General features: G+C 40.4%; 121 protein-coding genes, 1 other RNA gene and 2 pseudogenes (2 of these 124 only partly in view). 43 read left to right on the forward strand and 81 right to left on the reverse strand.

Annotated features, from left to right (window positions below):
* The 6 genes from tkt to C1A12_RS11270 form a co-directional block, all read left to right on the forward strand.
* Positions 1 to 104: the end of a transketolase gene (tkt, locus tag C1A12_RS11245; RefSeq protein WP_101843972.1), read on the forward strand. The gene continues 1,903 nt to the left of window position 1, outside the view; only the last 104 of its 2,007 coding nucleotides appear in the window; the start codon falls outside the window, past its left edge; its stop codon occupies positions 102 to 104.
* Positions 105 to 252: 148 nt separating this feature from the next.
* On the forward strand, positions 253 to 672 hold the full coding sequence (gene sirA, locus C1A12_RS11250) for a sporulation inhibitor of replication protein SirA (protein ID WP_101843973.1): 420 nt from the start codon (positions 253 to 255) through the stop codon (positions 670 to 672).
* A gap of 74 nt (positions 673 to 746) precedes the next feature.
* Positions 747 to 974, forward strand: coding sequence for a YneF family protein (locus C1A12_RS11255; protein WP_101843974.1), 228 nt, complete (start codon positions 747 to 749; stop codon positions 972 to 974).
* A gap of 150 nt (positions 975 to 1,124) precedes the next feature.
* On the forward strand, positions 1,125 to 1,829 hold the full coding sequence (locus C1A12_RS11260; RefSeq protein ID WP_101843975.1) for a cytochrome c biogenesis CcdA family protein: 705 nt from the start codon (positions 1,125 to 1,127) through the stop codon (positions 1,827 to 1,829).
* A 71-nt stretch (positions 1,830 to 1,900) separates the two neighbouring features.
* Positions 1,901 to 2,335, forward strand: coding sequence for a Na(+)/H(+) antiporter subunit B (locus tag C1A12_RS11265; protein WP_101843976.1), 435 nt, complete (start codon positions 1,901 to 1,903; stop codon positions 2,333 to 2,335).
* Positions 2,336 to 2,361: 26 nt separating this feature from the next.
* Positions 2,362 to 2,829, forward strand: a complete 468-nt coding sequence (locus C1A12_RS11270; protein WP_101843977.1) for a CcdC family protein — start codon at positions 2,362 to 2,364, stop codon at positions 2,827 to 2,829.
* Positions 2,830 to 2,858: 29 nt separating this feature from the next.
* Here the strand turns inward: C1A12_RS11270 and C1A12_RS11275 are convergent, their stop codons facing one another.
* Positions 2,859 to 3,287, reverse strand: a complete 429-nt coding sequence (locus tag C1A12_RS11275; RefSeq protein ID WP_101843978.1) for a DUF2621 domain-containing protein — start codon at positions 3,285 to 3,287, stop codon at positions 2,859 to 2,861.
* 257 nt (positions 3,288 to 3,544) lie between these two features.
* Between C1A12_RS11275 and acnA the strand changes: the two genes are divergently transcribed.
* From acnA to C1A12_RS11310, 7 genes are all read left to right on the forward strand, one after another.
* A complete protein-coding gene (gene acnA / locus C1A12_RS11280; RefSeq protein ID WP_200816585.1) occupies positions 3,545 to 6,250 on the forward strand; it encodes an aconitate hydratase AcnA in 2,706 nt (901 codons plus the stop codon).
* Between the two features lie 209 nt (positions 6,251 to 6,459).
* On the forward strand, positions 6,460 to 7,059 hold the full coding sequence (locus tag C1A12_RS11285) for a TlpA disulfide reductase family protein (protein WP_101843980.1): 600 nt from the start codon (positions 6,460 to 6,462) through the stop codon (positions 7,057 to 7,059).
* 50 nt (positions 7,060 to 7,109) lie between these two features.
* Entirely contained in the window at positions 7,110 to 7,253 is a 144-nt protein-coding gene (locus C1A12_RS11290; RefSeq protein WP_159462185.1) for an FbpB family small basic protein, read from the forward strand.
* A gap of 84 nt (positions 7,254 to 7,337) precedes the next feature.
* The gene (gene tlp, locus C1A12_RS11295; protein ID WP_101843982.1) at positions 7,338 to 7,559 is read left to right on the forward strand and encodes a small acid-soluble spore protein Tlp; all 222 of its coding nucleotides are present in this window, start codon (positions 7,338 to 7,340) and stop codon (positions 7,557 to 7,559) included.
* A gap of 106 nt (positions 7,560 to 7,665) precedes the next feature.
* Positions 7,666 to 9,936 (forward strand): AAA family ATPase, encoded by a 2,271-nt coding sequence (locus C1A12_RS11300; protein WP_306417002.1) that lies wholly within the window; start codon positions 7,666 to 7,668, stop codon positions 9,934 to 9,936.
* Between the two features lies 1 nt (position 9,937).
* A complete protein-coding gene (locus tag C1A12_RS11305) occupies positions 9,938 to 10,363 on the forward strand; it encodes a thioesterase family protein (RefSeq protein WP_101843984.1) in 426 nt (141 codons plus the stop codon).
* A 1-nt stretch (position 10,364) separates the two neighbouring features.
* Positions 10,365 to 10,670, forward strand: a complete 306-nt coding sequence (locus C1A12_RS11310) for a hypothetical protein (protein ID WP_101843985.1) — start codon at positions 10,365 to 10,367, stop codon at positions 10,668 to 10,670.
* A 32-nt stretch (positions 10,671 to 10,702) separates the two neighbouring features.
* On the opposite strand, the gene C1A12_RS11315 is transcribed toward C1A12_RS11310, so the two are convergent.
* The 4 genes from C1A12_RS11315 to plsY all read right to left on the reverse strand — a co-directional run bounded on the left by C1A12_RS11315 (position 10,703) and on the right by plsY (position 12,987).
* Positions 10,703 to 10,990 (reverse strand): HesB/YadR/YfhF family protein, encoded by a 288-nt coding sequence (locus C1A12_RS11315; protein ID WP_101843986.1) that lies wholly within the window; start codon positions 10,988 to 10,990, stop codon positions 10,703 to 10,705.
* Between the two features lie 73 nt (positions 10,991 to 11,063).
* Complete coding sequence (yidD, locus tag C1A12_RS11320; protein WP_101843987.1) at positions 11,064 to 11,297, reverse strand: membrane protein insertion efficiency factor YidD; 234 nt, start codon at positions 11,295 to 11,297, stop codon at positions 11,064 to 11,066.
* 10 nt (positions 11,298 to 11,307) lie between these two features.
* Entirely contained in the window at positions 11,308 to 12,240 is a 933-nt protein-coding gene (folE2, locus tag C1A12_RS11325) for a GTP cyclohydrolase FolE2 (protein ID WP_101843988.1), read from the reverse strand.
* 165 nt (positions 12,241 to 12,405) lie between these two features.
* Positions 12,406 to 12,987 (reverse strand): glycerol-3-phosphate 1-O-acyltransferase PlsY, encoded by a 582-nt coding sequence (gene plsY / locus C1A12_RS11330; protein WP_101843989.1) that lies wholly within the window; start codon positions 12,985 to 12,987, stop codon positions 12,406 to 12,408.
* Between the two features lie 643 nt (positions 12,988 to 13,630).
* Between plsY and C1A12_RS21390 the strand changes: the two genes are divergently transcribed.
* From C1A12_RS21390 to gndA, 3 genes are all read left to right on the forward strand, one after another.
* Positions 13,631 to 13,726: an FAD-dependent oxidoreductase gene (locus tag C1A12_RS21390; protein ID WP_235001587.1), complete on the forward strand. Its 96-nt coding sequence runs from the start codon at positions 13,631 to 13,633 to the stop codon at positions 13,724 to 13,726.
* Positions 13,727 to 14,032: 306 nt separating this feature from the next.
* Positions 14,033 to 15,481, forward strand: coding sequence for a glucose-6-phosphate dehydrogenase (gene zwf, locus C1A12_RS11340; protein ID WP_101844875.1), 1,449 nt, complete (start codon positions 14,033 to 14,035; stop codon positions 15,479 to 15,481).
* A 55-nt stretch (positions 15,482 to 15,536) separates the two neighbouring features.
* Complete coding sequence (gene gndA / locus C1A12_RS11345; protein ID WP_373420442.1) at positions 15,537 to 16,949, forward strand: NADP-dependent phosphogluconate dehydrogenase; 1,413 nt, start codon at positions 15,537 to 15,539, stop codon at positions 16,947 to 16,949.
* Positions 16,950 to 17,156: 207 nt separating this feature from the next.
* On the opposite strand, the pseudogene C1A12_RS21670 reads toward gndA, so the two are convergent.
* From C1A12_RS21670 to C1A12_RS11360, 3 genes and pseudogenes are all read right to left on the reverse strand, one after another.
* Positions 17,157 to 17,321 (reverse strand): annotated as a pseudogene (locus C1A12_RS21670) (transposase); the annotation flags it as partial.
* A 155-nt stretch (positions 17,322 to 17,476) separates the two neighbouring features.
* Positions 17,477 to 17,791, reverse strand: coding sequence for a hypothetical protein (locus tag C1A12_RS21675; protein WP_145997046.1), 315 nt, complete (start codon positions 17,789 to 17,791; stop codon positions 17,477 to 17,479).
* A 139-nt stretch (positions 17,792 to 17,930) separates the two neighbouring features.
* On the reverse strand, positions 17,931 to 18,548 hold the full coding sequence (locus C1A12_RS11360) for a cyclase family protein (protein ID WP_101843993.1): 618 nt from the start codon (positions 18,546 to 18,548) through the stop codon (positions 17,931 to 17,933).
* A gap of 160 nt (positions 18,549 to 18,708) precedes the next feature.
* Here C1A12_RS11360 and C1A12_RS11365 point away from each other — a divergent pair, with 160 nt between their 5' ends.
* From C1A12_RS11365 to C1A12_RS21105, 16 genes are all read left to right on the forward strand, one after another.
* Complete coding sequence (locus tag C1A12_RS11365; RefSeq protein ID WP_101843994.1) at positions 18,709 to 18,933, forward strand: hypothetical protein; 225 nt, start codon at positions 18,709 to 18,711, stop codon at positions 18,931 to 18,933.
* A gap of 55 nt (positions 18,934 to 18,988) precedes the next feature.
* On the forward strand, positions 18,989 to 20,059 hold the full coding sequence (locus C1A12_RS11370) for an AI-2E family transporter (protein ID WP_101843995.1): 1,071 nt from the start codon (positions 18,989 to 18,991) through the stop codon (positions 20,057 to 20,059).
* Positions 20,060 to 20,140: 81 nt separating this feature from the next.
* Positions 20,141 to 21,211 carry an ABC transporter ATP-binding protein gene (locus tag C1A12_RS11375; protein WP_101843996.1) on the forward strand — a complete coding sequence of 357 codons (1,071 nt, stop codon included), beginning with the start codon at positions 20,141 to 20,143 and terminating at the stop codon, positions 21,209 to 21,211.
* Positions 21,208 to 22,734: an ABC transporter permease/substrate-binding protein gene (locus C1A12_RS11380; RefSeq protein ID WP_101843997.1), complete on the forward strand. Its 1,527-nt coding sequence runs from the start codon at positions 21,208 to 21,210 to the stop codon at positions 22,732 to 22,734. The genes C1A12_RS11375 and C1A12_RS11380 overlap by 4 nt, the downstream gene beginning before the upstream one ends.
* A 12-nt stretch (positions 22,735 to 22,746) precedes the next feature.
* Positions 22,747 to 23,157, forward strand: coding sequence for a CoA-binding protein (locus tag C1A12_RS11385; RefSeq protein WP_101843998.1), 411 nt, complete (start codon positions 22,747 to 22,749; stop codon positions 23,155 to 23,157).
* 183 nt (positions 23,158 to 23,340) lie between these two features.
* On the forward strand, positions 23,341 to 25,302 hold the full coding sequence (parE, locus tag C1A12_RS11390) for a DNA topoisomerase IV subunit B (RefSeq protein WP_101843999.1): 1,962 nt from the start codon (positions 23,341 to 23,343) through the stop codon (positions 25,300 to 25,302).
* Positions 25,303 to 25,317: 15 nt separating this feature from the next.
* Positions 25,318 to 27,768: a DNA topoisomerase IV subunit A gene (gene parC / locus C1A12_RS11395; RefSeq protein ID WP_101844000.1), complete on the forward strand. Its 2,451-nt coding sequence runs from the start codon at positions 25,318 to 25,320 to the stop codon at positions 27,766 to 27,768.
* 127 nt (positions 27,769 to 27,895) lie between these two features.
* A complete protein-coding gene (locus C1A12_RS11400; RefSeq protein ID WP_101844001.1) occupies positions 27,896 to 28,528 on the forward strand; it encodes a TetR/AcrR family transcriptional regulator in 633 nt (210 codons plus the stop codon).
* 66 nt (positions 28,529 to 28,594) lie between these two features.
* Entirely contained in the window at positions 28,595 to 29,737 is a 1,143-nt protein-coding gene (locus C1A12_RS11405; RefSeq protein ID WP_101844002.1) for an acyl-CoA dehydrogenase family protein, read from the forward strand.
* A gap of 19 nt (positions 29,738 to 29,756) precedes the next feature.
* Complete coding sequence (locus tag C1A12_RS11410; protein WP_101844003.1) at positions 29,757 to 31,409, forward strand: AMP-binding protein; 1,653 nt, start codon at positions 29,757 to 29,759, stop codon at positions 31,407 to 31,409.
* Positions 31,409 to 32,764 carry an acetyl-CoA carboxylase biotin carboxylase subunit gene (locus C1A12_RS11415; RefSeq protein ID WP_101844004.1) on the forward strand — a complete coding sequence of 452 codons (1,356 nt, stop codon included), beginning with the start codon at positions 31,409 to 31,411 and terminating at the stop codon, positions 32,762 to 32,764. Before C1A12_RS11410 ends, C1A12_RS11415 begins: the two co-directional genes overlap by 1 nt.
* 12 nt (positions 32,765 to 32,776) lie before the next feature.
* Positions 32,777 to 32,989, forward strand: a complete 213-nt coding sequence (locus C1A12_RS11420; RefSeq protein ID WP_101844005.1) for an acetyl-CoA carboxylase biotin carboxyl carrier protein subunit — start codon at positions 32,777 to 32,779, stop codon at positions 32,987 to 32,989.
* Between the two features lie 14 nt (positions 32,990 to 33,003).
* A complete protein-coding gene (locus tag C1A12_RS11425) occupies positions 33,004 to 33,921 on the forward strand; it encodes a hydroxymethylglutaryl-CoA lyase (protein ID WP_101844006.1) in 918 nt (305 codons plus the stop codon).
* On the forward strand, positions 33,921 to 34,700 hold the full coding sequence (locus C1A12_RS11430; RefSeq protein ID WP_373420467.1) for an enoyl-CoA hydratase-related protein: 780 nt from the start codon (positions 33,921 to 33,923) through the stop codon (positions 34,698 to 34,700). The genes C1A12_RS11425 and C1A12_RS11430 overlap by 1 nt, the downstream gene beginning before the upstream one ends.
* Positions 34,701 to 34,717: 17 nt before the next feature.
* Entirely contained in the window at positions 34,718 to 36,241 is a 1,524-nt protein-coding gene (locus tag C1A12_RS11435) for an acyl-CoA carboxylase subunit beta (RefSeq protein ID WP_101844008.1), read from the forward strand.
* A gap of 170 nt (positions 36,242 to 36,411) precedes the next feature.
* Positions 36,412 to 36,573, forward strand: coding sequence for a hypothetical protein (locus C1A12_RS21105; RefSeq protein ID WP_159462186.1), 162 nt, complete (start codon positions 36,412 to 36,414; stop codon positions 36,571 to 36,573).
* 1 nt (position 36,574) lies between these two features.
* On the opposite strand, the gene C1A12_RS11440 is transcribed toward C1A12_RS21105, so the two are convergent.
* Positions 36,575 to 38,536, reverse strand: a complete 1,962-nt coding sequence (locus C1A12_RS11440; protein ID WP_101844009.1) for an AMP-binding protein — start codon at positions 38,534 to 38,536, stop codon at positions 36,575 to 36,577.
* A gap of 325 nt (positions 38,537 to 38,861) precedes the next feature.
* Between C1A12_RS11440 and C1A12_RS11445 the strand changes: the two genes are divergently transcribed.
* The 3 genes from C1A12_RS11445 (at position 38,862) to C1A12_RS11455 (ending at position 42,196) form a co-directional block, all read left to right on the forward strand.
* Positions 38,862 to 40,010: an NAD-dependent epimerase/dehydratase family protein gene (locus C1A12_RS11445; RefSeq protein ID WP_101844010.1), complete on the forward strand. Its 1,149-nt coding sequence runs from the start codon at positions 38,862 to 38,864 to the stop codon at positions 40,008 to 40,010.
* 13 nt (positions 40,011 to 40,023) lie between these two features.
* Complete coding sequence (locus tag C1A12_RS11450; RefSeq protein ID WP_101844011.1) at positions 40,024 to 41,193, forward strand: glycosyltransferase family 1 protein; 1,170 nt, start codon at positions 40,024 to 40,026, stop codon at positions 41,191 to 41,193.
* A gap of 445 nt (positions 41,194 to 41,638) precedes the next feature.
* Positions 41,639 to 42,196 (forward strand): hypothetical protein, encoded by a 558-nt coding sequence (locus C1A12_RS11455; protein WP_101844012.1) that lies wholly within the window; start codon positions 41,639 to 41,641, stop codon positions 42,194 to 42,196.
* Positions 42,197 to 42,216: 20 nt separating this feature from the next.
* Here the strand turns inward: C1A12_RS11455 and C1A12_RS11460 are convergent, their stop codons facing one another.
* The 10 genes from C1A12_RS11460 to C1A12_RS11505 form a co-directional block, all read right to left on the reverse strand.
* Positions 42,217 to 43,458: an MFS transporter gene (locus C1A12_RS11460; protein WP_235001588.1), complete on the reverse strand. Its 1,242-nt coding sequence runs from the start codon at positions 43,456 to 43,458 to the stop codon at positions 42,217 to 42,219.
* 111 nt (positions 43,459 to 43,569) lie between these two features.
* Positions 43,570 to 44,442 carry a S1 RNA-binding domain-containing protein gene (locus tag C1A12_RS11465; RefSeq protein ID WP_101844013.1) on the reverse strand — a complete coding sequence of 291 codons (873 nt, stop codon included), beginning with the start codon at positions 44,440 to 44,442 and terminating at the stop codon, positions 43,570 to 43,572.
* Positions 44,435 to 45,454 carry an LLM class flavin-dependent oxidoreductase gene (locus C1A12_RS11470; RefSeq protein ID WP_101844014.1) on the reverse strand — a complete coding sequence of 340 codons (1,020 nt, stop codon included), beginning with the start codon at positions 45,452 to 45,454 and terminating at the stop codon, positions 44,435 to 44,437. The genes C1A12_RS11465 and C1A12_RS11470 overlap by 8 nt, the downstream gene beginning before the upstream one ends.
* A gap of 33 nt (positions 45,455 to 45,487) precedes the next feature.
* Positions 45,488 to 45,868 (reverse strand): PadR family transcriptional regulator, encoded by a 381-nt coding sequence (locus tag C1A12_RS11475; RefSeq protein WP_101844015.1) that lies wholly within the window; start codon positions 45,866 to 45,868, stop codon positions 45,488 to 45,490.
* Positions 45,869 to 45,988: 120 nt separating this feature from the next.
* Positions 45,989 to 46,438 carry a topology modulation protein gene (locus C1A12_RS11480; protein WP_200816586.1) on the reverse strand — a complete coding sequence of 150 codons (450 nt, stop codon included), beginning with the start codon at positions 46,436 to 46,438 and terminating at the stop codon, positions 45,989 to 45,991.
* A 242-nt stretch (positions 46,439 to 46,680) separates the two neighbouring features.
* Positions 46,681 to 47,532: a LysM peptidoglycan-binding and 3D domain-containing protein gene (locus C1A12_RS11485; RefSeq protein WP_101844016.1), complete on the reverse strand. Its 852-nt coding sequence runs from the start codon at positions 47,530 to 47,532 to the stop codon at positions 46,681 to 46,683.
* 302 nt (positions 47,533 to 47,834) lie between these two features.
* Positions 47,835 to 49,454: an ABC-F family ATP-binding cassette domain-containing protein gene (locus C1A12_RS11490; protein ID WP_101844017.1), complete on the reverse strand. Its 1,620-nt coding sequence runs from the start codon at positions 49,452 to 49,454 to the stop codon at positions 47,835 to 47,837.
* 124 nt (positions 49,455 to 49,578) lie between these two features.
* Positions 49,579 to 49,788: a cold-shock protein gene (locus tag C1A12_RS11495; RefSeq protein WP_101844018.1), complete on the reverse strand. Its 210-nt coding sequence runs from the start codon at positions 49,786 to 49,788 to the stop codon at positions 49,579 to 49,581.
* A 75-nt stretch (positions 49,789 to 49,863) separates the two neighbouring features.
* Complete coding sequence (locus C1A12_RS11500) at positions 49,864 to 50,064, reverse strand: cold-shock protein (protein WP_101844019.1); 201 nt, start codon at positions 50,062 to 50,064, stop codon at positions 49,864 to 49,866.
* A gap of 240 nt (positions 50,065 to 50,304) precedes the next feature.
* Entirely contained in the window at positions 50,305 to 50,796 is a 492-nt protein-coding gene (locus tag C1A12_RS11505; RefSeq protein ID WP_373420443.1) for a superoxide dismutase family protein, read from the reverse strand.
* 130 nt (positions 50,797 to 50,926) lie between these two features.
* On the opposite strand from C1A12_RS11505, the gene C1A12_RS11510 reads away from it, so the two are divergent.
* Complete coding sequence (locus C1A12_RS11510; protein WP_159462187.1) at positions 50,927 to 51,628, forward strand: SurA N-terminal domain-containing protein; 702 nt, start codon at positions 50,927 to 50,929, stop codon at positions 51,626 to 51,628.
* A 213-nt stretch (positions 51,629 to 51,841) separates the two neighbouring features.
* Here C1A12_RS11510 and C1A12_RS11515 read toward each other — a convergent pair whose 3' ends face one another.
* Both C1A12_RS11515 and C1A12_RS11520 read right to left on the reverse strand, forming a co-directional pair.
* The gene (locus C1A12_RS11515) at positions 51,842 to 55,468 is read right to left on the reverse strand and encodes a dynamin family protein (RefSeq protein ID WP_101844022.1); all 3,627 of its coding nucleotides are present in this window, start codon (positions 55,466 to 55,468) and stop codon (positions 51,842 to 51,844) included.
* A 170-nt stretch (positions 55,469 to 55,638) separates the two neighbouring features.
* The gene (locus C1A12_RS11520; protein ID WP_101844023.1) at positions 55,639 to 56,619 is read right to left on the reverse strand and encodes a P1 family peptidase; all 981 of its coding nucleotides are present in this window, start codon (positions 56,617 to 56,619) and stop codon (positions 55,639 to 55,641) included.
* A gap of 64 nt (positions 56,620 to 56,683) precedes the next feature.
* Here C1A12_RS11520 and C1A12_RS11525 point away from each other — a divergent pair, with 64 nt between their 5' ends.
* Complete coding sequence (locus C1A12_RS11525) at positions 56,684 to 56,959, forward strand: acylphosphatase (RefSeq protein WP_101844024.1); 276 nt, start codon at positions 56,684 to 56,686, stop codon at positions 56,957 to 56,959.
* A gap of 37 nt (positions 56,960 to 56,996) precedes the next feature.
* Here C1A12_RS11525 and C1A12_RS11530 read toward each other — a convergent pair whose 3' ends face one another.
* The 22 genes from C1A12_RS11530 to C1A12_RS11635 all read right to left on the reverse strand — a co-directional run bounded on the left by C1A12_RS11530 (position 56,997) and on the right by C1A12_RS11635 (position 74,626).
* On the reverse strand, positions 56,997 to 57,737 hold the full coding sequence (locus C1A12_RS11530) for an SDR family oxidoreductase (protein WP_101844025.1): 741 nt from the start codon (positions 57,735 to 57,737) through the stop codon (positions 56,997 to 56,999).
* Between the two features lie 174 nt (positions 57,738 to 57,911).
* Positions 57,912 to 58,151, reverse strand: a complete 240-nt coding sequence (locus C1A12_RS11535) for a ferredoxin family protein (protein ID WP_079530064.1) — start codon at positions 58,149 to 58,151, stop codon at positions 57,912 to 57,914.
* A gap of 131 nt (positions 58,152 to 58,282) precedes the next feature.
* Positions 58,283 to 58,828 carry a histidine phosphatase family protein gene (locus C1A12_RS11540; RefSeq protein ID WP_101844026.1) on the reverse strand — a complete coding sequence of 182 codons (546 nt, stop codon included), beginning with the start codon at positions 58,826 to 58,828 and terminating at the stop codon, positions 58,283 to 58,285.
* Positions 58,829 to 59,038: 210 nt separating this feature from the next.
* Positions 59,039 to 59,242, reverse strand: coding sequence for a DUF6501 family protein (locus C1A12_RS11545; protein ID WP_101844027.1), 204 nt, complete (start codon positions 59,240 to 59,242; stop codon positions 59,039 to 59,041).
* A gap of 53 nt (positions 59,243 to 59,295) precedes the next feature.
* Complete coding sequence (locus C1A12_RS11550; protein ID WP_101844028.1) at positions 59,296 to 59,910, reverse strand: alpha/beta hydrolase; 615 nt, start codon at positions 59,908 to 59,910, stop codon at positions 59,296 to 59,298.
* Positions 59,911 to 60,083: 173 nt separating this feature from the next.
* On the reverse strand, positions 60,084 to 60,656 hold the full coding sequence (locus tag C1A12_RS11555; protein WP_101844029.1) for a TetR/AcrR family transcriptional regulator: 573 nt from the start codon (positions 60,654 to 60,656) through the stop codon (positions 60,084 to 60,086).
* An 84-nt stretch (positions 60,657 to 60,740) separates the two neighbouring features.
* Entirely contained in the window at positions 60,741 to 61,700 is a 960-nt protein-coding gene (gene msrB, locus C1A12_RS11560) for a peptide-methionine (R)-S-oxide reductase MsrB (protein WP_101844030.1), read from the reverse strand.
* Between the two features lie 86 nt (positions 61,701 to 61,786).
* Positions 61,787 to 62,296, reverse strand: coding sequence for a YqfQ family protein (locus C1A12_RS11565; protein ID WP_235001589.1), 510 nt, complete (start codon positions 62,294 to 62,296; stop codon positions 61,787 to 61,789).
* A 68-nt stretch (positions 62,297 to 62,364) separates the two neighbouring features.
* The gene (locus C1A12_RS11570) at positions 62,365 to 63,042 is read right to left on the reverse strand and encodes a uracil-DNA glycosylase (RefSeq protein ID WP_101844031.1); all 678 of its coding nucleotides are present in this window, start codon (positions 63,040 to 63,042) and stop codon (positions 62,365 to 62,367) included.
* A gap of 97 nt (positions 63,043 to 63,139) precedes the next feature.
* Complete coding sequence (locus C1A12_RS11575; RefSeq protein WP_101844032.1) at positions 63,140 to 63,388, reverse strand: DUF2584 family protein; 249 nt, start codon at positions 63,386 to 63,388, stop codon at positions 63,140 to 63,142.
* Between the two features lie 17 nt (positions 63,389 to 63,405).
* Positions 63,406 to 66,522 (reverse strand): AAA family ATPase, encoded by a 3,117-nt coding sequence (locus C1A12_RS11580; protein ID WP_101844033.1) that lies wholly within the window; start codon positions 66,520 to 66,522, stop codon positions 63,406 to 63,408.
* A gap of 1 nt (position 66,523) precedes the next feature.
* A complete protein-coding gene (locus C1A12_RS11585; RefSeq protein WP_101844034.1) occupies positions 66,524 to 67,675 on the reverse strand; it encodes an exonuclease SbcCD subunit D in 1,152 nt (383 codons plus the stop codon).
* Positions 67,676 to 67,770: 95 nt separating this feature from the next.
* A complete protein-coding gene (locus tag C1A12_RS11590; RefSeq protein WP_101844035.1) occupies positions 67,771 to 67,989 on the reverse strand; it encodes a YozE family protein in 219 nt (72 codons plus the stop codon).
* Between the two features lie 76 nt (positions 67,990 to 68,065).
* Positions 68,066 to 68,827 (reverse strand): twin-arginine translocase subunit TatC, encoded by a 762-nt coding sequence (gene tatC / locus C1A12_RS11595; RefSeq protein ID WP_101844036.1) that lies wholly within the window; start codon positions 68,825 to 68,827, stop codon positions 68,066 to 68,068.
* Positions 68,828 to 68,896: 69 nt separating this feature from the next.
* Complete coding sequence (tatA, locus tag C1A12_RS11600) at positions 68,897 to 69,085, reverse strand: twin-arginine translocase TatA/TatE family subunit (RefSeq protein ID WP_101844037.1); 189 nt, start codon at positions 69,083 to 69,085, stop codon at positions 68,897 to 68,899.
* Between the two features lie 24 nt (positions 69,086 to 69,109).
* Positions 69,110 to 69,310, reverse strand: a complete 201-nt coding sequence (locus C1A12_RS11605; RefSeq protein ID WP_101844038.1) for a twin-arginine translocase TatA/TatE family subunit — start codon at positions 69,308 to 69,310, stop codon at positions 69,110 to 69,112.
* A 93-nt stretch (positions 69,311 to 69,403) separates the two neighbouring features.
* Complete coding sequence (locus C1A12_RS11610) at positions 69,404 to 69,991, reverse strand: molybdenum cofactor guanylyltransferase (RefSeq protein WP_306417003.1); 588 nt, start codon at positions 69,989 to 69,991, stop codon at positions 69,404 to 69,406.
* Entirely contained in the window at positions 69,988 to 70,482 is a 495-nt protein-coding gene (locus tag C1A12_RS11615) for a dihydrofolate reductase (RefSeq protein ID WP_101844040.1), read from the reverse strand. Before C1A12_RS11615 ends, C1A12_RS11610 begins: the two co-directional genes overlap by 4 nt.
* 20 nt (positions 70,483 to 70,502) lie before the next feature.
* A complete protein-coding gene (locus C1A12_RS11620; protein ID WP_101844041.1) occupies positions 70,503 to 71,459 on the reverse strand; it encodes a thymidylate synthase in 957 nt (318 codons plus the stop codon).
* Position 71,460: 1 nt separating this feature from the next.
* On the reverse strand, positions 71,461 to 72,075 hold the full coding sequence (locus C1A12_RS11625; protein ID WP_101844042.1) for an HD domain-containing protein: 615 nt from the start codon (positions 72,073 to 72,075) through the stop codon (positions 71,461 to 71,463).
* Between the two features lie 9 nt (positions 72,076 to 72,084).
* The gene (locus C1A12_RS11630) at positions 72,085 to 72,939 is read right to left on the reverse strand and encodes a DUF72 domain-containing protein (RefSeq protein ID WP_101844043.1); all 855 of its coding nucleotides are present in this window, start codon (positions 72,937 to 72,939) and stop codon (positions 72,085 to 72,087) included.
* Between the two features lie 16 nt (positions 72,940 to 72,955).
* Positions 72,956 to 74,626, reverse strand: a complete 1,671-nt coding sequence (locus tag C1A12_RS11635) for a formate--tetrahydrofolate ligase (protein ID WP_101844044.1) — start codon at positions 74,624 to 74,626, stop codon at positions 72,956 to 72,958.
* Positions 74,627 to 74,846: 220 nt separating this feature from the next.
* Here C1A12_RS11635 and C1A12_RS11640 point away from each other — a divergent pair, with 220 nt between their 5' ends.
* Positions 74,847 to 75,233: a ribonuclease HI family protein gene (locus C1A12_RS11640; RefSeq protein ID WP_101844045.1), complete on the forward strand. Its 387-nt coding sequence runs from the start codon at positions 74,847 to 74,849 to the stop codon at positions 75,231 to 75,233.
* Between the two features lie 49 nt (positions 75,234 to 75,282).
* Here C1A12_RS11640 and C1A12_RS21400 read toward each other — a convergent pair.
* The 3 genes and pseudogenes from C1A12_RS21400 to C1A12_RS11655 form a co-directional block, all read right to left on the reverse strand.
* Positions 75,283 to 75,531 (reverse strand): annotated as a pseudogene (locus C1A12_RS21400) (DUF6123 family protein); the annotation flags it as partial.
* 99 nt (positions 75,532 to 75,630) lie between these two features.
* On the reverse strand, positions 75,631 to 76,134 hold the full coding sequence (locus C1A12_RS11650; protein WP_101844046.1) for an isoprenylcysteine carboxyl methyltransferase family protein: 504 nt from the start codon (positions 76,132 to 76,134) through the stop codon (positions 75,631 to 75,633).
* Positions 76,134 to 77,219 (reverse strand): type III polyketide synthase, encoded by a 1,086-nt coding sequence (locus C1A12_RS11655; RefSeq protein ID WP_101844047.1) that lies wholly within the window; start codon positions 77,217 to 77,219, stop codon positions 76,134 to 76,136. The genes C1A12_RS11650 and C1A12_RS11655 overlap by 1 nt, the downstream gene beginning before the upstream one ends.
* A gap of 190 nt (positions 77,220 to 77,409) precedes the next feature.
* Between C1A12_RS11655 and C1A12_RS11660 the strand changes: the two genes are divergently transcribed.
* A complete protein-coding gene (locus C1A12_RS11660; protein WP_101844048.1) occupies positions 77,410 to 77,940 on the forward strand; it encodes a hypothetical protein in 531 nt (176 codons plus the stop codon).
* 204 nt (positions 77,941 to 78,144) lie between these two features.
* On the opposite strand, the gene C1A12_RS11665 is transcribed toward C1A12_RS11660, so the two are convergent.
* The 6 genes from C1A12_RS11665 to C1A12_RS11690 all read right to left on the reverse strand — a co-directional run bounded on the left by C1A12_RS11665 (position 78,145) and on the right by C1A12_RS11690 (position 82,842).
* Positions 78,145 to 79,638, reverse strand: a complete 1,494-nt coding sequence (locus C1A12_RS11665) for a carboxypeptidase M32 (RefSeq protein WP_101844049.1) — start codon at positions 79,636 to 79,638, stop codon at positions 78,145 to 78,147.
* 18 nt (positions 79,639 to 79,656) lie between these two features.
* Positions 79,657 to 80,790 carry a class I SAM-dependent RNA methyltransferase gene (locus C1A12_RS11670; RefSeq protein ID WP_101844050.1) on the reverse strand — a complete coding sequence of 378 codons (1,134 nt, stop codon included), beginning with the start codon at positions 80,788 to 80,790 and terminating at the stop codon, positions 79,657 to 79,659.
* A 123-nt stretch (positions 80,791 to 80,913) separates the two neighbouring features.
* Positions 80,914 to 81,296: RNase P RNA component class B (gene rnpB / locus C1A12_RS11675), an RNA gene on the reverse strand.
* Between the two features lie 83 nt (positions 81,297 to 81,379).
* A complete protein-coding gene (gene gpsB, locus C1A12_RS11680) occupies positions 81,380 to 81,703 on the reverse strand; it encodes a cell division regulator GpsB (protein WP_101844051.1) in 324 nt (107 codons plus the stop codon).
* 112 nt (positions 81,704 to 81,815) lie between these two features.
* On the reverse strand, positions 81,816 to 82,379 hold the full coding sequence (locus C1A12_RS11685; RefSeq protein WP_101844052.1) for an SLOG family protein: 564 nt from the start codon (positions 82,377 to 82,379) through the stop codon (positions 81,816 to 81,818).
* Positions 82,380 to 82,446: 67 nt separating this feature from the next.
* Positions 82,447 to 82,842: a cytidine deaminase gene (locus C1A12_RS11690; protein ID WP_101844053.1), complete on the reverse strand. Its 396-nt coding sequence runs from the start codon at positions 82,840 to 82,842 to the stop codon at positions 82,447 to 82,449.
* A 172-nt stretch (positions 82,843 to 83,014) separates the two neighbouring features.
* Here C1A12_RS11690 and C1A12_RS11695 point away from each other — a divergent pair, with 172 nt between their 5' ends.
* Positions 83,015 to 86,068 carry an efflux RND transporter permease subunit gene (locus C1A12_RS11695; protein WP_101844054.1) on the forward strand — a complete coding sequence of 1,018 codons (3,054 nt, stop codon included), beginning with the start codon at positions 83,015 to 83,017 and terminating at the stop codon, positions 86,066 to 86,068.
* 140 nt (positions 86,069 to 86,208) lie between these two features.
* Here C1A12_RS11695 and C1A12_RS11700 read toward each other — a convergent pair whose 3' ends face one another.
* Entirely contained in the window at positions 86,209 to 86,580 is a 372-nt protein-coding gene (locus C1A12_RS11700; protein WP_101844055.1) for a DUF1798 family protein, read from the reverse strand.
* 54 nt (positions 86,581 to 86,634) lie between these two features.
* Positions 86,635 to 86,901, reverse strand: a complete 267-nt coding sequence (locus tag C1A12_RS11705; RefSeq protein ID WP_101844056.1) for a hypothetical protein — start codon at positions 86,899 to 86,901, stop codon at positions 86,635 to 86,637.
* 502 nt (positions 86,902 to 87,403) lie between these two features.
* Between C1A12_RS11705 and recU the strand changes: the two genes are divergently transcribed.
* Complete coding sequence (gene recU, locus C1A12_RS11710) at positions 87,404 to 87,988, forward strand: Holliday junction resolvase RecU (protein WP_101844057.1); 585 nt, start codon at positions 87,404 to 87,406, stop codon at positions 87,986 to 87,988.
* Between the two features lie 16 nt (positions 87,989 to 88,004).
* Positions 88,005 to 90,698 carry a PBP1A family penicillin-binding protein gene (locus C1A12_RS11715; RefSeq protein WP_101844058.1) on the forward strand — a complete coding sequence of 898 codons (2,694 nt, stop codon included), beginning with the start codon at positions 88,005 to 88,007 and terminating at the stop codon, positions 90,696 to 90,698.
* 40 nt (positions 90,699 to 90,738) lie between these two features.
* Here the strand turns inward: C1A12_RS11715 and nth are convergent, their stop codons facing one another.
* From nth to C1A12_RS11795, 16 genes are all read right to left on the reverse strand, one after another.
* On the reverse strand, positions 90,739 to 91,407 hold the full coding sequence (gene nth, locus C1A12_RS11720) for an endonuclease III (RefSeq protein ID WP_101844059.1): 669 nt from the start codon (positions 91,405 to 91,407) through the stop codon (positions 90,739 to 90,741).
* Positions 91,408 to 91,420: 13 nt separating this feature from the next.
* Positions 91,421 to 92,116, reverse strand: a complete 696-nt coding sequence (locus tag C1A12_RS11725; protein WP_101844060.1) for a DnaD domain-containing protein — start codon at positions 92,114 to 92,116, stop codon at positions 91,421 to 91,423.
* Positions 92,117 to 92,318: 202 nt separating this feature from the next.
* Positions 92,319 to 93,611, reverse strand: coding sequence for an asparagine--tRNA ligase (asnS, locus tag C1A12_RS11730; protein ID WP_101844061.1), 1,293 nt, complete (start codon positions 93,609 to 93,611; stop codon positions 92,319 to 92,321).
* Positions 93,612 to 93,614: 3 nt separating this feature from the next.
* Positions 93,615 to 94,817: a pyridoxal phosphate-dependent aminotransferase gene (locus C1A12_RS11735; RefSeq protein ID WP_101844062.1), complete on the reverse strand. Its 1,203-nt coding sequence runs from the start codon at positions 94,815 to 94,817 to the stop codon at positions 93,615 to 93,617.
* Between the two features lie 22 nt (positions 94,818 to 94,839).
* Positions 94,840 to 95,370: a DUF5590 domain-containing protein gene (locus C1A12_RS11740; protein ID WP_145997048.1), complete on the reverse strand. Its 531-nt coding sequence runs from the start codon at positions 95,368 to 95,370 to the stop codon at positions 94,840 to 94,842.
* A complete protein-coding gene (locus C1A12_RS11745) occupies positions 95,324 to 95,494 on the reverse strand; it encodes a YpmA family protein (RefSeq protein ID WP_101844064.1) in 171 nt (56 codons plus the stop codon). The genes C1A12_RS11740 and C1A12_RS11745 overlap by 47 nt, the downstream gene beginning before the upstream one ends.
* Positions 95,495 to 95,590: 96 nt before the next feature.
* On the reverse strand, positions 95,591 to 98,362 hold the full coding sequence (gene dinG, locus C1A12_RS11750; protein ID WP_101844065.1) for an ATP-dependent DNA helicase DinG: 2,772 nt from the start codon (positions 98,360 to 98,362) through the stop codon (positions 95,591 to 95,593).
* A gap of 104 nt (positions 98,363 to 98,466) precedes the next feature.
* Positions 98,467 to 98,856: an aspartate 1-decarboxylase gene (panD, locus tag C1A12_RS11755; protein WP_101844066.1), complete on the reverse strand. Its 390-nt coding sequence runs from the start codon at positions 98,854 to 98,856 to the stop codon at positions 98,467 to 98,469.
* Positions 98,857 to 98,876: 20 nt separating this feature from the next.
* Entirely contained in the window at positions 98,877 to 99,740 is an 864-nt protein-coding gene (gene panC, locus C1A12_RS11760) for a pantoate--beta-alanine ligase (RefSeq protein ID WP_101844067.1), read from the reverse strand.
* Between the two features lie 12 nt (positions 99,741 to 99,752).
* On the reverse strand, positions 99,753 to 100,574 hold the full coding sequence (gene panB, locus C1A12_RS11765) for a 3-methyl-2-oxobutanoate hydroxymethyltransferase (RefSeq protein ID WP_101844068.1): 822 nt from the start codon (positions 100,572 to 100,574) through the stop codon (positions 99,753 to 99,755).
* Entirely contained in the window at positions 100,564 to 101,559 is a 996-nt protein-coding gene (locus C1A12_RS11770; protein WP_101844069.1) for a biotin--[acetyl-CoA-carboxylase] ligase, read from the reverse strand. The genes panB and C1A12_RS11770 overlap by 11 nt, the downstream gene beginning before the upstream one ends.
* Entirely contained in the window at positions 101,535 to 102,725 is a 1,191-nt protein-coding gene (locus C1A12_RS11775) for a CCA tRNA nucleotidyltransferase (protein WP_101844070.1), read from the reverse strand. Before C1A12_RS11775 ends, C1A12_RS11770 begins: the two co-directional genes overlap by 25 nt.
* On the reverse strand, positions 102,706 to 103,845 hold the full coding sequence (gene bshA / locus C1A12_RS11780; protein WP_101844071.1) for an N-acetyl-alpha-D-glucosaminyl L-malate synthase BshA: 1,140 nt from the start codon (positions 103,843 to 103,845) through the stop codon (positions 102,706 to 102,708). Before bshA ends, C1A12_RS11775 begins: the two co-directional genes overlap by 20 nt.
* Before the next feature lie 5 nt (positions 103,846 to 103,850).
* Complete coding sequence (locus C1A12_RS11785) at positions 103,851 to 104,264, reverse strand: methylglyoxal synthase (RefSeq protein ID WP_101844072.1); 414 nt, start codon at positions 104,262 to 104,264, stop codon at positions 103,851 to 103,853.
* 15 nt (positions 104,265 to 104,279) lie between these two features.
* Positions 104,280 to 105,080, reverse strand: coding sequence for a 4-hydroxy-tetrahydrodipicolinate reductase (dapB, locus tag C1A12_RS11790; RefSeq protein ID WP_101844073.1), 801 nt, complete (start codon positions 105,078 to 105,080; stop codon positions 104,280 to 104,282).
* Positions 105,073 to 105,414, reverse strand: a complete 342-nt coding sequence (locus C1A12_RS11795; RefSeq protein ID WP_101844074.1) for a nucleotide pyrophosphohydrolase — start codon at positions 105,412 to 105,414, stop codon at positions 105,073 to 105,075. The genes dapB and C1A12_RS11795 overlap by 8 nt, the downstream gene beginning before the upstream one ends.
* Positions 105,415 to 105,567: 153 nt before the next feature.
* On the opposite strand from C1A12_RS11795, the gene C1A12_RS11800 reads away from it, so the two are divergent.
* A complete protein-coding gene (locus C1A12_RS11800; protein ID WP_101844880.1) occupies positions 105,568 to 106,434 on the forward strand; it encodes a YitT family protein in 867 nt (288 codons plus the stop codon).
* A 40-nt stretch (positions 106,435 to 106,474) separates the two neighbouring features.
* Here C1A12_RS11800 and C1A12_RS11805 read toward each other — a convergent pair whose 3' ends face one another.
* The 11 genes from C1A12_RS11805 to aroA form a co-directional block, all read right to left on the reverse strand.
* Positions 106,475 to 107,149 carry a zinc metallopeptidase gene (locus C1A12_RS11805; protein WP_101844075.1) on the reverse strand — a complete coding sequence of 225 codons (675 nt, stop codon included), beginning with the start codon at positions 107,147 to 107,149 and terminating at the stop codon, positions 106,475 to 106,477.
* A gap of 67 nt (positions 107,150 to 107,216) precedes the next feature.
* On the reverse strand, positions 107,217 to 107,909 hold the full coding sequence (locus C1A12_RS11810; protein ID WP_101844076.1) for a sporulation protein YpjB: 693 nt from the start codon (positions 107,907 to 107,909) through the stop codon (positions 107,217 to 107,219).
* Between the two features lie 57 nt (positions 107,910 to 107,966).
* A complete protein-coding gene (locus C1A12_RS11815) occupies positions 107,967 to 108,551 on the reverse strand; it encodes a DUF1405 domain-containing protein (protein ID WP_101844077.1) in 585 nt (194 codons plus the stop codon).
* Between the two features lie 71 nt (positions 108,552 to 108,622).
* On the reverse strand, positions 108,623 to 109,462 hold the full coding sequence (locus tag C1A12_RS11820; protein ID WP_101844078.1) for a menaquinol-cytochrome c reductase cytochrome b/c subunit: 840 nt from the start codon (positions 109,460 to 109,462) through the stop codon (positions 108,623 to 108,625).
* 29 nt (positions 109,463 to 109,491) lie between these two features.
* Positions 109,492 to 110,166 (reverse strand): menaquinol-cytochrome c reductase cytochrome b subunit, encoded by a 675-nt coding sequence (gene qcrB / locus C1A12_RS11825; RefSeq protein WP_101844079.1) that lies wholly within the window; start codon positions 110,164 to 110,166, stop codon positions 109,492 to 109,494.
* 12 nt (positions 110,167 to 110,178) lie between these two features.
* Positions 110,179 to 110,676: a ubiquinol-cytochrome c reductase iron-sulfur subunit gene (locus C1A12_RS11830; RefSeq protein ID WP_101844080.1), complete on the reverse strand. Its 498-nt coding sequence runs from the start codon at positions 110,674 to 110,676 to the stop codon at positions 110,179 to 110,181.
* Between the two features lie 129 nt (positions 110,677 to 110,805).
* The gene (locus tag C1A12_RS11835) at positions 110,806 to 111,264 is read right to left on the reverse strand and encodes a DUF2487 family protein (RefSeq protein WP_101844081.1); all 459 of its coding nucleotides are present in this window, start codon (positions 111,262 to 111,264) and stop codon (positions 110,806 to 110,808) included.
* An 85-nt stretch (positions 111,265 to 111,349) separates the two neighbouring features.
* Entirely contained in the window at positions 111,350 to 111,916 is a 567-nt protein-coding gene (locus tag C1A12_RS11840; protein ID WP_101844082.1) for a ReoY family proteolytic degradation factor, read from the reverse strand.
* A 25-nt stretch (positions 111,917 to 111,941) separates the two neighbouring features.
* Positions 111,942 to 113,195 (reverse strand): tetratricopeptide repeat protein, encoded by a 1,254-nt coding sequence (locus C1A12_RS11845; RefSeq protein ID WP_101844083.1) that lies wholly within the window; start codon positions 113,193 to 113,195, stop codon positions 111,942 to 111,944.
* A 19-nt stretch (positions 113,196 to 113,214) separates the two neighbouring features.
* A complete protein-coding gene (locus C1A12_RS11850) occupies positions 113,215 to 114,087 on the reverse strand; it encodes a hypothetical protein (protein WP_101844084.1) in 873 nt (290 codons plus the stop codon).
* A gap of 60 nt (positions 114,088 to 114,147) precedes the next feature.
* Positions 114,148 to 115,343, reverse strand: partial view of a 3-phosphoshikimate 1-carboxyvinyltransferase gene (aroA, locus tag C1A12_RS11855; RefSeq protein ID WP_101844085.1) — the 3' portion only. 94 nt of this gene lie beyond the right edge of the window; the window shows 1,196 of its 1,290 coding nt (coding positions 95-1,290); its start codon lies off the right edge, out of view; its stop codon occupies positions 114,148 to 114,150.

A 115,343-nucleotide genomic window follows, 5' to 3' on the forward strand; every position in this document is an offset into this window, starting at 1 on the left:
TTAATCGATTTGGTGCATCTGCACCAGGCAATGTTATTATTGAGAAATTTGGCTTTACTGTAGATAATGTGGTGAAACATGCAGAAAGCTTAATGAATCAATAGTAAAGGAAACTACTGCATCTCTATGAGGTGCAGTAGTTTAATGTACATAAAAAGAAAATCTGACAAAAGTACCTGATCTCAGTTGACAAAATGTGACAAACTAATCCTTCTTTGATAGTTATAATACTTTTCAAGGAGGGATGGTCGCATGCAATTTACTGTTTATGCAGTAAAAAGAGAAGTTACTGAGAAATACTATTACAAAGTAGATCTGCTCAAAAGATTTTTTGAAGAGTGTCAGAACGATTCATGCACATCCAAATATATGGATCAATTAATGAGTCAATTAGATTATATAACGACGCATTTCTCTTTCAATGAGTGGCTGAAAAAAATTCATGGCAGCCCATTGAATTTAAAAGAGAGATTATTCGATTGTGAAAAAAATTATGATATACTAGATGGTAAGAATTGCTGTTGTCTATTTCAGTGTGACAGCCTCTGGCAAGCAGAAAGGGGTTTATTTCAACCGCTGAGAATGTGTGATCAAACGTTTTTTATTATTGAAGAAAGCGGAGAACATTACGGGTGGATTTCCCCTCTTATAAGTCAGCGTCTGTTATCGTAAAATGCTCTATTGTATTCCTGTGATCATTTTACTATACTGTTATGGGAGACAACACGAAGGAGGAAGACGTTGATATGACTTTGGGCATCGTATGGGTTATCATCATAGGTGTATTGGCTCTAGTTGGTGGCGTAGCTTTAGGCTTCTTCATTGCTAGAAAGTACATGATGAACTATTTGAAAAAGAACCCGCCGATAAATGAGCAAATGCTGCGTACACTGATGATGCAAATGGGACAGAAGCCATCTCAGAAGAAGATCAATCAGATGATGCGGGCTATGAACAATCAGCAGACTAAATAAAAAAGCAAAAACCTTTACTTCACCGTTTAGAAGTAGAGGTTTTTTATATTTAATTGGTTTGGTTCATATTCTGTTCACACTTCTCTAATCGTTTTTTTATTACTTGTTTGATACAATTAGAGCGAGTATATAGATGGGGGACTTTGAATTATGACAGACCTAAATGTATTTCTTGCTTTTGGAGCAGGTTTTCTTTCGTTTATTTCACCATGTGTCCTTCCTTTGTATCCTGCTTTCTTATCATACATAACAGGGATGAGTGTAAGCGAGTTAAGGGACGAAAACGGAATGCTGACGAAACGAAGCTTAATCCATACGATTTTATTTTTACTCGGTTTTTCCACTATTTTTCTAATCTTAGGGTTTTCGGGATCATTATTTGCTCAATTTCTTATTCAGAATGAAGATTTAATAAGACGCTTAGGTGCTGTGCTGATCATTTTCTTCGGTTTTGTAATTATTGGTGTATTCAATTTCCAATTCTTAATGAAAGATAGGAAAATATCATTTAAAAACCGCCCAGCCGGCTATGTCGGTTCATTTATTATAGGGCTTACATTCTCACTCGGGTGGACACCCTGCACGGGGCCTATACTGTCTGCAGTTTTAGTATTAGCGGCAGATCAGCCGGATTTATTCTTAATTATGATGGTTGCTTATTCTCTTGGATTCTCTCTCCCTTTCTTAATTCTTTCCTTTTTTATTGGGAAAATAGGGTGGATAAAGCGGAATAGTCCCCGTATTGTTAAGGTCGGCGGGTATATTATGATATTTATGGGTGTGGCTCTTTACTTTGACTGGATGACCCGGCTTACTTCTTATCTTGCAGGGTTATTTGGTTTTCAAGGGTTCTAAGCATGGATTTTGTAACAAGATTGTATTATCATAAGAAAAGCAATAAGATGTTCTGTAGAAGGAGTTTTTATATGACGCGTACAAACGATTTAATTTTACGAACGACAACGGCGCTGATCGCTTTTATTTTGCTGGGTTTCTCCGTATATTTGTTTTTCGCCGGCCATAATAAGCCAGGCGGTGGTTTTATCGGAGGATTAATGGCTTCAGCTGCCCTAGTTCTAATGAATATGGCATATGGATTAAATGTAATCCGCAAAGTGATTCCTGTAAATTTCTTATACATGATCTTCACTGGATTAATCATTGCGGTGGGTACAGGTGTAGGAGCCTTCTTGTTTAATGCGCCTTTTTTAACACAGAATTTCGGATATTTTCAGCTGCCAATTTTAGGACGTACGGAACTTGCTACTGCGTTACTGTTTGACCTAGGGGTGTACTTAACGGTAATCGGTGTTACGATGACGATCATTTTAACAGTAGCTGATGATAGAGAAGAAGATTAAAGCAAACGTATGAAAGAGTGAATCTTATGTTTTGGATAATTTCCAGCTCCATTGTGGCGGCAGCTATGGCCGTGGTTATGATTTTTGTGAGACTCCGTGCTGCTAAAAGACCGGCGAGTGTAAAAAAAATAATATTACCCCCGTTTATGATGAGTACGGGGGCCCTTATGTTCTTATTTCCTATGTTTCGTGTACAATGGACTCAAGTGTTAGAAGCAGTCTTTATCGGCGCTGTATTTTCCATATTTCTTATTCGTTCTTCAAAATTTGAAGTGAGAGAAGGAGAAATTTATTTAAAACCTTCTAGGGCATTCGTCTTTATTCTTTTTGGATTATTAATTCTAAGAATCGTTTTAAAAATTATAATTGGCTCTTCCATTTCGTTTGGAGAAACGAGCGGGATGTTCTTCCTTCTGGCACTTGGGATGATTTTGACATGGCGCATTGCTATGCTGAAACAGTATCTCCGCTTGGAAAAAACAATAACCACATAAAAAACCGGGTCTTCTAAAGACCCGGTTTTTTAACGATCAAACAGCGGCTGATATGGTGTAATGTCTATTTGTTTTTCCTGTAGTTTTTTAATCAGGAACTTGTGATCTCTTTTAGGAGTAGCTAATATATATCCTTCAATGATGATATCTTCTGTCATTTGGGAGCTTCTTCTCTCCAGTGCTACCTGTCCAATTCGGCCTGCAATTTTCTGTTTAGCCACATCTCTGAATAACTCCGGCACCGGCGCCACAAGTTCTTCAAGCAATTCCTTTTGTTCATCACTCCACATATGAACAGTCTGCTCCACATAATATTCTTCCCAGTCCATTGTCGATTTCCCATCTTCTTTGGGCATGCGTTTAAGAAATTTCCTGAACATAAAAAAACCGCCAATAGCCATAAGTACTATCATCAGTACAATCCAGCCTATGATAAAAACAGCAAAACCGCCTGACATTCACATCACCTGTTTCATTTTTTACGTATCATGATTTATTATAAAACCAACAGGATATAAAGACAAGCTGCTTTTTCTGTTGTGTCGAAATCTCAAAAAATTTGCGTAATTATTTTACTTATAAATCGTTTTCATATACAATAAAGGGTGCATATTTGTGGACTTTTCAGAAGAAGAAAGCAAATGACACATTGGGGAATGGCATAGATGATGTATAATTATGCCGTTTAAACACTGAAGAGGGGGTAAAAGGAATTATGGCTAACAATGCATTTAATGCTCGCAAACAATTTGAATTGAATGGCCAAACGTACAACTATTACGAATTAAAAGCCTTAGAAGATGCGGGACACGGCAAGATCTCTCGTCTGCCTTTTTCAATCCGTATTTTACTTGAATCTCTGCTTCGTCAACACGATGGACGTGTGATTAAAGATGAACACGTAGAGAGTCTAGCAAACTGGGGAACTAGCAAATCTAAGGGAGAGGATGTACCATTTAAACCTTCCCGCGTTATCCTCCAGGATTTCACTGGAGTACCAGCCGTCGTAGATTTGGCATCCCTTCGTAAAGCTATGGTCGACTTAGGAGGAAGTCCTGAAAAGATTAATCCTGAAGTACCTGTAGACCTTGTCATTGACCATTCCGTACAAGTAGATAAGTACGGCACACCTGATTCATTAAACGTAAATATGGAATTAGAATTTGAGCGTAACCAGGAACGTTATGAGTTCTTACACTGGGCTCAGAAAGCATTTGATAATTACCGTGCTGTTCCACCGGCAACTGGTATTGTTCACCAGGTTAACTTAGAATATATTGCCAACGTTGTTCACGCAATTGAGAATGATGAGGGCTCTTATGATACTTATCCTGATACGCTCGTCGGTACGGATTCTCATACGACTATGATTAACGGTCTTGGAATTCTCGGGTGGGGTGTAGGAGGAATTGAAGCAGAAGCCGGTATGCTTGGCCAGCCTTCTTATTTCCCAGCTCCTGAAGTTATCGGAGTTAAATTAAATGGCAGCTTCCCTCAAGGGACAACAGCTACAGACTTAGCTCTAAAGGTTACTCAAAAACTAAGAGAGCAGAATGTAGTTGGAAAGTTTGTCGAATTCTTTGGCCCTGGGCTGCAGGAGATGCCGTTAGCTGACCGGGCGACTATTTCAAACATGGCGCCGGAATACGGAGCCACATGTGGTTTCTTCCCTGTGGATAATGAGTCACTCGAATACTTACGATTAACGGGCCGCAGTGAAGAACAAATTGCGGTTGTCGAAAAATATTGTAAAGAAAACAGCTTATGGTATGATCCTTCCCTTGAAGATCCTGAATTTACTAAGCTGGTTGAAATCGATCTCGGAGAGCTGGAGCCCAACCTGTCCGGTCCAAAACGCCCGCAAGATTTAATTCCGCTTTCCAAGATGAAGGAATCCTTTGAAAAAGCCATTACAGGACCAGCTGGAAATCATGGGTTTGGCCTGGATAAGAAGGAATTTGATAAAGAGGTAGAGGTTGAGTTTGCAAACGGCAAAAAAACAGTTATGAAGACGGGTGCACTTGCTATTGCAGCCATTACTTCCTGTACCAATACATCTAACCCGCACGTTATGTTAGGTGCCGGTCTTGTAGCTAAGAAGGCTGTCGAACTTGGGTTGAATGTTCCTGATTACGTTAAGACATCTCTTGCTCCTGGTTCAAAGGTTGTGACGAGATACCTGGAGGACTCCGGTCTGATGGAATACCTTAACAACCTGGGCTTTAACTTAGTAGGTTATGGATGTACGACATGTATTGGTAACTCTGGTCCATTACTTCCTGAAATTGAGAAAGCGATCGCGGATAGTGACCTAACGGCTTCTTCAGTCCTTTCAGGTAACCGTAATTTTGAAGGTCGTATTCATCCGCTGGTTAAAGCTAACTATTTAGCGTCACCTCCTTTAGTAGTAGCATACGCTTTAGCTGGAACAGTTGATATCGATCTTAAGAACGAACCTCTAGGAACGAATACAGAAGGCAAGCCGGTTTACTTTAATGACGTGTGGCCTTCGCAGGAAGAAATTAAAGCAGAAGTAGCACGTGTGGTAACTCCGGAAATCTTCCGTAAAGAATATGAGAATGTATTTAACTCAAATGAAAAGTGGAATGAAATTGAGACTACGGATGAGCCGCTTTACGATTGGAACGAGGAATCCACTTATATTCAGAATCCACCATTCTTTGAAGGGCTTTCTCCTGATCCGGAAACCGTTAAGCCTTTAAGCAACTTAAGAGTAATTGGTAAGTTTGGAGATTCTGTTACAACCGACCACATTTCACCAGCTGGAGCGATTCCTAAAGATATGCCGGCAGGTGAATATTTAATCGAGAAAGATGTCTCTCCGCGTAACTTTAACTCTTATGGCTCCCGCCGCGGTAACCATGAGGTTATGATGAGAGGTACTTTTGCCAATATTCGTATCCGTAATGAATTAGCTCCTGATACAGAAGGTGGTTTTACTACCTACTGGCCGACTGAAGAAGTGATGCCTATTTATACGGCAGCCATGAAATATAAAGAGGACAATACCCCGCTTGCAGTCATTGCAGGAGATGATTATGGCATGGGAAGCTCGCGTGACTGGGCTGCAAAAGGAACTGATTTACTAGGAATTAAAACCGTTATCGCTCAAAGCTTTGAACGTATCCACCGCTCCAATCTAGTAATGATGGGTGTACTTCCTTTGCAGTTTAAAGAAGGAGACACGATTGAATCTCTTGGTTTAACCGGTCGAGAGTCATTAGATGTAAACGTGGATGAATCGGTAAAACCTCATGACTTAGTGAAAGTAACGGCTACCTCTGAAGACGGCACGAAAAAAGAGTTTGAAGTCGTCGCACGTTTTGACAGTGAAGTTGAAGTCGATTACTACAGACACGGAGGCATCCTGCAAATGGTGCTTCGGAATAAGTTAAGCTGATTATTTTAGAGAGAACCTGCTGTATTCATGCAGCAGGTTTTTTTCTGCTTTTATTTAACGTGAAAGAAAATAATTACAGCTCTTGGCACTCATTTCTTTGTTGATTAAAAAAGATGAATTATAATAAAAAAATAGGTTTTATTGTGCCTCTGGCTCATACTTTTATAATAAGGATGGAAAAGTACGAGAAGGAAGAAGGAGGGGATGAGATGATTAAGCAAATAGGTGCAGGATTATTTTTACTCATATTAGTGGGGATCATTGTGTACAACGAAGTAGGACAGGAAGACGAAGGTTCTTCAGATGAATTGCAGCAATATGATACTTCCGGAGATACGAGTCAGGAAGGAACGTCCATGTCCCCTCCTAACTCTCCAGCAGGAATTAAGAAGGGGGAGCAGGCACCTGATTTTGAATTGCAAAACTTAGAAGGTGACGAAGTTAAACTCTCAAGTCTTCGAGGAGAAAAAGTCTTTCTGAATTTCTGGGCTACCTGGTGTCCTCCTTGCAAAGAGGAAATGCCTGAAATGGAGAGGTTCCACAAGGAGTTTGGGGATGAAGTTACGATTCTTGCTGTTAATGCGACAGATTCAGAGAGCAGTATAAGTGATGTCCACGACTATATTGAAGAAGAAGGCTACACCTTTCCAGTTTTATTAGACAGAAAAGGTGACGTAACGAGCGATTACCAGGCGATGTCGATTCCAACTACTTACTTTATCGGTACAGATGGGGTGGTACAGGAAGAACGAAGGGTAGGACCTATGAGTTATGAGTTTATGGTTGAGATGAAAGATGAACTAAACTAGTATAACTTATGCAAACTTGGGAATCCTTTTTAGATAAAGGAGTGGTTTGCGTGAGAAAGAAGCAGAAACTGACTTATCAAGAGCGCGTGCAGGAAAACATTAAAATGATTATGCAGGATCAGAAATTAATGGATCAGATTGAGGACCGAATTGAAGAACGGCATCATCAGCGCATTAGAAAAATTCCTTCTTAATTCAAAGAAGGTTTTTTTTTTGTATAAAATAATGCTCCTATTCACATGATAAGTCTTGACTATCACAATAGGAGGTATTGATAGATGCCAAACCAGAAACCAAACCCTGACAATCGAGAAGATAATGTTGAAAAGCTGCAGGAAGCTGTTCAGAATACGATTGAAAATATCGAAGCTTCACATGAAACGATGAACATGGCCAATGATAAAGATCGTTCCCAAATTGAGAGGAAAAATAAAAAGCGAGAACAAGCTCTTGAAGGCATGCGTCAAGAAATAAAAGATGAAGCTCGTCATCAGGAATAAGAATAAGTCGCTCCTCCAAATGGGGCGGCTTTTCGTTTTGTGCAAGTTCATCTACATCATCGTTTGATTGTGATAAAATATAACGATGATGGAAGGACGGGATATATTGGAACTTACACAATTACAACAATGGACAAACTTGGATGAAGTACCTCCTGTATCTGAAGTTGAGGTCCTGCGATATTTAAATAATGAGAAAACTATAGAGGATTCCGAAGTAAAGGCAACATTGTACGTGATTTTAGCTTATTACCGTATAAAAAGGCATCCTGCTCAGGATTCACTTGCAGACCAGTTTATTGACCGTGCTAAAGAACTTGCGCCTTCACACCCAATTGTTCAAGATCTTTATGATTGTGTGCAAATTATGAGAGGCTATACGTTGCTGCAGCGAAAAACGTTCGATCAATGGATCCTGCACGAAACAGACCATAATTCAGCGAAAAGCAAGAAAGTACAGTCTATTTTAATGGATGTAGATGCTCTAATTACTCAGTGGAACGACAATTTAGCAGAGAGTAAAATTGTTGATGTAGACCGCCCTCTTGTAAAACTCTACCAAGAAATTTATGAACAATTATCAGAGCTTCAAAATACTTTGGTGGATGCACAGGAGTCTATTCAACAGCGAAGAATCTCAATTCCGGTTAAAGAAATAAATGAAAGCATAAGAAATCTTACCGAACTTAAAGATGAGCTATTCCATCACCTGCCTCTATTTTTAACGAACGAAAACAAAGAAAACCCGCTTGAACAATTTGAACAAATGATTGGTTTACATGATGTAAAAACGTACATTAAAAAATATTATCATTTCTTAAAATACCAGCAGCAGCGTAAAAGTTTAGGGTTCTCAATGGTAGATGAACCAGGGCTTCATATGATTATTTCCGGAAACCCGGGGACGGGAAAAACGACGATCGCTCGTCTTTTAGCCAGTATTTATTATGATCTTGGCATATTAGAAACGAAAGATGTAGTTGAGGTGAATCGGTCCCATTTAGTAGGCTCCTATGTTGGACAAAGTGAAGAAAACACTATGAATTATGTAAAGCAGGCAGTGGGCGGGGTTTTATTTATCGATGAAGCCTATAGCTTAAAGCGTGAAGGCCAGACAGGCAATGATTACGGCCAGGCCGTTATTGATACTCTTGTTTCAGCAATGACTAGTAAGGATTACGGAGGGAGGTTTGCCATCATCTTAGCAGGCTATCCAGAAGAAATGCGTCAATTTCTTTGGGCCAACCCAGGGTTGCGCAGTCGTTTTCCAGAGCAGAACCACATTGAATTACCTGATTATAAAACAGAAGAATTGCTGGAGATTGCAGAATCTGTAGCGCTTGAGAATGATTTCTTTTTTACAACAAGAGCGTTGCGTACGCTTGAAACACAAATAGAGAATGAACGTGTCGACGAGTCTTTTGGTAATGCACGGACCGTTCGTAATCTCGTTCTTAAAAATATTTTTCAAAAAGGGGCAGCTGAAACCCTAAATGATAAGGAACACTGGCTTGATCATATGAGAATCGATGATAGAGACCTTCAATTTACTTCAGCACAAGATCTGGACCAATCCTCACCTTTAGATGAACTCCATCGGTTGATCGGTTTGAATAATGTAAAACAGGAAGTACGGAAACTATCTTCTTTTGTAAAAGCCCAACAGCAAAGAAAAGAATACGGTCTCCCGATAGTTCCTATTGAATTGCATTCTGTGTTTTCCGGTAACCCCGGCACAGGTAAGACTACGGTGGCAGACATTTATGCAAGAATTCTAAAAGAATGCGGGCTGCTGAAAAGAGGCCATATAGTTGTGGCTTCCAGAAGTGATCTAGTAGCAGGGTATGTAGGGCAGACTGCGATGAAAACCAAGAAAAAGGTAAGAGAAGCCTTAGGTGGTGTTTTGTTTATCGATGAAGCTTACGCCCTTCATAGTAAAGGAAGAGACGACTTTGGCAAGGAAGCCATAGAAACGCTTGTCGATGAAATGACCAGACATAATGAGAACTTAGTTGTAATATTAGCAGGCTATCAGTATGAAATGCAGCAGCTGATTGAAAGCAATCCGGGCTTATCTTCACGATTCAAAAAATATTTCCACTTTCCTGATTATACTGAAACGGAATTACTGGAAATAGCCAATCACTTAACATCCCAGTATGAATACGAAATCGAAGAAGGAGCTAAGCAATTTTTGTTACAGCAGTTCAGGCAGCATAATGTCCGTGGTAATGGACGTTTTGTAACGAATATTGTAAATGAAGCGATCCAGTTTCAATCGTTTCGATTGTTTGAGAGCAATGAGGAAGGGCAAATCAATTTACTGACTATAGAAGATTGGCAGAAAGCTTGGCAAACAGTTCGGGGGGAAAAATAATATGCAGGTTAATCATACGAATATTAAAGTCCGTTACCAGGAAACTGATATGATGGGGGTAGTCTACCATGCGAATTATTTAGTTTGGTTTGAAATTGGACGTACAGCACTTATTGAAGATTTAGGCTTTTACTATCATCAGCTCGAAAAGCAGGGAGTCGTTTCTCCAGTAGTAGACGCAGCTGTTCAATTTAAGCACCCGGTACGATATGGCGATGAGATCTTCATTGAAACATGGGTAAAGAACTATGACGGCCTTCGTATTACTTATGGGTACGCTGTAAAGCATAACAGTGGGGAGATAGCGGTTACAGGTGAAACGAAACATGTGATTGTGAAAAAAGAAAGCTTTCGGCCTGTATCTATACGAAAAAATTTCCCCGACTGGCATGAAGCATATCTCGCGGCTATGGAGGCGGCAAAATAAAATGGCTTTTGGCATTAAGCGCGAGGAACTGCAACTATGGAAACGCAGGGTAGAGGAGGGAGAGGTGGTTTTCTTGACTCATTACTGGCTGGATGACCGCTTTCCCGATTGTGATACAGTAACGAAAGTAGGTTGTGCTGATATAGATAAACTTGCTGCGTGGGGAGAGAAGTATGGATTGAGAAAGGAATGGATACACCGGGATCCGAGGCATCCTCACTTTGATTTATTCGGAACCCGTCAGTTTGAAATTTTAAAAAGTGAACGACAGTGGGAGCAGATTCGACGATTTTCCCTCTCTGATTAAAAAAGGCGCTGCCCATTTAGGCAGCGCTTTTTTTAATCATATTTAAACTCCGGTTCCTGCCAATTCTCATCATACTCCACTGTGAGAGAATGACCATCGAAATACCATTCATCATCTTCTTCAATATAAAAATATACGCCTTCTACTTTATCTTCAGCGACCGGCTCAGCAGGGTCAACTTGCTTTATCGCAAGTGAAAGACCCGGCTGTAGACCGCCCACTCCGCCATATCGTACATAAAAACGAAGAGGAGTGTCGTTACTTAATTCTAATTCATTTTTATACCATTTAGCCGCTTCTTCAGTTACTTTCAAATTCATAAGCTCAACTCCTACATTATGTGAATCAGTATCCCTTTTTCCTTGAAGAGACAGGTATAAACCTACAAATTTGTTATTTTCTTTTTTCTTCTTCACTTAATGGAACTGGGTCGAAGCCGCCTTTATAAAAAGGATGACATTTTAAAATTCTTTTTAATGTCAGCCAGCCTCCTTTGATGAAACCAAACCTGCTAAAGGCTTCCATGCCGTATTGTGAACATGTAGGCATAAAGCGGCAGCTCGGAGGAGTAAGAGGGCTGATAAATTTACGATAAATTGAAATAATGGCGATCATCACATATTTCATCGAATCTGCCTTATATTTGCTCTTGTTTCTTATCGTAACTTAACGTGGCAACTGCATCGTGCAGATGGATAGATTCTTCGTTTCGGCAGTGAACAGTAAATGCTTCCACAAAATCATATTCATATAAATCTGCGGCCACTAGTCGGACGATATCTTCTACGAACCTTGGGTTCTCATAAGCTTGTTCGGTAACCATTTTTTCATCAGGCCGTTTTAGCACAGGGTGAATTCTTGCACTCGCATTACTTTCTGCAGCTTCTAACAGTGCAGCTTTCCAGTCGATTTTCTGTTCGTCAAAGTCTTCGGTAAGCTTAACTTCCATGGTAACGTTACCTCTCTGATTGTGAGCGCTGTACTCACTGATTTCCTTGGAACATGGGCACAAGGTTGTTATTTTGCCGGTAAGACTTACGGTTATATCATAACCACTCCTCTCGTCATATTTGACGGCAATAGAGGCATCCGCATGATTCATACCCGTTAATTGAGAATAAGGGCCTTTTCTTTCAAAGAACCACGGGAAGGAAACTTCAACCTCAGCGTCTTCCTGTTTCAGTCTTCCGGCTAGTTCAGCAGTAAAACTCTTTAAGGTTTCTACATCAACCGCAAACCCTTGATGGTGATATTTGTCCAATTGTTCAGTAAAACGGCTCATATTTGTCCCTTTACTTCCCTGACTTATCGATGAACCAAAAGTAAACGTACCAATGGTGGTTTGAATCTCAGGACTCAATTGACTCGGGATAGAAATCGGATGTTTTACATTTGAAATACCGACCATATCTATATTAAACAGAAAATCCTTTTTCGAGTTTTGCAAATCAGCCATTTTTTCTTTTTCGATCGGCTTTGTTCGAGGTCCAGGATCTACTGATCCAAACAATTTATGACGATCCTCTTTAGGAGGAAGTTGTTTTGTTTTATTTAATTCGGCTTGATTCATAACATAAGCTCCTTTCAGACCAGCTCTATACATCAAAGTATACAATATGTAAATACGTTTATAAAATTTATTGCTTTTATATTGCGCTTCACAAAATTGATTATACACACATAGATAAACCTACGGCAACACAACAGGGGGGTGCCGTAGGTTCTGCTAGTGTGGTTACATCCATGTAATCTTTGGCTCTGTCTTATTCATTATTCGTTTGATATTTGTCCGATGGCGATAGATAACAAAAATTGTCATAATAGCAGTCACAATAGATAAACCATATTCCCCAAGCAGCAGGGTAACAATAAATGAAACGATTCCAGTTACCATTGAAGACAGGGAAACATACTTAGTGAAATATAGGAGTAAAAAGAAAGTTCCTAATATGATCGCAAACACAATCGGGTTGACGCCAAGAATGACACCCCCTGAAGTGGCTACAGCTTTTCCGCCTTTAAATCCTGCAAAGACAGGATACATATGGCCGATTACTGCGAAAATCCCTATAACAAGTGTAATGACGTCCGCACTAAATAGCAGAGGAAGTACAGTGGCTAACGTGCCTTTTAATATATCAGCTGATGTAACAATAAGTCCTGCTTTTAATCCTAATACTCTAAAAGTATTTGTTCCACCTAAATTTCCGCTGCCATGTTCACGTATATCTATGCCATACCCCAGTTTACCAACAATAAGACCAGAAGGAATTGCTCCTATCAAATAAGCCAAGATAATAAAAATAAAGTATTCCATCCAGCACAACTCCTTACGTCTTTGTTAATAGTTTATCATTATATCAGGTGTTAAAGAACAAAAAACTTAGGAAATCTAGTAATGATTCCCCTGCGTGTAAGACAGTGACATACACAGGCCCTGTTTCGCCTAACCTGGTGGTAAGGGGGAATTAAACTTGTTTGGAATACGGCAGGGTCCGGAAGTGCCTGACACTTCTTAAAATGAAGTGTTAGCCATTATTGAAAATGGTTTACCTAACCGGATACAAGCTTAACGATAACGATAGCAAGGGGCAGGAATGCCCGGATTAACGGCCGCCTCCTTCTTGATATTGTTAGTCTCCTCTATAATGAAAATTTAATCTTTTATCAAATCACAGAGGGAATGACAATCTGCCGCTCGCTTTTTTAAAAGAAAACAGGCTCTGATATCATAATGAATCAGAAAATTGAGTAGATTGCCCAGGGAGAAAATAGTAAACGTGTTACAGCGCCTACGAAAAAGGGCCGGCTGTCATGCTGTATTATCAAAGGTTTACGGTTCACAAGTTTTTAATAAATTCCTGACCGGGACCACCTTTGATTGGCAGGCTGTTTTACTTTGTTCGCGCCTCACCCAGGAATAAGATTTTGGTAATTCTTTATCCAGTCCTGAAGGAAGGTTGCACTTTGCCGGTGAACACACTTCAAACTATCATGGTTGGGTCGAAGGGGCGATCGAATCTGGGGTAAGAGTGGCGAAAGAAATAAACAACTGAAATAACTAGACCTGATATTGACCTTACGTCACAGGTCTTTTTTTAATGAATTCATAATTCCAGGAATTTATTTTTGACATCTGAAGTCTATACATTAGAATATTGAGTGTACAAAGAATAAAAAAATGTAAAAATCGGATACTGTCAAACATTAAAGGGTTTACATTATAGATGTAAATTTTAATTATTGTCCAAATTGTCAAATTATTACTTGTGAAATGGTTCCCAATATTTTAATGTAACGAGAGAAGTATTTTGAAGAAACAGAAAAATATTTTAAGTATTTTAAAAGTGGAGGAAAAGCTATTGGAATCTATGTCGTTTATCTTATTTGGATCAACGGGTGATTTAGCAAAACGAAAAATCTACCCGGCTTTGTACAATTTATTTATAGATAAATCCATGCCTGCTTCTTTCTCAGTAGTAGGTCTAGGCCGGAGGCACTGGTCCCATGAAGAATTTCAGGGTAACGTAGAGGAGGCTGTACGTACGTTTTCCAGAAGCTCCGTGGATGAAGAGGCAATGAAAAAATTCGTTGAAGCCTTTCGTTATCATCCACTTGATGTGACTGAACCTGAAGCGTATGAAGACCTTTACGAGTACGTTCATCAACGGGAAAACGAGCTGAACATTCAAGAAAACCGAATGTTTTACCTCTCTGTTTCTCCGAGGTTATTTGATGTGATCATCACCAATGTAAAGAACAGCGGGTTAAGCAATACTGAAGGATGGAAGCGGCTCATTATCGAAAAGCCGTTTGGCCATGACTTAGAGTCAGCAAGAGTTCTCAACCGGGAAATTAGTGCGGTGTTCGAAGAGAAGGAAATCTACCGTATTGATCATTACTTAGGAAAACCGATGGTTCAGAACCTTGAAGCTTTAGAGCATTCCAACCCTGTGCTGCAAGCTTTGTGGAATAAAAAGTATATTGCTAATATGCAAATAACAGCTAGTGAAATCGTCGGTGTGGAGGAAAGAGCTGGATACTATGATAAAGTTGGAGCCATTCGTGATATGGTCCAGAACCATATGCTTCAGCTGATCATGATGACTGCAATGCGTCTTCCAAACGAAATCAATGCGGAAAATATCCGCAATGAAAAGAAAAAAGTAATGGAAGCACTTCGGCCTTTATCCAAGGATGATGTAGCGACAAACGTAGTCCGCGGGCAGTACGGGCCGGGGATTGTTAACGATGAACATGTCCCAGGATATCTGGATGAGGAAGGGATTGAAAAATCTTCCAGAAACGATACTTATATTGCCGCACGTCTTTGGATCGACAATGAATTCTGGAGCGGCGTCCCTTTTTATATCCGTACAGGCAAGCGTTTGAAAGAAAAATCTACCAGGATTGTAATGGAATTTAAGAGCCCACACGGCAAAAGGTACGAAGATGAGGATTTAGCACCGAATCTGCTTATTATTGAAATCAGTCCTAACAAAGGGGTAACCCTGCAGTTAAACAGTAAAAACTCACTGAATAACGGAAAACTCGAACCTGTCCACATTAACTTTTCGAGGGATCAGAAAGAACTTCCGGAAGCCTATGAGCTGCTGCTTCTGGACGCTATGCAAGGAGACCAGACGTATTTCGCGCATTGGGATGAAGTGGAGATGTCCTGGGAATGGGTGCAGCCGATTCTAGATGATTATGAACAAGATGCTGCTCCTCTTTACCTGTATGAAGCGGGGTCAATGGGGCCTAAAGCAGCGGATCGATTGATTGATGAAGATGGGTTTCAGTGGTGGTAAGACCACTTGAATTCAATTGATAAATAAAGTAAGGATGTAAAAGGAGATGAAGGTTTTGAAACAGGAAATTGGAGTCATCGGCCTAGCGGTCATGGGAAAAAACTTAGCATTAAATATTGAAAGCAGAGGGTATTCCGTATCGGTATACAATCGTACGAAGGAGAAAACCGACGAATTTCTTAATGATGAAGCTGCCGGGAAAAACTTTAAAGGGACAGCTACTATTGAGGAATTTGTGCAGTCCCTGGAGAAACCGAGAAAGATTCTTCTTATGGTTAAAGCTGGGCCGGCTACAGACGCAACAATTGAATCACTTCTGCCGCATTTAGATCAAGGAGATATCTTAATTGATGGAGGAAATACATTCTATCAGGACACTATCCGCAGAAATAATGAACTAAAAGAATCCGGAGTGCACTTTATCGGTACCGGCGTTTCCGGCGGGGAAGAAGGGGCTTTAACCGGACCTTCCATCATGCCGGGAGGGCAGAAAGAAGCATATGAACACGTGAAACCTATTTTAGAAGCCATTGCTGCAAAAGTGGAAGATACCCCTTGCACTACTTACATTGGTCCTGATGGTGCAGGCCATTACGTTAAAATGGTGCATAACGGAATAGAATATGGGGATATGCAGCTTATTTCTGAAGCCTATTTCATTTTAAAAAATGTGCTGGGCTTATCTGCTCAAGAGCTCCATGAAGTGTTCTCAGAATGGAATAAAGGAGAACTGGACAGTTATTTAATTGAAATTACTGCTGACATTTTCACGAAAACCGATGAAGAAACCGGTAAACCGCTTGTTGATGTAATTTTAGATACAGCCGGTCAAAAAGGAACGGGTAAATGGACGAGTATTAGTTCTATGGAACTAGGAGTACCACTTCCGGTAATTACAGAATCTGTATTCTCCCGATTCATTTCTGCTATGAAAGAGGAGCGTGTAAAAGCCAGCAAAATTTTAAGCGGACCTGAACAAAAGCCGTTCACGGGAGATAAGCAGGCAGTTATTGAATCAATTAGAAAAGCTTTATATATGAGTAAGATCGTATCTTATGCTCAGGGATTTGCTCAAATGCGTTCAGCCTCAGAGTACTATGACTGGAATCTTCAATACGGTGATATTGCTATGATTTTCCGAGGCGGCTGTATTATCCGGGCTCAATTCCTTCAAAAAATCAAGGAAGCCTACGACCGCGAAAGCGATTTGGACAACTTGCTGCTTGATCCTTACTTTAACGATATCGCAGAAAATTATCAATCCAGCCTGCGTGAAGTACTCAGCCTGGCCATTGAGCGAGGTGTGCCGGTTCCTGCATTTTCCAGCGCTCTTGCTTATTATGACAGCTACCGCACAGAAACGCTGCCAGCTAACCTGCTTCAAGCACAGCGAGACTATTTTGGTGCTCACACGTATCAAAGAATTGACAAAGAAGGGATCTTCCATACCGAATGGATGGAAAAATAATCAGATTTGAAAAAAGGATGGCATTACTGCCCTCCTCAGCTTGTAGAGAAACCCCGTGTTTTTCTACAAGCTTTTTTTGTGGGATCGTGCGGACGAACACCCGAGCCTCCTCGTGAAAACCCCCACTGCGGGGTCTCGGATCGCCCGTTTTTCCACAGGAGGCTCGTGGTATTTGACCGCCCTTCACCGAAAAAACCTCTCCTTCACCTAAATCACCTTGGTTAGGTGAAGGGCAATCTTCTTCATGTTCTGGCAGGCAGCTGTCAGTAACGCTTGCTCTCGAACTTTTTCTACTCTGCGCAAGCGACAATAACGCAGCCCATACAGTTCTTTTGAATCTGCGAAGCTACGCTCAACTTTCTCTTTTCTCATGCGATTGGAAAAATCGATTTAACCGAACCTGTTCTTTATCCCTCTCCCATACAAGGCGTGTAATGGTTTGCTGGTGCTTTTGATTTTGAGTGCACCTCACAAGAAGAGGACAGGTCTCACACTGTAAAGTATCTGATTTATAATGACGATATCCATCACGGTCCGTTGTCGCCTACCTTAGCTCTTCTCCTTGTGGATATATAAACATCGCGGTTCTCATCATATTTGGATTTCCATTTCAGAAATCCTTTTTTATTCTGGTGACGTGGATGGGCAATTATACCAAATATATTTCGTTGGACAAGTCCATGACAGATAAAGGAAGTTAAATACCCAGAATCTAAACCCGCAGCTTTCACAGGAAAGCTGAATCGTTCCACTTGGCGATCTAAACGGTTTAAGTAGAGTTTGGGATCATGGATGCTTCCATGTGTGACATGAATCTCTCTCATAATGTTGTACGTTTTCACGTAAAGCTGACGCCGTGCCATCAAGCGAAGTGTTGACGAGTGTTGGTAAATATCCTGCTTTACACATAAATAATCCGAACTGATTTCAACAAAATCGTTCGGATTATTATAACTCTATTCAGTTTTATCTCAACTTTACTTATTGATCTTTATCAAAAAGCAGAACACGTGCTGGAGAAGCGTCTGTTCCCACTAGTTTCATAGGAGCTGCAATCATTTGATAAGACTTTTCCTCGACATCTTTCAGCCTTAATCCTTCGATTACTATGATCTCTGCTGCAAATAAAGATTTGTGAGTAGGATGTTCAGGCTGACTGCGTTCAATCCCAAGTGAGTCGATTCCTACTCCTCTAATGTTTTTTTCTGCTAGATAACGAGCTCCGTCTTCCTTTAAAAAGATAAATTCAAAGTTGAACTCCTCTTCATAAGAATTACGGGTCTTAAACAAAATGAAATCATTTTCCTGAATATCTAATTTTTCAATGTCGGCTTTTGTAATGCCGTCTTCTACATGACTGAGATCAAATACCTTTGCCTCTCCGATTAGTTTATTCATAGAGATGCTTTCAAATGTATCGCCGTCATTCACCATATGTAGCGGGGCATCGATGTGTGTTCCTGTGTGAGCATCCATCTCCAGGCGTGATTCAGTTACGTGACCATTCGTATTGCTCTTAAAGGCAGGCTGTTTTTCCGGTTTGTTTTTATAAACCGGCATACCTTCATACACAGACTGGGTAATGTCGATCATTTTCATGAATAAAACTCCTCTCAAAATACGTAAGTTAATTGTTTCACTATCTATTCTTACACGGTTTTACATGAGTCGCAACCATTAGGAGCAGACAGAAGAAAAGGAGGGAAATGAACGATTCTGTAGAAAACTATTAAATAACGTAAAAAGGAGGAAGGACTTAATGAAACAGAGTAATTTATTTGAATTAGGCGGTATAAATGGTGATCCTTTATATAGTGAAATCGAAAGTCTCACCCAAGGGAAGTCTTATATTCTAATAGGCAGATATAAAGTGATTAGAAATAGCTTTGGGCTCTTTGAGATTACTGCAGAGGGGATTTTTGATTGTGCCGGCAGCGTTACTCAGTGTTATCATTACTTCCACAGTCACACAAAATATGATTAACGCAGACGGTGTTGAGGTAAACACCTTTATAATCATTAAAATTGAGGTGTCTGCTATGTGGCTTAATCATGCGTATTTTAAATATATGACAGGTATAATTTTAGCTTTAATCTGTATTTACTTATTAACTTTACTCGATGCTTTTTCACCGGCAGCCACAATCATAAGTACTTTATTCTATCCCATTTTAATTGCCGGCTTTTTTTATTACATATTTAAACCGGTTGTCCGCTTTCTGGCAAAATCTAAATTCATCCCTTTAACGGCGGCGGTACTAATTGTATATGCGGCAGCGGCCGGGCTTTTTTATGTTATGTACCGCTTGCTGGCTGCTACAATTCAATCGCAGGTATCGAAAATTTCTTCCAATCTGCCGGAGGATTTAAAACAATCAGCAAAGGAAGCAGAAAAAACGATTGAAGAGAACAATATGGGCATGGTGTCTATGAGTAAAATCCGTCAGCAGGCTTCGAGCTTTTTCAGTGAGTTAACAAGTGCAGTTGGTAACCATGCGACCGAGATAGTGTCTACTATTACAGGAGCTGCTACTGTTCTTGTTGTAATTCCTTTTGTGTTATTTTTCTTTTTAAAAGATGGACATCGTCTGGTTCCTTTTCTGATGAAATTTATTCCTTCCGATCATCAGAAGGAAGGAAAGAAGATTCTTAAGAACATTGATCAGACATTAAGCGCTTATATCATCGGGCAGATTACCGTGGCATTTACAGACGGAGTATTGATGTTCATCGGTTATTTAATTATCGGCCTTGATTATGCATTAGTGCTTGCTATATTTGTATTTTTAACCGCCGTTGTTCCATTTTTTGGACCGTTGATCGGTGTTCTTCCTGCTGTCGTGGTCAGTTTGACGCAGGACCCGGTGATGATTATCTATGTTTTTATTATCCTCATTGTTGTCCAGCAGTTAGAAGGGAATATCGTAGCGCCGGTAGTGCTTGGAAACCGGTTGAATGTTCACCCTTTAACGATTATTCTCTTATTAATCGTTGCGGCAGCTTTATACGGTTTTATCGGGATGCTGATTGCTATACCCCTCTATTCGGTATTAAAAGTAACTATTAAGAATTTCTACAGTTTTTATCGATTGCGGCGGATTCGAACATAGCGGCCCTGTTCGCTCAGGTTTTATTTAAATGGAATCAGGGGAATATAATGTTGATCTTTGTAAATGATTAGGGGGAAATTTATGATTACGTTTGAAAATGTCACAAAAACGTACACAGATGGAACTACGGCACTAAGTTCCATTAATTTAAGTGTGAAGGACGGGGAGCTGTTAACCCTGATAGGTCCCAGTGGGTGCGGAAAAACGACAACGATGAAAATGATTAATCGATTGATTGAGCCTACGAGTGGGGAAGTTTTTATACATAATAAAAACATTCAGGACTATAACATCCACGAACTGCGTTGGAACATAGGCTATGTCCTTCAGGAAATCGCCTTGTTTCCCCACATGACCATCGAAGAAAATATATCGATTGTTCCCGAAATGAAGAAGTGGAATAAAAAAGACATTTCTAAGAGAATCGATGAGTTGATGAAAATGGTCAATCTCGACCCGGAAATACACCGTAGGCGGAAACCAAGTGAGCTTTCAGGCGGTCAGCAGCAGCGCGTAGGCGTTCTTCGTGCTTTAGCAGCTGATCCAGATATTATTTTAATGGATGAGCCATTTAGTGCGCTCGATCCGATCAGCAGGGAACAACTGCAAAAAGATATCTTGTCTCTGCATAAGGAAATAAAGAAAACGATTGTTTTTGTGACCCATGATATAGATGAAGCTATGGCAATGGGAGATCGTGTTTGTCTCATGCAGGAAGGAGAAATAGTTCAAGTGGACAGTCCACAGAATCTAATTTTGAATCCTGCCAATGCCTTTGTAGAAGACTTTATCGGCGAGAGGAAGTCTCCATGGCAGACAGCTGTTGATGTAATTATCGATCAGACCCAACAGCATGTTATATCGTTGAACGAGTTTGAGGAAGGTGCTGTTCCTCAACTGGAAGCCTATGTCGTCAAAGATTCAAATGGGGCTTTTTTGTTTGGAGTTTATAAAGGTGAAAAGGTAGATATGCCTGTCATTGAGCATGGAAAAACATTGACCGAAGCAATGAGTGAATTTGAAAAAGTCCGTTATCCGCTTCTTCCTGTAGCCCGGAATAATTCTGTCATCGGCACTTTATCGTACAAGGACATGGTGTTTCACCTCAAGAAGCAAATGATGAAAACTAAGAGTGAGGTGATTAAGCCATGAACAGCTTTATTGAGGTGTTTCAACAGAGACAGGGTATTCTTTTAGAAAAAATATGGGAACACCTGCAAATTTCTATTATTGCTCTTGTGATTGCTACCTTAATTTCGGTACCATTAGGTTTACTTTTAACTAGAAAAAAACGTGTCGCAGAACCTGTTATTGGTGTAACGGCTGTACTGCAGACCATTCCAAGCTTAGCCGTACTAGCTTTTCTAATTCCTTTTTTTGGTATCGGGCAGACTCCTGCCGTAATAGCATTAACAGCTTATGGTTTATTGCCGATCCTTAGAAATACGTATACAGGAATTAAGGAGGTCGATCCTGCTCTTAGAGAAGCGGCGACGGGAATGGGCATGAACTCTTTTCGACGTCTTTCTAAAGTTGAACTTCCACTCGCAATGCCGGTAATTATGGCAGGGATTAGAACTTCTATGGTACTAATTGTAGGGACGACGACGATTGCCGCTTTAATCGGGGCTGGCGGGCTCGGCGATTTAATTTTGCTTGGACTGGACCGCGGAGGAGATGTAAACTTAATCTTACTAGGAGCTATTCCTGCTGCCGTCCTCGCTATCGTACTCGATTTAGTGCTGCGGTTATTTGAGCGTACCTCAGCAAAATCCGGTTTCAGGTCTTTAGTCAGTTTACTTGTCATTGCCGCACTGATTGCTTTAGGCCCTCTCGCGTTTGGGGGTAAAATCCAGAACGATATAACGATAGGTGCAAAGTTAGGTTCAGAACCAGCGATTTTAATTAATATGTATAAGCTGTTAATCGAAGAAGAAACAGATCTTAGTGTTGGACTGGAGGAAAACCTAGGAAAAACTGATTTGGTATTCGGGGCCTTGCAGGAAGGAAGTATTGATATGTATCCTGAATTTACAGGTACAGCTATTGTTTCTCTGTTAGAAGAAGAAGCAGACAGCAATGATGAAACAGAAGTCTATGAGCAGGCAAGACAGGGCATGTCTGAAGAATATGGCCTTGCTTTCTTACAACCGATGGAATTCAATAATACTTATGCCGTAGCCACTACTAAAGAAACTGCAGAACAGTATGATTTAGATACGATCGGTGACTTAAGGTCTGTTCAGGATGAAATTACTGCCGGTTTTACACTGGAATTTAATGACCGTCAGGATGGATATCAGGGTATGAAAGAAGTGTACGGGCTTGATCTTGCTGAGGTAGAAACAATGGATCCAGGTTTAAGGCAGGGAGCTATTGAAAATGGAGACGTTGATATTATTGATGCTTATGCGACTGACAGTTATATGATTGACCTTGATTTGACTGTGCTCGATGACCCAGAAAATCTGTTTCCTCCTTATCAAGGGGCCCCCCTTTTGAGAGAAGAAACACTTGATCAACATCCAGAAATCGAGGATGCTTTAAATCAGTTAAGCGGTCAAATTACAGACGACGAAATGAGAGAAATGAATTACGACGTTGATTTTGAGGACCGTGATCCCGAAGAAGTAGCAAGAGAGTATTTAATAGAGAATGGGCTGATTGAAGAATAGGAGGTTATTGATATGTTTAAAAACCCTGAAAAGGAAAGATTGCGTAAGATTTTAAACACTTCAGAAACTATTGCAGTCGTTGGCTTATCCGACAAACCTTATCGTACGTCGTATCAGATCAGTCAGGCGATGCAACAGGCCGGGTACAAAGTTATTCCCGTTAATCCTCAAATATCAGAAGCTCTAGGTGAAAAAGCCTATGCATCGTTAAGTGACGTAAAGGAGAAAGTAGATATTATTAATGTGTTTAGACGCTCTGCTTTTCTACCGGGAGTTGCAGAGGAAGCTAAACGAATCGAAGCTAATGCTTTCTGGGCCCAGCAGGGAGTCTATCATGAGGATGTGCCTGCTATTTTAGAAGGAAGCGGCATGGAGGTTATTATGAACAACTGCATCAAAGTAACTCATGCGCTGGTTAAATAAAATCGTAATTTTAGTGAAATCCCTGTTTTTACAGGGGTTTTTTCGTGTATGATAATGAAAATGGATTTGCGTCTTTTTATAAAACCGCTACAATATAACAAGTGATGTTTTTAAATGTACGTTTACACTTGGGAACATTTGTTCTATTATAGTAGTAGGGATATGTCGTGTAGAAAGGAGCCGATGGAAAAATTGTCGAGTCAAAATCAAGTTTATTCAGATGATTCCATACAAGTATTAGAAGGTTTGGAGGCTGTTCGTAAGAGACCGGGAATGTATATAGGTTCTACAGATCAGCGTGGTCTCCATCACCTCATTTTTGAAATTGTGGACAATTCAGTTGATGAAGCATTAGCTGGCTTTGGTAAACAATTAACGGTTACTTTACACCGTGACGGCAGTGTTTCTGTTGCTGATGAAGCACGCGGGATGCCGACTGGAATGCACCAGACAGGCAAACCTACACCTGAAGTTATTTTAACTGTCCTCCACGCTGGAGGGAAATTTGGACAAGGCGGTTATAAGTCAAGCGGAGGTCTGCACGGAGTTGGTGCTTCCGTCGTTAACGCTTTGTCCGAATGGCTGGAGGTTCACATTTGTCGCGATGGGGAAAAATTTTACCAGCGATTTGAGAACGGCGGCATACCGGTCACTTCTCTAGAGAACCGCGGAGGAACGAGAAAATCAGGGACGACCATTCACTTTAAGCCGGATCCTGCGATCTTTTCTGTGACTAAGTTCAATTATGAGACATTGTCAGAAAGGCTGAGAGAAGCCGCTTTTTTATTGAAAGGTTTTAAAATTAATCTCAAGGATGAACGTGAAGGGATAGAGGAGTCTTATCAGTTCAACGACGGACTGGAATCATTTGTCTCTTATTTGAATGAAGAGAAAGACACCCTTCATCCGGTCGTTTCGTTCGAGGGTGAACACACTCAAATTGAAGTGGATTTTGCATTCCAGTTTAACGATGGATTTACTGATAGTATCCTTTCCTTTGTCAACAACGTCCGTACCAAGGACGGTGGAACCCATGAGTCCGGTGCTAAATCTGCGATTACAAGAGTGTTTAACGATTATGCAAGAAGGGCTCAACATTTAAAAGAGAAAGATAAAAATTTAGAGGGTAATGATATCCGTGAAGGGTTTACAGCCATAATATCCGTCCGGATACCTGAAGAGCTGCTGCAGTTTGAAGGACAGACAAAAAGCAAGCTTGGGACGTCTGAGGCACGTTCCGCTGTTGATGCTGTGGTAGCTGAACAGCTTTCATATTTCCTTGAAGAAAACCCGGATGTTTCTTCTATGCTTGTTAAAAAAGCGATCCGCGCTAAAGAAGCCAGAGAAGCAGCAAGAAAGGCCCGGGAAGAGGCGCGCTCAGGAAAGAAACGGAAACGTAAAGATGCTTTGTTAAGCGGAAAGCTGACCCCTGCCCAATCCAGAAACGCGGAGAAGAATGAGCTTTATCTTGTTGAGGGGGATTCAGCAGGAGGCTCTGCCAAACAAGGAAGGGATCGAAAATTCCAGGCAGTTTTACCTTTAAGAGGAAAAGTGATTAACACTGAAAAAGCAAAAATTGCCGATATCTTTAAAAACGAAGAAATCTCCACGATTATTAATACAATCGGTGCAGGGGTAGGCGGTGATTTTGACGTTGAGGATTGTAACTATAATAAAGTGGTTATCATGACAGATGCAGACACAGACGGAGCACACATACAAGTTTTGCTCCTGACCTTCTTTTACCGTTATATGCGGCCGCTTGTCGAAGCAGGAAGAGTGTTTATTGCTCTGCCGCCATTATATAAAGTTTCAAAAGGCAGAGGAAAAAAAGAAAAGACCGAATATGCCTGGGATGAAGAGGGCATGCAAAAGATTTTAAAAGAATTTAAAAATGGATATACAATCCAGCGTTATAAAGGGCTTGGTGAAATGAACGCCGAGCAGCTTTGGGAAACTACTATGAATCCTGAAACGAGAACATTAATTCGAGTAACCATTGATGATTTGGCCCGGGCAGAACGCCGCGTGACCACCTTGATGGGTGATAAGGTTGAACCTCGCCGGAAATGGATTGAATCCCACGTCGCTTTCGGTCTTGAAGACGAAGCAAATATTTTAGAAAATGAGAAAATCGAGAAATAAAAGGGGGATCTTCTGTTGGCTGAGGCAGAAAAGTTTTTAGATTTACCATTAGAAGAAGTGCTGGGCGACCGATTTGGACGCTACAGTAAATACATTATTCAGGAAAGAGCCTTACCTGATGCAAGAGACGGGTTGAAGCCTGTGCAGCGTCGGATTCTATATGCGATGCATCAGGAAAAAAACACGCATGATAAAGCATACCGCAAATCTGCGAAAACAGTGGGTACTGTAATTGGTAATTATCATCCTCACGGCGATACCTCTGTATATGATGCCATGGTGCGTTTAAGCCAGGATTGGAAAGTTAGAAAATCTTTAATCGAAATGCACGGAAACAACGGCAGTGTGGATGGGGATCCTCCCGCTGCCATGCGTTATACAGAAGCAAGGTTATCAAGTATCTCTTCTGAACTATTAAGAGACATTGAGAAAGATACTGTGGAGCATATTCCGAACTTTGATGATACGATTACAGAGCCTACCGTTTTGCCGGCTAAGTTTCCTAACTTATTAGCTAATGGCGCCACGGGTATTTCGGCAGGTTATGCAACTGAGATTCCTCCTCATAACCTCGGAGAAGTGATTGATGCCGTCATTATGAAGATCGATAAACCGCAATCTACTGTGAACGATCTCATGCATAAGCTGAAAGGGCCTGACTTTCCTACCGGCGGTATTATCCAGGGAATTGAAGGTCTTAAAAAAGCCTATGAAACTGGAAAAGGAAAGATAATCTTAAGAGGAAAAGCCGAAATCCAGCCTGTCAGAGGCGGGAAAGAGCAAATTGTTATCGATGAAATTCCTTTTGAAGTGAACAAGGCCACCCTTGTAAAACGGATGGATGAGCTTAGAATTGACCGTAAAGTAGAAGGCATTTCTGAAGTGCGGGATGAAACAGACCGTACTGGAATGAGGATTGTTATAGAGCTGAAGAAAGATGCGAACAGTGAAGGAGTTTTAAATTACCTTTATAAGCATACTGACTTGCAAATTGCTTATAACTTTAACATGGTGGCCATCTACGATCGTACGCCGACTTTATTGAGTCTGCCGCAAATGCTGGATGCCTACATTGCCCATCAAAAAGAAGTCGTTACGCGTCAGTCTGTTTATGACTTGAACAAAGCTCAAAAACGGGCTCATATTGTGGAGGGATTAATAAAAGCAATTTCGATCCTGGACGAAGTTATTGCTACCATCCGAGCTTCAAAAGACAAAGCTGATGCTAAAGTTCAGTTGATAAAGTCATATGATTTTACTGAAGAGCAGGCTGAAGCGATTGTGACCTTGCAGCTGTACCGCTTAACTAATACAGACATAACCGAATTGGAAAAAGAAGCGGATGAACTGGCTAAGCAGATAGACTATTTACAAGCTTTGCTGAACAGCGAAAGCAAGCTCTTACAAGTTATTAAATCAGACCTTCGTTCCATGAAGAAGAAGTATGCTGACGACCGGATGACTAAAATTGAAGAAAAAGTTGAAGAGCTTAAAGTTGATTTAGAAGTAACTGTAGCAAGCGAGGATATTGTTGTTTCAGTGACGAAAGACGGATATGTAAAACGAACCAGTTTGAGATCATACAGTGCTTCCAATGGGGAGGACCTTGCCATTAAAGACGGCGATCACCTGCTTAGGCTGCTGGAAATAAACACAACAGATACGATTCTGCTGTTTACCAACCGCGGGAAATATTTATATCTGCCCGTGCATAAACTGCCGGATATACGCTGGAAGGATCTTGGCCAGCACATCGCCAATATTGTCTCTATCGATAAAGAAGAGTATTTAATCGATGCCATCCCGATCAGGGAATACAAAAACGATCATTATCTCATATTCTTTACGAAAAACGGCATGGTCAAGAAGAGTGAGCTCGAACTTTACCAGGCAGCCAGACATTCGAAGCCTTTGATTGCTGTTAATTTAAAAGAGGATGATGAAGTCGTCGACGTTCATTTAACAACTGGACGCGCTGATATTTTTATAGCCTCCAATAAAGCGTACGGTTTATGGTATTCGGAAGAAGAAGTGAATACCGTAGGGCAAAGAGCAGCGGGGGTTAAGGCGATTCAGCTTAAAGAAGGCGAGCGGGTAATTTCGGGACAAATTTTTCAACCCGAGGAGGATCCATCCATAGTATTAACCACCCATAGAGGAGCCGTAAAAAGAATGCGTTTAAAGGAATTTGAACGTAGCTCGAGGGCTAAACGAGGGGTTATTATGCTGAGAGAACTGAAGAAAAACCCTCACCATGTAGTAGATCTTCACGCGGTAAGAAGTGAAGATACTATAGTTATAAAAACAAAAAAAGAAGAATTAAAGACCGTGCAGCCAATGGACTTTAAAGCGAATGACCGGTACAGTAATGGCTCTTATGTACTCGATGTGGAACACAGCGGAGAAGTTACAGAAACCTGGGTGCAGCCACAATACGAAAAACCATTTCATACCGAAGAATCTTAAAGGATCAGGACTCTTTCTATTTTATTAGGAAGGGTCTTTTTATTAGTAATACAGAATAAATGGCAAATGTTGTTTTTTTAGAAAATTATGATAAGATGAATGTATATTCAGTTTGAGGGGATGGTGTATGTTAAATTTACGAGACCGAATCATTGAGCATTCACTAGACTTGTTTGATCAATACGGTTTCCATGGTGTCACCGTTAAACAAATTGTTGAGGCCTCAGAGACATCTAAAGGTGGTTTTTATCATCATTTTCAATCAAAAGATGAGCTTCTTTTCGTCATCCATGATGCATTTATTACATACGTATCTAAAGAAGCAAAGCGAGCAGATGCCACTCACACATCACCTATTGATAAAATCCAGGAAATCACAAGAGTGTTTGTCAGAGTGTTTGACCTCTATAAGCCTCACCTTTCCGTATTTTATCAAGAGAGTAAATATTTAAAGCCTGAATATGATCAGCAGATTCAGTTAAAACGTGATGAATTTAAGAATATTCTCCACCAGGTCATCACAGAAGGGCAACAGTCAGGTCATTTTAGAAAGGAACTACCTCCGGGGTTAACAAGTATGGCAATTTTAGGCATGGTTAACTGGATGTACAAATGGTACCGAAGAGATGGAGAATACTCCATTGACGAAATCGCTGATGTCTTTATTGACATTATTCTTCACTCACTTTTACCATCTAACGAGTCTGCAGTTTATCGAAGTCAAATGCTGCATATCCCTTTTTTTTATGAAAATAAGTAAACGCTTACAATTATTTTTTTGCCCAATACAGACCAACCAGTCGGTCTTTAAACGAGGGGGAAAATCATGAATTTTGAACTGACAAAAGAACAGGAAATGACACGTAAAATGGTTCGGGATTTTGCTGACGGAGTGATCCGTCCGCGTGCTGTGGAAATCGATCAAAAAGCCGAGTTTCCAGAAGATATTTTTAAGGAAATGGGCCAGCTTGGATTGCTGGGTATCCCTTTTCCCGAAGAATACGGCGGCGCAGGAGGAGATACTGTCACCTATGCATTAGCTGCAGAAGAAATCGGAAAGGTCTGTGGTTCTACTGGTTTAAGTTATGCAGCAGCCGTGTCATTAGGGGCGAGTCCCATTTATTATTTTGGGACTGAAGAGCAGAAGCAGCAGTTTCTCGTTCCTCTTGCAAAAGGAGAAGGTCTGGCTTCGTTTGGATTAACCGAGCCGAATGCTGGTTCAGATGCGGGAGGAACAAAAACGAAAGCAGTTCTTAAAGACGACTGTTACATTATTAACGGGGAGAAATGCTGGATTACGAATGCAGAATACGCCAGGTCGGTTACAGTCACGGCTGTTTCAGGCAGGCGAGATGACGGAAAGAATATCATTTCAGCTTTTATAATTCCAAAAGAAACGCCGGGAATGAAGATTACAAGCCCTTACGAAAAAATGGGGGTCCGCGGGTCGAACACTTCGGAAATTATCCTGGAGGATGTATCTGTTCCTAAAGAAAATATTCTGGGTGATCCGGATGGCGGGTTTAAGCAGTTCCTTTATACACTTGACGGCGGCCGTATTTCTATTGGTGCTTTAGCCGTAGGGATTGCACAAGCTTCTCTGGATAAAGCACTTGCTTATGCCAAGGAAAGAAAGCAGTTCGGACAGTCCATATCTAATTTTCAGGCGATCCAGTTTAAGCTTGCTGACATGGCCATGGAAGTCGAACTGGCAAGAAATATAGTATTAAAAGCAGCCTGGCTGAAGGATCAGAAGAAAAACTTCTCTAAAGAAGCCGCTTACGCCAAACTGTTTGCTTCCGAGACGGCTTTTCGGTCTGCAAACGAGGCAATTCAAATTCACGGTGGTTATGGTTATATGCGGGAGTACGAAGTGGAGCGCTATTTAAGAGATGCCAAATTGTTGGAGATAGGGGAAGGGACATCCGAAATTCAACGGCTAGTTATTGCACGTCAATTAGGCTGTTAATTACTAAAGGAGGTTTACGATGTCTTTATTAAAAATGACGGTAGGAGAACTGTTAGAGAAACAGGCAGAACTGTATCCCGGCCATGAAGCGATGGTTTACCCGGAGCATAACTTAAGAAAAACATATAAAGAATTTAATGAAATGACCAATGAAGCAGCAAAAGGATTTATGGCTTTAGGAATTGAGAAAGGGGATCATATGGCTATTTGGGCCGATAATAAACCCGAATGGCTGACGGCGCAGTTTGCCACCGGAAAAATGGGGGCAGTGCTCGTTACTGTGAATACAAATTACCGGGCACAGGAACTGGAGTATTTATTAAAACAGTCTGACGCTTCGACACTGATTTTAGCAGAAGAATTCAGAGGGGTTTCCTACATTGATATCTTAAAGGAAATTTGTCCAGAGCTTGATCAATCGATGAAGGGTGAATTACAAAGTGAAAAGCTTCCTCAGTTAAAGAACATTATCGTTTTAAGTGATAAAGAATATCCGGGCTGTTACACATGGCAAGACGTCCTCCGCGCAGGACAATCCGTCAGCGATGAAATGTTGGAGGAGCGTCACTCTTCTCTGCACTTTGATGATGTCATAAATATGCAGTACACCTCCGGTACAACAGGATTTCCAAAAGGCGTCATGCTGAGCCATTACAACATAGTTAATAATGGCAACCAGGTGGCTGACTGTATGCGGTTAACATATGAAGACCGCTTGTGTATCCCTGTACCGTTTTTCCATTGTTTTGGGTGTGTTTTAGGCACAATGGCAGCCGTTTCAAAAGGCACCACGATGATTATTCTCGAGCAGTTTGATCCTGAAGCGGTGCTTAAAGCGGTAAATGAAGAAGCCTGCACAGGACTCCACGGCGTACCAACGATGTTTATCGCTGAGCTTAATCACCCTAGCTTTATGAAATACAAGCCAACGACACTAAGAACCGGGATTATGGCAGGGTCTACTTGTCCAATGGAAGTTATGAAGGACGTTATGGATAAAATGGGAGCCGATGAAATTACGATTGCATACGGACAAACGGAATCTTCCCCTGTTATCACTCAGACAAGAACTGATGATCCCATAGAACTTCGTGTGCGCTCTGTAGGAAAAGCTCACCCTCATGTAGAAGTTAAGGTGATTGATCCGGCAACACAAGAAGAGAGTGAACCCGGGATTCCCGGTGAACTCTGTACCCGGGGTTATCTTGTCATGAAAGGCTATTATAAAAATAAAGAAGCGACAGAGGCGGCCATTGATGAAAACCAATGGCTTCATACAGGGGATATTGCAGTGATGGATGAGAATGGCTATGTAGAAATTACCGGGCGCATGAAAGATATGATTATTAGAGGCGGGGAGAATGTCTATCCACGGGAGATTGAAGAATTCCTATATCAGCATCCAGATGTGCTCGATGTCCAGGTAATTGGAGTTCCTGATGCCAAATACGGGGAAGAAATAATGGCTTATGTGATTCCTAAAGAAGGAAAACAGCCCGATCAAGAAGATATTCGAAGCTTCTGTGAAGGCAGAATCTCAAAACATAAAATTCCCCGCTATATCCGGTTTACAGACGAGTATCCGATGACGGCAAGTGGAAAGATCCAGAAATATAAACTTAAAGAAGCGGCCCTTGAAACCCTGAGTATGAATGAACAAGGAGGTTCGTAATGTTTTCTAAAGTGTTAATTGCTAATAGAGGAGAGATTGCAGCCCGTATTATTCGTACGTGTAAACGATTAGGCATCACGACCGCAGCCGTATACTCTGAAGCTGACCAGGATGCCCCTTATGTCAGGGAGGCTGATGAAAGCTATCTGATCGGCAAACCGCGTGTGAATGAATCTTATTTAAATATCGATAAAGTAGTAAAAGCGGCTAAAGACTCGGGAGCAGAAGCGATCCATCCGGGTTACGGCCTGCTCAGTGAAAACGCGGGATTTGCAAAGCGCGTAAAAGAAGAAGGGCTTACGTTTGTGGGTCCCTCATCTGAAGTAATTGCAAAAATGGGCGATAAAATAGCGGCACGGAATGTGATGAAGCAAGCAGGTGTTCCTGTAGTCCCGGGAACAATGAAGGCAGTGGAAAATGTGGAAGAAGCAATCGAAATAGCAGAAGAAATGGGTTACCCGGTAATGGTGAAAGCTGCTGCCGGCGGTGGGGGAATTGGAATGCAGGCTGTTTCCTCAAGCGATGAATTAACCAAGGCATTTGAGGGGAACCAGAAGCGTGCAAAAACCTTTTTTGGCGATGGAAAAATGTTCATTGAAAAGCAGATTGTAAATCCCCGGCACATTGAAATACAAGTTCTGGCTGATCATCATGGGCATGCCCTGCATCTGTTTGAAAGAGAATGCTCGATACAGCGCAGACATCAAAAGGTTATTGAAGAAGCTCCTTCTCCTTTTCTGTCTGAAAAAACCCGGCAGAAGATGGGCGAAAGTGCGCTTCAAGCTGTACGTACTCTTGGCTATACCAATGCAGGTACGATTGAATTCTTAGTAGATGAAAAGGAAAATTATTATTTTCTTGAAATGAATACGCGTCTTCAAGTCGAACATCCCATAACCGAAGAAATCACAGGCATTGATCTCGTAGAGCAGCAGCTGCGGGTGGCAGCGGGAGAAGTTTTATCCTTTAAACAGAAGGATCTCATCATTGAAGGGCATGCCATAGAAGCAAGAATTTATGCTGAGGATTCGAATACGTTCTATCCTTCTCCAGGTCAGCTGTCAAGACTCTCTCTTCCTCATGGAGATGGAATTCGTCATGAACTGGCCGTTGATGGGACGTCTATCGTTTCTCCCTATTATGATCCCATGATTGCTAAGTTAGTTGTTCATGCACCGTCTAGAGAGGCTGCCATAGAACAGCTGACCACCGCGCTTCATCACTATGAAATTGAAGGGATTAAAAGCAATATAATGATGCTGAAGCGGATTGTGACCAATGATCAATTTCTTAAAGGAAATACTACTACATCATTTATTCAAGATTACTATTTACCAGCGATCTCACAACAATAAGGAGGAAGACAAATGACTGAAATTAAAGCCTCAATGGCAGGAAGCGTATGGAAAGTCGTCGCCCAGGCAGGGGAGCAGGTGGCTTCAGGTGACGACATTGTGATTTTAGAATCTATGAAAATGGAAATTCCAATCCCTGCGGAAGCTGAAGGATTGGTGAAAGAATTAAAAGTAGCTGAAGGTGATTTTGTGAATGAAGGGGACGTTATTGCCATCATCGAGTGATAAGGAGTGTAAGCATGAAAGCTCTGCCCAAATTCGTAACCATTAAAGAGGTGGGCCCGCGAGACGGTCTGCAGAATGAACCGGAACAGATTCCTACGGAAATCAAAGTAGAATGGATCGATCTTTTATCTAAAGCAGGATTTACATCAATTGAGGCCAGCTCTTTCGTCCACCCAAAATGGATTCCTCAACTGAAGGACGCAAAAGAAGTGATGCAGCAAATAAGGCGGGAACCTGGGGTAGGCTATTCAGCCCTGGTTCCCAACTATAAAGGGCTTAATGTTGCGCTAGAAGCCAATGTTGATGAAGTGGCTGTATTTATGTCTGCCAGTGAAGCTCATAACCTGCGGAACATTAATAAATCGATTGAAGAAACATATCCAATATTAGAAAAAGTTATCAAAGAGGCAAAGCTGCATAACAAACGAGTAAGAGGTTACGTATCAACGGTGTTTGGGTGTCCTTATGATGGAGAGGTCCCAATTCCCAAAGTTATTGAGGTGTCTCAGCATCTTTTAAATATGGGAGCGGATGACCTATCGCTTGGAGATACCATTGGTGCAGCTGATCCTCTGCAAGTTGACCATTTTCTAAAGGAAATAAAGGGAGTACTTAACTTTAATCAGATTGCCATGCATTTCCATAATACAAACGGTATGGCACTGGCAAATGTGCTGGTTGCCCTTCAGCATGGCATAGTGATTTATGACAGCGCCTTAGGCGGACTAGGGGGGTGCCCTTACGCAAAAGGAGCATCCGGAAATCTGGCTACAGACGATTTAGTTCATATGCTTCACAAAATGGGGATTAAGACCGGGATTGATGAAACTAAACTAACTGAGGCAGCTGTTTATATTCAGGATGCATTAAACAAAGAGCTCACAAGTCATCAGATGCAAGTACTAAACCGCACGATGCAGGAGGAGGCCTGATTATGGTTTTGGTAGAACTGGAGGTTATTGAATCTCATATTGGCTGGCTTACTATAAATAGAAGTGATGCAGCCAACAGCTTATCTCATAATGTATTAAACCAACTGGCGCAGCGGCTGGATGAGATTGATGAATCCAACATAAGAGTACTTGTTATAACCGGAAGCGGTTCCAAAGCTTTTTGCGCAGGCGCGGATTTAAAAGAAAGATCGGGAATGACAGACGAGGAAGTTGTTCGTACGGTGAAGAAAATTGGAGATACGATCAGCAAAATTGAACAATTATCTATCCCAACGATAGCTATGATAAATGGTGCAGCTTACGGCGGAGGGCTTGAATTGGCACTTGCTTGTGATATTCGCACGATGAGTAAAGACGCTAAATGCGGTTTAACGGAAACTTCTCTGGCCATTATTCCTGGAGCAGGAGGGACCCAGCGTCTGCCTCGATTAATCGGCCCCGGGAAAGCTAAAGAAATGATATTCACAGCAAAGCCGGTGACTGCTCAGGAGGCCTTTGCCATCCATCTTGTCGAATCAATTTTCACCACCGAAGAATTAGCAGAGCAGACTCTCCATATGGCCCGGACAATAAGTAAGAACGGTCCTGAAGCATTAAAAATGGCAAAGACTGCGATTAACCATGGGTGTGAGGTCGACCTCAGGACAGGTCTTGAGTTTGAAAGACAATGCTATAAGCACACTATCCCTACAAGCGATCGAATAGAAGGGATACAGGCTTTTAAGGAAAAACGCAAGCCGGAATTTAAAGGGAAATAGAGAAGGGGGTATTATCGATGAACGATACGTTGCAATCAATGAAGGAAAAAGTAGCCTCAGGCGGACTCGATAAATATCACGAAAGCAATCGCAGCAAGGGGAAAATGTTCGTACGCGAACGTCTGCAGCGATTGTTTGACGATGACTTAAATATTGAAGATGCTTTTTTTGCCAATTGTATGGATGGTTCATTACCTGCTGATGGCGTAATCACAGGGATCGGAAAGATTAACGGAGAGCAAGTATGTGTGATGGCAAATGATTCAACGGTTAAAGCGGGATCATGGGGGGCACGTACGGTTGAAAAAATTATAAGAATACAAGAGACAGCCATGAAGCTGGAAATTCCTATGCTGTATTTAGTTGATTCGGCAGGTGCCCGGATTACAGACCAAGTCGAAATGTTCCCCAATCGAAGAGGGGCAGGACGAATTTTTCATAATCAAATTAAGCTTTCAGGCAGGGTGCCGCAAGTTTGTCTTTTATTCGGCCCTTCTGCGGCAGGTGGAGCTTATATCCCGGCGTTTTGTGACATTGTAGTGATGGTGGACGGAAATGCCTCTATGTACTTAGGATCCCCAAGAATGGCGGAGAAGGTTATAGGAGAAAAAGTAAGTTTGGAAGAAATGGGCGGAGCTGAAATGCATTGTTCCATCTCAGGCTGCGGAGATGTTTTAGCTGCGGATGAAGAAGAAGCCATTCATTATGCAAGACGCTATTTAAGCTATTTCCCAACGAACTTTAGAACTGCACCTAAACGCGTAGAAACGATTGATCCAGCGTCATTTGAAAAAAGTATTTCCGATCTTATTCCAACCAACCAAAATGCCCCTTTTGATATGTATCAATTGATAGAACGTATTATTGACGAGCAATCCTTCTGTGAAATTAAAAAGAAATTTGCTCCTGAAATAATTACGGGGCTGGCAAGGATGGATGGTCGTACGATAGGGATAATCGCCAATCAGCCGCGTGCAAAAGGCGGGGTGTTATTTCCTGATTCAGCAGATAAATCAGCGAAGTTCATGCAGCTTTGCGATGCGTTTAATATACCGCTGCTCTTCTTAGTTGATATCCCGGGTTTTATGATTGGTACTAGGGTAGAACGCGCTGGGATCATCCGGCACGGAGCAAAAATGCTTTCTGCCATGAGTGAGGCTACAGTACCTAAAATTTCTGTTATTGTGCGCAAAGCATATGGAGCGGGACTTTACGCCATGGCTGGCCCTGCGTTTGAACCTGATGCCTGTATTGCACTTCCGACTGCGCAGATTGCAGTTATGGGACCTGAAGCAGCAGTTAACGCAGTGTATGCTAATAAGATTGCTGCACTGGAGGAAGCCGACCGCCCTGCATTTATAAAAGAGAAACAGGAAGAATACAAAGAAAACATTGATTTATACCGATTAGCTTCAGAAATGGTAATAGATGATATCGTGCAGCCTGATCACCTTAGAGCTGATTTAATGAATCGATTTGAAGCTTATCAAACAAAAAATGTGACTTTTACAGACAGAAAGCACGGAGTATATCCTGTATAATAACAAGAAAGTTATACTGATGGATCTGTCTTAATTTATAAAAATGTCGCCTGGCCGGGTGGCATTCAGGCTGTCGAGAACTTTCTCGACAGCTTTATTTGTGTGCCCAGAGCTTCGTGATCAGACAAGAAAAGGATTATCTGCACTGCACAAGGATGAGGAAGACTACGATGGATCTGTCTGCCCCGCAGTGGGGGTTTAAGAGAGGCCCGGGCGTTCGTCAGCGGAAGCGAATTGTATTCGCCCGCACGAGCACACCAAAAAAGCTTGTAGAAAAAACGGGGCTTCTCTACAAGCTGAATGTCCATATAGTCGGTGGCATTTTTATTTGATTTATTTTTTGGAAAGCTGGGTAGTGCCGATATTTTGAATTTCCTTCAAAGTATAGGAATTCTCAAGAGCGCTTAAGTCGCCGGCGGGTTGATTTAAATAAGCTGCTTTTATGGCTCTTCTCATCACTTTTGCATTTCTTGTCTTCGGTAAATCAGAAACAGCAAACACTTTCCGGGGAGCTAATGCTTTTCCAAGTTTATAGATTAAATACTCTTTTAATTCAACCATTAAAGCTTCTGTCGGCTCAACATCATGATTTAAAACAACGAAGGAAACAGGCTCCTCTCCTTTGACGTCGTGAGGTACACCGATTACTCCTGCTTCCGTTACGGCTTCATGGCCTACCAGCACGGATTCGACTTCGGCAGGACCCAGACGTTTTCCGGCTACGTTTAGGACGTCGTCTGATCTTCCGGTGATGGTATAATAACCATCTTGATCAACAGCAACCCAGTCTCCATGCACCCAGATATCCTCGTAACGGTTCCAATAAGTATCACGGTATCGCTGATCATCGTTTAAGAACCCTTTCGTCATACCGACCCAGGGCTGTTTTAATACAAGTTCTCCAACCTCGTCAGCTAAGGAACAGCCATTCTCATCGTATACATCTATATCCATGCCAGGCAAAGGAGCATTGAATGTGACAGGTTGAATCGGACGAACGAGTACATTTCCTAATATACCTCCGGAGATCTCAGTACCGCCGGAGTAATTAAAAATTGGAACTTTAGATCGGCCTACATGTTTAAACAGCCATTTCCACGGTTCAGGGTTCCAAGGTTCTCCAGTTGATGCAATTAACTGGAGGGAAGAGAGGTCATGGTTATTAATCCAGTCTGTGCCGTGCTTCATCATGGAGCGGATTAAGGTAGGGGAGATCCCTAAATGAGTAACATTATAGTAATCGACCATTTTCCAAAGACGATCAGGTGTTTTATAATCAGGAGTTCCTTCGAACATTACGATGGATGCTCCATTAAGCAGTCCTCCGTATACGAGAAAAGGACCCATCATCCACCCCATATCGGTGTACCAAAAAATCGTATCTTCCTTCTTGAGGTCCATACCAATACCAGCGTCAAATGCAGCTTTAATTGGAAAACCGGAATGGGTATGAAGGACACCTTTAGGTTTACCCGTCGTGCCTGAAGTATAAATTAACATAAATTCATCATTTGCTTTCATTGCTTTAGGTGAATATGGCTTATTTTCCTTAAGAAGAGAATGATAACTAATATCCTTTTCTTTGTTCCAAGGTATTTCCTCACTTGTACGCCGGACGACGACAATGTGTTCAAGATTTCTGCATTGTTTAGCAGCTTCATCTGCTTCTTGTTTCATTTTTACCGTTTTTCCTCTACGGTAAAATCCGTCGGCCGTAATTAGCACCCTCGATCCGGAAGCGCTTACACGGGTGGCGATAGCATCCGCTTTATACCCTGAAAATATCGGACAGATAATTGCCCCGATTTTCGAAACGGCAAGCATAGCAATCAGTGTTTCCTTAATCATCGGCATGTAAAGTGTGATAATGTCACCTTGTTCGATACCTAATTGTTCCAGCCCGTGGGCGAATGCATCTACTTCCTGCTGTAGTTCTTTATAGGATAAGGAAACTCTTTCTTCATTATCACCTTCCCAGTATAACGCGGTTTTGTGCTGGGTAGTAGGATCATCTGCCCATTTATCTAAAGCGTTATGGGCTACATTGATCTCGCCGCCTGTAAACCACTCAGGATACTGGATCCCTTTTGAAAGGTCGAGAACTTGATCATACTCTTTGTACCATTCTACACCAAGGACGGAGACTGCCTGTTCCCACAGCCATTCAATATCCTGAATAGACTGTCGATGGAATTCATCATAATGATCAAACCCTAAAGATTTCATCCATTGGTATAATCGTGTGTTTTTCATTGATTCCTCATCAGGTATCCATGCTGCTTCGAATTCGCTCATCATTATATCCTCCTTACATCTTTCTGTAATTAATTATACTTATAAGTTCAGTATAACTGATTATAAGAAATGAATGAACATTCAATCTTCGAAGGAATGGTGGAAATTTCGAAAACGTGAATAATTTATATACAAATTGGGGTATATAGAGGAAGAGTAACGGCAAAAAATAATTGTGTTTCTATTTTTATAATGGTAAAGTCAACATCGTAGGAAGCGTGATGATAGAGAAAAATTTTCTAAAAGTTATCATTACCTGCATACAAACAAAGAATGTTATTCTAAAATGGAAATGAAATTGTTGATCGTAACTAGGAGGTAGATTATGAGAATTATAGTAGCAGGGGGAGACGGTTTCTGCGGATGGCCGACCGCATTATATCTATCTAAACAAGGGCATGAAGTAACTATCGTAGATAACCTGGCAAGAAGAAAAATAGATGAAGAATTGCATTCCAATTCAGTAACTCCAATCGCATCTTTAGAAGAGCGAGTGGCTAAATGGAAAGAAATAACGGGTAAAGAAATCCGTACGTTTATCGGTGATTTAAATCACTATGATTTTTTAAGCGAAGTTTTTCGTCAAACTGAACCTGAAGCTTTCGTACACTTCGCTGAGCAGCGTTCAGCCCCTTACTCGATGATCGATCGTGAACATGCGGCTTACACGCAGACGAATAATGTAATTGGTAATTTAAATGTTCTCTATGCTATCAAGGAATTCGCGCCTGAGTGTCACCTTATTAAACTTGGAACCATGGGAGAGTACGGCACGCCGAATATTGATATTGAAGAAGGATATATCGAGATAGAACATAACGGAAGAAAAGATACACTTCCTTATCCTAAACAACCAGGGTCTTTCTATCATTTATCCAAAGTTCATGACAGCCATAACATTATGTTTGCCTGTAAAATTTGGGGTATCCGTGCCACTGATTTAAATCAGGGTATTGTATACGGACTTCACACGGAAGAAACTCAGCAAGATCCGGTATTGGTGAACCGTGTAGATTATGACGGCGTTTTCGGAACGGCTCTTAATCGTTTCATCAATCAAGCTGCAATCGGCCACGATATTACCGTTTATGGTACAGGAGGACAGACCAGAGCATTTTTAAACATTGAAGATACAGTTCGATGTGTGGAAATTGCTGCAGAAAATCCAGCCGACCGAGGGGAGTTTCGTGTATTCAACCAATTCACAGAATGGTTTTCAGTACAGGACCTCGCAGATAGAGTACAGAAGATTGCTAAAGAAGAAGGTTTTGAAACAGACGTTAAAAATATTGAAAACCCTAGAATTGAGAACGAAGATCACTATTATCATGCAAAGAACACGAAGCTTCGCGACTTAGGGCTTGAGCCTCACTTACTGACAGATGAAGTGATCCGTGATATCTTAAAAATTGCCGTAGAAAACAAAGATCGAATCATTAAAGAAAACGTATTGCCATCCATTACGTGGAAGTAAGGAGTTTTCCGCTTTGAAAATCGCCATAATCACTGAAACTTTTCTGCCATCTACTGACGGAGTAGTAACAAGATTGAAAGAAGCAATTAAATATCTTAGGCAGCAAGATCATGAAGTTGTTGTTATTGCTCCGGATTTTGGCGTAACTGAATATGAAGGTGCGATTGTTGAAGGGGTAAAAACAACTACAATGCCTTTTTACAGGTACAGAGAATTCTCTATGCCGCAAAAAAAGGTGAAATCTTTATTACTTGAACATGATCCGGATATTGTACATGTAGTGAATCCGGCTTTAGTTGGTGTCTCAGGAGTCTACTATGCAAATAAATTGGATTACCCTTTAATCGCTTCTTATCACACACATGTTCCTAAGTATTTAGAATACTATCGCTTGTACCCGTTCGTTCCATTAGTTTGGTGGTATTTTAAAAAGCTTCACAATTATGCAGATTATAACCTGTGTACTTCTAAAGCGATTCAAGGAGAATTGCAGGAAAAGAAATTTCATAACGTGCATGTGTGGGATCGAGGCGTAGCCATTGATCATTTTCATCCCTCTCACAAGAACAAAGAGATGAGAAACAGACTTTCAAGTGGTGAACCTGACAATAAATTAATTGTATTCGTTGGAAGGCTGGCACCTGAGAAGGAAATTCATAAAATCAAACCATTATTAGATCAACGCGACGATTTGTCCTTAGCAATTGTGGGAGATGGACCGGAAAAAGAGGCACTGGAAAAAACCTTTGCCGGAACTAAAACCACTTTTACAGGTTTACTGCATGGAGACGACCTGGCTCAAGCCTTTGCTTCATCCGATGCCCTGATTTTTCCGTCTGTTACGGAGACACTTGGATTAGTCATCCTGGAATCAATGGCTTCAGGATTACCGGTTATTGCCGCAAAAAGCGGCCCAACCATGGAACAGGTGGAAGACGGCCGAACAGGACTGCTATTTGAGAATGAAAATACAAATAGTATGATCGAAGCGATTAATCGATTAGAAGATAAAGAATTATATAACCAACTGTGTGAAAATGCAAGAAGCGAAGCAGAGAAGTTCAGCTGGCAAAAGCCTTCAGAACAGATATTGGAATTTTACCACGAAACATTAGAAGCATATCAACAAAACAAGGCAAAATCTCGATCTTCACGAAAATCTAAAATTAAGGTCACAGAGTAAGCCAAAAACTCTGTGGCTTTTTTTTTGCACAAAGAGGAAGGGAAACTTTGGTATAATACTTAGTAGCAACTCCGAACTTATTATAAAAAAGTCTCATTAAGATGAAAATAGTCTCAGGTAAACAATATAAGCAGCCAGGAAATGAGTATTTAATCCAGAGATTTAAATTTTTGGTAATCAACAGAATTACTGTATTTTTAAATTTTGTCTCACTATCATAAGTATACTTGGTAATTGAGACCTAACGATAATTTCAACTTTAACTTCCTATAATATATATTATGTTAACTAGAAAAATAAAAAATAGTATGATTCATCCATGCCCTTCAATTTTAATCTTTACTTTCATCCAATTCTTTTTTCAGCAAACTCTGTACATTGAGTTTTAGATCATTTTCAAATATTATAAAAAGTAGTCAAAAAATATATGAATGGATGAATTATTATGAAAAAAGTCTCCTTTTTTCTAAGTATGCTTGCCGGTTTTTTGATTTTCCTTTCACGTCCTAAAAAAGTACTGGCTCCTATTACTCAACAGCATCAAGGTTTATATCCAGGTACAGAAATCGAGATTGAAGCTGGTGATTTACTCTTTTCTCCTATTGGAAAAAGCGAATCAAAATACGTGGGACATGTAGGTATCCTGGACACAAATCATAAAGTTACCCACTCCGTTCCATCCGGTTTAATACAAGACTCAGTAGAAAATTACTGTAAAAAGTTTGGATCGATTACAATTTATGCTCCACGCCGACCAGAACATGGGTTAAAGGCTGCATCTTACTTAAAGAATCTCTATAATAAATTTCCTAAAGCAGATTATAAAGTCTTCTCCTCTCTTGCCTATTCAGAAGGTAAGCAATACTGCACCAAAATTGTATGGCTCAGTTATAAAAAAGGAGCCGGAATAAACCTTGGCAGTCTTCCTGATTATGCCAAAGCCGTACACCCTCGTTTTATAAGAGATTTATCATTTTTATATAAAAAAGGTGCCATCAATTAAATGATGCAGCACCTTTTGCCTCACGCAATACTTTCTTTTGCTTTTTTTGATTGATCAGTTTTTATCATGAACAGAACGAGTACTAGTAAAATTATACCTATTCCTCCGGCTGTAAAGTAGCTTATGTTTAAATAATTCTTCATAACCATTGACATACCTGGTGGTCCCAATGCCACCCCTATAAACCTTGAAGAGCTGTAAAACGAGGTTATCGTTCCTCTCTCTTCTTTTTCAATTCCTTCTGTAATCATGGCATCCAGCGTAGGTAGAATAGCACCAATTGCTATTCCCATTAAAGTTGTAATAACCAGCAGCCATAACAGCTTTTCACTGACCATACCTATAAATACCACTGTTCCTGAAGTCATAATTAAACTGAAGAGCAGTACCATCTTCATCACTTTGAGCTCACCTTTGATTAACTTTCCGGTAACAAATGAGGATATACATAAACCAAAAAGAGGTATGGCTAAATAAAAACCTTTTTTCACGCCATACAAATCATGGGTTTTCTCAAAAATATCCGATAAAAAAAATAACACCCCGAATAAAATAAGCATCAGGTATACACCTATAAGAAACACGGTATAAAGCCATTTCCCTTCCTTGGAAAAAATCTGTTTCGTTTTCTTGATAAAAACCTTAAACTTAGGAGGCTCCTCTTTCTTTTTGGGCGCTTTTATAAAATAGAAAACAAGTACAATTGAAATTAAACTAAAAAAAGATATTGAAAAAAACGGAAGGAACCATAGAAACGCAGCAAAGGCCGCCCCCAGTATAGGACTTAATACTTTTCCAAAGGTGTTTGATGTTTCGATAATTCCTAGACAGGAGCTTGTTTTTTTATCGTCATCTTTATAAAGATCACCAACCAATGGGAGAATTATCGGCGTTGCACCAGCTGCCCCTATCCCCTGAAGGATACGGCCAATTACTATCCATGTAAAAGGATTATCAAGTTTCCATGAAGCAAATCCAGCAATAATCCCTCCGATAAAGGCAAGAATCAGGCTTGGGAGAATAACAACTTTTCTACCGTAACGGTCGGATAAATACCCAGCAACGGGGATAAGAAATATAGCAGCAATTGAATAACTTGTTATAATCATACTTGACTGAAAAGAAGAAATACCTACCTTCTTTTCAAAAATTGGTAACACGGGGATTAACATCGAATTCCCCAATGTCATGACCAGCGGGATCGAAGCCATGCTTACAAGACACCATTTGCTAACTTTTTGTTCCTGCGCATCGTCAGCCATATTCACACCTCATTCAATTTTCTCTCTTCCGTTATTTTTCTTTAAGAAGAAAAAAATATACGAGGAATAATTTCGCAGAAAAAAACCCCGTAAATGTCGAACTACGGAGTTTTAACTATCAGGCTCATCATGACGAATCAGCGTTTTGCCCTCTGATTGAATGACTTTTCTTTCTTTCATCAGCGTTCCTATTGCTCGTTTAAATGCGGCTTTACTAATATGGAATGTATCTCTAATTTCCTCTGGTGAACTTTTGTCGGTTATATTCATTACCCCATCGTTTTCCTGTAAGTAATTGTAAATGACTTCTGCATCATCTTTCATAACTTCTTGTTTGAGAGGCCGCAGTGAAATGTTAATGGTACCATCCTCTTTTACATCAATTACCCGGCCTTCAACGGTTTCACCTAATCGGGGCTCTTTAGTTCGTTCGAAAGGATGTAAAAACGCCCTGTATCCTTCTTCGGTTAAAAGAAAAGAGCCTGCTTTGGTCGAACGGTATACTCTTGCGGTAATCATTTCATGCAGCAGAGATTGAGGAGCTCTCTCTAAATCCTCCAACACTTCACTTTCAGAAATAGGCTCAGCAAACACCCTTCCCTTCTTATCTTTCTCAAGGCTAACAAATAAATAGTCGCCTTCTTTTGGCCAGACTGATTTTTTGTAAGGAAGGTTATCCTTTGAGACGAGAAAAGCTTTATCCAGACTTATGTCAACGAAAGCTCCTAAATTCGGGACTACTTCTTCTACTTCTGCCCATCCATAAGAATTTAAAGTCACTTCAGGTATAGATGTGGTCGCTATTACTTCTTTACTGCGATTCATATATATAAATACGTCAAGAGGCTCTCCAAGTTGATTAATTTCAAACTCTAATTGGTCGTTAGGTAATAAAACTTCATCTCTTCCGTCTGTTAGTATAAATCCTTCTGCTTTCTTTTTGATTGGTTTTAATTCCTGAACGGTTCCAATATACTTATTCATTCTCCGACCTACTTTCCCTCATGTTAAAATAATCTGCAATTAACTTATAAGATTTTTTCTTCGCTTCAAAATCAAAAATATTCGTAATGATGATCATCTCGTCCGTATCATAACGGGCGCTTAATTCCATAAGTCCTTTATAGACTGACTCTGGATCCCCAATTATACACCTTCTGCGATTATACTTGATTTTTTTCAATTGTGCCTCATTCAGCTGCAGGCTTTTCACTTCCTTGATGGAGGGAATCCTGGTCTCTACACCCTTCTCTACACGCAATAACCATAAGTCCTGACTGGCAGCTAACTCTTCAGCCTTTTCGCTTGTATCCGCGCAGACTACAAATACACAGGCATTCACTTCAGGTACATGTTTATCATAAGAAGGTTTAAATTTCTTGCGGTAAGAATTGATTGCTTCTTCAGCTTCATCAGGACTAATAAAGTGACCAAATGTAAAACCAGTACCATTAAGAGCAGCATGCCTTGCTCCTCTCTCAGTAATCCCAAGCACCCATAATTCAGGGTTAGTCACCGTATGAGGTTTCGCTGAAACACCATAATAAGAATGGTTTTTGGGAATAGTTCCATGCAGAAATTGCTGCAACTCTTTTACTTGTCTTGAAAATGAACTTAGCGGTTTATCATGTCCATCATTTAAGGCGGCCCTCGTCTTTCTTCCGCCTCCTGGTGAACGACCTAACCCGAGGTCAATTCGTTGAGGGAATAAAGCTTCTAATACTTTAAAATTTTCAGCTACTTTAAGAGGGCTATACTGGGGTAACAATACCCCGCCTGATCCCACTCTAATTGACCGGGTTTGGGAAGCGATTCTGGTGATCAAGACCTCCGGCGAACTGCTGGCCAATCCATTTGTGTTATGATGCTCAGCAACCCAGAACCTGTGATATCCTAATGATTCAGCATATGATGCCAGTTCTATCGTATGATTTAATGCATCTTCAGCACTCTCGCCTTGCGAAATTGGACTTTGATCTAATATACTTAATTTCATTGTACAGTCCTTCCTTAGAGTTGAGAAATATAATTAGCGGTATACGTCCTTCATGATTTGATTTAATATCATAAGCTGTTCTTCAAATAATATTTTATATCTTTTTTTTAAAACATCAAATTCTTCTTTTCCAGCATCTGTTAGGTAGTACCAATATACTTTTTGTCTTTTTTTATCGTGTGACTTGTAATCTTCTTTTCGATAGAGTAACCCTTCTTCTGTCATTTCATGCAGGGTATCAAGTAAGGTTGAAGGTGCTGGAATCCAGTTTTTAGTCAATTTTTGAAATTCCTTTTTGAAATGTTCGCTGATCATTGGTTGACTTACCTGAAGCAGGTGCATAATATAAAACTTGGTAAACTGCGCTGCACTCATATTTAATGCAAATCTCTTTGGATTGTTTTTATGAGACAAGGCTACCCCTCCCACTCTTTTATTCTATTTTACAATAAATAGAGATGGGTTTGTCTAATGATAAGTACATTTGTTCGGTTATTTATTGATTGGTTTTGGTTTTTGTGTTCGGAGTTGCTACTAAGTATTAAGAGAGATTATTTGATTTACTAATTTGTCGGTGCCTTGTTTATTTTTTATCAGAAAAATTTGAGCGTGCCTGCATTGATCAAAGGTGTTTTTTATAATTTTATCTCTCCGTTGATTTGGAAACTGCCAAATATAGCTTAAAAATTCGATGTTCATTCGGTCTGGACAACCCGGTCCCAGGTCCTCTCTAATTGTTCCCCGATATTTCATCCATCGTTTCAACGCTCTGTATATGCATAAGTAACGATTCATATCAAGAAATATAACCGTATCTGCGGTTTTCAACCTTTTCTCCCAGACAGAACTATAATTACCTTCTATAATCCAGGAAGATTTTTTAAGATGAATTTCCTGTTTAGCAAGTAACTCCTCCGGGGTAGACTGTAACCAACCAGGCTTCCAAAATAAAGTATCCATATGTACGACTTCAATCTGTAACACTGCTCCTAATTGTCTAGCTAGTGTAGACTTTCCGGAACCTGCCGAACCTAATATCGCAATTTTATTAAATATTCCAAACCCTCCATTCTACGTTGATGTAAACTTATATTCTAGCAATATTCCACATAATTCTAAAGAATTTTTTATTATTATGAAACGGAATTATCCTCTCAATCGTCTAATAATTAACAAATAAAAAAGCCCGCTATTGTGGGGGCAATAGCAGGCTTTTGATTTAATTTCTATTCGCTTAATACTTGAACTTTTACATTTTGGCGTCCGAAGTCAAGTGCTTCGCCACGGTCAGCCATGTAAAGATCAACCTTGTTACCTTGGATCGCACCGCCAGTATCTCCGGCAATTGCTGTTCCATAACCTTCTACATGAACTTTAGAACCCAATGGAATAACGCTTGGATCAACCGCAATTACCTTTTGATCAGGATTTGCTTTTAGGTCAATGCCAGTTGCTGTTACTCCACTGCATCCTGTGCAGTCTGCTGTATAAGCGGTAGCTTCTACATTAACTTCTTTAATTACATCGTTACTGGTGTCACCTGATTCATTTTCAGAGCTGTTTGATTGTTCTTCTGAACTGCTTGAGTCTTCAGATGTACCAGCTTCAGCAGATGTTTGTTCAACTTCTTCTGTTGATTCTTGGCTTGATTCGTTAGAAGTATCTTCCTTTGGTTCTGAAGCTTCTTCTTTTTCAGGAGCTTCAGTGGAAGCCTCGCCGCTAACAGACAGCTCGTCACCAGGATAGATCATTGAATCAGATAATCCATTCCAGTTCTTAAGGTTGTCCACAGTCACGTTAAATTCCTGACCAATTTTATAAAGAGTGTCACCAGATTCTACTGTGTACGTTTCTTTCTGTTGTTCTACGTCAGAAACTTTTAGTGACTGATCTGTTACGATTAAATCTGAGTCCAGGTTGTTTAGTTCTTTAAGTTTATCAACAGATACTCCTTTTTCTTCTGAAATGCTCCAAAGAGTATCACCTTTGTTTACTTTATATTCGTCGGCACTTACGCCAGTTGCAAATGCACCTGTAAGTGCTGCGGTAGCTGCTAATGAGAAAGCTGTTTTTTTCATTCGTTGAGTCCTCCTCGATAATTGAATGTGTTTGAATTAACCACAATTACAAGATTAACAGATTCTCTATAAAAATTAAGAACAAACTGCTAACAGTTTGTTTTCAACTGTGACGCTTACTTTTCAGTGAGTTTACAAAATGGTGCTTTTTTCTTACTTATCTACAAATTAACCCATGCTGATCGCTTGTTTTGTCGTATCCTGCGTAAATTATTCATCGATGCAATAGGTATTTTTCAATAATTCTATAAAAAAACAAGAGCCGGCTCTAAATAGAGTCCGGCTCTTGTTTTCTAATATTATTAACGTAGAGATGCAAGCTGTTTTTGAACTTCAGGATCCTGCAAATACTCATCATACGACAATTCTTTATCGATAATTCCACCGTTTGATGTAATTTCAATAATTCGGTTCGCAATCGTCTGTATAAATTCATGGTCGTGGGAGGCAAACAGAATGGAACCCTTGAAGTTAATCAATCCTTTGTTTAAAGACGTGATGGACTCTAAATCCAGGTGGTTGGTCGGTTCATCCAATAACAAAACATTTGCACCGGAAAGCATCATTTTAGAAAGCATACATCTTACTTTCTCGCCGCCGGATAGGACGTCTGGTTTTTTTAATGCTTCTTCGCCAGAGAATAACATCCTTCCTAAAAAGCTGCGTAGAAAGGTTTCTGTCTCATCTTCCGGTGAATATTGGCGCAGCCACTCGACCAGATTGATATCAGAACGCTCAAAATAGGCGGAGTTGTCTTTTGGGAAATAGCTTTGAGAGGTTGTTACTCCCCATTTATACGTCCCTTCATCAGGCTCCACCTCACCCATTAATATTTGGAATAAAGTAGTTTTTGCTACTTCATTGCTCCCTACAAGGGCAATTTTATCATCTTTGTTCATGGTGAAACTGACGTTATCTAATACCTTTACTCCATCCACCGTTTTAGACAGGTTTTTTACCGTTAGCAAATCATTCCCGATTTCCCGGTTTGCCTTAAAAGCTATATAAGGATATTTACGGGAGGAAGGCTGTATATCATCAAGAGTGATTTTATCTAAAAGCTTCTTACGGGAGGTGGCTTGCTTCGACTTCGAAGCATTTGCACTGAATCGCGCAATAAACTCTTTTAGATCTTTAATTTTTTCTTCTTTTTTCTTATTTTGTTCTTCAGCCATTTTTTGTGCAAGCTGGCTGGACTCATACCAGAAATCATAGTTTCCGACATACACTTGAATTTTTCCAAAATCCAGGTCAGCAATATGAGTACATACGTTATTTAAGAAATGACGGTCGTGTGAAACGACAATAACCGTGTTTTCAAAATCAATTAAGAAATCTTCAAGCCATTGGATTGCTTTGATATCCAGGTGGTTTGTCGGCTCATCAAGCAGTAATACATCAGGGTTACCGAATAAGGCCTGTGCCAGGAGTACCTTTACTTTTTCCGCGCCGCCCAGCTCATTCATTTTCTTATCGTGTAATTCTTCAGTAACCCCCAACCCGGTAAGCAGTCGGGCAGCTTCTGATTCAGCTTCCCAACCATTCATTTCGGCAAACTCACCTTCTAGTTCTGCTGCTCGCATGCCATCTTCTTCCGTAAAGTCACCCTTCATGTAAATCGCGTCTTTCTCCTGCATTACTTCATATAAACGTTGATACCCCATTATTACCGTTTGAAGAACCTGATATTCATCATATTCGAAATGGTTTTGTTTAAGCACGGCCAGACGCTGGTCATTTTTAAGTGATACGTCTCCTGTCTGCGGCTCAATTTCACCACTCAATATTTTTAAAAAAGTAGACTTACCTGCGCCATTAGCCCCAATTAGACCGTAGCAGTTACCAGGTGTGAATTTTATATTAACGTCTTCAAATAATTTCTGATCTCCAAATCGAAGACTCACATTCGTAACATTTAACATTTAAAATCCTCCCGTACCTAAGTGTATAACATTAAAATTATACCATCCATTATGTCCATCGGATAGGTCTTTCTATTACAATTTCCTGCTGATCCGAAAAAAAGAACCCTTTAAAAGGGCTCTTTTATTTTTCTTTATAATATAAACTATTGTTGTTGACAACTTGAAGGACTTTACTCTCTTCTTTCATTTCACTTGAACACATTGGACAAATTGCTTCTTCTTCTGTTCTGAAATTATCTCTCATCCAACAATTACAATTCTCGGATGTACATACCCAAATTTTTGTTTCTTCCTCTACAACTTCATCCTGGTTCTTTTTACCGAATGCCATTTCGTTGAAACCTCCTTTGGACATGCCCAGTATGTAAAAGAGACTGACTAGCTTTAAGTCAGTCTCTTTTCGTACTTATAATTTAACTACATTAGCGGCTTGTGGTCCGCGGTCGCCTTCTGTAATTTCGAATTCTACACTTTGACCTTCTTCAAGAGATTTGAAACCTTCTTCTTGAATTGCGCTGAAGTGAACGAATACATCGTCTCCACCTTCAACTTCGATAAATCCGAATCCTTTTTCAGCGTTAAACCATTTTACTGTACCAGTTTTCATAAAAATGGGTCCTCCAATATTTCTAAAAATTAATATGTGTTCCATGTGCCATGAAAAAAATCACATATTATAAAAAGTACCAAACAAAATTGATAACCCTTTATAATAAGTGATTAGGAGTTAATCATGGAATGGTTCCCTTTTTATATACATTTATAACTATACATGATATTTGCCTAGTCGTCAAGTTTTTATCAAATTTATCTCTTTTAATACGCTAAGTATCCTTAGCGTATTACTTTACAGCCTTTCAATAACACCACACGCGATACGAAGCCCTGAATCACCACTGGGCTGCGTTTGGTAATCATCCGGGCCCTGGTGGATAATAACTGCTTTTCCTATAATATCATTTACTTCAAATCGATCAGTAAAAAAAATCATTCGTGCTCTTCCCTCATTAGAAAACAATACAGGGAAGTCGCCGGCATGGTTTCCGTGAGGCTGCTTTGTTGGATTCCAATGTTCGCCGGCCGTCTCAAATGGTTTCTCTCCATTACCAACCTCACATACACCTTTTTCATGAATATGAAATCCATGCGGTCCGATTTGAGATCCATTCTTCACTTCAAAGTCAGGAAGCCCTTCAACTTGTACAATTACTTCTACTCCGTAGGGCTGCTGAATAAAGTCAACTGTTCCACTTAGTTCCGGTGCCAATGGGCTGCTGCGAAAAAAAGCTGTGGCTCTTTCTCCATGTACTGCTCTTGATTGATAATATATTGGTTCCACGATAATCCCCTCCCTGTACACTAATTTTATGTAAATAATGTGGAAATATAACTCAAGAGTTTTACTTAAAATACGCAGTTGTGCTAAAATCCGTATAATGCTTAACGAGGAAAAAGGAGTGATTGCATACATGAGAAAAGATTTAATTTCTGTATTACTTCTAGTTTTCACCCTATGCGGCCTGGCTGCTTGCTCTCAAGAGGAGAAGGCTGAAGGTGGTACGACGAAGGAAAATCAAACCGAATCATCCTCCGCTGATGGTAATGAGGAAGAAGGGCCGGTGGCAATCGTTAACGGTAAAGAATTATCGAGAGAAGATTTTGACCAGCAGCTCTCGAATGCTGAACAGCAATATGAATCCAGAGGGATTGATATGGAAGGCCAGGAAGATCAGGTCCATCAGAGTGTTGTTGATGAAATGATCGGGATGGAGCTGCTTCAGCAAGAAGCTGAAAATGAAGGGTTTGAAGCTTCACAGGAAGAAATAGATCAACGTTATGAGGAATTTACTTCCCAGTTTGAAAGTAAAGAAGCTCAAGAAGAAGCTTTTGAAGAAACTGGGCTCGATGAAGAAACCGTACGAGATGAACTTGAGAGCAGCATCATGATTAACAAATATGTAGACGAAGCAATAGAAGAAGTAGAAGTTTCAGAAGAAGAGATAGAAGAACAATATGATGCAATGAGTGAAGAACAAGGTGAAGATGCTCCAGGCTACGATGAAGCGAGGGAACAGATTGAACAGCAGTTAATCTCTCAGAAGGAAAGTGACCAGGTAAATGAGCTCATTGACAGTCTTCGTGATGAGGCTGATATAGAAGTCATGATTTAATGGATACAAAAAAATTTGCATGGCTGAAGGTAGTGTCCAATCATTAATTTCATATTTGGCTAATCGTAGGAAAGGATTGGGACAAAACTGAATAAAGCATAAAATAACCCGAACGATTTCTTTGAAATCAGTTCGGATTATTTATGTGCCAAGAAAGGAGTTTTACCTTTGCTCTGCCAAAATCTTTATGTTGCTCTTATGTTTCAGCCTTTTTTAAATCACTTGATTTAACTGAATAAGCCTCTCCTGTAAATCTTCACTGTTTATTTCGGATTCCAGGCTGATTCTTTGATTTTCATAATACTGGTTAATTTCTTTTATCCATTCAGCCTTCATGGCTTTAGAACGTTCCTCGTATAATTTACTGGAATGTGCGACTAAACAATCAAATGAATCTGTTATCGACTTTTTTAATGGTTCAGAGAGGGTTGAGGCTATTTCATCCCTCATCCGCTCCTTTTCATTTCCTTCAAAAAATGACTTTGTTCCTTTAAACCACTTTATACTTTTATTCACCGTAGCCAGCGGCACCTCCACACTCTTTTTAAACTGCAGAGTTTCCCCTTCATTTCCTTCCGAGACGGTTTCATTTAATAGAAAAGAAGGTTCAAGCTTACTTATTTCCGTTTGGGTTTCTTCTCTGTTTTGCACTGCTAATTCTTCGACAAACCCTTCCATACGTAACGAGATAGCTCTTAACTCCTGATTCATTTCAAATTCAATTTCTTCAAGCAGCGGCAATATTGCTTCCTTCAGCAATTCTTTTGATTGACTGAGTGTTCCACTTACAACTGAAGGATTAATATGATCTTTGAAATAATCATTAAAATTAAGCATCATTCGTTCATGAGCATAATACAACTGCTTTTCTGTTTTTTGTTCAATTTGTTTATAAGCCCGGTTCTTTCTCTGCTTATGAACAACCGATAATAACTGATCGCAGGTATGCCGCAGTTTATCTAATTGTTCGTCTTTTTCCTGTTGACTTAATGAAGCATTTTGAATATAAGATTGCAATGTTTCAGAAGCATAATTTAGGTCCTTTTGAATGGAATGCTTTAATACACTGGTTAATTCATCTTTTAAGAAACGCTCGAATTTTTCTTCAAATAATGAAAAGCCGGGGGAGCCATTTGTTTTATTGGCTAACTTATCTTCTAAAGCTTCCAAACTCGACAGTGAGTACAGCCTTGGGTGTCGGATTTGAAAAGAATGAAGCTGCTGTAAAACGTAGTCTTCTACCTGCAATTTCTCTTCATTTGAGGCTGCCAAATCCGCCGCATTAATTATAAAAAACATCTTATCCATGGAAAAAGCGTCTTTTACCCGGCCCAGCTGTTTTAAGAAGGAAGCATCAGGTCTGGAAAAAGGGTGATTAAAGTAAGTGACAAATAGTACGGCGTCAGCACTCTTAATGTACTCAAACGAAACGTCTGTGTGACGAGCGTTTACCGAATCAGCACCAGGAGTATCCACTAACGTTATGCCTTTTTGAGTCCAGTCGCAATCATAATAAATCTCCACCCATTCGATAAAACAGGATGTCTCTTCTTGTGACACAAACGAAGAAAGCTCGTCCCATGGTATTGTCATTTCCCTGCCAACGTCCTGTTTCATAGTCGGATAACCATTTACAAATGCACTTATAAAGGATTTCTTTTGGTGAACCAGCTTTTCGAGCTGCTCATTACTCCACTCACTAATGGAAGCATACGCCTCCTCCAGCGTTTGATAATGTTCCTGACGATCACTCGCAGCATAGTACAGGTCTTCCAGTAATTCGGATTCTGACTTCACCTTTACCAATATTGTTCGATGACTGTGCTCGTACGTAGGAGGTGAAATTTTATTGATTGTCGCCGTTGTAGGATTGGGGGACACCGGTAATACATTCTCTCCAAGCAATGCATTCGCAAATGAAGACTTCCCCGCGCTGAAGGCCCCGAACAAAGCAATCGTATACTGTTTATTTAACAATCGCTGCTGTTTCTCTTCCAACTGCTCTATTAGTGAAGAAAAACCAGGAATATTCTCAAGGATACTGCCGACCTGTGATACCTTAGCAGCTAACTTATCAGCATCAACCGCTCCCTCCGCCTGCGAGTTGACAGGCGTTTTTTCTTGTATATGAGAAGGAGCTGTTACATCAGCCTTTATCTCTTCAGGTTCCACATCAATAATTTGACCTTTTCGTTTATTTACAGCTTCGCGCAGTTTCTCGATGCTGCCTGGATCATATTCATTAGATTGAGGAATACGCAGGAGCGAAAACTTATAATTGGAAACTAATTCTTCAATCTCTAATTGCTTGTTTTTCACCTTTTCCTTCTGTTCCAAGGCATTTAGCAGTTCATAATGACGATCAGCCTCCTGCTCCATTTCCGAAGACATCTCGTCTTTAAGTATCTCCCACCATTCTTGCATCTCTAAGCGGAAATGCTTTTGAATATCTTTGGCCAGCTGATCAGTATATCGTAGAATATAATCTCCAGTTACTGAAGCTCCCTGTTCGATTAACATAGATATCCGCTCACTTGCGGGATAATTAAATGTTAGTTTTTGTACTTTGGCCAGCAGTTCCTCTTCGGTAATGTTGTAATTATGCATAAACTCACTAAGACGCTCCTTTAGAGGCCACAGTAAGTTTTTTTCAGCGGTTTCCGTTAATACCTGGTAAAACTCTTGTTTTCTTATTTTTCTTTCCTCTTCTGTTTTCTTTTTCGAAAAAAGAAGACCTACCTTAAATCCTGTCTGCTCCGATTCTAAATAAGCCTCTGCTTTCTCTCTAACGTGACTAGGCATTAAATAAGCATTGCCGATAAATTTCTTTATGCGTTTATCAAATTGGTCCTTTGCCTCATGCAGCTGGTTCTTCTGTCGGTCGTGGATTAAGGATACCGAGTCTGTTCCCTGTGGACTTTCCTCTTGAATAATACGTTCCAGGTTATTGAGTTCTTCTTCTAATTGATTAAGATCGGTTTCAAATTGTTCACGGTATTCTGTTACACACTCTTCAATAATCGCATACAAAGGTTCGGAGAATGGTTCATCTGATTTTTCAAAACCTTCATGAAAGCTCTTCGTCAGTTGATTTACCTGGCTGTATGGATGATCAGGCTCTTTTAAAGATGTAAAATAGGTTTCTTCAGGAAAAATCCCCCACAGTGCTAAGGAATCGCTTACACTGCTGGCGAAATCAGCAAAAGATAGTTCTTCCTCTCGATGTTTGTCTACTTGATTTATAATAAGTGAAAAAGGAATTTTTCGACTTTGCATTTCGAGCAGAAAGTTCAGGTTCACTTCGGACTGTACATGATTATAATCCATCACATAATACATGTGATCCATCAAGTGAAGAGAAGCTTCGGTGACAACTCGATCAGCATCGTTCGTCGAATCGACGCCGGGTGTATCAATGATTTTCACATTTTCAGGAATCGATGTAAGCGGACGACTTATTTCAATGGCTTTGATGGAATCACCATCTTTACACAATTCTTTTATGGTGTCTAAAGAGACAGATCCATTATATTTTTCTGGAGATTTACTATTAAAAAAAACTGTAGTATAAGATTCCCCTGATGAAAGTGTAACAACGTTCGCACTTGTAGGGATAGGACTGGAAGGAAGAATATCCTCTTTTGATAAATAGTTGATCATTGAAGATTTCCCGGCAGAAAAATGACCGGCAAATCCGATAATGATCTCGTTATTATCTATTTTTTCAGCTAGATCTAAAGCTTTTTGTGCAGGTAATGGATGGTTTTCCTGCACTGCAAGATAGGTATTTGCGATTTGCATAATCGCTGCTTGATTATTTTCTCTGGTGACCACAGACATCTGCTATTCTCCTTTTTTCGCGTTCGTTGATGTAACATATTATAGCAGAAACTCTCCTGCCCGTTAATGAAAGAGGCAGTTTAGAATTTTGAAGCTTCCCTACCATGCATTACCCTTTAAATGGTCAGTAAACTGCTTAAACACAATCGCTCAAGCGTAACTTCAGAATTTTACTTCACTCTATATTTTACATTTTGATAAGCTATTATTCCATGACTCCTTTTTGCCGCTTTTATTGCTTTTAAGACCGCCTGTTCCACTACATAAGGGTATAGAAAGCTTAAACTGTTTACATCAACTTCTACTTCCCCTGTGCTCAAAGAGAATAGTGTGTCTCCGTCTACAAAAGTATGAGAAGGAATCATCGTCCGTGCAAATCCATTGTGTGCCACATCACTTAGTTTGTTTGACTGCGCTTTAGTTAATGCTGCATTCGTAACGACCGTCCCAAGTGAGGTATTTTCACTAAAGCGGTTAGAAGGAGAAGCTGCCATTTGTTCAATTAAGACAGCTTCAGTCTTTCTATAGGTGTGTTCCTTTCGATCATATACACCCGCTAATCTTCTTTGAGAATAAGGGTCAATCACATCGCCAAAACAGTTCACGGCCACTACAGCCCCCACTTGCAGATCGTCCACTTGAACAGCAAAAGAGCCAACACCGCCTTTCATTGCGAATTGATCACCTGAAATTTTACCAACCACAGCTCCTGTTCCCACTCCGTAATTCCCGTTTGAGAAAGGTTTGTTTAAAAAGGCATTCTCACAGGCCTGTCTCCCCATATGAGAATCCGGCCTGACAGTAGATGAGCCGATCGTAAGGTCATATAAAATAGCTCCAGGTACAATCGGCACTTTTGCTGCCTGCGTCGTAAACCCTATGCCTCTGGCTTCCAGAGCCTCCATAATCCCGCCGCCAGCCTGAAGTCCATAGGCGCTGCCTCCAGCCATAAATACGGCATGAACGCTTTGAACCAGGTTTTCTGACTTTAAGAGATCCGTCTCTCTTGTGCCAGGCGCACCGCCTCTGACACTTACTCCCGCTACAGCACCTTCTTCAGCTAAGATCACTGTACATCCAGTTGCAGCTTCTTCATTTTGGGCATGACCAAATAGAAAGCCTGGTATCTCTGTAATGTTAATAGATCTCATTCAACCATCATCCTCATGTTTTTAATCCCATTAAAACGGTAAAATAAACGTAGGAGGTGTTCATATGCCACGAAAACATTTAGTATTTCACGGACAAGTTCAAGGAGTTGGATTCAGGGCTACCGCCCAATCATTGGCAAAACAATACAGCCTGACAGGATGGGTGAAAAATAAAAGTGACGGCACGGTAGAATTAGAAGCAGAAGGTCGTGATGAGGATCTTCACTCTTTCTATGAAGAAATCAATAATGGTCCGAGTCCGTTTATTAAAATTAATGCTGTCGATGAACAACACTTTGATGAAGAGAAAGGGCATAAGAAATTCAAGGTTCTATATTAAGGAAACCACACCGCATCATCAGTGAGGCGGTGTGGTTTTATTGTTGATGCATCGGGCGGACGATGAGTTCATTTACATTCACCCATTCTGGCTGGGTTACCGCATAAGCAACGGCTCTTGCAATATCTGCAGAGTTAAGCGGAGTCATCTCCCGGTTATTAAACATGTCGATCACATCTCCATCTGTTATATGCTCTGTGAGCTCTGTATCAACAGCACCAGGAGAAACATTGGTTACGCGAACACCTGACTTGGATAATTCTTTCTCCATACCCATAGACAGAGCTTTAACCGCATACTTGGTCGCACTATAAACGGTACTTGACGGAAACACTTCGTGACCGGCAACAGAAGAAACATTAACGATATGACCGGTTTTCTGTTCCAACATCTCGGGAAGTACCGCATGAACACCATACAAAACCCCTTTAATATTTACATCAACCATCTGCTCCCATTCATCGACGTGGCCATTCTTAAGGAAAGAAAGAAGCATTACTCCTGCGTTGTTTACATAAATATCAACCGTATTGAACTTATCTTTGGTCTGCTTTACGAGTTCTTCTACATCCGTCCGGTTCGTCACATCTGTTTCAACTACAGCGGTGCGCACCCCGTATTCATCTTCAATCTTCTCAGCAAGTTTCTGAAGTTTGTGCGCCCTTCTGGCGGCTAATACAACGTCAGCCCCCTCGTCGGCTAAATACTCTGCAATTGCTTTTCCTATTCCACTGCTTGCCCCTGTAATAATCGCTACTTTATTTGCAAGTTTCCCCAATGGCATACCCTCCCTGACTTTATACAATTTTATACCCGTTTCTACACTTCATTATTCACTTAGAAGAGAACTATTACCAGACGTGCCCTGAAATAAGTTACCTCTGACTCTCTTTAAAAGACATCAAAAAAGACCGCCTCTAAATTACGAAGCGGTCTTTACCCTATGTGTTCCTTACTGCTCTTCAAAAAACTTACGATTTAGCTCGATGTATTTGTTCTCTTCCTCGGGTACTTCATCCTCAATATAGATCGCCTCTACGGGACATACAGCTTCACAGGCACCACAATCGATGCAGATAGCCGGATCGATGTAGAACATATCTTTACCCTCTTCTATACAATCCACTGGACAAACGTCAACACATTCTCCAGCTTTCTCGTCTTTACAAGGGGAAGTAATTACAAAAGCCACGTGAATCTCCTCCTTCTCTAAAAAATAAAGATGCATATTAATGATATACACCTTTTATGGGCGCATAAACTAACCCTCTTTTATTATGATAACGACTAAATCGAAAAATCGCAATTCCTGCGGAAAAATATCTATTCCTGCCATATCCGTTCCACAGTATAATCCCCGCCCTGTTTCTGAACCAGGAAAATATCCGGGCGGGAAAGCCGTTTCCACTCATCAAATCCAAATTCTCTTTTATACTTTTGAAGGAGCAGGGCCAATAAATTCCCATGAGTCACAAGGATCACATTGCCAGGTTCATCTTCTAATTCCCCTACAAGAGAAAGGACTCGTTCTTTAGCTTCAGTGGAAGATTCTCCTCCCGCCATTTTTAAATCAGGATCTTTAAAGGTATCGTATAAAACTTCTTCCCAATCATCCAGTGGAGTATGACTTAATATCCTCTCTTCCAGTCTTTCATCCAATTCAACTTCAATCCTTTTTTTCTGAGCAAAAGGCTTAATGGTTTCTACCGATCTCAAAAAAGGACTTGAGATAATCCGATGAATATCGTAACCCGATTGTTCCAGAAAAGAAGAAAGCATTTGAGCTTGACGAACTCCAAGCTTGGTTAACGGTGAGTCTTCATGCTGGCCTTCAGTTTCACTGTGACGAACGAGTATCAATTTATCCATTTGTGACTCCCCCTTCAAACTATCACTTAATCTTATTATCAACGATATGACAGCCATTGACAAGAAGTGAAGAAAAGATTCCCTTAGAGAACAGCTTGATCACTCTCTTAATAAAGCGAAAAGAGCTTGACAGAAGCAGCCATTATCTATAAAAAAGCATAAAAAGATTTCTTCTCAAAAAAATAACTGAAGCGCAGAAACACGCCTCAGTTATTTTTCTTTAAAATAATTTTTGTAAAAACCACCGATTCTCCCAGAATTATCTTCCACAAAATAAAATTCTTCACTTTCATTTTTTACGTTATAGACTTTGCCAGGAGTTAACACATTATTCACTACGAATTTCTCAGCTTCATTGTGAACACACTCTACTTGTTTAATGGTTTTCGACTTTTCCCAGTTTTTATGAATCATAATCTTTCTTAAACCTCCTTACCTCCCTATACTACACGGATTAAAACCAAGTCTCAATTATTGCGGATATGGTTACGATACCAGGCGGAAGAAGCCGTTACTTCTTCTTCCGTTAGACGGTGTCCCATGCGCTCCCACTTCGTCTCTACAGAAGAACCTGCTTCTTCGAGAAGCTGTTTTAGATCTTCGGTTTCCTGAGCCGGACATATAGGATCGTTTTCCCCGGCACCTATAAACACAGGTGTATTAGTAAGATCCGGAAGTTCCACTCCTCTTCTCGGTACCATCGGGTGATAAAGGATTGCCGCTTTTAAGCTGTTTTCATAATGAAATAAAAGACTGCCGGCGATATTAGCTCCATTAGAATACCCAACAGCAATCACTTTTTCTCTTGAAAACCCATATGAATGTGATGCTTCTTCTAAGAAATCATTTAATTCACTTGTCCGAAAGAGTAAATCTTCTTCGTCAAAGACGCCTTCTCTCAATCGTTTAAAAAAGCGAGGCATACCGTTTTCAAGTACATTTCCCCGAACAGACAAAATAGCCGCCTCTGAATCAATCATTTGAGCTATCGGCATTAAGTCTTCCTCTGTACCCCCTGTTCCATGAAGAAGAAGTAATACATCACTGTCTTCTGTTTTACCTTCTTTAAATATATGCTTCATTTATCTTCCCTCCCTCCGAAAGTATACATAATATAATTTCGGTTAATTTAATCTCTAGAAGCTTAATTGAATTTTATCTTTAATTCGAGATATTGTCAAAACACACAACTATAAAAAACAGCCACTGGGAAAAAGATTTTTTTAATTAAAATCCCTTGCAGCATAAATTATCTCTAGCGCCTGGCTGCTCCATTTTCCAGCAAATGCATAAGCTGATCAGTCATAGCCTCTGTACCGATTTGGTGCTTGTGAGGATACAATATCGAGTGAAAGATAATATCGGCGATCAATTCTGAATCGACAGAGCCGCTCCATAAATCAGCAGATTTAGCTTCATTAATCCACTTTAAGATAATGGAATAGGTTCGCTCGTGTGCTTCGGATAATTGAGATTGATAATAGGAAGCCAGCTCCTTATCACTCGTCTGGATATCACGGATCATTCGTTCCACCTGGTGGATTTGAGCATGATCAAGCAGAGTGAATAAAAGAGATTTCAGTTTTTTATTCGGTATTAAATCAGAAGGAATGCTTTCAATCCGTTGATTCATTTCATCCATCACGCTGCGCAGATAAGCTGTTATTAATTGTTCTTTATTACGATAGTATTCATATAACGTACTTCTTCCTACTCCAAGCTTTTCGGACAGCTTTTTAAAATGAACGCCGTATATTCCATCTGAGCGTATTAATTCCCCGGTCGCTTGAAAAAGTTCAGATTGAGTTAATGATTTTTTTCTACCCATGCCGTTTTCTCCTCTTACACTTATTCAAACTTAGTATATCTTATTTTGTTCTATAAGATAAGCAGACTCGTCTGAGCCTGCTTTCTAGGAAAATAAATGGGTTAAATATCCGTAACCTCTATTCTCCAGTTCCTCTTTTGGGATAAATTCAAGAGAAGCCGAATTAATACAATATCGTAACCCGCCTTTATCCGACGGACCGTCTTCGAATACATGTCCGAGATGAGAATCAGCTTTATCACTTCTTACTTCTGTACGGATCATGCCATGGGTAGTATCTACATTTTCCTGAACGTTTTGTTTCTCAATCGGTTTCGTAAAGCTTGGCCAGCCGCATCCTGCATCGTATTTATCCCTGGAACTGAACAGCGGCTCTTTGGAAATAATATCTACATAAATACCTTCGCCTTCATAATCGTAAAACTCGTTTTGAAATGGACGTTCGGTACCATTTTCCTGGGTGACATGATATTGAATGTCAGACAATTGCTGTTTCAGCTGCTTTTTATCTTTATTAAGACCCCAGTGTTCTTTAATAAACCCTTCTCTTCCTGACCCTTTTTTGTACCTTTTATAATGAAAGGCATTTTTTTTGTGATAATCCTGATGCTTGTCTTCTGCTTTATAAAAGGTTTGTGCGGGAAGAATTTCCGTAGCAATCGGTAACTTAAACCTGCCTGATTCTTCTAGACTCTTCCTGCTTTCTTCCGCTATTTCTTTTTGCTGCTCATCATGGTAATAAATAGCTGTCTTATATGATTCTCCACGGTCGGCAAACTGCCCGCCTGCATCGGTAGGATCAATCTGCTGCCAGAAAATATCTACTAATCGTTCATATGGAAATATCTCTGGGTTATATTTAATTTGCACGGCCTCTCTGTGCCCTGTGGTTTCCGTAATAACAGTCATATACGTAGGGTTGTCCGTGTGACCTCCGGTATAGCCCGATTCAACCGATAGGATGCCGGGGCGTTCTTCAAATGGTTCAATCATACACCAAAAGCATCCTCCAGCAAAAGTAGCTATTTTATACTGTTCATTCATATGAGAACCTCCGTTATCATAATGGGTACGCTGCATGGTTCTTATTCTTGCTAAAATTAAATAAAAAATCAAGTAACCTGCACAGCCTATATAAAAAGCTTAGGCTGTGAAGATCCTTGATGACTTGCTGCGTGCTTTTTCTCCTTTTTCTCTTTAGGGCGTCTGTGCTCCGTTCTTCGTTTCTCACGACTGCCTCTCGGCTTGGAAGGCTCGCGTCGACGTTCTTTCTCCTCACGGGGTTTTTTCCGTGACTTCTTTGTGTCAGAGCTTTCTTTCTCATCCTCATCCGATTCGTTCATGAGTTTCATCATGTTTATCATCGCTGGAATGTTTTTCATCATCGGTCCATATTCCTTTACCATTGGAGCTGCTGACTGCATTGCTTTTAGTGCCTGCTGCACTTGTGTAAGCCATCCCGCTCCAGTCTGTGCCTGTGCTTGAACCGGTGGTCCGAAAAATGGAGCACCGCCGAAGCCTCCGGGTCCAGCCTGATTAAAGAAAGTAGGCATCATCCCTCCTGCATTTCTCATCTCCTGGGGTGAAAAACCTTGAGGGTTTCTGACAGGGCCAAAAAAAGGTGGTGGATTATAACTCATACAAGACCCCTCCGTCATTAGTCATGTCATAGCCTATGCATCGTAAGGAGCGGGTGTATGGGCAATACCTAAATTTTATTAAGTGCATTCCAATCAACGGGTTTATGACCTACAGACTCAAGGAATTGGTTAGCTTTTGAGAATGGTCTGCTTCCAAAGAATCCTCTATAAGCCGATAATGGACTCGGATGAGGGGACTGGATAACATAGTGTCTGCTTCGGTCAACAGAGGCAGCCTTTCTTTGTGCCGGCCGGCCCCAGAGAATAAATACAAGCGGCTGATCTCTTTGATTAAGAACTTCAATCACTTTATCTGTTAGTTTTTCCCATCCTGCACCTTTGTGGGAGTGAGCTCTATGGGCACGTACAGTCAGGACATTATTTAACAGCAGTACCCCCTCATCCGCCCAGCCTTCTAAGTTTCCATGATTGGGAGCAGGCACCCCTGTATCTTCCTCAAGCTCCTTATAAATGTTCTTTAAAGAAGGAGGTATTGGCACATCTTTGGGAACGGAGAAACTATATCCATGGGCCTGTCCCTCCCCATGGTAAGGATCCTGCCCTATGATCACTACCTTTGTATGTTTATATGGAGTTCGATTAAACGCAGCATATATATCGAACATATTCGGAAATACCTTATAGGATGCATATTCCTTTTTTAAGAATTCTCTTAATTCTTTATAGTAATCTTTCTCAAGTTCACTTGATAGTATCTCTGACCAGTCATTCGAAAAAACAGCCAATCATATCACCTTTCATTACCACAATATTTCGGTTAAGATTCTTTAATATTTCCCGGGCAAGCGCAGGAACTGACACTTTCAAGACTCCGGGCTTTATTTAATTGACAGAATGAAGGGAAATTAAACGATATTTGCAAATGGTTGTATTCCTTCTTAAAACCAGTTCTTCTATTTCCCCGGATCCAATCTGATCTGAACGAATATGACGCTTAATTTCAATCGTTTCATTCATTGGGAATAATTTATACCCTTCAAATACAATTTCAAATAAGTTGTCATCAGAATGAACCCTTTTCTCCTTCCCTTCAGTAATCAGCGTCCATTCCATCGATAGTGGTGTTGACATGATTTTCTCTCCTTTCGCTATTGAAATGCCATTCTTACAGTTGAGCCTTCAGGGCCGGTATCGATATGCAGTTTTGCAGGTATCTCTTCTTTTAACTGAGCTACGTGGGAAATGATTCCTAACATTCGATTCCCATCCTGCAGCGTTCTTAAGCATCCAATAGCCTGTTCTAAGGACAGTTCGTCCAGAGTACCGAAACCTTCGTCAATAAACAACGTCTCCAGCTGAACTCCTCCTGCATGAGATTGTACTACATCCGCCATTCCCAACGCTAAACTCAAACTTGCTTTAAACCCTTCTCCCCCGGAAAGTGTGCGAACGGATCGTTTTTGACCTGTATGGTGATCGATTACTTCAAGCTCCAGCCCGCTCTGTGCCCCCCTCTTTGCCAGAGCATCACTGCGCAGCAGCTGATAACGGTGGTCCGTCATTTGATCGAGACGCAGGTTTGCCTGAATTAATATTTCATCGAGATAGGAAGCAAGTACGTAGCGTTCAAGAGAAAGCTTTAAGGAGTTATCCCCCCGGGCCAAATTAGAGATTTCCGCCAAATCATAGTATCGATCGGCAAATTCCTTCTGCTCATCTATTAAGCTTGTAATTGTAAGCAGGGCATTTTGATTCTGCTGATAAACAAGTTGACAATTATGAAGCTGTTTTTGATTTTCCTGTACGGCTTCTTTTTTCTCTTCAAATGCCTGTTTAAGAATCTCTAAATCTGGACGCTGTTCTTCCTTTAGTTTATTTGTTAACTCTTTAAGACGATTCCGAACAAGATCTTTATGCTGGGTAAAATCATTAATTCTTTTTGTTAATTTATTTATTTGTTCTTCCGTTAATAAAGCCTGCCTATACTCCAACAGAGAATTAAAGTTAAGTTGGTCAAGCGTTTGATTAAACTCTTTCTCTTTTGCTTGAAACGTTTCTTCAGCTTGTTCTAAATATCGTTCTAACTCCGTTTTCTTACCTTTTAGCTGTTGAAATTCTTCTGATTTCCGACTGTATTGCTGCTGAATTTCTTCCCACTTTTTTGCAGTCTCGTACAGCTTTTGCTCCGCCTCTTTTACATAAACTTTCATATCGGATAAATTGAATGTAACGAACTTATAATTTGTCTCCAGGTTGTTACCTTCTGTTTCATAGGCGATTTTCTCTTCAGAGCATTTCTTTAGATGCTCACTCACCTTTTGTTCGTCTTTAGTAACTTCGTTAACCTGCTGATCAATTTGAATGATCCGATCAGCAGCTTCATGGATTGCAGCGAGATCTTTTTCCTTGCTGCTTAACGAATCTGCATTGGACTGTAATTCTTTATCAATGTGAGCAGAAGCGTTCTTTACTGCTTCAATGGTTAATTCATCCCCTGTAATGTCACGGACTTCATCATGTAACGAATCAACGAATTGTTTATGAGTTCTTCCTTCGGCTTCAGCAGTGGTCATCAATTCGTGTTTATTAAAAAATACTTTCTCTTTATGATCACTTTCTTTTTTGAGCCGTTCCATTTCAGCGTTCGATAGTACTTCTTGAGGCTTTGCTGCTAAAGCAGGATGTTCATTGGATCCACACACGGGACACGGGCTTCCCTCTGGTAATTCCAATGCCAGATGGTAGGCCCGGTGTTTTTTCAGTTTTTCAATACTTTCTTCATACCGGATTTTTAAATGATCACTTTCTTCCTTTGCATGAGCTGCTTCCTTCTGCAGTTCCCTGTACCTCTCCCTTAAATTTTCGAGTTTGTTCCACTCTTTCTCAAGTCGCAGAAGGGTTGCCTGACTTCTTTTTAAACGCTCGTTTTTTTGTTTTAATTCATACAGGGAGGACGTTACTTCTCTTTCACCGGCAGCCAGCCGGCTTTTCTGATCCTTCTCTTCTATTAATTGTTTCTTTAGGGAGGAAAGATGTGATAATTGCTTATCCCATTCCGTTTGATTCGTTGTCAGCTCTCTAATCCACTGCTGGATGCTTAGCAGCCTTTCCAGTTTATGAAGCGCTTCTCTTTTCTTGTTGACATCATCTTTCAACTCGTCCCGTACGGGTTCCTTCGCTTTTTCTTTTTCATATTCTTCTTTTATCTTTTTAAAATTTTCATTAATTTCATTCAGTTTTTCTTCATTTTCTTTTAAAGACTGCGCTAGTTTATTTTTTTCACTCTTTCTTTCATCCATTTGCTTCTCATAAGGTCTTAGTTCCTGGGCTTTATTAGCAGCTTGTAACAATTCAGATTGACGATTAATTTCTTCCTGGTCCTCTTGCAGTTGTTTTTCTTCTACTGCAAGCCGGTCTTTTTCACGAAATAAATCGTCGATTGTTTTACCATGATAGTAGGCTTTCTCCGCCTGATCCAGTCGTTTCTTTAAATCATGAACGTGTTCTTCCAGCTTCTCCTTTTGCGATTGCTGTTGTTCGAGCGTCTCATCCAACTGTTGTACAATCTTCTGAGGATCCTGCGGAATTTCTTCCATCTGCCCGGGAAGCCATTGAATTTTCTCGGTTTCCTGCTCAATCTTCCATTCAAATTGTTCCATATCTTTTTCCAGGGCTCTTTGCTGTCCACGCAAGTAGTCTGTCAGTTCTGAGTAGAAATGAGTCCTAAAAATTTTTTGCAGAATTTCTTCACGCTCTCTGCTGTTTTCTGAAATCAACTTTCGGAATTCCCCTTGAGGAATCATGATCATTTTACGGAATTGATCATAATCCAGTCGGAGAAGTTCTTCAATCATTTCATTAACTTCTTTAATCTTCGAAGCGATTAGTCTTTCTTCCCCGTTCTGCTGCTGATATAAATTGGCTTTAGTCAGTTCTTCTTTCAGTCCCTCGCCGCGTTCTTTTTTCTTCCACTGTTTGGGCATTCGCTCAATACGGTATTGTTTTCCTCTAAGCATAAAAGTGAAATCGACAACAGTAGTATCTGTCTCATCGGCAAAATGGCTTTTTAAAGTATCCTGCTCCCGATCCATTCCACTTGCCCTTCCATACAGCGCGAAACACATTGCATCAAATATAGTAGTTTTCCCGGCCCCCGTAGGTCCGGTAACTAAGAAGATGGTTTCATCCCCAAGCTGTGAGAAATCGATAGTTTGTTTATTCTTAAAGGGACCAAACGCTTGAACAGTTAAGTTTAGAGCTCTCAACTTATTTCCCCCTCTCCTGAAGACGCAGATCTTCTATTGCACTTTCGACCATTGTTTTGCGCTTATCCGGAAGCTGATCGTTTTTTATTTCTTCGTAAAAAGCCTTGAACAGATCTAGAGGCTCAAGTTTTTGCCTGGATTTAACCTGATCAAAGTCAGCCGGCTTATTCTGCTGGGATAAAGCAGCCCTTTCAAGGTGCAGAATATTGGGATAAACTTTTCTGAGCTTGCCCATTGGATCGAGTATGGTTCCATCATCCAATAGACGAATGTGCAAATAACTTTCGTTGTTTGCTGCAAGCTTGCCTTCTAATAATTCTGAGAAATAACCTTCAATTATTTCAAAATCTCTTTTGGGACGGAGCGGTATTTTCTTGATTGTGCATTCATTCCCGTTCAAATTTACCAAAGTGACAGATTTCTGATGCTTAGCTTCTGAAAAAGAATACTTTAAAATCGACCCGCTGTAACGAATGGTTTCTTTTAGGATTCTCTGAGCCTGGTGAAGATGACCAAGCGCTACGTAGTCAAAATTTTTAAATAAAGCGGCATCAATATAGGGGGTGCCGCCTACCATGGACAGCCTTTCCTCAGATTCTGATTCCATACCTCCTGCGATAAAAGAGTGCCCCACCCACACATGACGTTCATTCATGTCATAATTACTTTCTATATGATCAATCAGCTTCTCAGCTGCTTGCTGATGGCTCTTTATTGAATCGTCTTCAAATATATACGCAGCTTCTGCCGGCTCTACATATGGAATGAGATGAAAGTGAACCGGCCCCTCTTTATCATAAATGGTAACAGGGTGGTGTTCCTTATAAAGTTTGGTCTGAAGATACAAACCTTGTTTACGAAACAGCCGGGCGCCGAATTCCATACGATCAGGGCTGTCATGATTTCCCGTTATGGCTAATACGGGGATCTGGATATCATTGATTAAAGTAGTCAACGTATCATTTAATAGTTCCACCGCCTGTTTTGGTGGAATGGACCGATCATATAAATCACCAGCAATAATGATGACATCAGGCTGTTCTTCTTTAACGATTTCAATCAGCTCATTTAGCATAAATGCCTGATCCTCTGTCATATAAACGTTATTTACGATTTTTCCTAAATGCCAGTCTGCTGTATGTAGGATTTTCATAACCCCTGCCCCTTCCTTCTCATCTATATCATCTTTATTATACTAGAGTGAAAGACTCCTTGAAAAAAGAAAAGATACCTTCTTCAGGTACCTTTTTACTCTTCGTCCATTTGATAAGCGTCGTATAATCGATCAAATACAGCTAATGCATTCGCAAACGGAATATTCCATTCCAAATAGCTGCTGATTTCATTATAGGACGTGGCCTGTTTTGGAAAACTGTGATCTTCAAACATCCAGTCTGCCAGTTTTTTTTCGTCATCTTCCTGTTTATTTCCCCGATATCTCATCATGTAATGATAAAACGACCTCAATTGCTTCCCTCCCCCAAGTCATAACTGCTCTAGTTTTACCACATCTCTTAGAGTGGCGCCAAAAATTGGAGAAACCCTATTCATATGGTTCCTCCATAAATTCACGATGTGCCCTTAGCTTTTTGCGATAAACGATTCTTGATAAAATGATACTTATTTCATACAGCAGAATCAACGGGACAGCTACTACTATCTGCAGGACAAAATCCGGAGGAGAAATCATCGTACCTACGATAATTAAAACAAAATAAGCGTATTTTCTTATTTTCGTCAATAATTCAGGGTTTAAAATGCCGAGACTCGTCAAAAACATAATGATGACTGGGATTTCAAATAGAATGGCAAAAGGAATCGTTACTCTAAACACAAAGCGGAAATACCGTTCAACTGTGAACAGTTCGTTAAACATTCCATCATTTAAGGATAGAAGAAACGGTAGAATTAACTGCACAAAGACGGCATACCCAAACCCTAACCCTGCGACAAATAATAGGAAAATGGCGGGAATATAAGCCAATGAAGCTTTCTTTTCCTTAGGCGTTAGGGCCGGTTTAATAAATAACCATAACTGCAGACACAGCATCGGCAGGGATCCGATTAAAGCTATAATGCTGGCCAGTGTAAAGTAAATCCAAACCACTTCTCCAGGGCTCGTAACACTTAATTTAATAGGGATATCAGCTTCAAGAAAGTCATAGATTTCGCGTATATATACGAAGCCTCCGATGAAAAATATAACAAAGGAAACAATCGAATAGATAATACGTTTTCTTAACTCACTTAAATGGTCGGTCATATTCATTTCAATATCTTGACTGCTATTTTTAAGGTCTGGCATTTATAATCCTCCCAAGCTAAAACATGCCTTCACATAAAGAAGATGTAAGGGAAGCCCCCTTACATCTTCTTATTTTTCATTTTTGTCTTTATTTTTGGCTGATTGATCATCTGACATCATATCCCCGGCTGCTTTTTTAAATTCTTTTAAAGAGCTTCCAAAAGCTTTGCCGATTTCCGGGAGTTTCGCAGGACCAAATATAACCAGTGCTATAATCAAGATGAGCAGCAGACCAGGAACGCCAATATTTGAAAACATGTATCAACACTCCATTAAGACGATCTATTTTTTATCGTCAATAATATTTTTTGCTTCCTGTACATCCTCTTTAGCATCACCGGTAAGATCACGCGCCGATTTCTTAAATTCTTTTAAAGTTTCTCCGGTTGCCTTTCCAATTTCCGGGAGTTTTTTCGGTCCAAAAATGACTAAGGCTATAACCAATATTAATATTAAACCAGGAATCCCAATACTTGAAAGCATGAAGGTCACCTTCCTTATGATAGGTTTCAATAAACGTTAAGTATTCATTATCACAATCTGCGTCTATCATATCATGTTTAGGACAGCATGTCTTTATTCTGCCTGGATTTTTTTAAGCGCCGCTTCATAATCTTTTCCAGTATTCATATTAAAGAAGTGCCAATAAAGGTCTTCCGGGTCAATGGCTGGAAAATTTTCAACATAGATGACTGTACTCACATTAAGCAGGCTCTGCATCTTTCTTTCTCCTTTTTCAAGCAGTAAAGCACACCTTTGGGCCAATTCTTTACGGTAAATGCCCGAAAGCGGCTGGCTTCTGCCGTTATAAACCGGAATTACTGCGTCAATGTCAGAAGTCAGTCTCGATAACAAAAATTCAATAATTTCAGTCTTAAGAAAAGGGGTATCACATGCAGAGACAAAAACATACTGTGTTGGAGTCTCAGATAACACGGCATGCAGACCACCTAACGGACCGTGCTGTTCATACTGATCCTTCACATACACTGCTTGTACCGAAGCAGGATTATTTCGGTTTATGATAACATGAGAGAAATTACGCTTCAGTATAGCACCAATTCGTTCAAGCACCGTTACTTCCCCGATCACCAACTCTGATTTATCACTGCCCATTCGCGTAGAACCCCCTCCTGCCAGGATCGCTCCGCTCACATTATTCACGGTCTCACTCGATCATATACACGAAAGTAATAATCATAGGGGTTCTTTTCATCCTTAATCCCTTTGGCCTCTTCGATCAAATGCCAATCGGCTTCCTCATACTCCGGAAAGAACGTGTCTGCTTCAAAAGCGTGATCAATATAGGTCATATACATACGATCCGCGTGCGGGAGCATTTTCTCAAAGATGACACTTCCGCCAATGACAAACCATTCTTTGTCAGGGTAGGTTTCATTTAAGCGGATGATATCATCTAACGAATGGTAGATTTCACATCCTTCTGCCTGAAAATCAGGATTTGTGGTCACGATGATATGACGGCGTTCCGGGAGAGGTTTACCAAACGATTCGAACGTTTTCCTGCCCATAATGATTGTTTGCCCCCATGTTTTTTCTTTAAAGAATTTAAAATCACGGGGAATATACCAGGGTAAATCGTTATCTTTGCCAATCGCGCGATTTCGATCCATTGCAAATACAAAAGAAATCATAACCTCACCTCCAACAATTTTTAAACAGCGACCGGGGCTTTTATGCCTGGATGCGGCTCATAGTTTTCAATTTTTATATCTTCCATACCAAAATCAAACACGCTTTCCTTCTCTTCACTCAGCCACAAAGAAGGTGCTTTCTTAATTTCGCGCGCCAGCTGCTTATTAATTTGGTCAACATGGTTGGAGTATATATGAGCATCTCCCAGTGTGTGAATGAATTCCCCTGCTTTCAGTCCGCATTCTTTTGCAATCAGATGAGTAAGCAGGGCATAGCTTGCAATATTAAAAGGGACTCCTAGAAAAATATCAGCGCTTCTCTGATACAACTGACAGGAAAGCTTTCCATCTGCTACGTAAAACTGAAACATCATATGACACGGCGGCAGAGCCATATTGGAAGGTACATCCTCAGGATTCCATGCCGTGACGACATGACGTCTTGAATCCGGGTTATTCTTAATGTTTTCAATTACATCTTTTAATTGGTCAATCGTCTCTCCACGCGATGTCTGCCAGGCTCTCCACTGTTTTCCGTATACAGCACCAAGGTCTCCAAACCGCTTGCTAAAAGCGTCATCGTTTAATATTTTCTCCTTAAACTTGTCCATTTGTTCTTTATATTGAGCATTAAATTCTTGATCCTGCTGACTGCGTCTGCCGAAATCTGTCATATCCGGTCCCTTATATTCTTCACTTTCGATGTACGATTGAAAGGCCCACTCATTCCAAATATTATTGTTATGCTTTAACAAATATCGGATATTCGTATCCCCTTTGATAAACCACAATAACTCACTGACAATCAGACGAAACGGAATCCGTTTCGTTGTCAATAACGGAAATCCTTTCTCCAGGTCAAACCGCATTTGATAGCCGAATAAAGACTTCGTCCCTGTACCTGTGCGATCGCCTTTTACTGTCCCTGTATTCAGCACATCCCGACAAAGCTTTAAATAGTTTTCTTCATTTGTCATTTCACTCACCTGCTCTTTCTATGCTGTTCCATTCTTTAAAAAATTGTTCTAAATATTTCTTCATAAAAATGTGCCGCTGCTCTGCCTCCTGACGGGCTTTTCTAGTATGCATCCCCTGGCTTAATTTCAGCAGCTTATCATAAAAGTGTTGAATAGACGTCAACTTCTGTTCCTCTTCATGGTAAATTAATTGATTATGCATCCCGCCGTATGCAAAAGTCCTCGCGATGCCTATCGCTCCCAGGGCGTCCAACCGATCTGCGTCCTGGACGATTTTACCTTCGATTGAATCAGGAATCCGTCCCTTAGAAAATGATATATCTCTAATAATAGCAAAAACAACCTCTCTTTGGTCCACATTCACATTGAGAGATTTTAGAAAATCATCTAACTCCTGATATGCCGCATCCGTGTCTTGAAATAACTTGGCATCTCCTATGTCATGAACCCATCCTGAAAGTTCTGCTGTAAACGGGTCTGCTCCCTCGTCGAGCGCAATAAGTCTTGACCACTCTGCCACTCGCTTCATATGGTTATAATCATGACCGGTTGGATCATTAGCAAATTGCCGGGTAATATAATTATTCACTTCATAAATTATTTTTTCACAGTCCATTTTTCACCTCTAGAATTGAAAAAGATCCATTTGGCGGGGGTTTAGATTTTTATATTCAATATTTAGTATGTCCTGAAGCTGTCTGGCATTATCGGCAGCATCTCCACCGGAGTTATTGTTAAATAATAAAGTAATTTCTTTCGTTTCTTCCTGCAGCCGCTTTACCCTGTTGGCCCATTCCTCTAATTCTTGCTTGTTGTAGCGGTAGAGAAAGCGGACTTTCCTCCAGTCTTTACGCCCATTTTTGTTCCACCCATGTAAGTTGCGGCCATGAAACCTTACAAGAGACTGAGCGGGGTGGGTAACCGATTCCACTAATGGTACAGAACCCTCACCTGCCTGCGGCTCATCGCATATTGTATGAATCCATTGATGCTCTTTCATAAAGTGAAGGGTCTGTTCTTTATATTTGTCGTTAAACCATGTTTGATTCCTGAATTCCAGGGCGAGCGGATAGGGTTCTAACCATTCTTTAATAAGCCTCAGCTTTTGGATGTGCTCTTTTCTTACATCAAACCATGGTGGAAATTGAAAAAGAAGTGATTGTACTTTTCCTGCCTCCACTACCGGCTGAATAGATTCTTCATAGGCTTTTATAATGTCTTTTGCCTGTTGAACTGTTCGCTCTTCACGGTCATGGCCGGTCAATTGCTGAAAAGCTTTAATTACAAAAGTGAAAGTGTCAGGGGTCTGATTCAACCATTTTTCATAATGTCTGACCGGCTGAATTGCATAAAACGCAGTATCTACCTCTACTACAGGAAAGTGAGAAGCATAAACACTCAGCTTCTCATCTGATCTGGTTTGTTCAGGGTAAAGAGATTGGTGATCCCCCCAGCCGGTTAAGCCGATCTTAACACTCATCTACAAATCTCCCTTCTTAAAACAGCCCTTTAATCGTCCCATCTTCTAATATATCCATCTTTAAAGCTGCTGGTTCTTTAGGCAGTCCCGGCATCGTCATGACATCGCCTGTTAAAGCCACAATAAAACCGGCCCCGGCAGAAACTCTTAATTCTCGAACCGTTAACGTAAACCCCGAAGGCCTCCCTATCAATGCTGGCTCATCGGAAAGCGAGTATTGGGTTTTAGCCATACAAACCGGCAGTGCAGAATGCCCGTGATCAATTAGTTGCTTGAGCTGCTTTCTTGCCGGACCAGTAAACTCCACATGATCTGCCCCGTAGACATGTAAGGCAATTTTTCGGATTTTTTCTTCCACGGGATCATTAAGTTCGTACGTATAAGACATAGGTCCTTTATTTTGGTCACAGCAGGCACTCACCTTTTCAGCTAAATCCAGGGCGCCTTCCCCGCCCTTTGAAAACACCTCTACTAAAGCTGCCTCCACTTCCTGGTCTCTACACCATCTCATGAGAAAATCAATCTCTTCAGGAGTATCTGAAGGAAAATGGTTAACAGCAACGACAAAAGGCAGATTGAACTGTTCTATGGTCTCTATATGTTTTTTTAAATTTTCCATCCCGCGCTTTAAAGCAGCTACATCTTCCTTATCTAAATCCTTCTTATTAATACCTCCGTGCATTTTTAACGCTCTAACCGTAGCAACGATAACCACAGCATCCGGCTGGAATCCGCCAGCACGTGTCTTAATGTTTAAAAATTTCTCCGCTCCAAGGTCTGCCCCGAAACCGGCTTCTGTAACAACATAATCCCCTAATTGAGCAGCGGTTTTGGTAGCCATTAAACTATTGCACCCATGGGCAATATTAGCAAATGGACCTCCATGAATGATAGCAGGAGTATTTTCGGTCGTCTGTACCAGGTTTGGTTTCACCGCCTCATGAAGCAATAATGTCAAAGCTCCCTCAAAGCCAAGATCTTTTACAGTAACCGGACGTTTATCATACGTATAACCAACAATTATACGAGCCAGACGTTTTTTTAAATCCTCCATGCCATCTGCTAAGCAAAGAATTGCCATAATTTCTGAAGCTACGGTAATAGTAAATCCGTCTTCCCGGGGAACCCCTTTCACCGGGCCGCCTAGACCTACAATTATTTCGCGCAGCGCTCTATCATTTAAGTCCACCACTCGTTTCCACTCGATACGCCTTGGATCAATATGTAATTCATTTCCTTGATGGATATGGTTATCAATGAATGCTGATAAAGCATTGTTTGCAGCAGTTACAGCATGAAAATCACCGTTAAAATGCAGGTTTATGTCCTGCATCGGCAACACTTGAGAGTAGCCTCCTCCGCATGCTCCTCCTTTAATACCCATTACAGGTCCCAAAGAAGGTTCCCTTAGTGCAATAATCGCTTTCTTATTAAGCCGGCAAAGTGCTTGTCCTAGTCCTACTGTAACTGTAGATTTCCCCTCCCCTGCAGGTGTAGGATTGATAGAAGTTGTTAGTATAATCTTGCCTTCCTTATTTTTCTTATTATCCTTTATGATGTCGGGAGAAAGCTTGGCTTTATAGCGGCCATAAGGCTCCCACTCTCTTTCCTGTAAAGCTAGTTGCGCTGCAATCTCCTTAATGGGAGACATACTGGATTCTAATGCAATTTCTATATCAGATTTCATAAGACCAGCTCCTTTAATCGCACGATCTATTTCTATTGTACATCAATTTTGTCACGTGTAAGAGGATTAACTCACATTGAATTTCACCCCTGTTAGAAGTATAATAAAAAACTGATATTCAGCCGTTACTTAAACCCCCCAGGTAACATAACCATAGTGGCTCCATAGCATATCAGGTGCACATTTATAACCAATTGGTGTGAAAAAAGGAGTTAATTTAATGATTGAAGTATATACTGACGCAGCTACTGCAGGCAACCCCGGGCCAAGTGCAGCAGGTGTTTACGTTAAGGATTTTCATCGCTTTAGTAAATTTCTTGGTAATTGCTCGAATCATGAAGCGGAATTCCTGGCAGTTATCCATGCTTTGGAATATTGCAAAGAGCATTTCAGGGGAGAAATTATCTCGATTAGAAGTGATTCTCAGCTCGTCGTTCAATCAGCTGATTCACAATACTGCAAAAATCCAGCCTATTCCCCCTTCCTGGATCAGATATTATCGCTTCACTCCCATTTCGCTTACGTTTTTTATAAGTGGATTCCCGATAAAGAAAATAAGCATGCAGATGAATTAGCAAGAATTGAATTAAAAAAGAACCAGGACTAGAGCCTCGTTCTTTTTTTGACTTCACGGACGAAAACCCGTATTTTTCCAGCGCCTGGTAGGCGTGTTTTTTTGTTGTGACCGTTTCCCGGCCGATCAACTCTAACACACTTATGTAAAAGCTTGGGTCAAACTTTTTTTGATACTTTAATGTTATCTGAAGAGCTACAATCACTTTCCAGTCTTCTGTATTTGTTGAATTTTTACCAAAGTAAATAAAATGTACGTGTTCATCAGACAACTTGAACCCTCTCGTCCATAAGTCTTCCAAATAATTTGCCAGCGGCTGCATCTGCTTCATGAGATTCTCCTAACGTTTTAACAAAACATCGACAAGATTCGCTATGTTCATAGTATACAAAAATATAAGCCAAGTTGAAATCACTTGGCTTAAAATGGATCATCTATCTAACAATTCTCCAGACAATGCCCTTTCTTCGGCAGGAAGGCGCACGGTAAGTACGAGAAGGTGTAATAAGGGAAAAAGCAGGGCCGTAACAAAAGCCTGAAAAAGCAGAGGAATTACAAGCAGTTCAAAAAAGACGATAATATAGTTAGGGTGTTTTATATACCGATAAGGACCACGGGAGATCCGTGAATCTCCAGGGATAACAACAATCCTGGTGTTCCACCTTCTTCCAAGTGAGAGAATAGACCACACTCTCAGGAACTGTAACATAATAAAAATACCAATTAAATATGGAGAAAACCACAGCTGTCCGTCTTTTATAACATACCATTCTACAAACAAAGATAGAAAAAATAAAGAGTGAAGCCATATAAATAAGGGGTAATGCCTGGATTCTATCTCGATTCCCCCTCTATGAAGCATCCACTTTTTATTTTGTTTTGCAATAATCAATTCAGTAAGCCGCTGAAAGATAATAAAGAAATACAATAACATTACAACCACTCCAGACTGACAATTTCCGAAGTAAAGCCGGGGCCAAGCGACGTCATAAATGACCGGACCCCTGATGGAGGGAATTGCAGCATAATTTGATGTAAAACGAAATGAACAGTTGGAGAAGACATGTTTCCGTGTTGGTGCAGCACATCCCGCGAAGCAGAAACGACCGATTCTTCCGCACCTAAACTAGTGACAAAAGCTTCTACTACCTTTCTTCCGCCGGGGTGGGCTACAATAAAGGGTAATTCTGTGGTGTCCATATGAAGCGCTCTTCGTCTTTCTTCAATATGTTCTTTCCAGAAACTCTTGACCAGCTTGGGGATACTCTTTTTAAATATCACTTCAAAACCCGAATCTTTAACACTCCAGCCCATAACAGATTGACTGTGTGGCTTCGTTTTCGTACTGAAAGAAGTTACTTTCGGAGCAGTTGAAATTTTTATTTGAAGAAGGGGGGATTCATCTCCCGCTAATAGTAAACACGAAGCTCCGTCCCCAAATAAGGCAGATCCAACAAAATTACTCACGCTCGAATCATTATGCTGGAAGGTAATGCTGCACAATTCAACACAAATAATCAGAACATTACTTTTCGGGGCCCCTTTAAGGTAGTCGTATGCTTTTCCTACTGCACTCGTACCTCCTGCGCAGCCAAGACCAAACAGAGGAGTTCGTTTCGTATCATTCCTTAACCCCAGCTCATCCAGTAAATAAGCATCAATCGTCGGGGTAGCAATTCCTGTAGAGGAAACAAATATAATATGATCAATTTCTTCAGGCTGTATCTCCTTTTGTAAAAATTGCCGGTTACGTAAACATTTCATAGCAGCCTGCTTGCTGTAAGAAATCACTTTCTCACAATATGAGGCATTCACGTCCTGAAGGCGGCGTTCTTCCGTATACCATTCTAACGGAAAAGCTAACTGTCTATTACTAATTTGACTATTGGTAAAGATAGGGATTAACTTTTTTATCTCCGATTCATTCATAGGGAAAATATTTTCAATTAGTCTTTGAATTTCTTCTTGCTTATAGTTAAATTCAGCTTCATGAATACTACAGGATAATATGTGAGCCATTATCTTCCCACCTCTCTGAATATTAAGGTGGCTTAATTTACTTGATTTTATCCTAAAGGCAGATTTCAATTATCTACGCGAATTCATTTCGGAATTTTCAGTATAGTATAAATTTTCCTGGAATTATTTACTTTTTTAAAGCTGGAAGATACACTGTTGGATGAATCTTACATAAGGGGAGGACATGAGAATGAAGCAATGGATGTTATTACTTGCTCTGTTAAGTATCTTACTGATTGCTGCGGGCTGTGGGTCAAATTCCGAAGACAGTGCCGCGGAAGATAATGAAGCAGATGCTCACTCAGAAGAAGAACAGGAACTAAAAAAAGATTTGTTAAACTGGCAGCAGGATATGGCAGCAACACTTCGTCCAGAACAGTCTCAAATTACTGATTTAGAAGCCGTGCTCTCTGATGAAGAAAGTGAACTTGACCAGGAGAATGTCGATGATGCTAGATCTGCGGCTAAAGACGCGCGCGGCAAAGTAGCTGATTATGAAATGGATGGGAATGTGAATGAAGATACAACTTCAGCAATTGAAGAAGCACTCCCTACATTAGAAACGTACTATAGTGAAGTTGAGAGCAGCCTTGAGGGAAGCGTTGAAGACGCTGACTTATCAAAAGCGAACGAAAGCTTTGAGGAGTTTCAGGAGGAAATGGACCGTATTTTCGAGGATGCCGGCCTTGCCCCAACCAATTTGAAAAATGAATTCTCGTAAAAAAAGTAACCAATAAGGTTTCCTCAAGCTGTCGAGAAATTTCTCGACAGCTTTATTTCTTGATGTTTTTCCAGAAATTTCAACTTCCATTGATGGGCAGAGATCAGGTTTTAGGAAACAGTTGGCACATAAATAATCCGAACTGATTTTAATAGAATCGTTCGGATTATTTTACGCTTTATTTCGTTTCGCCCAAGCCTCTTTTTAAAATTGATAGATCCCCTTATACTTATTTGTTAAATAAGAAATTAAATAATCAGGGTTAAGTCCGTCTCCTGTTACATCTTTCACTATCATTAACGGTTTTTTTGTCTTGCCGAATTGATGAATGTGTTTGGTAAGCCATTCCTTTATAAGCTGAAAATCTCCAGATCTTACCGCACCAGCCACGTCAATATCTTTTCTCATCGCTGCATCAAATTGAGCGGCATACATATAACCCAGCGCGTAAGAAGGAAAGTAGCCAAAATCACCGCCTGCCCAGTGAATATCCTGCAGCACTCCTACGGAATCATTATGAGGTACAATCCCTAGATAAGCTTTCATCTTTTCATTCCACAGCTCTGGAAGGTGTTTTACTTTAATTTCTCCGCTGATCAACGCTTTCTCTAACTCATACCTCACCATGATATGAAGACAATACGTCAACTCGTCAGCCTCGATTCTAATTAGCGATGGTTTCACTTCATTAACAGCAAAGAAAAAGTCATCAAGTGCTATTTGCTTGAATCGTTCAGGAGCAAAGCTTTGAAAAAGAGGATAATGATTTTCCCAGAATTCACGGCTTCTGGCAATAAAGTTTTCCCAAAATAGTGATTGTGATTCATGAATCCCCATTGATGTACCTGTTGCCAGGGGAGTAAAAGATAATTCAGGATCGATGTTTTGTTCATAAAGGGCATGCCCTCCTTCATGAATCGTCCCAAAAACAGCCGTCCGGAAATCTTTTTCATCATATTTAGTCGTTACACGAACGTCGTTCCTATTTAAACCTATAGCAAAAGGATGGATCGTCTCATCCAATCGTCCCGCATCAAAGTCATAGCACATTTTCTTTAAAATTTCTTTACTAAATTGTTCCTGACGCTGTTTAGGGAAATGCCCCTGGAGGAGAGATGGGTCAGGAGCAGCGTCAGCCAACTGGACGTTATTGAGCAGCTTAGTTAATGCATCCCTTACCTTAGGAAAAACCTGATCCAGCTGCTTCACAGTAACCCCCGGTTCATAATTGTGAAGCAGAGCATCATAAATGTGATTTTTATATCCCCATAGTTCGGCGAATCTTTGATTATACCGAACCAATTCTTCTAAATAAGGCTGAAATTTTTTGAAATTCCCATTTTCTTTTGCCTCAGCCCATTTTGATTCAGAGGAGGATTGCAGCGTAACAAATTCTTTATAAAGCTGAGCAGGGATTTTATTTGTCCGATTGAATGTTTCCTCTGCATCTTCTAAAGCAGAACGTAGTTTTGAATCATCGGCTTTTGGTTTAAGTTCTTCTATATACTTACTTATTTCTTCACTTGTCTGGATATGGTGAACCTTTTCAGCGAGAATTCCGATCACTTCTGAACGGTTATCTATTCCTTTTTTAGGAGCTTTGGTTCTCATATCCCAGGCCATTAATCCAATGGCTTCTTCATAGGCTGACTGCTGCTTTAACAATGCCCAGAACTTTTGCTCAGTCGATTGATTCAAAAAAACCTCTCCCCTCTGTTACTTCTTTCTGCCGAAAAATTGATAGAAATCCGTCTTTATAAACCCATTAAAAAGCTTTCTTTTTTTGGTGGCTTCCCGGCCGTACAGATCTTCAAATCTTTCGTTTGAGGTTAAAATATAGACGCTCCAGGATGGGTAATCTCTCATGATCGTTCCTAAATCGCGGTACATGTTCTCCACTTCTTCCCGATCACCCATTCGTTCTCCATACGGTGGATTTCCAATCATATAACCGTTATCTTGTTTAGGGTTAAAGTCTTTGACCTGCATCTGTTTCCATTTCACTAAATCTCCCAGACCGGCTTCCATTGCGTTCTTTTTTGCGATAGAAATCATGTCATGACTAACATCAGATCCAGTAATATCTAAAGGCTGATCATAATTGGCAGAGTCTTCTGCCTCTTGAAATGCTTCCTCCCAATGGGAGTCATGTATAAAACTCCAACTCTCGGAGGCAAATTCCCTGTTAAAGCCCGGAGCAATATTCTGGCCAATTAAAGCTGCTTCTATAGGAATTGTTCCAGATCCGCAAAATGGATCAACAAAAGGCTGATCAGCTTTCCAATTCGTCGTTTGAATAAGAGCAGCGGCAAGCGTTTCCTTAAGGGGGGCTTCCCCCTGTCCGACACGGTAGCCGCGCTTATGTAAGCCACTTCCTGAGGTATCAATAGTAAGAAGCACTTCATCTTTATGGATGGCTGCCTCAACCCGATAAAAGGCTCCGGTTTCTTTAAGGATAGAAGCTACGCCATATTTTTTCTTTAACCTTTCAACGATCGCTTTCTTTACAATCGACTGACAATCAGGCACGCTGTAGAGCTTCGACTTTACTGATTTTCCTACTACTGGAAATTCGCCGTCTTCAGTGATAAATTGCTCCCACGGTAATTCTTTGGTCCCCTCAAATAATTCATCAAAGCTATAGGCTTTAAACCTCCCTACCAAAAGACGGACGCGATCAGCTGTACGCAGCCATAAATTGGCTCTAGGTATAGCGGAAACAGGCGCCTCAAAAATGACCCGTCCATTTTCCACCTTAACTTTTTCATAGCCGAGCGCCTTTACTTCCCTGGCTACAAAAGCTTCAATTCCCATAGCTGCTGTTGCGATCAATGTAACATTCGATGACATTCTTTACCTCCTAAATTGCTGTATCGGTTTATTTTATGGTCGTATTTAAAAAAATAACCCTTCCAAAAAAGCATTCGGCTTTTTGAGAAGGGTTTTTCTGTGATGATCAATGACCTTTGAATACTCTATAAGCCATGTTCTGTTCCTTAGTACTGCAAACGGTGGTCAACCTCGCACGCAGGTGGTAACCATCTATCTGCCTCTTAATGCGGCCTTTTTTCAGGTTGAATTCCCATCCAAAAGTGCCCCTACCTTAATTTGGGTTGCTCGCTCGCGGGGTTTACCTCGTTCCACCTGAAATATTTCTATTCCAGCTTCGTCACTGTGGCACTTTCAAAGTACTCATACCATATTCATAAAGAACGTAGGTATTTTCCCTGCCGTTAGCTTTAAGAAGCTACCTTGACTTATGATTTCGTCAAGCACGAACACTACAAGCATCTCAGCTTGTGCGAGCATGGACTTTCCTCTGCATAGATTAACCTATGCAGCGATTACCTGAGTATTCAATATTCATTTATTTAGCTGTTATAAGCAAGTTCTACTATAATAACACGCTTTTACTTATAAGTCATCTGTTAAAATATGACTATTCCTCTGCATACTTTTTGCCAAAAACTGCTTTTTCCAGATTTGAAACTCGTTTAAGAATATCATAGTTCACTTGATGATTTTGAGTATTATTACTTACAGGTCTTGCACGCTGAGTCGGCGCCTCGTCACGTGACGGCTGTTTTTTCAAGCGATTGTTTTCACTCCGAAGCCTTTCCATTTCCTTCTGAAACTTCTCATAATCCTGAATAATTAAATCTAAAAATTCGTCTACTTCTTCTTGATTATATCCACGCATCGATGTTTTAAAATCTTTTTCCAGGATGGCTTTCCCATCCAGGTTATACTTTTCTTCACTCATTTTTATCACCTCTGTTCAGCACATTACATATATTTTTTCAAATCCTGACTCCAATGTCAATTTAATCTTTCAACCGCTCTGATATATTTTCCTTTATTCATAGCCTACCCTTCTATTGGCTCCAATAATCAGGGTCCATTAATCTCATTTCTTCTACCGTTTCTTCGAGATCAAGCGGAGTAATAAATATTAACTCGTAAGAATAGTGTTCCTTATATTTCTGAATAATGTCCAAAAGGTATTTAGGTGAGCCTGGCGTCTCCTCGTCATAAAGCAGTAAACAACCATCAGAGTGCTCGATTAAAAATTGGTCACGCGCTCTGAACTGGTATGGCCCATCATATTCTTTCTCATATATTTCTTTGTAAAAATCGCACTGCTCCACCAGCATATCGTAACTTTGCTGCATTGCTTCCGGCCACTTTAACTGCTGATTAGTAAAAGGAGGCAATATTCCAAGCTTAACATTGTAATCCTCTTTTAATTCGATAGTAACTTCCCCAGTCCAGACCTCTACCCCCATCTGCCCTGAGATTACCACCCATTCCAGCCCTTCTTCTAAAAACCCTGTCAACCGCTTACGTATCGCAGTCTTTATAATATTTACCTTTGGATCCTCATTTTTAAAAATCCCCAGTTCCATCGGTTTATAACCAGATACCACTAGTGTTCTCATTTATACTCTCCCTTCTGTCGTGAGAAAAGGCTGCCATTTACACGGCAGCCTTTTCTAGCATTATTCTTTAGGTTAAATCATCTGGAGAAAATGAAAAAGGTAAAAGTTCGGACATCTTAACTGTTTTTACGGAATTACCTAAGTTTGTTAAATGAATTTTTATATCTGGTTGAAAAAACTCACTCATGACTTGTCTGCATGATCCGCAAGGTGGAACAGGCCTTTCTGTATCAGCCACAACTGCTAGCTCATTAAATTCATAATGACCGTCTGCGACCGCTTTAAATATTGCTACCCTCTCTGCACAGCATGTGACCGGGTAAGCTGCATTTTCAATGTTACACCCGGTGTATAACGTGCCATCCTTTGTAAGAAGGGCAGCTCCCACTTTAAATTTGGAATATGGTGTGTAAGCTTTTTCTCTAATTTGTTTGGCTTCGTTAATTAATTGTTCTGTATTCATTTTCTGCCTCCCCCTTTATTGGGAAAATAATTATAAAAGATTAAACCCGAGATGTAAAGCGTTTACACTTGCCCTGATTTTTCAGCACATTTTTTAAACTTTTTTATGACACAAGTGTCAAAAATAAGTTTATACTAATCTTATAGTTTCCAATCTATGCTGGAGGTCATATATGAGACAGTTAATTACTTATAAAAAAATGGTATGGGTTCTTGTGTTAATTCTAATCGTTACAGGGGTGTTTACCTATTTTCAACTCCCCAAGCGTGAGATTCCAGAAATCAGTGTCAATGTGACGAACATTTCAACTATTTATCCCGGGGCATCACCTGAGGAAGTGGAAAGTGCCATTATAACACCACTTGAAGAGGAATTATTGAGCATTAACGGCATAGAGGAGTTAACGTCAAATTCCACTTCCGGGGCTGGAACGATTACAGCCACCCTCAAAGAAAATACGGATGCTGCTTTAGTTAACAGCAATATTCAACAGGTTGCTTCTGAGATTTCTGCCAGCTTTCCTGATGAAGCAGAGTCTCCAAGTGTAGACACCTCAGGTTCTACTACTGCTGTGTCCAGTTACCACATACTAGCAGATTCTCCTGAAAAGCTATATAATATCCGTCCTGTGATAGAAGAATGGGATGAGCACATTTCTTCTATAGAAGGTGTCGATTCAGTGGAGTTTAAAGGACTCCCTGATCAACAAGTAGTCTTCTCCCTCGATAGTGAGAAGTTGAACGAAAATCAAGTCACTCCTGATATGGTCATCGAGACAATTGACCAGGAATTGACCCCTGCAGCTGTCGGTACTGAAGTAGAAAACGGAACGCGTTTCCAATCTGCCTTTAAAAAATATCAAAGACTGTCCGAGTATGAACAATTAAATATTGGTACTGAGGCAGATGGAGAACTACTTACTATAGGGGACCTTGGTAAAGTAAGTGTTAAAAACGAAAATTCAGTAGACCTTATCACGTATGGTGATCAAAGTGCATTAAACATGACAATCCATGCAGAAAAAGGAACTAATATTTCTGCACTCCAGGACAAAATCACAACTAAATTGAAAACTCTTCAGAAAGACCTGCCTGATCATGTAACAATGAAACAATTTTATACTCAGAGCACGGTGATCGATGAAGTTTTTACCAATTTGGTTATTTCCTTTGCTGTATCTTTTTTGGCTGTCATCTTAGTAATAATTTTAGGATTGCCGTTGTCTTCAGCCTTCCTTGTGGCTGCAGCCATTCCTATATCTATTATCATCGGTCTCCTCCCGCTCCCATATATAGGAGTAGACCTCAATCAAATTTCTGTAATTGGTATGATCATTGCAATAGGGGTTCTTGTAGATGATGCCATCGTCGTTAACGACAACATACAGAGAAGGTTTCAGCTCGGAGATTCCCCCTTAGAAGGTACGGTTACTGGTGTGAAAGAAGTAGGAAAATCAATTATTACTTCAACACTGATGATTGTGTTCAGTTTCTTTCCCCTTACCTTTATTTCAGGCTCGAATGGTGAATTTATAAGGGCCCTGCCCAGTGTATTAATTTTCACAGTCCTGGCCTCTACTTTCATTGCGCTCACTTTAATCCCTACTGTACAGTACGCAAAGCAAGTAAGGATAAATAAAAGCCGGAAAAAACATGGGGGGCTTCTTGCAAGCTTTTTTCATCGTCTTGAACAAAATTACGCAGACCGCCTGCTTCCAAAAGTGACAAAAAAACCGATCCGAACAGGGGCTGCGGGAATCATTGCCTGTTTACTGCTTTCCATGCTTGTTATGAAAATACCTTTTGAATTTTTCCCTGCTGCCGAGCGTCCGGAAGTTACAATCTCCGTGGAGCTTCCAAAAGGGACCACGATTGAAGAATCTGAATCAGAACTGCAGGAAATTGAAGAAATGATTACAACTAACGATGATTCAGTCACGGAAACAGCCATCTATGCAGGGAGCGGATTACCCAACCTGTTTAGCGAAACGCTTAGCCAGCCCGGAGAAAATACAGGCCAGCTTCTTATAAGAGTGAATCGTGACGTATCCAGTGCGACAGCGTTTATCAGCAGATGGGAAGAGAAACTGAGAGAAGAGTTCTCCAGTGCAGAGATCTTCTTAGATACCATCGTTTCCGGTCCTCCCCCTTCCCCACCTGTCGAATTAAAATTAAGAGGACCGGAGTTGGACGAGTTAGCGAATGAAGCGGAAACGATTAAAGATAGACTGGAGCAGCTGGGCAAATCTGAATTGGTTACTTTGGATATTGGAACGAAGCAGCCAGTAAAACAATACGAAGCTGACAGAGAGTTGCTGGCTGAAAATAACATTTCGATTGAGGCTGTGACTTCTCAGCTTCAACTGGCAAATACAGGTATTCGTCTTGGGACTTTTGATGACGGAGAGCAACAACTTCCCGTTCAATTTATTGTAGATGACGGAAACCAGGAAGGCATTGATTTGAAAGAACTTACCATTGCTGGAGAACAAGAAGAGAACACGCCGCCGAACGAGTTTCGTTTGAGCGAAATTATCAGCGAAAGTGAAGAGCAGCAACCAGGTGTTATTCCTCACCTGGATGGGGAACGCACGATTACGATTGAAGCTTATCCTCTAACAGGGGAAGAGGATATATTTGCTTCTTCCGTGCAAAAAGAAATTGAATTGATCAGCGATCAACTGCCGGAAGAGTATACACTTGAAGAATCAGGGCAGTCAAATGAACAAACCGACTTTTTCGCTGAAATTTCTAAACTCTTTATAATTGTTTTGTTTCTTATTTTCGCTACCATCGCACTGCAATTCAACTCGTTAACCATGCCGTTCCTTGTAACGAGCAGCGTATTTATCTCTATTACAGGAGCGATTATTGGCCTTTTTGTTACGAGTGAGCCGCTAAGCTTCCTTGCAGTCTTAGGTATCGTTTCCCTTTCAGGAATTGTAGTAAGGAATTCTGTTATATTGATTGAGTTTATTGAACAGAACAAAAAAGTGTACCCCTCTACAGCCAAAAGTGTAATTGAAGCTGGAAGGGCACGGGTTCGACCGATCATCCTTACTTCCTTTACTTCAATTGCCGCTCTAACGCCCATTATCTTTACTGGTGATGTATTATTTAAGCCGCTGGCGGTTTCTATCGTCTCAGGATTGCTGTTTTCAACCGCTTTATCTCTGATTTTAATTCCTGCGTTTTATCTGATTTTAGACCGGATTCGTACTAGATAACTAAAGGTGATTGAGATTCTTCTTCCCAAACACCCATTTTCCATCATCCAAAATCATTCCAGTCAAATACGAAGACTGCTAAATATAGAAAGACCCGACCAAATTTGTAAATTGATCGGGTCTTTCCTGCATTAATATCATTATATTCCAGCCTGTTCCTGGTTATCTATATCTGTTAAAATCATGTCCAGTACATAATGGGAAGATTGATGCAGCTCTTTAAACCGTTTTTTATCTATATCTAAGTAGTAACTGTGGAGAATGAGCATTTCCATGTTTTCCTGAGTAGATTTCACTTGATTAGGGTGCACCTTCACTCCCCGGTTTTTTACAAATAATTCAGCTTCTTTCATCCACTCAAGTGTCAGGTCAAACATCGGCTTTGTTTCTTCCTTTACCTTCTCAAAAAACGTGTAATCCTTTTTATCTACAGGCCCTTCAGTATGGATAAATTTTTCGTGAAGCTCGTCTATTAATGTCTTCATCTCATAAGTAAGCTTACGCAGCGTCATATAACACCAAACCTTTTTTCTAAAACCATATCATGTACAAGCAAATATGCAAACTCACCCTGCTGATTTCTTTCGGGAAGATAAATGTATATTTTTTTTATACGCAGGCTTTTGTTCTTTTTTCACATTCTTAATCTGTTGTCTTAAGTGTATTACTTCTTCTTTTAACTGGTCAATTTCCTTTCGATGAGAAACCGCCATTGTAAAAACAATTTCGTCCGCTTTTAAAGATAAACGCTTTTCCAGCAACTCGAACTTTTCTTTTAATTGTACGAATTGACGTTCATAAGTAGCACGGGAAACGGATTGGTTTTTACTCATGTAATCTCCTCCTATATATGCTCTTACCTATGTTATTCTCGTTCACTTGTATAACTCCTTTAAGGATGACAAAACTAGAATTAATGTAACAAAGAAAGACATCTTAACAAGTAAGGAGGTGTCCTATATGGGTAAAGAACAAAAGAAGTCAAAGAAAAAGAAGCCTGTTCCAGCTAAAACAGACAACCCAAAACTAGCTGGCGAAAACCGACCTTCCACTTAATAGATGTTAAAAAACGCTGCTTTTACGGGCAGCGTTTTTTTACCTAAAATACCCTGAAAAATGATTTGACCCACGAATTAATATTTAGTGGTTAATTATAGTATATGTTGTTCCCCATCTCACTTATAATTTGTCGTAACTTGTTTCACATCGTATAATAAAATGAAACCTTTTGGGCGTTTCAATCGTTTATAAGGGTGTGAGTGCAGGAGGGATTTTAATAACACGACCGTCTCTTTTTTTGGTATGATACCCTCATAAACAAGGAGGGATATGTTTGTGAATTACCCAAATGGGAAAAAGTCCTCTAGCCAGGCTTACAAGACAAAGAGCAAGCCAAACTTTAGTAACAGGGGGATGACATTAGAGGATGACATTGCTGCGACAAATGAGTACTATCGCAACGCAAACATTGCGAATATCCACAAAAAACCAACACCAGTTCAAATAGTAAATGTAGATTATCCTAAGAGAAGTGCAGCTGTCATTAAGGAAGCTTACTTTAAACAAGCTTCCACAACAGATTTTAACGGAGTTTATCGTGGGCGTTACATCGACTTCGAAGCCAAGGAAACAAAGAATAAAACATCCTTTCCTTTAAGTAACATCCACAAGCATCAGATTGATCACATGAAGGATTGTCACCATCATGGTGGTATATGTTTTCTCATAGTAAAATTTACTGTTCATGATGAAACATACCTTCTGCCTGCAGAGTATTTGTTTGTCTGTTGGGAAGATCAATTAAATAACGGCCGTAAGTCGATTCCTTATAAGGATATAAAGGAAAACGGAGTCAGGCTCGACTTCCACTACCAAGCTCGAATCGACTACGCCAAAGCTATAGATAAGCTCTATTTTTGAATGGAGGAATGACGACATGGCCAACGAAAGTCAGTCGAGAGCAGCAAGAAGAAAACAGCAGAATGCTAAAAAATCAAAAGGTAAGAAACGACCATCATTTAAATCAATTTTTATGACATTATTAACGGTTGGAATCGTTCTTATGTTAGCAGTAGGTGCACTATTTGCTTATTATATTGCTAAAGCACCTGCATTGGATGAAGCGCAATTATCCGATCCATTTTCTTCTAAAATTTATGATAAAGATGATAATCTCATAACAGACGTAGCCGGTGATGAACGAAGAACCCGGGTGAATTATAACGATCTTCCTTCACAAACAGTGGATGCTGTATTAGCAACGGAGGATGTTCGATTCTTTGACCACTTTGGTATTGATCCGAGGAGAATTGGAGCAGCTGTTCTGTCTAACATTACAAATGGATTCGGGTCGGAAGGAGCAAGTACGATCACGCAGCAGGTTGTGAAGCGTTCTTACCTGACAAGTGATAAAACATTAGAAAGAAAAGTTCAAGAACAATTCTTAGCTATAAAATTAGATCAGCAGTACTCTAAGGAATCCATACTGGAAATGTATTTAAATAAAATCTACTATGGTCAAGGAGCATACGGTATCGTTGAAGCTGCGGAGACTTATTTTGGCAAGGACGATCTGAATGACCTGACACTGCCTGAGTCTGCTCTATTAGCCGGGCTTCCTCAAAGGCCGTCAGGCTATGACCCTTACGAAAATCCTGACCTGGCTCAACAGCGCATGAACACCGTCTTAAACTTAATGGTGCAGCACAATAAGATTACTGAAGAAGAAGCTGAAGAAGCTAAACAGACAAACGTAGAAGACTTACTTGCTGATCCTTCTGAAGAAAATACCCCATACCGGGCGTTTATAGACCATGTAGAGGAAGAAGTCAGCGAAAAAATGGAAGATGCCAACATTTACGAAGATGGGCTTGAGATCTATACAACCATCGATTCCGATGCGCAGGAATATGTAGAAGAGATGTTAAGCGATGAAAGCTCAATTCCATGGCCTGATGATGAACTACAGTCAGGTGTAGCAGTAACCGATACAAAGTCAGGAGCAGTAAGAGCTATTGGCGGAGGTCGTAATTATACAAAAGGGAACTATAATTTTGCCACAGATATTTCCCGTCAGCCAGGTTCTACCTTTAAACCTATTACAGCATATGGACCTGCGATAGAAAATGAAAAGCTGTCTACCTATCATCAGATTAACGATGAAGAGATTGAAATAGACACTGGAAATGATACGTGGACACCAGGAAACTATGATGATCAATTTAGAGGCTGGGTAAGTATGCGCTATGCTTTAAGCCGTTCTTTAAACATTCCAGCCATAAAAATGCTGGAAGAAACCGGAACAGACAATGCTGAAGATTTTGTAACAGGACTAGGCTTTAACATTCCTGATGACGGACAGCTCGTTCTTTCCGACGCAATTGGCGGAGGCGTGCTGACTAATCCACTAGAAATGAGTGGAGCGTATGCAGCATTTGGAAACAATGGCTCATATAATGAACCTTATACAGTTAGGAAAGTAGAATCCTCAGATGGGCAGACGACAGATTTAACACCTGAAACAGAAACAGCAATGAGTGATTATACGGCATACATGATTACCTCTATGCTTGAGACTGTTATGAGCGATGGAACAGGTACTGCAGCTAACATTCCAGGTTTACCCGTAGCAGGAAAAACCGGTACAACAAACCGTGAAAACAGCGATGGTCAAGCAATTGTTCCTGATGTCTGGTTCAGCGGATATACAACGGATTATTCCGTTTCCATATGGACAGGGTATGCAGATAATAACGTAAACCTGTCTGATAGTTCTCAGCAGATCCCACGACAGCTTTTTAAATCCATTATGGGGCATATTTCTGAAGGTGAAGACACAGAAGACTTCCAACGGCCTGATTCTGTAGAGTGGGTCGATGTAGAAGAAGGTTCACGCCCTGCTGAGCTGCCGAGTGACTATACTCCTGAAAGTCAAATTGTGAGCGAACTTTTCCATGTAGACAATAAACCAACAGAAACATCCGAACAATTTGATAAACTTGATGCAGTTGAAGGCTTATCTGCGAATTACAACGAAGATTCAGAAGCGATTGATTTAGAATGGGATTACGAAGATACAAACGATGTATCCTTTAATGTCTCTGTAGCAATAGACGGCGGGGAAACAAGAGATCTTACAAACACAAGCAGCCGAAGCATGGAGATTTCCCAGATTCAACCTGGTTCCTCTTATGAATTCACTGTTGTTGCTGTGAGTGAAGACGGCGATGCAGAAGACAGTGACCCTTCCACGGCCAGTGTAGAAGTACCTGGCGGTGAAGAAGAAGCTGAAGAAGGTGAAGAGGAAGAAAATCCGGAATCTGAAGATGAAGATTCAGATGAAGAAACAGAAGATAATGAACAAGAATCAGAAAATGATAATAACGGAAATGGCAACGGCGGCGAAGATGGTAATGAAAACGGCGATGGCAACGGTAATGGTAACGATAATGGCAATGGCAATGGCAACGACAATGGCAACGACAATGGTAATGGTAATAATGATGAAGAAACCGATGAAGATACGCCTGCTGATGATGAAAATACTGAAGAGGAGCCTGAAACTCAGGAAGAAGGATCCGACGAAGGATCTACTGAGCAAGAAGAAACCGAAAACGGAGATAGCGAGTAAAAAAAACTCCAAAACCTTTAAAAAAGGTTTTGGAGTTTTTTTATTCCATTGCTTCTAATTTCTCTGCTTTACGCTTCCTCTTCTGCCCTTCTCTGCATAAGAAAAGGAGTGGACATTCAGGACATTGAGGATTTTTAGCCTTACAATGATATCTTCCAAAGAAAATCATTCGATGGTGAGTATCGCTCCATTCGGCTTCAGGGATTTTTCGCATCAATGTTTTTTCCACTTCAAGCACAGAATCTTTGTACCGGCATATACCCAGGCGTTTTGAAACTCGTTCCACGTGAGTATCTACAGCTATTGCTGGTTCATTGAAAGCCACAGAAGCCACCACGTTGGCCGTTTTACGCCCCACTCCCGCTAAACTTTCGAGCTCAGCTTTTGTCTGGGGTACACGGCCATTAAATTTTTCAATCATCGTCGTACAAAGCTTTTGGATATTTTTAGCTTTGCTTCGGTATAAGCCGATTCTTCTTATATCCTGTTCTAATTCTTCTATTGGTACGTTTAAATAATCCTCAGGTTTCTTATACTTTTTAAATAAACCAGGGGTTACTTTATTGACTAATGCATCCGTAGCCTGAGCTGATAAAACAACCGCAATTAATAATTCAAACGGGTTTTCATGGGTGAGTTCGCACTCGGCATCAGGAAACATTTCTTCAAACGTATCAAGACAATATCTAATCTGAGCTTTGTTTAGCATTTACCTACCTCTTTTACTCTTCTTCAAGCCAGTTATAATATAAGGAAACGTCTCTCTTTACAGGAGACTTAGTAGAAGAAGTATTTTTAACTTGCCCCTGACGGAATTTTTTACCATGCTGTCTGGCTTGTTCTACGGTTTGAATACCTTTCCGCTTCCATTCTCTTAAGATCCGGTCAATGTATTTAAAATTTAATTTCCCCATTAACACCGCTTCCCTTAAAGCAGCTTTAATAAGTGCCGGTTCCTGCTCCTCTTGATCGAGCCATATATTAATGTTTTCAATTTCAAATGGTGAGAGCGGACGACCGAATTCCTGTTCAAACAAGGGAAATAAGTTTTCAGGCTGTGCTGGTGAATCTTTTTGAGGCTGAGATTTTTGGAATAGTTTTTCCCATAGCGGTTCTAATGAGTAGCACTCGTTTCCTACCTGAAATTTTTGGTTCTTTTGTTCAATAGAAAGTAATTGTTTCTGAATCAGGCTTCGTAAAATGGTCGAACATTCTTCTTCCGAGAAGGAAGTTCGACCAGCAATCTCCCCTGGAGTAGGAAAAGAATTACCATCTAAATGATATTGGTGAATCTGCAGAATAGTTACAAGCTCTTTCTCTGCAATCCCTAAACTCCTGTATTCTACAAGTAAGGATTTGGGAAGAGATATTTGACTATCAAGTACAGCCTGATAGTTATAATAATTAGCGATTTTCATCACCTCATTCTAAGTTGCTAAATAAAGATCGGGTAAAGGTGTCCGATTCCTACAAATCTAAAGAATTACCACATTATAACTGCAGGAATTTCTTACAGTCTCACCAGGTGAGCAACCGGACGTATTGATAGTCGGCTGAAAAGCTTCCCTTTCATTATGAAAACACCGATAATGATTTCATCGGTGCCTTCACAAAAGTGTATTAAGGGTATAAGCGGTTTAACAAACGAGGAAATGGAATAGTCTCCCGCACATGTTCTACTCCAGAGATCCATGCCACTGTCCGCTCAAGCCCTAATCCGAACCCGGAATGAGGAACGGTTCCATACTCACGCAGCTGCAAGTACCACTTATATGCATCTCCTGTTAGTTGATGATCCTCGTAACGCTGGCGCATCAGTTCTAAATCATCAATACGCTGTGAACCTCCAATAATCTCTCCATACCCTTCAGGGGCTATTAAATCAGCACAAAGTACCACTTCAGGACGTTCTGGATCCGGCTTCATATAAAATGCTTTTATGTCTGCCGGATAATTAGTAATGAAAACAGGTTTTTCATAACTTTCGGCAATAGCTGTTTCGTGAGGAGCACCAAAGTCTTCTCCCCATTCTATATCCGTAAATCCCTTATCCTTAAGCAGTTGAACAGCATCATCGTAACTTATTCTTGGAAAAGGAGCTTTAATTTTTTCCAAACTGCTTGTATCCCGGTTAAGTGCTTCCAAATCCAGCTTACAATTTTCCAACACTGACTGCACGATATGAGATACGTATTGTTCTTGCACCACAAGACTGTCTTCATGATCCATAAAAGCCATTTCAGGCTCAATCATCCAGAATTCGATAAGATGACGACGAGTTTTTGACTTCTCTGCTCGAAACGTCGGTCCAAAACTAAATACTTTTCCTAAAGCCATCGCAGCTGCTTCCATATAAAGCTGGCCGCTCTGAGACAGATAAGCATCTTCGTCAAAGTACTTCGTGTGAAAGAGCTCTGTAGATCCTTCTGCAGAAGAGCCAGTTAAAATTGGTGCGTCAACTTTAACATATCCATTTTGATTAAAAAATTCATAAGTTGCACGAATAATTTCGTTTCTTATTTTCATGACTGCATGCTGCTTTCTTGAACGCAGCCATAAATGGCGGTGATCCATCAAAAATTCCGTTCCATGTTCTTTAGGAGTGATCGGATAATCTTCAGCTTCCTGGATCACTTCAAAGTCACTTACTTGCAGCTCATACCCAAAGGAGGACCGTGTATCTTCCACAATTACCCCCGTAACATACAAGGAGGATTCTTGTGTTAAACCTTTTGCTTCCTGAAATTTTTCTTCTCCAAGGTCTGCTTTAACTGCAACACCCTGCATAAACCCAGTTCCATCTCTCAACTGCAAAAAGGCGATTTTCCCACTTGATCTTTTATTTTGAAGCCAGGCTCCTATAGTTACTTTTTCCCCAACATATTTTGGTACTTCTGCTATCGTTGTTTTCACTTGTTAGACCTCCATATTCTCCCGGGAATTACGTTTTTCAATAAATCGCTTAATTCGTACCGCTGCTTCTTCAAGCTGGTCTATTGAAGTAGCATAGGATAGACGCACATTGTCTGGTGAACCAAAACCAGAGCCCGGTACTAAAGCAACTTTTTCTTCTTCCAGCAGCGTTTTAACCCAATCATCCACCTGGTCAAACCCACAAATGGAAGCTGCTTCCTTTACATTTGGAAATAAGTAAAAGGCACCTTTAGGTTTCTCACAATGTACCCCAGGGATGTCAACAAGCCATGTATGCAGCTTGTTCAGTCTTTCCTTAAACGCAGTTCTCATTTCTTCAACCTCTTTATTTGATCCTCTATAAGCAGCAAGAGCACCATACTGTGCGGATGAGGTAGGATTGGATGTTGAATGAGAAGCCATGCTGGTCATGGCTTTAATGATTTTACTATTTCCTAAAGCGTATCCTATTCTCCAACCTGTCATAGAATGGGATTTAGAAACCCCATTAATCACAATGGTCTGGTTGTAAAGCTCTTCAGAAAGCTGAGCAATGGAAACATGCTCTTCTTCCGTATAAATTAACTTTTCATAGATTTCATCAGAAACAATTAACAGGCCGTGCTTTATACAAACCTCACCAATAGCTTCAAGCTCTTCTTTTGTATACATCATCCCTGTAGGATTACTAGGAGAATTAATAATTACAGCTTTTGTTTGATCAGTGATCGCTCGTTCAAGCAGCTCCGGCGTAAGTTTAAACTGCTGATCCTCTTCAGTCTGAATAATTACCGGCTTCCCTTCAGCTAACTTTACTTGTTCAGGATAGCTGACCCAGTAAGGGGCGGGGACAACTACTTCGTCTCCCTTATTTAACAATACTTGAAATAATGTAAATAAAGCATGTTTGGCGCCAATGGTTACAATTACTTGATCCTGGCTGTATGTTAATCCCTGGTCTTCCTTCATTTTTTTACAAATTGCCTCTTTTAAATCCGGGATTCCGCCTGAAGGTGTGTATTTGGTTAATCCTTCATCCATAGAACGTTTAGCTGCTTCGATGATATGTTCCGGTGTATTGAAGTCTGGTTCTCCTGCCCCGAGGCCAATAACATCGTGGCCTTCTGCCTTTAGAGCTTTTGCTTTAGCTGTAATCGCTAATGTGCTTGATGGTGTTAATGATTGAACTCTTTGCGCTAAATCCAATTTGGTCACTCCTTAATTATTATTACGTTTGGCGAAAAGCGAAACGTTGAACTTCTTCGCCATTTATTGCATCTAAGTATTCAAATACGTAACGATTGCTTTCGTCCTTATAAGTTACTTCCCAGACCGGACGATTTTCTTCATATGCCAGCTGAAGGTCTATAAATTCACAGGAAGTGCACTGGTTTACATTACTTTTGGCAGTTGACTTGCCAATCATGTCTTCCGCTGAGACAGATGCTAGTTCCTGCTGATTCTTTAAATCAATGAATATAAACACCTCTTCATTATCGCTGCTGACTCCTTTAAGAATATGAATCGGAACCTCACCATTGTAGCGGGTGATCTGATTTACTTCTTCCAGCAATTCCTCATTTAAAGCAAATTGTTCTGCTTTACTATATTGACTGGTTTTTGAATTTTCAATATGCAGGTACATCCAAGTCAGGAAGCCAGTTAGGATTATAATAACAATACCGAGTATGAGAAGGAGCCACTTCCCCCATTTAGGTACGGTAAATTGTGAAGACGGCTGTGTCCCGATCATCTTCATCTAAAGCCATTCCAAACATTAAATTTTCTTCCTTTAAAGTACGGTTGAGCGTATCTACTATTTTATAGAGATCATCTGTTTTTTGCACACGTACAGTGGAAAGGGTTTCTACCTTATTTGACATTGGACATCTCCTCACTCTTTGTTCATTTGGCTCTTCTTTATAAATACCTAATCTATTATAACAGGTATGATACATTTTTTTAATCAATCATCAGATTTAAAGCCATTTGTCTATCTGTTTTATTAAATTTGCCGTTGAATTATAAGTGGTAGGGATATTCGGAATTGAATCCATGAAATATTTCCCATATTTAGCTTCCATAATTCGTTGATCACAAACGAAAACAATTCCTCGATCCGTTGTGGATCTTATTAAGCGGCCAAATCCCTGTCTAAATCGTATGATCGCTTCAGGCAGTGAGTAATCCATAAACGGATTGCCCCCTTCCTCTCTTAGCAATTGCTCTCTCATACTTTGTACCGGCTGTCCGGGAGGCTGAAAAGGAAGCCGTACAATAACTAAACACGACAAGTCATCCCCGGGAATATCTACACCTTCCCAGAAGGAGCTTGTACCCAGGAGAATAGATTGATCAAAAGCCTGGAAATTCTTCTTCAGCCGATCCCTGCTTCCACTTGAAACACCCTGCCCGAATATCATGTATTCTTCAGGATTTATCATCTCTTTTAGCAAGTAGTAAGTTTTCTTTAACATATCGTAGGAAGTAAATAAAACAAGCATTCTACCTTTAGTAACTTGCGCAAGAGAATACACAGCTTCACTTACAGAATAAATAAATTCCTCCGGATCGTCTTTCACATTTGGAAAATCATTAGGAATCATCATTTTTGTCTGCTCTGCAAAATTATACGGAGATGGAATAACTTTCTCTTCAAGCTCTGAATCCTTTAAGCCAAGGGTTTTCCGGATAAATTGAAAAGAGTTACGTGTGGTCAATGTCGCACTTGTTAATATGACACTGCTCTTTCGGGAAAAAAGTTTCTGTGACAGCAGCTCATCAAGATTAACGGGTTCACTGTACATATAAAACGAGTGCTGATAGCCATTGCCTTCTACTTCAATCCATTTTGCCTCATTGGTAGATATTTTCTTAAAATAATTTAGCAATTGTTGATAAATCTGGATACAAATAATTTCTTTTTGAATAAGTCGTGATTTTATAACAGCAGTTGATTCGTCCGAAGACAATATACCATATTGATCAATAATTGAACGCAAGTTTCTCTTTATGAAAGAAACTTTGGACAAGAAACGGTCCATCATTTCAGAGGCTGTGCCAATCATGGATTCATCTTTATCAAATTGAAGGCTGTATTGGATACGTCCAATATCACTCTTCGTTTTGCTTCCGGATCTATTTTTTCTTATTCTGTGAAAAATAAATTTAGATAATTGGCTTAGTTCATCTTTTGCCTGTTCAACAACCAATCTGCACTGTTCACTTTTTGTCTTTATTTGTTCAGGACCTTTTCTAAATGATTCTTCTGCAAGCAGATCATTCAAATAAGTCAGCTGACTTTGCAATTCTTTATAGTTCAACTGTACCCCAAAATACTTACCGGCCACCGTAGTAAATTGATGAGCTTCATCAATGAGAACCTTGTCATACTGCGGCAGATGAGGTTGTTCACTAATTAAATCTAAACTTAAAAGAGAATGGTTGGTTATTATGACGTCTGCATTGTATGCTTTCTGCTCAGCAACTGAATAATAGAAGCTTTCGTCTTTCTGCTGCTTATCCGTTTGTTCTGAAGATACCTTGTGCCAGAATTGCTCACCATTTGATGGCAGCTGGATCTCGTCAATGTCCCCAGTCTCAGTCTGCGTCAGCCACACTAAGATCATGGATTTGGCTAACGCTTCATCATAATTATCCAGATGGCTTTTCTCAAGTTCATAGCTAAAATGACTCAAACTGATATAATGAGCCTTTCCTTTAAATAATTCAGCATGAACGGGGGCTGTAAATAAAGAATTCAATTTCGGAATCTCTTCAACTAAAAGTTGTTTTTGCAGGGCTGTCGTATGAGTAGAGATAACAATTCTCTGCTGGTTTTCTATGGAATAATAAAGAGCTGATAATAAATAAGAGATCGATTTACCTGTACCTGCACCAGCTTCTATTAAAGCGTGCTTATTAGAAGATAAAGATTGATAAACTGTTTGTGACATCTCTCTCTGGCCTGACCTTGTTTCAAAATCACTGAGAGATTTCTTTAATCCCTTCTCCCCTTCATATACAGAAGTCAGCCATTCGGCAAAGCTGGTGGTATGATGCTGTATCTTCTTTTCGGGGATAGAAATTTTCTTTATAGAGAGACCATGCATTACAACTAAGGATCCCTTTTCTGCTGAAGTATACCTCACTTCATCAATTGAAGTTTCTATAATCGGCCTCAAATAACTTTTTAGTTTTTCCGTAACTTTTAAAAGCTGGTTTAGTGTTCGTTCAGGCAGCTGAGTTAATTTATCTAACAAATATAACAAAAGCTCTCCTGTTACTTGGGCATCTGATAATGCTCGATGAGGACGTTCATGTCCCAATTGCAACTGTTCGGCCAGGTGCCCTAATTTAAAACTGGTCGACGTCGGAAGCAAAATTCGCGCAAGCTCGACTGTATCTATTATAGGATTCCCTAGAGGCGGAAAACCGCATTCGATGAGCTCTGAATTTAGAAAGCCTAAATCAAACTCTACATTGTGGGCTACTATGTACGTATCGTAAAATAATTGATATACCTCTTCTGCTATTTCTGAAAATAAAGGAGCACCGATTACATCTTCATTATCTATTCCTGTCAAAGAAGAGATAAATGGAGGGATTTCACGCTCAGGATATACGAGGCTGTTAAATTCTTTTATGACCTTCTTCCCGTCTATAATTACGACTCCTATTTCAATAATTCGATCTTGTTTAGAAGATGCATTTCCTGTCGTTTCTAAATCGACTATGGCAAATTGCGCCATAAAAATCCCCTCCTTACACACTTCAACTTACACAAATGAAGGACCTTGCCTAAAGCGGGCGAAGATCCTTCCAGTTTCCGGCCTAAAATTAACAAACCTAAATGTTAAAGAGGGAGAACACTCATCGGCGGCTCCTCTTCAATAATTTCAGTAACTTGATTGCGTTCGTTCATAATTGCAATCTTAGGCTTAAAATCGGCCATTTCCTCTTCATTTACTATGGCATAGGATACAATAATAACGACGTCTTCCGGTTGTACAAGTCGGGCGGCGGCTCCATTTAAACATACAACCCCGCTTCCTCTCTCACCAGCTATTACATATGTTTCCAGTCTCGCGCCGTTATTATTATTTACAATTTGTACCTTTTCATGCGGCAGAATATTAACCTTGTCCATCAAATCCTGATCTATTGTTATACTGCCGACATAATTTAAATTTGCTTCTGTCACTCGAGCGCGATGTATTTTAGATTTCATCATTGTCCGAAACATGATGGTTCCTCCTTGGAAAATCACCCTGTTGTACAAGCACTGTCATTAAATATAATATTATCAATCAAGCGTGCCTGTTTATAATAAACCGCCGCAGCAAGTATAGCCTGGCGATCGATTATATCAATTGCTTCTAATTCGGGATAGGATAATAGCTCAATATAATCTATTTTACCATGAGAACGAGCTTCAAGAAACTCTCTAGTTTGTTCTACAATCGCTTTCGCATTTTTCTCCCCATCAATAAAAAGCTGCTTGCCATATTGAAGTGCTTCATGAATAGATGGGGCTTCCTCACGTTCTTTAGTTGTTAAATTAACATTACGACTGCTTTTAGCTAAACCATCTGACTCTCTAACCGTATCCACAGCATTTAGCTGGACAGGAAAGTTGAAATCCTGTATCAGAGCATCAACCACAGCAACTTGCTGGGCATCTTTTTTGCCAAAATAAGCATAATCCGGTTGGCATATATTAAAAAGTTTCGTCAGAACCGTTACTACACCTTCAAAGTGTCCGGGGCGACTTCTCCCACACAATACATCTGCTCTTCTTACGACGGATATTTCTAACGATAAAGGCTCAGGATACATTGTATCTTCTGTAGGTAAAAACACAATATCCACCCCATGCTCTTCAGCCTTTTTGAGATCCCGCTTCTCATCTCTTGGATAGGCATCCAAATCTTCACTCTCTCCAAACTGCAACGGATTCACAAAGATGGTTAAAATGACGCAGTCATTTTCCTCTTTTGCTTGTTCTACAAGACGCAAGTGCCCTTCATGTAAATACCCCATAGTTGGAACGATGCCTATAGTCGTTCCGCTCTTTTTTAAACTTATCGCTTTTTGCTGGATATCCTTTACTTGTTCAAAAACTTCCATTATGCAGGCTCCTCACCGCTTAGGAAGTAAAGAAGAGTCCATTGTAAATGTATGTTCCTCGCCAGGAAATGCACCCGACTTTACTTCCTTTACGTAAGAATTTATGGCTGATGTTACCTGTTCATTGCTGTTAAAATAGGGTTTAACAAACTTCGGAATACGATCTACGCCATATTTTAGCAGATCATGGTAAACTAAGACCTGTCCGTCTACCCCAGCGCCAGCTCCTATTCCTATAGTAGGAATTTCAAGCTGTGCAGAAATGAGTTCGGCCAGTTCCTTAGGTACACATTCTAATACCAAAGCAACAGCTCCGGCTTCTTGAATTTGTTTAGCATCATTAATCATTTTTTGTGCAGTTTCTTTTTCTTTCCCCTGAACCTTATACCCGCCCAGTACATGGACAGACTGAGGAGTTAGCCCCAGGTGGCCGACTACAGGGATTCCGCTCGAAGTTAACAAATGAATGGTATGGACCACCTCGTCGGCACCTTCAACCTTCAACGCTTGAGCTTCCGTCTCCTGAAAAATTTTTTTAGCATTCATCAACGTGGTTTCTGTAGAAACGTGATAAGACATAAAAGGCATGTCAACGACTACGAACGTGTTTCTCGCACCTCTTCTTACTGCTTTCCCATGATGAATCATATCTTCCACAGTAACTGGAATTGTAGATTCATATCCGAGTACTACCATTCCCAGACTATCTCCTACAAGAATCATATCAGTTCCTGCCTGTTCTGCCATCATTGCTGAAGGATAATCATAGGCTGTGAGCATCGTAATTTTTTCTTGTTCTGCTTTCATTTTCATGATTTTTGTTTTAGTCAGCATTATAACCACCCTCTCCCCACTGAATTTCTGCAGAGTACAGCTTCTCTTCATTGCCGTTAAAGTCTCTTGCTCTTAAAGCACCATCCGGTTCAATGCCCACGAGGACCGCTTCCCACTCTTTCTTCATAGTCTTGATCGTCACTTTTTCCCCAATTCGATATCCGTATTTTTCCCATAACTTCTTAACATGCTGAAAACCATGAGCCATAAACTGATCGTAAGTAACTTCAAATTGATGCAGCAATTTCTTTATGGTGTCTGTAATAGGCCATATCTGCTCTGATTCAATTCTTAATGAGGAAGCCTTTTTTCTCAACTCTTCAGGGATTTCCTCCGATGTCTGATTTACATTAATACCGATTCCTAAGACAACGTATTGGATTTGGTCATGCTCAGCCTGCATTTCAGTAAGGATTCCCGAGACTTTTTTATGGCTGATAAGAATATCATTCGGCCATTTTATCTGCGGGGCTATCTTTTCTTCCTCACCAAACACCTCAGCTAGCACTGTGGCTGCTAAAAGGGTTAACTGCGGTGCCTGAACCGGTACAAGATCAGGGCGTAATAGAATACTCATCCATATTCCTTTACCTTTTGGCGAATGCCACGGACGGGACATCCTCCCTTTACCTTTCACCTGCTCATCCGCGATGACAACCGTTCCATGCGGCTTATTTTGTTTGGCAAGCTGATGGGCTATATCTTGAGTTGATGGGACTTCTTTATAATGGAAAAGCTGATGACCTAGCCAGTTCGTATCTAATCCCCATTGAACTGTATTTTCACTTACTTTGTCAGGGGAAGAAAGAATTCGATATCCCTTTCGCTGGATGGCTTCAATTTCATAACCATCTTTTTCTAACTCTTTCATATGTTTCCACACGGCCGTACGGGATATATTTAGTTTATCTGAAAGCTGTTGTCCGGAAATATATCCATCACTTTTATCTAATAACTGAATTAATCGGTTTCGGGTGGATTCCATTTTTTTATCCATTCCTTTATCGCTTTATTTTCATTTGGAATCACTGCCGAGACCACAGCCCTCTCAATATCACTTAAATACTCTCCGATCCAGGGTCCTTTCTTTCTTTCAGGAAACATGTGAATTAAGTCTTTGGCCTGAATAGACAGTTCTTTTCGTGAATGAATAGGGAGCGTTTGATAAGCTTTATAAATTGCTGAGGCGTCTACCGTCTGTCCTGCTGCCTGTAAAACATTTATAAAACTTTGCAGCAAACACTCTGGAAGACTGTATAATACTACCGGCAGCGGATCTTCTTTATAAGATTGAAGAGCAGTGCTTAAAATTGAAGCATTTCGTCTTACTCGGTTGGAAAGTTTCCAATCTTTAGTCCAATCGGTAATGGCCAGGGAAAAAGGTCCCTTCTCCAAATAAAATGAAATAATTTCCGAAAAACCTGAAAGCTTACCCATAGGCATGATTTCTATTAAAGAAGGATAGTGATTAAAAATAGGTAAATAATGATGAACTTTCAATGTTTGGATCGTCCCTAGATTTTCCTGCGAGTTTCTGCCCATACATAACTTTTCAAATTCAACAGCTAGACGTTCAACTGAAATCTTCTCAAGCAGGCAGGCTTGTTCTCCTGCAGCTTTAAAAGTGGAAGAATCCAGAGTGAATCCAAGCTGACTTGCAAAGCGTAACGCCCGCATGATTCTAAGGGGGTCCTCTCTAAACCTTTCTTCCGCCTTCCCTACAGCACGAATCAATCCTTTTTTTAGATCGACTTGTCCGCCATAAGGATCTATAATGCCCTTCTTTTGATCCATAGCCATTGCATTTATTGTAAAATCGCGCCTGGCCAGATCTTCTTCAATGGTTCGAACGAATTCTACCTGATCAGGATGTCGGAAATCCTCATACCCTTCTTCGGTACGATATGTAGTTACTTCATAAGATTCTGAGGAATAGCGGACTATTACTGTTCCGTGCTCTATCCCGACTGGAATGACTTTTGGGAACAAATCGATGATTTCCTGGGGTGTAAGCGAGGAAGCTATGTCCACATCACCAACAGGAATATTAAGCAGGGAGTCGCGGACAGCTCCGCCTACAATATGAGCTGTTCCACCTGCGTTTTCGATAAATTTCACAACTTCCAATGCTTTATCGATTTTCGTATTCATGCCCCATCACCTGATCATATAATAGTTCGTATTGGGCGACTATCGCTTTAGATGCGAATTTATCAGCTACTAAATTCTCAGCTTCCACTGAGAATTGTTTCAGCTTTTCTTCATCCAGCAACAATTGCACCGCCATTTCGGAAATACCTTCCACATCTCCAAGGTCTCCAATATATCCCGTAATCCCGTGCCGTATTACTTCGGGAATGCCCCCAATATTAGTCCCAATACAAGGCACACCGCATGACATAGCTTCAAGCAGAACTAACCCAAAACTTTCTTTTTCGGATAAAAGGAGTTTTAAATCAGATATAGCTAACAGCTCACTTACGTTTTCCTGCTTACCTAAAAAGAGGACCTGCTCTTCCAGGTTCAATTCTTTTACGAGGTGATAGCAATTTGAATATTCCGGTCCATCTCCAACGAGGACTAATTTAGCCGGCATATTTTTTGCAACTTCAGCAAAAACGAGAATGACGTCCTGAACTCTTTTAACTTTCCTAAAGTTTGAGATGTGAATGATTACTTTTTCTTCTTCTAAAATACCATACTGCTCTTTTAAACGTGGAGTCTGAATTCGGTAGTACTCCCGCTCATCCACGAAATTATAAATTACATCAATTTCCTTGGATGTGTCCAGCTGCTGCCTTGTTTGATCGACAAGGCTGTTTGAAACTGCTGTTACTCGATCTGACTGATCAATTCCAAACCGGATCATTCGCTTCAGGCTGGAATCTATGCCCAGGACTGTAATATCCGTCCCATGTAATGTAGTTACAATTTTCACATCCCTAACACACATTTGTTTTGCAAGTATTGCCAGTACCGCATGAGGCATCGCGTAATGAACATGCAATATATCCAGTTCTTCACGATCAATGACTTCTGCCATTTTATTAGCGAGAGATAAATCATATGGAGGGTGTTGAAATACCGGATAATTACTCACTTCTACTTCATGATAAAAAATATTTGGATAAACTCGATTTAAACGAAAAGGGACTTGAGAGGTTATAAAATGAATTTTATGTCCCTGTTCAGCCAAAAGTTTGCCTAATTCAGTTGCTATCACCCCGGACCCTCCGACCGTAGGGTAACAAGTAATTCCGATTTTTGCCATAAAGTCTACACCTGATCTTTCATTTCGTCTGCATTATTTCTCCAATTAATTTCTCCCCGCTCCAGAGCCCGTATCATGATTTCTGCACCTGCCAGATTTGTTGCAACAGGGATCTGGTGAACATCACAAAGCCTAAGTAGTGCAGTGATATCAGGTTCATGGGGCTGGGCAGTTAAAGGATCGCGAAAAAAGATAACCATATCCATTTCCTCGTTAGCAATTCTTGCACCAATTTGCTGGTCCCCTCCAAGGGGTCCAGATTGAAAACGAATAATCGGCAATTCTGAGGCTTCCTGAATTTTCTGACCTGTCGTACCTGTTGCAAATAATTGATGTTTTTTGAGGATCGCTGAATACGCCGTAGTAAAGTTAATCATTTCAGGCTTTTTCTTATCATGTGCAATTAATGCAATATTCATTTTATCGGCCTCCCTTTAGTCCAGCAGGTGTTCCAATCCATATACTAAAGTATCCAGTTCCATTACTTGTGTGGCTGCCAATTTCACACCAGACATAAATGACTCTCTATGATGGGAATCGTGCTTTATCGTGAGTGTTTCACCAAGGCTGCCAAACACTACTTCCTGGTGAGCGACAAGACCAGGCAGTCTAAGACTGTGAATCCTCATTCCATCATAGTCAGCTCCTCTCGCTCCTTCAATGGTCTCTTCTTCATATTCATGACCTTGTTTGTGTGCTTTTCTTTCTTCTTGTATCAGCTGGGCTGTTTTGACAGCAGTTCCCGACGGGGCATCCAGTTTCTGATCGTGATGCTTTTCAATTATTTCAACATCAGGGAAGTGTTTAGCAGCCCACTTGGAGAATTGCATCATTAATACCGCACCAACCGCAAAATTTGGAGCAATGACTGTACCAAGCTGCTTCTCTTCACTCAACGAGCGCAGCTCCCCAAGCTGTTCTTCTGTAAAACCTGTGGTCCCCACAACAGGCCTAACATTATATTTCAGGGCAAGTTTCGTATGTTTATATCCGAATTCGGGAGTCGTCAAGTCGATTAAAACATCTGCCTCCACCTCTTGAAGACAAAGCTCTGCATCCGTAAATACCGGGGCATTCAGATTAGGAAGCCCATCTAAGTCTTTAACATTTTCTCCATCAAATTTACGGTCGATACAAGCACTTAAAGATAATTGCTCATCTTTTTCAATCATCCTTAACGCTTCACTGCCCATTTTACCTCTTGGGCCTGCCACAATACATTTAATCTCACTCATTCTCTTTCTCTCCTTCTTTACGAGTCCATCTGTCCCGGTCTCTTGTTTCGATTTTACTCATAGATCTCTCGAATGCCTCTGATAAGTCCATATTCAAGGAATTGGCGAAGCAAGTTAAAACAAAAAGCACATCTCCTAGTTCTTCCTCTAGGGCTTTATCTTTTTCTGAAGACTTCTTAGGCTTTTCTCCATACCTGTGGTTTACTTCTCTTGCTAATTCACCTACTTCCTCCGTCAGCCGTGCTTGAAGGCTTAATGGTGAAAAATACCCTTCCTTAAATTGAGATATGTAACGATCTACTCGATCCTGGATTTCTTTTGTCTCAAAACTCACTGCAATTCCTCCTGATTCAACCTGTTTTCATATAGTAATGGTAGCCAAAAGGAGTCGATTTGACAAATTTTTAGAACTATACTGATTGTAGATTTCACCTTCAGTGATTATAATTATAGCCGTTACAACAAATATGGAGGTGGCTGCGTGAAAATATTCGGGTTAAAAATAAAAAACATTGTGTTTATCCTTCTGGGTTCCGCTATTTTTTCATTTGGGCTTGTTCACTTTAACATTCAAAACGAATTAGGTGAAGGCGGATTTACAGGAATTACACTGCTTCTATTGTATTTATTTGACTGGGATCCAGCATTGATGAATATCATTCTTAATATTCCTGTACTTCTTATTGGATGGAAAATACTCGGACGAAATACGTTTTATTATTCTTTAATTGGGATTATGGCAGTCTCTGTATTTATCAGGCTGTCGCAAATCTATCTGATTGAAATTAACCTTGCCTCCGATCTTACTTTGGCCGCTCTCTTTGCAGGAGTTTGCATAGGAGTAGGATTAGGAATAATTTTCAGATATGGAGGTACTACTGGCGGGGTTGATATTATTGCAAGGCTTATCAACAAATATTTAGGGTGGAGCATGGGGCGTGCGATGTTTCTATTTGACGCACTTGTTATTTTTACTTCTATCATTACCTACTTAGATCATATTAAAGGAATGTATACCCTGGTAGCTGTATTTATCGGCGCCCGTGTTATCGACTTTATACAGGAGGGTGCTTATGCAGCCAGAGGCACCACCATAATCTCGGAGAAAAGCCAGGTTATCGCCCATACAATTATGAAAGAAATGGATCGTGGTGTAACAGTACTTGAAGGTAGAGGATCCTATACCGAATCACGCCGGGATGTATTATACTGTGTAATCGGCAAGAATGAAATTATTCGGCTGCGTCAAATTATTGACCAGATCGATCCCCATGCGTTTGTCGCTGTAAGTCATGTCCATGAAGTGACAGGGGAAGGATTTACTTTAGATGAAAACAAAATGCCTCTAAACTAAAAAAGTCCCGCTTGAATTACTTCAAGCGGGACTTATCCGTTTATTCCTGATTCATTCCAACAAACATAAAGATGAAGCGTAGAAGTTCAGCCAACGCTACAAGCGCCCCTGCAACATAGGTTAAAGCTGCTGCGTTTAATACTTTTTTCGTTTTCCGTTCTTCGTCGTTTCGAATAACACCTGTAGAAACAAGCTGTGCCATTGCTCGGTTAGAAGCATCAAATTCAACAGGAAGCGTTACGAACTGGAAAAGTACGGCTGCTGCAAAAAAGACAATTCCAAGTAAAGCAAGATTTGTTAATCCCAAAAGAAACCCACCAATAATTAAAAAGATGGAGATATTAGATCCAAAGCTTGCCACAGGAACGAGTGCACTTCTAAAACGTAAAAAAGCGTACTCTTCTGCATCCTGAATAGCGTGCCCTACTTCATGCGCAGATACAGCAGAAGCAGCCATTGAGCGACCATGGTAATTGTCTGAAGAAAGTCTAATTACTTTTTTTCTGGGATCATAATGATCCGAAAGCATTCCTCTTGTTTCTTCAATCCCTACATCATAAATCCCATTATCATTGAGTATTTTTCTAGCAACCTCAGCTCCGGTCATTGATGAAGAGGTCGGTACTTTTGAATATTTTTTGTACGTGCTTTTTACCTTTGAAGATGCCCATATCGGCACCAACAATATAATCGCAAAATAAATGAGAAACTCCATTTTCATTCCTCCATCTTAGATGTGTACTACATGTATAGGTCAATTTTAGTCAAATTCATGATAAAAATCAACTATTTAGTTTCTGTTTCTTCTGATGATATTCCTTTTCTGCTCTGTACTTACGATAGCTTACATACACCAGGGTAATCAGAATTGAACCCCCTATAATGATGGCTGTCCAAATAAAAGCATCATACTTATTGTTTGTTTCCTCAGGGACGACATGATCTAAATAATTTAAGACAGTCTGCTGGGAATCTAATGTACTGGTTTCCCCATAATTAAGAAAAGCTGTGGTGGCCGATTCAACATCTTGCTTTGGAAAATTTAACTTCAGTAACGGCGACAGGTTTGTCCACTTTTCCATTACCGAAACTCGGTCCGCTTCAGAATTTTCCACGAGCACCTGTATTTCTTTTAATCTTTCAACGACGTCCGCCTTTTCATTCTCCGCTAAAGAAAGTTCAAAAAACTCCATTAAAGCATCAGCATTTTGCGGGTTTTGTTTAAATTCCTCTGCTAACTGATTAAATGTTTGCAAATGAGGTATGGATTTCTCCTCATAATAGGATGCCAAATCATCATATCGATTATCCAGCATTTTTCCGGCAAGTTCATATTTTTCATCTTCAATTAAGTATGAGTACTGCTGTACAAAAGATTGCCATTGCTCTTCCTCCGTACTGGCGCTTGCCCAATGACTACATAAAAATATTATTCCTGCAGCTGTAAGGAAAACAATGAGAATAGCCCGTCCCATGTAGCCTCTCCCCTTCTACTTCTATCTTAATGATAGTGTATGAAGAGGTCCTTTAAATTAGACCGAATATCTGTGAATTCTCGCAAAGTAGTAACCAATGGCGATAGATAGTAGACTCAGCCAGAAAGTAAAATATCCAATTTCCTTTAAGTGTTCCATTATAGCTGGATAGACAGGCATTTGTTCATATACATAGTCAATGACATCATTGTGAAGGGTCCATACAGCCGCAACCGTAACATGACGAAATCTTATTTTATAGTAAGGAGCATAGAGTAGACCCTGCACAGCCATTGCAGCATGGGAAATAACGAGCATGTAGCCTGTCCATGGCAGGGAACCAAATTCCAAAAACGTAAGACCATTCATAACGACTGCCCATATCCCGTACTTAAATAAAGTAATCAGGGCTAAGGCCTCAATAAAAGGAACGTTTTTATTAAAAATGTAAAACCCCAAAAAGATAGTGAAAAATAAGCTAGCCGTAGGACTATCTGGTACAAACAATAAAAAGATAGGATCTGTTATTTTCAATTGGGACTCATACCATATGTATCCATATATTGTCCCAAAGAGGTTAATGAGGAAAAGAGCTATAAGAAAACTCCGCTGGTTAAGTATGTAATCTAGTAATCCCTTCATAATATTCCTCCAATGATAAAATAAGCCGTGCTCTCGAAGGAAGAGCACGACTTATTTTTTAAGCATTTATGTTATTCTTCCTCGGATCCCTCTTCTTCAGATCCTTCTTCTTCTGAACCTTCACCTTCACCGTCTTCTTCTTCTCCAGTTGGGTTGGTTACGAAAGCGGCCAGATCTTCAAGTTCCTCATCAGAACCTTCAAAGATCCCTGACGGCATTTCGCCTATACCATTCTGGGCAATATCCTTAATTTGATCAGCAGGCAATTGTGTATCAAGCAGAGATGGATAACTTCCAGTACCTTCAAGATTACCACCGTGACAGCTGGCACAATTATTTTCATAAATCTCATATCCCGCGGCTTCTGTGTCAATTTCAGTTTCCTCAGCTTCAATGCTGACACCGTATTGTTCATCACGCTCAGCATAATCTACTTCTGACACTGATTCATAGGTTAACCAGAATGTAGCGATAAAACCAAGCATCATAAGACCAACAGCAATCGGACGTTTATGCGGACGGCGCTCAGGTCCTCTATCCAGAAACGGCGCAAGCAGTAAAGCTCCAAATGCAATAGTCGGTGCAATAATTGCTCCAAAGACGATAAAGTCTCCACCAGCATACTGATATTTTAAAAACTGATATAAGAATAAGAAATACCAGTCAGGTAACGGAATGTATCCAGCATTGGTCGGATCCGCCTGCTGCTCAAGTGGAGATGGATGAGCTGCAGTCAAAATTAAAAAACCAATAAGGAAAACCGAACCAACTAACCATTCTTTAAGAAGGAAGTTAGGCCAGAATGCTTCCGTACGACCAGGGTATTCTGAGTAATCTTTTGGTAAATTGGCTTTTTGTTCGGCGGTAATACGTGAGTCACCAACGAACTTCATACCTTTTCCCCTATGCACAGCTTTCCCTCCTTTACATCATTTCCATATTATAGTGGACCGGAAATTCCTTGTTTACGAATTAAAATAAAGTGAGCACCCATTAAACCAAATAGTGCTGCAGGTAAGAAAAACACATGGATTGCAAAGAATCTTGTCAGCGTCTGGGCTCCGACAATCGTCGGATCACCAGCTAAAAGCGACCGTATACTATCTCCGATAATCGGAGTAGCAGCAGCGATTTCAAGACCTACCTGAGTTGCGAAATAAGCTTTGTTATCCCAAGGCAGTAAGTATCCGGTAAATCCTAGGCCAAGCATGACGAAGAATAAAAGCACACCTACTATCCAGTTTAATTCACGAGGTTTTTTATAAGCTCCCTGGAAAAACACCCGTAAAGTATGTAGAAACAACATGACGATAACAAGACTTGCTCCCCAGTGATGCATCCCACGAACGATCTGTCCATAAGCTACTTCTCTTTGTAAGTAGTAAACAGATTCCCAAGCATTCTCAATATCAGGTACATAATACATAGTTAAAAACATCCCTGATAAAATTTGAATTACCGTTACAAAGAATGTCAAGCCACCAAAACAATAAACAAATGCGGAAAAGTGGTGGGCTGGGTTGACATGCTCGGGCACTTCGTGGTCGGCGATATCACGCCATAAAGGTGTGATGTCTACGCGTTCATCGACCCAATCATAAATTCTCTGTAGCATGATTTACGCCCCCTATCTATCTTGTTCTTGTCCAAGGTACAACATTCCTTCTTCAACTTTATGGTCGAATACCGGCAGCGGTGCTGTTGGCGGTGTGCCAGGCACGTTCACCCCGTCTTTAGTATAACGACCCGCGTGGCAAGGACAATAGAACTGATCAGGATATTCTTCATTTGATGCCCAGTCCACTGTACATCCTAAATGTGTACAAATTGGTGACAAGGCCACAATTTCGTCATCCTCAGTCCGGTACACCCATGCCGTTTTTTGTACCTCTGACTCATACCAACCATCAACTTGATCAACAATCCATTCAAATCTTTGCGGTTCATTAGTAATTTCATCTACGGATGCAACAGATTGGAAGTCACCAGCAGCCGATGGCTTCAGCACAGGATCAATGGCAAACCTGACCATTGGTGCAAGCATTCCTGCAGCCATAAAACCACCAACACCAGTCAGTGTGTAGTTTAAAAATTGACGACGGGATACTCTTTGTTTATCGCTCATTCTTTTCCCCCCTCTATGCTGTAATCCATGCGACATGGATCGATTACATACAGTTTACTAGGACATTACTATGATAGCGCAATCTTATAGCCCGGTCAATAAAATATCGGAGTTATAGGAAAGTTTTAGCTAATCCCAGTAAGCCCTGATAAGTTCACTGATCTGATGAATCTGCTCCTTTACGTAGGAACGGGTTTCGGAAGATTGCAAATTTCTTTCGTTTAAGCTTGGAATCCATAATAAATTTCCATTTAAATTTTGTTCCCATCTTTTCCATTTTGTATCAAAAGTAAATAAAAATACATGTTCGAACGGTTGTTTTTTAAATTTTTCAATCCATTCATTAATTCTTTGCGTTTCATGCTCATACTGTCCTGTTATGTAATTGTAATCTGGAGCTAATAAAACACGACCTCTATACTCCTTCTCTAAAAGCTGAGTAGTAAGTTGATTCAATTCCCTTTGAAAAGCTTCTTTAACTAACGTATGATCTGCCTCAGGGTTAAAAGGGATAAGCGGGATAATTAAAGTATCTACATATTTTTTCTCTGCAGCGTATAACTCGATGTCTTCTTTGGTCCATTGCATTGTAAACGTTACCTCCCTTTCTTACTTTAGTCTATTTTACTAAAAATAAACAAAAAGAAAAGCCAGGAGGAAAAATTCCTCCCGGCTATTCTACTTTAGTGAACTTTAATGCTTCGTTCACTTTATTTAATTCCTCTGCCAGTTGTTTGAATTGATCTTGGTCCCCGCTTTGTAAAACTTCATCAATCTTTTGTTCCAGCTGCTGTTTCTTAAAAGCCAGTAAACTGATGGAAAGCAGCTGCTCAGCTTCTTCACGATCATTCTCATTTACGTAATGATCTTTGGGGAGGTACGGGTTTTCCTCAAGAACAAGAGCGTACATAGAGCACTGATGGGCGTTCTCAAAGTTCATTTGGATATAAATAGGTTCATCCTGATTCATTCTCAGGTCATGGAACGACTTCTCTGCATCATTGGTCATCACTTGACCCTTGTAAAATCGGAATGGAGGGTCCTTGACTCCTTGAGCTGTTATTTCCATTCCTCTTGGACACAACTTAACATCCTCAACGAAACAAACTGAAGAAAGCAGTGATTCGTGATTCATTAAATAATTTAGGATCCAGACACTTTCCCGCTTCTTTAATTGATAATGATTTAAGAACCAACGGACAAATTCTTTTTTTTCATTAACAGAAATCGGTGTTTCCATAGGCGCCCCTCCTGCGCTTCAAAAATTACATGTCTTTTAATCGATGAAGAAATTCTTCCACTTCAGTATTGGATGGCTCAATAGCCAAGTACTCTTCCAATACCTTTTGACCTTCATTCATCTTTCCTTCTTCCACTAAGAAGTATCCGTAAGCTTTCAAGAAAACGTCATCTTCCTTAAGGGATGGATAGGCATTCTGATAATGCTCTAAAGCCTGCTTATAATCTTCCTCTTCCTCATAAGCTTTAGCAAGCTCAAAGAAATAATACGGATCTTCCTCACCCAAAGTAAGAAGTTCGTTAATTAATTCTATGATGGATTCATGGTCAGCATCACTTTTATAATTTTCTATTAAGAAAAGAACGGCTTCTTTGTAACCTGGATCCAGAGCCACTGCTTCTCTCATGTAACGATAACCTGCTTCTTTATCACCGAGTTTATGGGATAAAGTGCCTACAAGGTGATACAGTTCTTTGTTGTATTCATCTTTAGCCAGTCCTTTCTCAGCCATGGAGAGTGCCTCTTTAGGCATCCCTTCCGCTTCATATGCCTGAGCAAGCAAAGGATATACTGACTGATAGTAAGGATCATCTTCAATAAGTCGTTCCCAGACGTGGATAGCAATATCATTGCGCAATGCTTGAAAAGCAACAAAGCCGTAACGGAACATTACATCTGCATGATCTTCTTCCACTTTCTCAAAGTATTCCAGTGATTTTTCAAACTCCCCGGTTGCTGCATAGGCTTCAGCAAGACGCGTAGCTACTTCTATATCCGCTATAACAGGTTGATGATGCATCGCATTTTCATAAAAAGGAATAGCTTTATTGTATTCTCCATTTGAGAATGCTAGTTCACCAAGAGCGAAGTCAATTACAGCTTCATTGGGTTCTAACTGCTTAGCGGTTAACAGCTTCTGCTCGGCTACTTCAAAAAGACCTTGTGATTGATAAAGATCAGCCAGTTGCAAAAGTGATTCTAAATATCCTTCATCTTCAGGAGTGAATTCATTTAAAAGTTCAATTGCATCTTCATCTTCATTTAAGTCAATATGAATTTCAGCCATCATTACTTTTAACTCTGCTTCTTTTGGGTAACGCTGCATTAATTCCTGCAGGATCATCTTAGCTTCCTCAAGCATTCCCCACTGAATATATAGTTCTGTAATGGTGAAGCGTTCTTCTTCATCTGCTTCCGGCAGGTACTGCTGCAGTATCTTGATTGCTTCTTCAGTCTTTTCTGCTTCCATTGCCTGAATGGCTTTATGAATTTCCTCCATACGGACTCCCTTTCAAAAATCAAACAAAATGTTTGTAGATTGAGCTTTTAAAAAATATTCCTGTACAATATGGTTCGGCTATCTGCCGAATTTGGGTTAAATACCCCCGCATAACGGTAGCAACAGGAACAGCTTCATCATATAAGAAAAATCCTTCCTCATCAATTAAATCGTTTGATATTTTCTCATATAAATTGTAATCAGCATAGGCCCCGGCTCTTAATGTTCCTTTGTAAGGATAAATGCCACTGTCTTTTAGATTTTGAAAAGTTAACCTTTCCTCACCAATAGGTTGAGATAACCCTATGATACCATAATTACTAATAAGGTTTGTCCAAAACCTTTCGTTATTCATCTCACTATTTCTACGATTTTTGACACTATAAGTTAGGGGAATCCGGCGGTAACTTTGCGCTTGAGCAATCCATCCCCAGGCTACTTCATCCAGCTCCTCTCTGTCTTCTGCGTTTACAATGATAAAAGGAGTCTTTTTTCTCGCAAAGTACCGGATCATATCCGGATGGAGAGCATGGGAAGAAACTCGCGGGACAATCATATAATCTACGGGAAGACCTTTTAATTTTTCTACAAGCTGAACATATTCACTTTTAAATTGATACTTTGAATGAACAAAAAGCTGAACTAAAAGCAGGGTGCAACCTTTTTTTAAGTAGTATTCACTAAGGGTGACTGGTGATGGGGAGCGGCTTAAGGGGAATGAAGTATCTATCATTACGTGACCGGGGGCTATTATAAAGTGGTTCACATTTACATTTAAAATGTGACCATAGGATTCAGAAGGGTCATTGAACTTGTCACGGGATACGAATAACTCCCCACAGAAGCTTCTATTGTCTTCATACATCATGCCATGAAACCAGTGAGCTCTCATACGATAACCCTCCATCAGGCTTTTTATATCGTATGAGAGCTCTACTTAATCTATGAATCCTTATTTACAAACTTCATGCAAATGGTTAAAAAAACCAGGGTAGGAGATATTTATACAATCCTTGTCTTCAATCGTAACTGGACCCTCGGCAATAATAGAAGCAATTGCTCCCATCATACCGATACGGTGATCTCCATAAGAATTAACTGTTCCTCCAGTCAGCCTGCTGCTGCCATTAATGATCATACCATCTTCTAAAGGTTCAACATCAGCACCTAATGCGCGTAAGTTATCAACTACAGCTCTAATTCTATCGGTTTCTTTCACTCTAAGTTCTTTTGCATCCCGAATATAAGTGGTGCCCTCTGCTTGAGTGGCGGCAAGGGCAAGGATTGGTATTTCATCAATTAAGTTAGGGATAAGCTCGCCTTCAAACGTACAACCATGCAGTTCACTAGTTTTCACATGAACCCTCCCCACAGGTTCATGCCCAACTTTCTCTACCTGCTCAACCTCAATATCCGCACCCATCTTCTTAAGGGCAGTAATAATGCCGTCTCTTGTAGGGTTAAGCCCGGTATTTTCAATTGTAATTGAACTTCCAGGAGTAATCACACCTGCTGCTATAAAGAAAGCGGCGGAAGAAATATCCCCCGGTACTTTTAAATCAGAAGCCTGAGGCTGTTGGTTTCCAGGAATGGTTAATTTATTTGATTGTTTGTCCAGGGACACTCCATACTGAGACATCAACATTTCGGTGTGGTTTCTTGTTATGCCTTTTTCGTAAATCACTGTTTCGCCTTCAGCAAGCATACCTGCAAGCAGGACAGCTGATTTAACCTGGGCACTTTTCACCTTCATCTGAACCGTTGTGCCTTTAAGCTTTTTACCATTGTAAGCTAAAGGCAGATATTGCGCATTGTCCCTTCCAGTGATTTCAGCTCCCATTTCGGATAATGGATCAACAACACGATCCATCGGACGCTTGGAAAGTGAAGGATCTCCATACGCTGTACTAAACAGCGGAAGAGCGGACAACACCCCGCTCATTAAGCGGGCAGTCGTACCTGAGTTCCCGAAATAAATTGGATTGACAGGAGCTTGAAGTGATTGAATACCTTGGCCGTGCACAGTTACATCTGTTCCATCTCGTTCAATCCTAACCCCAAACTCTCTGAAAGCCTGGATCGTTCGGAGACAATCTTCTCCGTCTAAAAAATTTGATATACGTGACGTTCCTTCTGCTAAAGCAGAAA

Origin of the sequence: Halobacillus sp. Marseille-P3879, from assembly GCF_900240285.1 — a bacterium.
In the GTDB taxonomy this organism is placed as follows: domain Bacteria; phylum Bacillota; class Bacilli; order Bacillales; family Halobacillaceae; genus Halobacillus_A.

Bases quoted from the DNA above. Each gene is read 5' to 3' on its own strand.
- C1A12_RS11540 (WP_101844026.1), bottom strand. From the start codon at position 58,828: ATGGATAAATTGATACTCGTTCGTCACAGTGAAACTGAAGGCCAGCAT.
- C1A12_RS11545 (WP_101844027.1), bottom strand. From the start codon at position 59,242: ATGATTCATAAAAACTGGGAAAAGTCGAAAACCATTAAACAAGTAGAG.
- C1A12_RS11685 (WP_101844052.1), bottom strand. From the start codon at position 82,379: ATGAGAACACTAGTGGTATCTGGTTATAAACCGATGGAACTGGGGATT.
- C1A12_RS11310 (WP_101843985.1), top strand. From the start codon at position 10,365: ATGGCTTTTGGCATTAAGCGCGAGGAACTGCAACTATGGAAACGCAGG.
- C1A12_RS11495 (WP_101844018.1), bottom strand. From the start codon at position 49,788: ATGGCATTCGGTAAAAAGAACCAGGATGAAGTTGTAGAGGAAGAAACA.
- panC (WP_101844067.1), bottom strand. From the start codon at position 99,740: ATGGAAGTTTTTGAACAAGTAAAGGATATCCAGCAAAAAGCGATAAGT.
- C1A12_RS11815 (WP_101844077.1), bottom strand. From the start codon at position 108,551: ATGAAGGGATTACTAGATTACATACTTAACCAGCGGAGTTTTCTTATA.
- C1A12_RS11285 (WP_101843980.1), top strand. From the start codon at position 6,460: ATGATTAAGCAAATAGGTGCAGGATTATTTTTACTCATATTAGTGGGG.
- C1A12_RS11725 (WP_101844060.1), bottom strand. From the start codon at position 92,116: ATGAAAATCGCTAATTATTATAACTATCAGGCTGTACTTGATAGTCAA.
- panB (WP_101844068.1), bottom strand. From the start codon at position 100,574: ATGCTGACTAAAACAAAAATCATGAAAATGAAAGCAGAACAAGAAAAA.
- C1A12_RS11575 (WP_101844032.1), bottom strand. From the start codon at position 63,388: ATGTCAACACCACTATCGATGGAATGGACGCTGATTACTGAAGGGAAG.
- C1A12_RS11850 (WP_101844084.1), bottom strand. From the start codon at position 114,087: ATGAGAGCTCACTGGTTTCATGGCATGATGTATGAAGACAATAGAAGC.
- C1A12_RS11440 (WP_101844009.1), bottom strand. From the start codon at position 38,536: ATGAGCGAATTCGAAGCAGCATGGATACCTGATGAGGAATCAATGAAA.
- C1A12_RS11460 (WP_235001588.1), bottom strand. From the start codon at position 43,458: ATGGCTGACGATGCGCAGGAACAAAAAGTTAGCAAATGGTGTCTTGTA.
- bshA (WP_101844071.1), bottom strand. From the start codon at position 103,845: ATGGCAAAAATCGGAATTACTTGTTACCCTACGGTCGGAGGGTCCGGG.
- C1A12_RS11485 (WP_101844016.1), bottom strand. From the start codon at position 47,532: ATGAAAAAAACAGCTTTCTCATTAGCAGCTACCGCAGCACTTACAGGT.
- C1A12_RS11520 (WP_101844023.1), bottom strand. From the start codon at position 56,619: ATGAGATCTATTAACATTACAGAGATACCAGGCTTTCTATTTGGTCAT.
- tatC (WP_101844036.1), bottom strand. From the start codon at position 68,827: ATGCCAGACCTTAAAAATAGCAGTCAAGATATTGAAATGAATATGACC.
- C1A12_RS11415 (WP_101844004.1), top strand. From the start codon at position 31,409: ATGTTTTCTAAAGTGTTAATTGCTAATAGAGGAGAGATTGCAGCCCGT.
- C1A12_RS11380 (WP_101843997.1), top strand. From the start codon at position 21,208: ATGAACAGCTTTATTGAGGTGTTTCAACAGAGACAGGGTATTCTTTTA.
- C1A12_RS11490 (WP_101844017.1), bottom strand. From the start codon at position 49,454: ATGTTAAATGTTACGAATGTGAGTCTTCGATTTGGAGATCAGAAATTA.
- C1A12_RS11620 (WP_101844041.1), bottom strand. From the start codon at position 71,459: ATGACAAATGAAGAAAACTATTTAAAGCTTTGTCGGGATGTGCTGAAT.
- panD (WP_101844066.1), bottom strand. From the start codon at position 98,856: ATGTTTCGGACAATGATGAAATCTAAAATACATCGCGCTCGAGTGACA.
- plsY (WP_101843989.1), bottom strand. From the start codon at position 12,987: ATGGAATACTTTATTTTTATTATCTTGGCTTATTTGATAGGAGCAATT.
- C1A12_RS11745 (WP_101844064.1), bottom strand. From the start codon at position 95,494: ATGTCAAATAAGGTAGAAACCCTTTCCACTGTACGTGTGCAAAAAACA.
- C1A12_RS11385 (WP_101843998.1), top strand. From the start codon at position 22,747: ATGTTTAAAAACCCTGAAAAGGAAAGATTGCGTAAGATTTTAAACACT.
- C1A12_RS11400 (WP_101844001.1), top strand. From the start codon at position 27,896: ATGTTAAATTTACGAGACCGAATCATTGAGCATTCACTAGACTTGTTT.
- C1A12_RS11270 (WP_101843977.1), top strand. From the start codon at position 2,362: ATGTTTTGGATAATTTCCAGCTCCATTGTGGCGGCAGCTATGGCCGTG.
- C1A12_RS11275 (WP_101843978.1), bottom strand. From the start codon at position 3,287: ATGTCAGGCGGTTTTGCTGTTTTTATCATAGGCTGGATTGTACTGATG.
- C1A12_RS11260 (WP_101843975.1), top strand. From the start codon at position 1,125: ATGACAGACCTAAATGTATTTCTTGCTTTTGGAGCAGGTTTTCTTTCG.
- C1A12_RS11705 (WP_101844056.1), bottom strand. From the start codon at position 86,901: ATGAGTAAAAACCAATCCGTTTCCCGTGCTACTTATGAACGTCAATTC.
- C1A12_RS11585 (WP_101844034.1), bottom strand. From the start codon at position 67,675: ATGAAAATCCTACATACAGCAGACTGGCATTTAGGAAAAATCGTAAAT.
- C1A12_RS11845 (WP_101844083.1), bottom strand. From the start codon at position 113,195: ATGGAGGAAATTCATAAAGCCATTCAGGCAATGGAAGCAGAAAAGACT.
- C1A12_RS11660 (WP_101844048.1), top strand. From the start codon at position 77,410: ATGAAGCAATGGATGTTATTACTTGCTCTGTTAAGTATCTTACTGATT.
- C1A12_RS11470 (WP_101844014.1), bottom strand. From the start codon at position 45,454: ATGAAATTAAGTATATTAGATCAAAGTCCAATTTCGCAAGGCGAGAGT.
- C1A12_RS11630 (WP_101844043.1), bottom strand. From the start codon at position 72,939: ATGAGTGTTAAGATCGGCTTAACCGGCTGGGGGGATCACCAATCTCTT.
- C1A12_RS11315 (WP_101843986.1), bottom strand. From the start codon at position 10,990: ATGAATTTGAAAGTAACTGAAGAAGCGGCTAAATGGTATAAAAATGAA.
- C1A12_RS11265 (WP_101843976.1), top strand. From the start codon at position 1,901: ATGACGCGTACAAACGATTTAATTTTACGAACGACAACGGCGCTGATC.
- C1A12_RS11830 (WP_101844080.1), bottom strand. From the start codon at position 110,676: ATGAGCGATAAACAAAGAGTATCCCGTCGTCAATTTTTAAACTACACA.
- C1A12_RS11405 (WP_101844002.1), top strand. From the start codon at position 28,595: ATGAATTTTGAACTGACAAAAGAACAGGAAATGACACGTAAAATGGTT.
- C1A12_RS11625 (WP_101844042.1), bottom strand. From the start codon at position 72,075: ATGGACTGTGAAAAAATAATTTATGAAGTGAATAATTATATTACCCGG.
- C1A12_RS11840 (WP_101844082.1), bottom strand. From the start codon at position 111,916: ATGGAAACACCGATTTCTGTTAATGAAAAAAAAGAATTTGTCCGTTGG.
- C1A12_RS11510 (WP_159462187.1), top strand. From the start codon at position 50,927: ATGAGAAAAGATTTAATTTCTGTATTACTTCTAGTTTTCACCCTATGC.
- C1A12_RS21105 (WP_159462186.1), top strand. From the start codon at position 36,412: ATGGATCTGTCTGCCCCGCAGTGGGGGTTTAAGAGAGGCCCGGGCGTT.
- yidD (WP_101843987.1), bottom strand. From the start codon at position 11,297: ATGAAATATGTGATGATCGCCATTATTTCAATTTATCGTAAATTTATC.
- C1A12_RS11305 (WP_101843984.1), top strand. From the start codon at position 9,938: ATGCAGGTTAATCATACGAATATTAAAGTCCGTTACCAGGAAACTGAT.
- msrB (WP_101844030.1), bottom strand. From the start codon at position 61,700: ATGAATGAACAGTATAAAATAGCTACTTTTGCTGGAGGATGCTTTTGG.
- C1A12_RS11775 (WP_101844070.1), bottom strand. From the start codon at position 102,725: ATGAATACGAAAATCGATAAAGCATTGGAAGTTGTGAAATTTATCGAA.
- C1A12_RS11555 (WP_101844029.1), bottom strand. From the start codon at position 60,656: ATGGGTAGAAAAAAATCATTAACTCAATCTGAACTTTTTCAAGCGACC.
- C1A12_RS11770 (WP_101844069.1), bottom strand. From the start codon at position 101,559: ATGGAATCCACCCGAAACCGATTAATTCAGTTATTAGATAAAAGTGAT.
- C1A12_RS11525 (WP_101844024.1), top strand. From the start codon at position 56,684: ATGCCACGAAAACATTTAGTATTTCACGGACAAGTTCAAGGAGTTGGA.
- sirA (WP_101843973.1), top strand. From the start codon at position 253: ATGCAATTTACTGTTTATGCAGTAAAAAGAGAAGTTACTGAGAAATAC.
- dinG (WP_101844065.1), bottom strand. From the start codon at position 98,362: ATGGCGCAATTTGCCATAGTCGATTTAGAAACGACAGGAAATGCATCT.
- C1A12_RS11670 (WP_101844050.1), bottom strand. From the start codon at position 80,790: ATGTCATCGAATGTTACATTGATCGCAACAGCAGCTATGGGAATTGAA.
- acnA (WP_200816585.1), top strand. From the start codon at position 3,545: ATGGCTAACAATGCATTTAATGCTCGCAAACAATTTGAATTGAATGGC.
- C1A12_RS11365 (WP_101843994.1), top strand. From the start codon at position 18,709: ATGAAACAGAGTAATTTATTTGAATTAGGCGGTATAAATGGTGATCCT.
- C1A12_RS11455 (WP_101844012.1), top strand. From the start codon at position 41,639: ATGAAAAAAGTCTCCTTTTTTCTAAGTATGCTTGCCGGTTTTTTGATT.
- C1A12_RS11640 (WP_101844045.1), top strand. From the start codon at position 74,847: ATGATTGAAGTATATACTGACGCAGCTACTGCAGGCAACCCCGGGCCA.
- tlp (WP_101843982.1), top strand. From the start codon at position 7,338: ATGCCAAACCAGAAACCAAACCCTGACAATCGAGAAGATAATGTTGAA.
- C1A12_RS11615 (WP_101844040.1), bottom strand. From the start codon at position 70,482: ATGATTTCTTTTGTATTTGCAATGGATCGAAATCGCGCGATTGGCAAA.
- C1A12_RS11740 (WP_145997048.1), bottom strand. From the start codon at position 95,370: ATGAAGATGATCGGGACACAGCCGTCTTCACAATTTACCGTACCTAAA.
- C1A12_RS11465 (WP_101844013.1), bottom strand. From the start codon at position 44,442: ATGAATAAGTATATTGGAACCGTTCAGGAATTAAAACCAATCAAAAAG.
- nth (WP_101844059.1), bottom strand. From the start codon at position 91,407: ATGCTAAACAAAGCTCAGATTAGATATTGTCTTGATACGTTTGAAGAA.
- C1A12_RS11445 (WP_101844010.1), top strand. From the start codon at position 38,862: ATGAGAATTATAGTAGCAGGGGGAGACGGTTTCTGCGGATGGCCGACC.
- gpsB (WP_101844051.1), bottom strand. From the start codon at position 81,703: ATGAGTGAAGAAAAGTATAACCTGGATGGGAAAGCCATCCTGGAAAAA.
- C1A12_RS11650 (WP_101844046.1), bottom strand. From the start codon at position 76,134: ATGTTATTGTATTTCTTTATTATCTTTCAGCGGCTTACTGAATTGATT.
- C1A12_RS11435 (WP_101844008.1), top strand. From the start codon at position 34,718: ATGAACGATACGTTGCAATCAATGAAGGAAAAAGTAGCCTCAGGCGGA.
- C1A12_RS11805 (WP_101844075.1), bottom strand. From the start codon at position 107,149: ATGGAGTTTCTCATTTATTTTGCGATTATATTGTTGGTGCCGATATGG.
- C1A12_RS11605 (WP_101844038.1), bottom strand. From the start codon at position 69,310: ATGCTTTCAAGTATTGGGATTCCTGGTTTAATATTAATATTGGTTATA.
- C1A12_RS11360 (WP_101843993.1), bottom strand. From the start codon at position 18,548: ATGAAAATGATCGACATTACCCAGTCTGTGTATGAAGGTATGCCGGTT.
- C1A12_RS11370 (WP_101843995.1), top strand. From the start codon at position 18,989: ATGTGGCTTAATCATGCGTATTTTAAATATATGACAGGTATAATTTTA.
- C1A12_RS11410 (WP_101844003.1), top strand. From the start codon at position 29,757: ATGTCTTTATTAAAAATGACGGTAGGAGAACTGTTAGAGAAACAGGCA.
- C1A12_RS11690 (WP_101844053.1), bottom strand. From the start codon at position 82,842: ATGAATACAGAACAATTAATTAACGAAGCCAAACAAATTAGAGAAAAA.
- C1A12_RS11255 (WP_101843974.1), top strand. From the start codon at position 747: ATGACTTTGGGCATCGTATGGGTTATCATCATAGGTGTATTGGCTCTA.
- C1A12_RS11655 (WP_101844047.1), bottom strand. From the start codon at position 77,219: ATGGCTCACATATTATCCTGTAGTATTCATGAAGCTGAATTTAACTAT.
- tatA (WP_101844037.1), bottom strand. From the start codon at position 69,085: ATGTTTTCAAATATTGGCGTTCCTGGTCTGCTGCTCATCTTGATTATA.
- C1A12_RS11785 (WP_101844072.1), bottom strand. From the start codon at position 104,264: ATGAATATTGCATTAATTGCACATGATAAGAAAAAGCCTGAAATGATT.
- C1A12_RS11715 (WP_101844058.1), top strand. From the start codon at position 88,005: ATGGCCAACGAAAGTCAGTCGAGAGCAGCAAGAAGAAAACAGCAGAAT.
- C1A12_RS11835 (WP_101844081.1), bottom strand. From the start codon at position 111,264: ATGCAATGGACCAAAGAAGACATCGAGTTATACGCTGCAGAGAAAAAA.
- C1A12_RS11635 (WP_101844044.1), bottom strand. From the start codon at position 74,626: ATGAAATCTGATATAGAAATTGCATTAGAATCCAGTATGTCTCCCATT.
- C1A12_RS11695 (WP_101844054.1), top strand. From the start codon at position 83,015: ATGAGACAGTTAATTACTTATAAAAAAATGGTATGGGTTCTTGTGTTA.
- C1A12_RS11565 (WP_235001589.1), bottom strand. From the start codon at position 62,296: ATGAGTTATAATCCACCACCTTTTTTTGGCCCTGTCAGAAACCCTCAA.
- dapB (WP_101844073.1), bottom strand. From the start codon at position 105,080: ATGAGTGAGATTAAATGTATTGTGGCAGGCCCAAGAGGTAAAATGGGC.
- C1A12_RS11375 (WP_101843996.1), top strand. From the start codon at position 20,141: ATGATTACGTTTGAAAATGTCACAAAAACGTACACAGATGGAACTACG.
- C1A12_RS11700 (WP_101844055.1), bottom strand. From the start codon at position 86,580: ATGACGCTGCGTAAGCTTACTTATGAGATGAAGACATTAATAGACGAG.
- C1A12_RS11810 (WP_101844076.1), bottom strand. From the start codon at position 107,909: ATGGGACGGGCTATTCTCATTGTTTTCCTTACAGCTGCAGGAATAATA.
- C1A12_RS11425 (WP_101844006.1), top strand. From the start codon at position 33,004: ATGAAAGCTCTGCCCAAATTCGTAACCATTAAAGAGGTGGGCCCGCGA.
- C1A12_RS11500 (WP_101844019.1), bottom strand. From the start codon at position 50,064: ATGAAAACTGGTACAGTAAAATGGTTTAACGCTGAAAAAGGATTCGGA.
- qcrB (WP_101844079.1), bottom strand. From the start codon at position 110,166: ATGCTACAGAGAATTTATGATTGGGTCGATGAACGCGTAGACATCACA.
- folE2 (WP_101843988.1), bottom strand. From the start codon at position 12,240: ATGAATCAAGCCGAATTAAATAAAACAAAACAACTTCCTCCTAAAGAG.
- C1A12_RS11420 (WP_101844005.1), top strand. From the start codon at position 32,777: ATGACTGAAATTAAAGCCTCAATGGCAGGAAGCGTATGGAAAGTCGTC.
- C1A12_RS11550 (WP_101844028.1), bottom strand. From the start codon at position 59,910: ATGAAGCATATATTTAAAGAAGGTAAAACAGAAGACAGTGATGTATTA.
- parE (WP_101843999.1), top strand. From the start codon at position 23,341: ATGGAAAAATTGTCGAGTCAAAATCAAGTTTATTCAGATGATTCCATA.
- C1A12_RS11515 (WP_101844022.1), bottom strand. From the start codon at position 55,468: ATGTCTGTGGTCACCAGAGAAAATAATCAAGCAGCGATTATGCAAATC.